Origin of the sequence: Thalassospira xiamenensis M-5 = DSM 17429 (assembly GCF_000300235.2) — a bacterium.
In the GTDB taxonomy this organism is placed as follows: domain Bacteria; phylum Pseudomonadota; class Alphaproteobacteria; order Rhodospirillales; family Thalassospiraceae; genus Thalassospira; species Thalassospira xiamenensis.
Genome location: NZ_CP004388.1, coordinates 3,050,515 through 3,165,000 on the forward strand (window position 1 = coordinate 3,050,515; position 114,486 = coordinate 3,165,000).

The 114,486-nt window shown below is 56.7% G+C and carries 100 protein-coding genes, 1 tRNA gene, 2 rRNA genes and 3 pseudogenes (2 of these 106 cut by a window edge); 33 read left to right on the plus strand and 73 right to left on the minus strand.

Translation table 11 applies throughout. The features are described 5' to 3' along the window. The 8 genes in view from TH3_RS14150 to TH3_RS14185 are tightly spaced (at most 56 nt apart) and all read left to right on the plus strand, a layout consistent with a single transcriptional unit that may run on beyond the window. Nucleotides 1–142 carry the end of a LolA family protein gene (locus TH3_RS14150; protein WP_007090643.1) on the plus strand. 494 nt of this gene lie to the left of the window's left edge, so only the last 142 of its 636 coding nucleotides appear in the window; its start codon lies beyond the left edge, outside the window; its stop codon occupies nt 140–142. Next, entirely contained in the window at nt 142–2,469 is a 2,328-nt protein-coding gene (locus tag TH3_RS14155; protein ID WP_007090644.1) for an MMPL family transporter, read from the plus strand. The genes TH3_RS14150 and TH3_RS14155 overlap by 1 nt, the downstream gene beginning before the upstream one ends. Next, entirely contained in the window at nt 2,469–3,707 is a 1,239-nt protein-coding gene (locus TH3_RS14160) for an NAD(P)/FAD-dependent oxidoreductase (protein WP_007090645.1), read from the plus strand. The genes TH3_RS14155 and TH3_RS14160 overlap by 1 nt, the downstream gene beginning before the upstream one ends. Before the next feature lie 56 nt (nt 3,708–3,763). Beyond that, nucleotides 3,764–4,354: a DUF3261 domain-containing protein gene (locus tag TH3_RS14165; protein ID WP_167710577.1), complete on the plus strand. Its 591-nt coding sequence runs from the start codon at nt 3,764–3,766 to the stop codon at nt 4,352–4,354. After that, entirely contained in the window at nt 4,351–5,568 is a 1,218-nt protein-coding gene (locus tag TH3_RS14170; protein WP_007090647.1) for a beta-ketoacyl-[acyl-carrier-protein] synthase family protein, read from the plus strand. Before TH3_RS14165 ends, TH3_RS14170 begins: the two co-directional genes overlap by 4 nt. After that, the gene (locus TH3_RS14175; protein ID WP_007090648.1) at nt 5,565–6,062 is read left to right on the plus strand and encodes a hotdog family protein; all 498 of its coding nucleotides are present in this window, start codon (nt 5,565–5,567) and stop codon (nt 6,060–6,062) included. Before TH3_RS14170 ends, TH3_RS14175 begins: the two co-directional genes overlap by 4 nt. Further along, nucleotides 6,059–6,784, plus strand: coding sequence for a 3-oxoacyl-ACP reductase FabG (gene fabG, locus TH3_RS14180; RefSeq protein ID WP_007090649.1), 726 nt, complete (start codon nt 6,059–6,061; stop codon nt 6,782–6,784). Before TH3_RS14175 ends, fabG begins: the two co-directional genes overlap by 4 nt. Then, nucleotides 6,781–8,028, plus strand: a complete 1,248-nt coding sequence (locus TH3_RS14185) for a beta-ketoacyl-ACP synthase (RefSeq protein WP_007090650.1) — start codon at nt 6,781–6,783, stop codon at nt 8,026–8,028. The genes fabG and TH3_RS14185 overlap by 4 nt, the downstream gene beginning before the upstream one ends. A gap of 48 nt (nt 8,029–8,076) precedes the next feature. On the opposite strand, the gene TH3_RS14190 is transcribed toward TH3_RS14185, so the two are convergent. The 15 genes from TH3_RS14190 to TH3_RS14260 all read right to left on the minus strand — a co-directional run bounded on the left by TH3_RS14190 (nt 8,077) and on the right by TH3_RS14260 (nt 22,861). Continuing rightward, a complete protein-coding gene (locus TH3_RS14190) occupies nt 8,077–8,487 on the minus strand; it encodes a RidA family protein (RefSeq protein ID WP_007090651.1) in 411 nt (136 codons plus the stop codon). Then, complete coding sequence (locus TH3_RS14195) at nt 8,480–8,911, minus strand: acyl-CoA thioesterase (protein ID WP_007090652.1); 432 nt, start codon at nt 8,909–8,911, stop codon at nt 8,480–8,482. Before TH3_RS14195 ends, TH3_RS14190 begins: the two co-directional genes overlap by 8 nt. Nucleotide 8,912: 1 nt before the next feature. Continuing rightward, entirely contained in the window at nt 8,913–9,602 is a 690-nt protein-coding gene (locus TH3_RS14200) for an ABC transporter ATP-binding protein (protein WP_007090653.1), read from the minus strand. A 2-nt stretch (nt 9,603–9,604) separates the two neighbouring features. Next, nucleotides 9,605–10,354 (minus strand): ABC transporter ATP-binding protein, encoded by a 750-nt coding sequence (locus TH3_RS14205; RefSeq protein WP_007090654.1) that lies wholly within the window; start codon nt 10,352–10,354, stop codon nt 9,605–9,607. Further along, complete coding sequence (locus TH3_RS14210) at nt 10,347–11,333, minus strand: branched-chain amino acid ABC transporter permease (RefSeq protein WP_007090655.1); 987 nt, start codon at nt 11,331–11,333, stop codon at nt 10,347–10,349. The genes TH3_RS14205 and TH3_RS14210 overlap by 8 nt, the downstream gene beginning before the upstream one ends. A gap of 1 nt (nt 11,334) precedes the next feature. Next, complete coding sequence (locus TH3_RS14215; RefSeq protein ID WP_007090656.1) at nt 11,335–12,252, minus strand: branched-chain amino acid ABC transporter permease; 918 nt, start codon at nt 12,250–12,252, stop codon at nt 11,335–11,337. Between the two features lie 95 nt (nt 12,253–12,347). Then, on the minus strand, nt 12,348–13,487 hold the full coding sequence (locus TH3_RS14220; protein ID WP_007090657.1) for an ABC transporter substrate-binding protein: 1,140 nt from the start codon (nt 13,485–13,487) through the stop codon (nt 12,348–12,350). Between the two features lie 138 nt (nt 13,488–13,625). Beyond that, a complete protein-coding gene (gene kynA / locus TH3_RS14225) occupies nt 13,626–14,495 on the minus strand; it encodes a tryptophan 2,3-dioxygenase (protein WP_007090658.1) in 870 nt (289 codons plus the stop codon). Next, nucleotides 14,492–15,685, minus strand: coding sequence for a kynureninase (gene kynU, locus TH3_RS14230; RefSeq protein WP_007090659.1), 1,194 nt, complete (start codon nt 15,683–15,685; stop codon nt 14,492–14,494). Before kynU ends, kynA begins: the two co-directional genes overlap by 4 nt. Further along, a complete protein-coding gene (locus tag TH3_RS14235; protein ID WP_007090660.1) occupies nt 15,682–17,316 on the minus strand; it encodes an AMP-binding protein in 1,635 nt (544 codons plus the stop codon). Before TH3_RS14235 ends, kynU begins: the two co-directional genes overlap by 4 nt. A 19-nt stretch (nt 17,317–17,335) precedes the next feature. After that, a complete protein-coding gene (locus TH3_RS14240; protein ID WP_007090661.1) occupies nt 17,336–18,493 on the minus strand; it encodes an acyl-CoA dehydrogenase family protein in 1,158 nt (385 codons plus the stop codon). Further along, the gene (locus TH3_RS14245; RefSeq protein ID WP_074624819.1) at nt 18,493–19,305 is read right to left on the minus strand and encodes an enoyl-CoA hydratase family protein; all 813 of its coding nucleotides are present in this window, start codon (nt 19,303–19,305) and stop codon (nt 18,493–18,495) included. Before TH3_RS14245 ends, TH3_RS14240 begins: the two co-directional genes overlap by 1 nt. After that, the gene (locus TH3_RS14250; RefSeq protein WP_139328210.1) at nt 19,298–19,789 is read right to left on the minus strand and encodes a MarR family winged helix-turn-helix transcriptional regulator; all 492 of its coding nucleotides are present in this window, start codon (nt 19,787–19,789) and stop codon (nt 19,298–19,300) included. Before TH3_RS14250 ends, TH3_RS14245 begins: the two co-directional genes overlap by 8 nt. A 2-nt stretch (nt 19,790–19,791) precedes the next feature. Further along, on the minus strand, nt 19,792–20,550 hold the full coding sequence (locus TH3_RS14255) for an SDR family NAD(P)-dependent oxidoreductase (protein WP_007090664.1): 759 nt from the start codon (nt 20,548–20,550) through the stop codon (nt 19,792–19,794). Nucleotides 20,551–20,554: 4 nt separating this feature from the next. Continuing rightward, nucleotides 20,555–22,861 carry a bifunctional salicylyl-CoA 5-hydroxylase/oxidoreductase gene (locus tag TH3_RS14260; protein ID WP_007090665.1) on the minus strand — a complete coding sequence of 769 codons (2,307 nt, stop codon included), beginning with the start codon at nt 22,859–22,861 and terminating at the stop codon, nt 20,555–20,557. Between the two features lie 285 nt (nt 22,862–23,146). On the opposite strand from TH3_RS14260, the gene TH3_RS14265 reads away from it, so the two are divergent. Together TH3_RS14265 and TH3_RS14270 are read left to right on the plus strand one after the other, a co-directional pair. Next, entirely contained in the window at nt 23,147–23,983 is an 837-nt protein-coding gene (locus TH3_RS14265; protein WP_007090666.1) for an alpha/beta hydrolase, read from the plus strand. Then, the gene (locus TH3_RS14270) at nt 23,983–25,959 is read left to right on the plus strand and encodes a 3-hydroxyacyl-CoA dehydrogenase NAD-binding domain-containing protein (protein WP_007090667.1); all 1,977 of its coding nucleotides are present in this window, start codon (nt 23,983–23,985) and stop codon (nt 25,957–25,959) included. The genes TH3_RS14265 and TH3_RS14270 overlap by 1 nt, the downstream gene beginning before the upstream one ends. 466 nt (nt 25,960–26,425) lie before the next feature. Here TH3_RS14270 and iolG read toward each other — a convergent pair whose 3' ends face one another. From iolG to TH3_RS14315, 9 genes are all read right to left on the minus strand, one after another. Then, nucleotides 26,426–27,415 carry an inositol 2-dehydrogenase gene (iolG, locus tag TH3_RS14275; protein ID WP_007090668.1) on the minus strand — a complete coding sequence of 330 codons (990 nt, stop codon included), beginning with the start codon at nt 27,413–27,415 and terminating at the stop codon, nt 26,426–26,428. Between the two features lie 53 nt (nt 27,416–27,468). After that, nucleotides 27,469–28,272 carry a 5-deoxy-glucuronate isomerase gene (gene iolB / locus TH3_RS14280; protein ID WP_007090669.1) on the minus strand — a complete coding sequence of 268 codons (804 nt, stop codon included), beginning with the start codon at nt 28,270–28,272 and terminating at the stop codon, nt 27,469–27,471. Continuing rightward, on the minus strand, nt 28,272–29,177 hold the full coding sequence (gene iolE / locus TH3_RS14285) for a myo-inosose-2 dehydratase (RefSeq protein WP_007090670.1): 906 nt from the start codon (nt 29,175–29,177) through the stop codon (nt 28,272–28,274). The genes iolB and iolE overlap by 1 nt, the downstream gene beginning before the upstream one ends. Nucleotides 29,178–29,181: 4 nt before the next feature. Further along, complete coding sequence (gene iolD / locus TH3_RS14290) at nt 29,182–31,011, minus strand: 3D-(3,5/4)-trihydroxycyclohexane-1,2-dione acylhydrolase (decyclizing) (protein ID WP_007090671.1); 1,830 nt, start codon at nt 31,009–31,011, stop codon at nt 29,182–29,184. Continuing rightward, nucleotides 31,008–32,921 carry a bifunctional 5-dehydro-2-deoxygluconokinase/5-dehydro-2-deoxyphosphogluconate aldolase gene (locus tag TH3_RS14295; protein WP_007090672.1) on the minus strand — a complete coding sequence of 638 codons (1,914 nt, stop codon included), beginning with the start codon at nt 32,919–32,921 and terminating at the stop codon, nt 31,008–31,010. Before TH3_RS14295 ends, iolD begins: the two co-directional genes overlap by 4 nt. After that, the gene (locus tag TH3_RS14300; RefSeq protein WP_007090673.1) at nt 32,921–33,700 is read right to left on the minus strand and encodes an ATP-binding cassette domain-containing protein; all 780 of its coding nucleotides are present in this window, start codon (nt 33,698–33,700) and stop codon (nt 32,921–32,923) included. The genes TH3_RS14295 and TH3_RS14300 overlap by 1 nt, the downstream gene beginning before the upstream one ends. Further along, nucleotides 33,700–34,797, minus strand: a complete 1,098-nt coding sequence (locus TH3_RS14305; RefSeq protein WP_007090674.1) for an ABC transporter permease — start codon at nt 34,795–34,797, stop codon at nt 33,700–33,702. Before TH3_RS14305 ends, TH3_RS14300 begins: the two co-directional genes overlap by 1 nt. 75 nt (nt 34,798–34,872) lie before the next feature. Further along, complete coding sequence (locus TH3_RS14310) at nt 34,873–35,814, minus strand: sugar ABC transporter substrate-binding protein (RefSeq protein WP_007090675.1); 942 nt, start codon at nt 35,812–35,814, stop codon at nt 34,873–34,875. A gap of 194 nt (nt 35,815–36,008) precedes the next feature. Next, nucleotides 36,009–36,833, minus strand: coding sequence for a MurR/RpiR family transcriptional regulator (locus TH3_RS14315; RefSeq protein WP_007090676.1), 825 nt, complete (start codon nt 36,831–36,833; stop codon nt 36,009–36,011). A gap of 109 nt (nt 36,834–36,942) precedes the next feature. Here TH3_RS14315 and TH3_RS14320 point away from each other — a divergent pair, with 109 nt between their 5' ends. Continuing rightward, nucleotides 36,943–38,070, plus strand: coding sequence for a Gfo/Idh/MocA family protein (locus TH3_RS14320; protein WP_007090677.1), 1,128 nt, complete (start codon nt 36,943–36,945; stop codon nt 38,068–38,070). Between the two features lie 314 nt (nt 38,071–38,384). Here TH3_RS14320 and TH3_RS14325 read toward each other — a convergent pair whose 3' ends face one another. Beyond that, on the minus strand, nt 38,385–40,853 hold the full coding sequence (locus TH3_RS14325) for a hypothetical protein (protein WP_007090678.1): 2,469 nt from the start codon (nt 40,851–40,853) through the stop codon (nt 38,385–38,387). A gap of 3 nt (nt 40,854–40,856) precedes the next feature. Next, nucleotides 40,857–41,687 (minus strand): 5-dehydro-4-deoxy-D-glucuronate isomerase, encoded by an 831-nt coding sequence (kduI, locus tag TH3_RS14330; RefSeq protein WP_007090679.1) that lies wholly within the window; start codon nt 41,685–41,687, stop codon nt 40,857–40,859. Nucleotides 41,688–41,879: 192 nt separating this feature from the next. On the opposite strand from kduI, the gene TH3_RS14335 reads away from it, so the two are divergent. After that, a complete protein-coding gene (locus tag TH3_RS14335; protein WP_007090680.1) occupies nt 41,880–42,902 on the plus strand; it encodes a LacI family DNA-binding transcriptional regulator in 1,023 nt (340 codons plus the stop codon). A gap of 43 nt (nt 42,903–42,945) precedes the next feature. On the opposite strand, the gene kduD is transcribed toward TH3_RS14335, so the two are convergent. Both kduD and TH3_RS14345 read right to left on the minus strand, forming a co-directional pair. Beyond that, entirely contained in the window at nt 42,946–43,686 is a 741-nt protein-coding gene (kduD, locus tag TH3_RS14340) for a 2-dehydro-3-deoxy-D-gluconate 5-dehydrogenase KduD (RefSeq protein ID WP_007090681.1), read from the minus strand. A gap of 40 nt (nt 43,687–43,726) precedes the next feature. Further along, the gene (locus TH3_RS14345; protein ID WP_082242502.1) at nt 43,727–44,536 is read right to left on the minus strand and encodes a TRAP transporter large permease; all 810 of its coding nucleotides are present in this window, start codon (nt 44,534–44,536) and stop codon (nt 43,727–43,729) included. Between TH3_RS14345 and TH3_RS14350 the strand changes: the two are divergent. Then, a pseudogene (locus TH3_RS14350) lies at nt 44,482–44,847 on the plus strand (FGGY-family carbohydrate kinase); the annotation flags it as partial. The gene TH3_RS14345 and the pseudogene TH3_RS14350 sit on opposite strands and share 55 nt — an antisense overlap. 163 nt (nt 44,848–45,010) lie before the next feature. On the opposite strand, the gene TH3_RS14355 reads toward TH3_RS14350, so the two are convergent. Beyond that, complete coding sequence (locus tag TH3_RS14355) at nt 45,011–46,660, minus strand: recombinase family protein (RefSeq protein ID WP_040061035.1); 1,650 nt, start codon at nt 46,658–46,660, stop codon at nt 45,011–45,013. 30 nt (nt 46,661–46,690) lie between these two features. Further along, nucleotides 46,691–46,915, minus strand: coding sequence for a hypothetical protein (locus TH3_RS14360; protein WP_007090685.1), 225 nt, complete (start codon nt 46,913–46,915; stop codon nt 46,691–46,693). A 330-nt stretch (nt 46,916–47,245) separates the two neighbouring features. Here TH3_RS14360 and TH3_RS14365 point away from each other — a divergent pair, with 330 nt between their 5' ends. From TH3_RS14365 to TH3_RS14380, 4 genes are read left to right on the plus strand one after another with little or no spacing between them, the layout of a single operon-like run. Next, on the plus strand, nt 47,246–47,821 hold the full coding sequence (locus TH3_RS14365; protein WP_007090686.1) for a hypothetical protein: 576 nt from the start codon (nt 47,246–47,248) through the stop codon (nt 47,819–47,821). Next, the gene (locus TH3_RS14370; RefSeq protein WP_007090687.1) at nt 47,818–49,203 is read left to right on the plus strand and encodes a 7-cyano-7-deazaguanine synthase; all 1,386 of its coding nucleotides are present in this window, start codon (nt 47,818–47,820) and stop codon (nt 49,201–49,203) included. Before TH3_RS14365 ends, TH3_RS14370 begins: the two co-directional genes overlap by 4 nt. Further along, nucleotides 49,187–50,380, plus strand: a complete 1,194-nt coding sequence (locus TH3_RS14375; protein ID WP_040059978.1) for a helix-turn-helix domain-containing protein — start codon at nt 49,187–49,189, stop codon at nt 50,378–50,380. Before TH3_RS14370 ends, TH3_RS14375 begins: the two co-directional genes overlap by 17 nt. Continuing rightward, nucleotides 50,352–50,978, plus strand: a complete 627-nt coding sequence (locus TH3_RS14380; protein ID WP_007090689.1) for a PIN domain-containing protein — start codon at nt 50,352–50,354, stop codon at nt 50,976–50,978. Before TH3_RS14375 ends, TH3_RS14380 begins: the two co-directional genes overlap by 29 nt. A 157-nt stretch (nt 50,979–51,135) precedes the next feature. On the opposite strand, the gene TH3_RS14385 is transcribed toward TH3_RS14380, so the two are convergent. The 13 genes from TH3_RS14385 to TH3_RS14445 are packed head-to-tail and all read right to left on the minus strand — an operon-like array spanning nt 51,136 to nt 62,759. Next, the gene (locus TH3_RS14385; protein WP_007090690.1) at nt 51,136–52,050 is read right to left on the minus strand and encodes a nucleotidyl transferase AbiEii/AbiGii toxin family protein; all 915 of its coding nucleotides are present in this window, start codon (nt 52,048–52,050) and stop codon (nt 51,136–51,138) included. Further along, the gene (locus tag TH3_RS14390) at nt 52,043–53,086 is read right to left on the minus strand and encodes a type IV toxin-antitoxin system AbiEi family antitoxin domain-containing protein (protein ID WP_202965944.1); all 1,044 of its coding nucleotides are present in this window, start codon (nt 53,084–53,086) and stop codon (nt 52,043–52,045) included. The genes TH3_RS14385 and TH3_RS14390 overlap by 8 nt, the downstream gene beginning before the upstream one ends. Nucleotides 53,087–53,131: 45 nt before the next feature. Then, nucleotides 53,132–53,383, minus strand: a complete 252-nt coding sequence (locus tag TH3_RS14395; RefSeq protein WP_007090692.1) for a DUF2274 domain-containing protein — start codon at nt 53,381–53,383, stop codon at nt 53,132–53,134. Continuing rightward, nucleotides 53,380–54,567: a TraB/TrbI/VirB10 family type IV secretion system protein gene (locus TH3_RS14400; RefSeq protein WP_007090693.1), complete on the minus strand. Its 1,188-nt coding sequence runs from the start codon at nt 54,565–54,567 to the stop codon at nt 53,380–53,382. Before TH3_RS14400 ends, TH3_RS14395 begins: the two co-directional genes overlap by 4 nt. Continuing rightward, entirely contained in the window at nt 54,560–55,546 is a 987-nt protein-coding gene (trbG, locus tag TH3_RS14405; RefSeq protein WP_007090694.1) for a P-type conjugative transfer protein TrbG, read from the minus strand. The genes TH3_RS14400 and trbG overlap by 8 nt, the downstream gene beginning before the upstream one ends. 5 nt (nt 55,547–55,551) lie before the next feature. Continuing rightward, on the minus strand, nt 55,552–56,259 hold the full coding sequence (trbF, locus tag TH3_RS14410) for a conjugal transfer protein TrbF (protein WP_007090695.1): 708 nt from the start codon (nt 56,257–56,259) through the stop codon (nt 55,552–55,554). Further along, nucleotides 56,260–57,594 carry a P-type conjugative transfer protein TrbL gene (gene trbL / locus TH3_RS14415; RefSeq protein ID WP_007090696.1) on the minus strand — a complete coding sequence of 445 codons (1,335 nt, stop codon included), beginning with the start codon at nt 57,592–57,594 and terminating at the stop codon, nt 56,260–56,262. A 17-nt stretch (nt 57,595–57,611) separates the two neighbouring features. Then, complete coding sequence (gene trbJ / locus TH3_RS14420; protein WP_007090697.1) at nt 57,612–58,322, minus strand: P-type conjugative transfer protein TrbJ; 711 nt, start codon at nt 58,320–58,322, stop codon at nt 57,612–57,614. Continuing rightward, entirely contained in the window at nt 58,319–60,769 is a 2,451-nt protein-coding gene (gene trbE, locus TH3_RS14425) for a conjugal transfer protein TrbE (RefSeq protein ID WP_007090698.1), read from the minus strand. The genes trbJ and trbE overlap by 4 nt, the downstream gene beginning before the upstream one ends. Then, complete coding sequence (locus TH3_RS14430; protein WP_007090699.1) at nt 60,763–61,032, minus strand: VirB3 family type IV secretion system protein; 270 nt, start codon at nt 61,030–61,032, stop codon at nt 60,763–60,765. Before TH3_RS14430 ends, trbE begins: the two co-directional genes overlap by 7 nt. After that, complete coding sequence (locus tag TH3_RS14435) at nt 61,032–61,367, minus strand: TrbC/VirB2 family type IV secretion system protein (RefSeq protein ID WP_040059982.1); 336 nt, start codon at nt 61,365–61,367, stop codon at nt 61,032–61,034. The genes TH3_RS14430 and TH3_RS14435 overlap by 1 nt, the downstream gene beginning before the upstream one ends. Nucleotides 61,368–61,380: 13 nt before the next feature. Next, a complete protein-coding gene (trbB, locus tag TH3_RS14440) occupies nt 61,381–62,361 on the minus strand; it encodes a P-type conjugative transfer ATPase TrbB (protein WP_007090701.1) in 981 nt (326 codons plus the stop codon). Continuing rightward, entirely contained in the window at nt 62,358–62,759 is a 402-nt protein-coding gene (locus tag TH3_RS14445; RefSeq protein WP_007090702.1) for a ribbon-helix-helix domain-containing protein, read from the minus strand. The genes trbB and TH3_RS14445 overlap by 4 nt, the downstream gene beginning before the upstream one ends. A gap of 258 nt (nt 62,760–63,017) precedes the next feature. On the opposite strand from TH3_RS14445, the gene TH3_RS14450 reads away from it, so the two are divergent. Both TH3_RS14450 and TH3_RS14455 read left to right on the plus strand, forming a co-directional pair. Next, the gene (locus tag TH3_RS14450; RefSeq protein ID WP_007090704.1) at nt 63,018–63,956 is read left to right on the plus strand and encodes a tyrosine-type recombinase/integrase; all 939 of its coding nucleotides are present in this window, start codon (nt 63,018–63,020) and stop codon (nt 63,954–63,956) included. 86 nt (nt 63,957–64,042) lie between these two features. Continuing rightward, entirely contained in the window at nt 64,043–65,116 is a 1,074-nt protein-coding gene (locus tag TH3_RS14455; RefSeq protein WP_040059985.1) for a D-alanine--D-alanine ligase family protein, read from the plus strand. Here TH3_RS14455 and TH3_RS14460 read toward each other — a convergent pair. Together TH3_RS14460 and TH3_RS14465 are read right to left on the minus strand one after the other, a co-directional pair. Continuing rightward, the gene (locus TH3_RS14460; RefSeq protein ID WP_007092554.1) at nt 65,081–67,567 is read right to left on the minus strand and encodes an AAA family ATPase; all 2,487 of its coding nucleotides are present in this window, start codon (nt 67,565–67,567) and stop codon (nt 65,081–65,083) included. The two genes, TH3_RS14455 and TH3_RS14460, sit on opposite strands and share 36 nt — an antisense overlap. A gap of 204 nt (nt 67,568–67,771) precedes the next feature. Then, a complete protein-coding gene (locus TH3_RS14465; protein ID WP_007092071.1) occupies nt 67,772–69,805 on the minus strand; it encodes a conjugal transfer protein TraG in 2,034 nt (677 codons plus the stop codon). An 890-nt stretch (nt 69,806–70,695) separates the two neighbouring features. On the opposite strand from TH3_RS14465, the gene TH3_RS14475 reads away from it, so the two are divergent. From TH3_RS14475 to TH3_RS14505, 7 genes are all read left to right on the plus strand, one after another. Beyond that, entirely contained in the window at nt 70,696–71,880 is a 1,185-nt protein-coding gene (locus tag TH3_RS14475; RefSeq protein ID WP_007092073.1) for a transporter substrate-binding domain-containing protein, read from the plus strand. After that, a complete protein-coding gene (locus TH3_RS14480; protein WP_007092074.1) occupies nt 71,880–72,503 on the plus strand; it encodes an ANTAR domain-containing response regulator in 624 nt (207 codons plus the stop codon). Before TH3_RS14475 ends, TH3_RS14480 begins: the two co-directional genes overlap by 1 nt. Nucleotides 72,504–72,518: 15 nt before the next feature. Continuing rightward, complete coding sequence (locus TH3_RS14485; protein ID WP_007092075.1) at nt 72,519–73,367, plus strand: ABC transporter permease; 849 nt, start codon at nt 72,519–72,521, stop codon at nt 73,365–73,367. Further along, nucleotides 73,367–74,287 (plus strand): ABC transporter permease, encoded by a 921-nt coding sequence (locus TH3_RS14490; protein ID WP_007092076.1) that lies wholly within the window; start codon nt 73,367–73,369, stop codon nt 74,285–74,287. The genes TH3_RS14485 and TH3_RS14490 overlap by 1 nt, the downstream gene beginning before the upstream one ends. Nucleotides 74,288–74,359: 72 nt before the next feature. Then, nucleotides 74,360–75,988 carry an ABC transporter substrate-binding protein gene (locus tag TH3_RS14495; protein ID WP_007092077.1) on the plus strand — a complete coding sequence of 543 codons (1,629 nt, stop codon included), beginning with the start codon at nt 74,360–74,362 and terminating at the stop codon, nt 75,986–75,988. A gap of 2 nt (nt 75,989–75,990) precedes the next feature. Then, nucleotides 75,991–76,935, plus strand: coding sequence for an acetamidase/formamidase family protein (locus TH3_RS14500; protein WP_007092078.1), 945 nt, complete (start codon nt 75,991–75,993; stop codon nt 76,933–76,935). A 92-nt stretch (nt 76,936–77,027) separates the two neighbouring features. Continuing rightward, the gene (locus TH3_RS14505; RefSeq protein ID WP_007092079.1) at nt 77,028–78,833 is read left to right on the plus strand and encodes an ABC transporter ATP-binding protein; all 1,806 of its coding nucleotides are present in this window, start codon (nt 77,028–77,030) and stop codon (nt 78,831–78,833) included. Between the two features lie 239 nt (nt 78,834–79,072). Here TH3_RS14505 and rlxS read toward each other — a convergent pair whose 3' ends face one another. The 6 genes from rlxS to TH3_RS14535 all read right to left on the minus strand — a co-directional run bounded on the left by rlxS (nt 79,073) and on the right by TH3_RS14535 (nt 83,501). Then, the gene (gene rlxS, locus TH3_RS14510; protein WP_007092080.1) at nt 79,073–80,908 is read right to left on the minus strand and encodes a relaxase/mobilization nuclease RlxS; all 1,836 of its coding nucleotides are present in this window, start codon (nt 80,906–80,908) and stop codon (nt 79,073–79,075) included. A gap of 253 nt (nt 80,909–81,161) precedes the next feature. After that, nucleotides 81,162–81,719 carry a lytic transglycosylase domain-containing protein gene (locus TH3_RS14515; protein ID WP_007092081.1) on the minus strand — a complete coding sequence of 186 codons (558 nt, stop codon included), beginning with the start codon at nt 81,717–81,719 and terminating at the stop codon, nt 81,162–81,164. Continuing rightward, entirely contained in the window at nt 81,707–82,255 is a 549-nt protein-coding gene (traF, locus tag TH3_RS14520) for a conjugative transfer signal peptidase TraF (protein WP_007092082.1), read from the minus strand. Before traF ends, TH3_RS14515 begins: the two co-directional genes overlap by 13 nt. Beyond that, a complete protein-coding gene (locus tag TH3_RS14525; RefSeq protein ID WP_007092083.1) occupies nt 82,252–82,491 on the minus strand; it encodes a helix-turn-helix transcriptional regulator in 240 nt (79 codons plus the stop codon). Before TH3_RS14525 ends, traF begins: the two co-directional genes overlap by 4 nt. Nucleotides 82,492–82,670: 179 nt before the next feature. Continuing rightward, complete coding sequence (locus TH3_RS23075; RefSeq protein ID WP_167710579.1) at nt 82,671–82,844, minus strand: hypothetical protein; 174 nt, start codon at nt 82,842–82,844, stop codon at nt 82,671–82,673. 318 nt (nt 82,845–83,162) lie between these two features. Then, entirely contained in the window at nt 83,163–83,501 is a 339-nt protein-coding gene (locus TH3_RS14535) for a DUF736 domain-containing protein (RefSeq protein WP_007092084.1), read from the minus strand. Nucleotides 83,502–84,110: 609 nt separating this feature from the next. Here TH3_RS14535 and TH3_RS14545 point away from each other — a divergent pair. Together TH3_RS14545 and TH3_RS14550 are read left to right on the plus strand one after the other, a co-directional pair. Then, complete coding sequence (locus TH3_RS14545; protein WP_007092086.1) at nt 84,111–85,601, plus strand: methyl-accepting chemotaxis protein; 1,491 nt, start codon at nt 84,111–84,113, stop codon at nt 85,599–85,601. A 220-nt stretch (nt 85,602–85,821) separates the two neighbouring features. Beyond that, the gene (locus tag TH3_RS14550) at nt 85,822–86,283 is read left to right on the plus strand and encodes a GNAT family N-acetyltransferase (RefSeq protein WP_007092087.1); all 462 of its coding nucleotides are present in this window, start codon (nt 85,822–85,824) and stop codon (nt 86,281–86,283) included. A 202-nt stretch (nt 86,284–86,485) separates the two neighbouring features. Here the strand turns inward: TH3_RS14550 and TH3_RS14555 are convergent, their stop codons facing one another. From TH3_RS14555 to TH3_RS14615, 14 genes are all read right to left on the minus strand, one after another. After that, nucleotides 86,486–87,421 carry a DUF2493 domain-containing protein gene (locus TH3_RS14555; protein ID WP_007092088.1) on the minus strand — a complete coding sequence of 312 codons (936 nt, stop codon included), beginning with the start codon at nt 87,419–87,421 and terminating at the stop codon, nt 86,486–86,488. A gap of 236 nt (nt 87,422–87,657) precedes the next feature. Beyond that, nucleotides 87,658–88,701 carry a DUF7146 domain-containing protein gene (locus TH3_RS14560; protein WP_007092089.1) on the minus strand — a complete coding sequence of 348 codons (1,044 nt, stop codon included), beginning with the start codon at nt 88,699–88,701 and terminating at the stop codon, nt 87,658–87,660. A 63-nt stretch (nt 88,702–88,764) separates the two neighbouring features. Then, on the minus strand, nt 88,765–89,580 hold the full coding sequence (locus TH3_RS23335) for a sodium/glutamate symporter (protein ID WP_254843752.1): 816 nt from the start codon (nt 89,578–89,580) through the stop codon (nt 88,765–88,767). A 56-nt stretch (nt 89,581–89,636) separates the two neighbouring features. After that, on the minus strand, nt 89,637–89,876 hold the full coding sequence (locus TH3_RS23460; protein WP_254843753.1) for a sodium/glutamate symporter: 240 nt from the start codon (nt 89,874–89,876) through the stop codon (nt 89,637–89,639). Next, complete coding sequence (locus tag TH3_RS14570) at nt 89,873–91,114, minus strand: acetate/propionate family kinase (RefSeq protein ID WP_040061054.1); 1,242 nt, start codon at nt 91,112–91,114, stop codon at nt 89,873–89,875. The genes TH3_RS23460 and TH3_RS14570 overlap by 4 nt, the downstream gene beginning before the upstream one ends. A 76-nt stretch (nt 91,115–91,190) precedes the next feature. Next, nucleotides 91,191–91,943: an SDR family NAD(P)-dependent oxidoreductase gene (locus tag TH3_RS14575; RefSeq protein ID WP_007092091.1), complete on the minus strand. Its 753-nt coding sequence runs from the start codon at nt 91,941–91,943 to the stop codon at nt 91,191–91,193. 43 nt (nt 91,944–91,986) lie between these two features. After that, complete coding sequence (locus TH3_RS14580) at nt 91,987–93,408, minus strand: bifunctional enoyl-CoA hydratase/phosphate acetyltransferase (protein WP_007092092.1); 1,422 nt, start codon at nt 93,406–93,408, stop codon at nt 91,987–91,989. Next, nucleotides 93,405–95,834, minus strand: a complete 2,430-nt coding sequence (locus TH3_RS14585) for a TerB family tellurite resistance protein (RefSeq protein ID WP_040059993.1) — start codon at nt 95,832–95,834, stop codon at nt 93,405–93,407. The genes TH3_RS14580 and TH3_RS14585 overlap by 4 nt, the downstream gene beginning before the upstream one ends. Before the next feature lie 84 nt (nt 95,835–95,918). Next, a complete protein-coding gene (phbB, locus tag TH3_RS14590; RefSeq protein ID WP_007092094.1) occupies nt 95,919–96,665 on the minus strand; it encodes an acetoacetyl-CoA reductase in 747 nt (248 codons plus the stop codon). After that, nucleotides 96,655–97,113: a phasin family protein gene (locus tag TH3_RS14595; RefSeq protein WP_007092095.1), complete on the minus strand. Its 459-nt coding sequence runs from the start codon at nt 97,111–97,113 to the stop codon at nt 96,655–96,657. The genes phbB and TH3_RS14595 overlap by 11 nt, the downstream gene beginning before the upstream one ends. 47 nt (nt 97,114–97,160) lie before the next feature. Next, a complete protein-coding gene (locus TH3_RS14600; protein WP_007092096.1) occupies nt 97,161–98,291 on the minus strand; it encodes an ABC transporter permease in 1,131 nt (376 codons plus the stop codon). A gap of 1 nt (nt 98,292) precedes the next feature. Beyond that, complete coding sequence (gene rbbA, locus TH3_RS14605; RefSeq protein ID WP_007092097.1) at nt 98,293–101,055, minus strand: ribosome-associated ATPase/putative transporter RbbA; 2,763 nt, start codon at nt 101,053–101,055, stop codon at nt 98,293–98,295. 3 nt (nt 101,056–101,058) lie between these two features. Beyond that, nucleotides 101,059–102,138, minus strand: a complete 1,080-nt coding sequence (locus tag TH3_RS14610; RefSeq protein WP_007092098.1) for an HlyD family secretion protein — start codon at nt 102,136–102,138, stop codon at nt 101,059–101,061. 14 nt (nt 102,139–102,152) lie between these two features. Further along, complete coding sequence (locus TH3_RS14615; RefSeq protein ID WP_040060000.1) at nt 102,153–103,640, minus strand: efflux transporter outer membrane subunit; 1,488 nt, start codon at nt 103,638–103,640, stop codon at nt 102,153–102,155. A 387-nt stretch (nt 103,641–104,027) separates the two neighbouring features. Between TH3_RS14615 and TH3_RS14620 the strand changes: the two genes are divergently transcribed. The 5 genes from TH3_RS14620 to TH3_RS22685 all read left to right on the plus strand — a co-directional run bounded on the left by TH3_RS14620 (nt 104,028) and on the right by TH3_RS22685 (nt 106,759). Further along, nucleotides 104,028–105,020: an IS481 family transposase gene (locus TH3_RS14620; RefSeq protein ID WP_040060002.1), complete on the plus strand. Its 993-nt coding sequence runs from the start codon at nt 104,028–104,030 to the stop codon at nt 105,018–105,020. Between the two features lie 75 nt (nt 105,021–105,095). Further along, nucleotides 105,096–105,335: a DMT family transporter gene (locus TH3_RS23175; RefSeq protein WP_256376838.1), complete on the plus strand. Its 240-nt coding sequence runs from the start codon at nt 105,096–105,098 to the stop codon at nt 105,333–105,335. Between the two features lie 107 nt (nt 105,336–105,442). Continuing rightward, nucleotides 105,443–105,769 (plus strand): DUF3363 domain-containing protein, encoded by a 327-nt coding sequence (locus TH3_RS14630; RefSeq protein WP_476718194.1) that lies wholly within the window; start codon nt 105,443–105,445, stop codon nt 105,767–105,769. Nucleotides 105,770–105,805: 36 nt separating this feature from the next. Then, a complete protein-coding gene (locus TH3_RS23585; RefSeq protein WP_371456291.1) occupies nt 105,806–106,060 on the plus strand; it encodes a COG3415 family protein in 255 nt (84 codons plus the stop codon). Then, nucleotides 106,061–106,759: an IS630 family transposase gene (locus TH3_RS22685; RefSeq protein WP_371456293.1), complete on the plus strand. Its 699-nt coding sequence runs from the start codon at nt 106,061–106,063 to the stop codon at nt 106,757–106,759. It abuts the gene before it with no gap. A 234-nt stretch (nt 106,760–106,993) separates the two neighbouring features. On the opposite strand, the gene TH3_RS14645 is transcribed toward TH3_RS22685, so the two are convergent. The 8 genes and pseudogenes from TH3_RS14645 to TH3_RS14680 form a co-directional block, all read right to left on the minus strand. Beyond that, nucleotides 106,994–108,913, minus strand: a complete 1,920-nt coding sequence (locus TH3_RS14645; protein WP_007092103.1) for an esterase/lipase family protein — start codon at nt 108,911–108,913, stop codon at nt 106,994–106,996. A 20-nt stretch (nt 108,914–108,933) separates the two neighbouring features. After that, nucleotides 108,934–109,980, minus strand: coding sequence for an Lnb N-terminal periplasmic domain-containing protein (locus tag TH3_RS14650; protein WP_007092104.1), 1,047 nt, complete (start codon nt 109,978–109,980; stop codon nt 108,934–108,936). Beyond that, a complete protein-coding gene (locus TH3_RS14655) occupies nt 109,977–110,615 on the minus strand; it encodes a TetR/AcrR family transcriptional regulator (RefSeq protein ID WP_007092105.1) in 639 nt (212 codons plus the stop codon). The genes TH3_RS14650 and TH3_RS14655 overlap by 4 nt, the downstream gene beginning before the upstream one ends. Nucleotides 110,616–110,729: 114 nt before the next feature. Then, nucleotides 110,730–110,876 (minus strand): annotated as a pseudogene (locus tag TH3_RS22880) (IS481 family transposase); the annotation flags it as partial. A 39-nt stretch (nt 110,877–110,915) separates the two neighbouring features. Continuing rightward, nucleotides 110,916–112,049 (minus strand): annotated as a pseudogene (locus TH3_RS14660) (IS3 family transposase). Nucleotides 112,050–112,234: 185 nt separating this feature from the next. Beyond that, nucleotides 112,235–112,311 (minus strand) — tRNA-Met (locus TH3_RS14670). 105 nt (nt 112,312–112,416) lie between these two features. Beyond that, nucleotides 112,417–112,531: ribosomal RNA gene (gene rrf / locus TH3_RS14675) — 5S ribosomal RNA — on the minus strand. A gap of 113 nt (nt 112,532–112,644) precedes the next feature. Beyond that, a 23S ribosomal RNA gene (locus TH3_RS14680) occupies nt 112,645–114,486 on the minus strand; it runs 908 nt beyond the window's last position.

A 114,486-nucleotide genomic window follows, 5' to 3' on the forward strand; every position in this document is an offset into this window, starting at 1 on the left:
CACCGGCACCGATTTTGTTGAAAATGTCCGACTGGAAAAACCGACCGGCGACCATGATGCCATCACCCTTTCGGATCAGGCATTGCAAAGCCTGCCGCTGCCGCCCGAATTTGCCGCCCTTCTGACCGGAACAGGTCAGTAATGGCATTGCGCGCAACCCTCTGGGCCCTGTGCCTGATCACAATGGCGGTTTTTGCCACTTGGCAATTGCGCGGCGGCCATACCGGGATCGATGCCGATATCCTGTCCCTGATCGGGCAGGAAAATGCCGCCCCAAACGGCCCGCAAACTGACATCGCCACCGTCCGTCATCTGCTGGCAAATGATGGTCAGCAGGCGATCTTCATGCTCTCGCATTCTGACCGCGACACACTTGAAACCGCCGCCACTGATTTCGCGGGCCGGATCGCGGCCCTTGATGGCACGCAAACCATCACCCTTCCCCGTCACAACGACAATCGCTTCGCCGACCTGATGGCGCTTTATGGCCCGCACGCCAACAGCCTGCTGTCACCCTCTGATCGCGAAAAACTGGCAAATGGCGACGCCGAAACCCTTTATCGCCGCGCCATTCAGAACCTCTATTCCCCGGCCACAACGCTCAGCAGCCAGTCGCTAAAACAGGACCCGTTTGCCCTGCTGCCCGCCTTCCTGTCCGACCTTGGCGCAAAGCTTGGCACCGGCAATGACGTGATCGCGCGCGATGGGCAATTTTACCTGCCGGTGATGGCAAGCCTGTCACCCGATCTGCGAAGCTCCGGCAACGATCAGAAATGGGTCGCAGATGCCAACACCGCCCTGCAATCCGTCACCGATGCCACCCCCGGCCTAAGCGTTGCCAAAACCGGCCAAATCTTCTTTGCCGTAGCAGAAGCCACCCGCGCGCAATCCGATGTGCAACGCATCGCCATCATCGCGACCATCGGCATCCTTGTGATGATCGGGCTGGTGTTCTACTCGCCCATCCCGCTTTTCGGTGCCCTTCTGGTCGTCGGCAGCGGCCTTTTGGCGGGGCTCGCCGCCGTGGTCGCAATCTTCCCGGCGATCCATGCGATTGCGCTGGTGTTCGGCGCGACCATGATCGGCATTTCGGTCGATTATGCCCTGCATTACCTTGTGCTGTGCTCTGCCGCTGGATCACCCACGGACCGGCTGCACAAAATCCGACCGGGGCTAAGCCTTGGCCTTCTGACATCCGTGATCGGCTTTGGCGCGCTATCGCTCAGCCCCACCCAATTGCTGTCCCAGATCGCGGTTTATTCCATCGCCGGTCTGATCGCGGCCTATTGTTCGGTGCTGTTCCTGCTGCCCCTGATCCCGGCCCGCGATGTCCGGCCATCCTCGCCGATCCGCAAACTGCATGACGGCTTGCAAGCTATCCTTGGCAAAACATTTGCCCCGATCCGCGTTCGCCTGATCGCAAGTGCCGCAATCATCATCACCCTTGCCCTTGCGGCGTTCCTGATCCCCGGCAATAACGATATCCGCCAGTTCGGTCACGGCAATGATGCGCTGATATCAGACGCCGGTAAAATCGCCGATATCCTTGGCCTTGGCGGCAGTCCGGTCTTCATCCGCATTGATGGCGATGATCCGCAAAACCGCCTTGAAACCGGCAAAGCGGTGCGGCATGCCCTGACACCGCTGATCGCCGATAACCGGCTTGGCGGCATGATCGGCCTGTCCGATCTGATCCCCTCGATCACCCGGCAAACCGAAAACCGGGGACTTGTCACAACCGGCCTTTATGATCGCTTTGGCGCGGCCCTGTCCAATCAGTTACCGGTCAATATCACCGCGCCGGACATGGATGCCGGTTACCTTGTCCCCGATGAAGACGCGGCAAAGACATTACCCGAAATCACCCTCCTGCATTCCGGCGGTTCGGACATCATCCGGCTTCGCAACGCCACCGATATCGATGCAATTCGTTTGGCCCTTGCCGATATCCAGAACGTCACCCTGATCAACCCGCCGACCGCGATCAGTGATCAGTTTGCCGCCTATCGCCTGTGGGCATGGATTGCCTTGGGCAGTGCGCTTGGTGTCGCCGCGATCCTCGCGGTGCTGCGTTACGGGTTTCGCACCGGCATCTTCGTTTTTGCCGCCCCCGCCGGGGCCATCCTGTTTGCGGTGCTGGGCGGTTATGTCTTTGGCATCGACCAAAGTTTCTTTACCACCATGGCGCTGTTTCTGGTCTTTGCCATCGGGGCGGATTACGTGCTGTTTTTGGCCGAAAGCCGCAACAGCCCCCATGATGACGACACGCGCCTTGCGGTGTTGCTGTCGCTGATCAGTAGCGTCTTGGCCTTTGGCCTTCTCGCCACATCATCCGTGCCGCTGGTGCGCGATATCGGATCGGTGATTGCCATCGGCCTGATCGGGGCGTGGTTCCTGGCCTTCTGGATGACCGCACCGACAGAAACCAATCATAACACCCAAACCCAAAACCAGCGGGGACAGGAATAGTGAGACCCGATTGCGATATCGCCATCATCGGTGCCGGGCCTGCCGGATCGGTCATTGCCAAATTCCTGCATGATGCCGGCATGGCCGTTACCGTGCTCGAAGCCGAAACCTTCCCGCGCTTCGTGATCGGCGAAAGCCTGCTGCCCAACTGCATGAATGTGCTGGAACGCGCGGGTCTTCTGGATGCCGTGACCGATGCCGGGTTCCAGTTTAAAAACGGTGCCGTCTTCGAATGCGGCCCCCAATATATGTCGATTGATTTCCGCCAGAATTTCGAACCATCCGCTTGCTGGGGCACCACGTTTCAGGTTAAGCGCGCACGCTTTGATCAGATTCTCGCAGCCGAAACCGCCCGCGCCGGGGTCGATATCCGCTTTGGCCACCGCGTCACATCCGCACAACTTGCCGATGGCGATTGCCGCCTTGGCTTCACCGATGAAAATGGCAATCCGGGTGAACTGCGCGCCGGGTTCGTGGTCGACGCCAGCGGCTATGGCCGGGTTCTGCCCCGGATGCTCGGCCTTGCCCGGCCCGGCAAGTCGATTGAACGCCGTGCCCTCTTCACCCATATGCGCGATCACATCACCGATCCCGGCTATGACCGCGAAAAAATCCTGATCACGATGCATCCGACCCGTCATGAAATCTGGTACTGGCTGATCCCGTTTTCCGATGGCACCTCGTCCGTCGGCGCGATCTATCCCGATAATGACCCGGCCTTTGTCGGCATGTCGGATCAGGAAATTTTCAATCAACTGATCAACGATACACGCCTTGGTTCGCTGCTTGCCAAGGCAGAACCGATCCGTGACCTCAATTCCATCGCCGGATATAGCGCGCAGTCGGAAAACCTTTTTGGCGATGGTTATGTCCTGCTCGGCAATTCGGCGGGCTTCCTTGATCCGGTCTTTTCATCGGGGGTCACCATTGCCCTGCATTCCGCCGAACTGGCCGCCAAGGCCTTGATCGCGCGTCATAATCGCAAGTCTGTTGACTGGAACCTGGATTTCGCCGACCCGCTATCAAAGGGGGTCGATACGTTCCGGGCTTACGTCGATGCATGGTATGATGGACGGTTACAGACGATTATTTTCAATCAGCCCGATGACGATTCACAACTGAAACGTATGGTCGTTTCGATCCTTGCAGGTTATGCATGGAACATGGAAAACCCGCTGGTCGCCAAAACCGAACGCTATCTTGAGATGTTGCACGATCTATGCGCTCCGTCGTCGTAAAAACCCTTGTCGCTGGCATGCTTGCCACGGGCCTGAGCGCCTGTGAGACAATGAACATGCCCGATCTGACAATGCCCGACTTTTCCATGCCCGATGTCTTCACATCAACACCGGCGCAAACCGTGATGCTTGACGAGGGCTATGAATTCACCCTGCCCGAACAGCCATGGACCGATGATGACACCATCGACGTCACCCAGCAGGTCACCGCAAACTGGAAAAACACCAGCAGCAACGAAACCGAAACCGGCACCTTTCAGGCCCGCATATCGCTTGAACGCGATCACGCCCGCATCGTCATGATCGATGATCTGGGCCGTCGCGCGATTGATATCGACTGGTCGACCGATGCCCTGTCGGTCCAAACCGCCGACTGGCTGCCCGCAACACTTGATGCCAAACGCATGCTTGCCGATATCGTCATGGTCTATTGGCCGCTCGATGTCGTGCGCGATGCCCTGCCCCGCGATCTGTCGATCCGCGAAACCATGGGTGAGCGCACGCTTCGCATCGATAGCAACGGACGCTTCTATGCCCGGATCGAACGCCCGGTACGCGATGTCTGGCAGGGTTTTGCCAAAATCCGCAACGAACGTTTCGGCTATGTCATCACGATCCAGTCAAAACACACTGGATCGTCGTCATGACGCCGGGCACGCTCTATCTTTCCGCCCTTGGCATCGTATCGGCCCTTGGCACCGGGATCGATGAAACCCGCGCAACCCTGTTTGGCGACCGCCCGGCGGATATGATCGCGCGCGATGGCTTCCTGCCCGACCGCGCCACGATCCTTGGCACTGTCGTCACCGATCCGGCCCCTCTGCCCGAAAACCTTGCCCGTCACGATACCCGCAACAACCGCCTGCTTTGGGCCGCAACGCAGCAGATCGAAACCGACATCACCGATCTGATTGCCGATATTGGCCGCGACCGCATTGGCGTCATCATCGGCACCAGCACATCGGGCATCGAAGAAGGCACAACCGATTACGAAGCCACCCTTGATGGCGGGGCCTTCCCTGAAACGTTCCTGTATAGCCATCAGGAAATCGGATCACCCGCTGATTTCCTGCGCGACGCCTTTGATCTTGGCGGGCCGTCTTACGCGATTTCAACCGCCTGCTCATCCAGTGCCAAGGGTTTTGCCGCCGGGGCGCGCCTGATCAATACCGGGCTGTGTGATGCGGTTCTGGTCGGCGGCGTCGATAGCCTCTGCCGTCTGACCGTGCGCGGCTTTGATGCCCTGCAATCGGTATCAAACGGCATTTGTAATCCCATGAGCATCAATCGCGACGGTATCAATATCGGCGAAGGGGCCGCGATCTTCATCCTCCGCCGTAATGCGGGCGACATCGAATTGCTCGGTGTCGGTGAAAGCTCCGACGCCCATCACCCCAACGCCCCGCATCCCGATGGCCGGGGGGCGGCAATAGCCATGCAAAACGCGCTGGCCAATGCCAAACTCAAACCATCCGACATCGACTATATCAATCTGCATGGCACCGCGACCCCGCTTAATGACGGGATGGAGGCACGTGCGGTTTGCGATGTCTTGGGGGCCAATGCCCAGGCAAGCTCCACCAAACCCATAACCGGCCATACGCTGGGCGCTGCGGGTGCCATCGAAGCCGCGATGCTCTGGCTCTCGCTTTGCGATGCCGCCGATGGCGCGCCCCTGCCGCGCCATATCTGGGATGGTGCATCTGATCCCGAAATTCCCGACATCAATCTGGTGACCGAACCGGGCACGAGATTGGCGCCAGCGGATCGCCTCGCGATGATGAGCAACTCTTTTGCCTTTGGCGGCAGCAACGTCTCGGTCATTCTGGGCCGTGGCTGGAACCGGGGGAACCGCGCATGAATGCGTCTGTAAAACCGGCCTTCCCACCGGTCGAAACACTGGTGCCGCACGCGGCCCCCATGCTTCTGATCGACCGCATTCTCGCTGCCGACGCCGAAAGCCTGACGGCCGAAGTCCGCATCACCAAAAACAGCCTGTTCTTCACCCCCATGCACGGCGTCCCCGTCTATGTCGGGATTGAATATATCGCCCAGTCGGTGGCGGCCTATAGCGGCTGGCGCGCCCAGTCTGCTGCCCCCGGCACAGCACCCAAAATCGGTTATCTGCTCGGCACGCGCAAAATGACCATGGCATGCGATGGCTTTGCCGATGGCGATGTACTTGTCATCCATGTGCAGAACATTTTCGAAGACGGCGAAATGGGTGTGTTTGACGGTGAAGTTCGCAAAGGCGATGAAATCCTTGTGAGTGCGCGCATCAATGTCTATCAGCCCGACGACGCAGCAACCCCATCCGAAACCCCAACCAGCAACCAAGAAACGACAAAGCCATGACAGAAACCATTCTGGTAACAGGTGCAAGCAAGGGGATCGGTGCCGCAACCGCGCGCCGTCTTGCAAGGGACGGTTTTGATATCGTCGTCCATTATCATTCCGATCAGGACGGGGCCGAAACCGTCCGCGATGACATCATTGCCCTTGGCCGTACCGCACGTCTGATCCGGTTCGATATCGCCGACCGCGACGCGACGCGCGCGGCACTTGAGGCCGACATTGCCGATCATGGCGCGCCTTACGGTGTGATCCTCAATGCCGGGCTGACCCGCGATGGACCTTTCCCGGCCCTTGAAGACGACGATTGGGACCGGGTTCTGCACACCAATCTCGATGGCTTTTATAATGTGATCAAACCGCTGATCATGCCGATCATTCAACGGCGCAAGGGCGGGCGTATCGTGGCGCTCACCTCCATCGCCGGGATTGCTGGCAATCGCGGGCAGGTCAATTACGCGGCGTCAAAGGCCGGGATCATCGGGGCGGTCAAATCGCTTGCCCTTGAACTCGCCAAACGCAAAATCACCGTCAATGCCGTCGCGCCCGGCGTGATCGAAACCCAGATGACCGGCGACCTGCCCGCGGACGAGGTCAAGGCGATGATCCCGATGCGTCGCTACGGCACAACGGATGAAGTCGCCGCCACCATCGCGTTTCTGTGCAGCCCCGATGCGTCCTACATCACGCGTCAGGTCATCAGTGTGAATGGGGGCATGTTATGAGCAAAGGCACATCCTCCACCCGCCGCGTGGTCATCACCGGCATGGCGGGCATCACCGCCCTTGGTGATAATTGGGAAACCATTTCATCGCGCATGGCAGCGGGCGAAACCGGCATCCGGCGCATGGATGACTGGGACGGCAAATATGATCTGCGCACCCGCCTTGCCGCCCCCGTGCAGGATTTCACGCTCAAGGGCAAATTCAGCCGCAAACAGCTCCGCAGTATGGGCCGTGTCGCCCAGATGTCGGTCGATGCCACCGACAAGGCACTCGAAATGGCGGGGCTTCGTGATGATACCGCCATCTTGCAAGGCGGGCGTCTTGGCATTGCCTATGGCTCGTCATTTGGCAGCACCCCGCCCGTTCTCGGCTTCACCCGCCTGATGGAACATGGCGACAGCAACGCCATCACCGCCACCAGCTATATCCAAATGATGAGCCACACGGCAGCCGTCAATATCGGCGTGCTCTATGGCATTTCCGGGCGCATCATCCCGACCTCGACCGCCTGCACATCGGGCAGCATGGGGATCGGTTATGCCTACGAGGCGATCAAATTCGGCATGCAGGATCTGATGATCGCAGGCGGGGCCGAAGAACTCTGCCCCACCATGGTCGCCGTGTTCGATACCCTCTTTGCCACCAGTACCAGTAACGATACCCCGGAACTCTCCCCGCGCCCCTATGATGCAAGGCGCGATGGTCTGGTAATCGGCGAAGGGGCCGGAACGCTTATTCTGGAAGAATACGAACACGCCAAGGCCCGCGGGGCGACCATTTACGGTGAAATCGTCGGCTTCGCCAGCAATTCCGACGGCGCACACATCACCCAACCCGCCGCCGATAAAATGGAAGTCGCCCTTCGTAAATCGCTTGAAACGGCTGGCCTATCCCCCTCCGATATCGATATCGTCAATGGCCACGGCACCGCGACGGATCATGGCGACCTCGCCGAAAGCAGGGCGACCCGTGCGGTGTTTGACCGCGCCATTCCGATGCACACGCTCAAGGGCCATTTCGGCCATAGCCTCGGCGCATGTGGTGCCATCGAGGCATGGCTTGGCCTTGAAATGATGCGCGAAGGCAAATTTGTCGCCACCGCCAATCTTGAACAGGTCGACCCGGAATGCGCCGAACTTGATTACATCTTTGGCGACGCCAGACGCCTCTCGGCGGAACATATGATGAGCAACAATTTCGCCTTTGGCGGCATCAACACATCCCTGATCTTACGGCAAATCTAGGGTCGCCCATCCCAACAAAAACCCCGGCATCTGCCGGGGTTTTGCGTTTCAGGCCGCATTTATATCCGCCGGGATCGATGCCGTCGCCTCGATCTCGATCAGGGCTTCGTCTTCGACAAGGGCGCTTACCACCACCATCGTCATCGCCGGGAAATTCTTGCCAAGCACGCGGCGATAGGCCTCGCCGACCTCGCGCTGTTTCGCAAGATATTCCTTCTTGTCGACCACGTACCATGTCAGCCGCGTCAAATGTTCCGGCCCGCCACCGGCGGCCTCCAGCACATCGACAATATTGCGCAGCGCCTGTTCCATCTGACCGACGAAATCCTTGGCGACAAAGACCTGATCGGCCGTCCAGCCGATCTGCCCGCCGATATAAAGCGGTACCCCGTCGGCCAGCACGCCATTTGCGTAACCCTTGGGCGGTTTCCATCCGTCTGGCTGAATGATTTTATGCATCTTTTTCTACCATTTCATTGATTTCGTTGTCGATTTTGGCACGCAAATCATCGGGCCACGGCACCGATTTCCCGGCACCTCTTCTGGTAAACACCAGCGTCGCTGTCATCGAAAGGCGTTGCTCATCACCACAGACAGCCGTGATTTCAAGATCAAGGCTTGATCGCCCCAACCGTTTCGGCACCAGCCGAAATTCAAGCATCTCGCCAAGGCGGCTTGGCGCGGTAAAACTGATCTGAAGCCCTGCGGTCGGCACCGCCACCTCGTCAACCCCATGCATCTGCGCAAAGCTGAACCCGATCCGGGCCTCGAACCATTCTTCGACCGTCGCATTGATCATTTCGAAATAGCGCGGATAAAAAACGATCCCCGCCGGGTCGCAATGCTGAAACAGCACTTTCTGGGCATAGGTAAACATTGTCATCTCACACCCCCAGATACCGGTCGGCAAGCTCGTCACTCAGATCACCGACCGCCCCGGTCCATGCGGTAACGCCCTTTTCGACCACCACATAACGGTCCGCAACGCCGGATAATTCTTTAAGCGACTTATCGACGACAAGGATCGAAAGACCCGATTGCTTCAACCGGTTGATCGCAGCCCAAATCTCTTGGCGCACCACCGGTGCCAGGCCTTCTGTTGCTTCGTCAAGGATCAAAAGCCGTGGGTTGGTCATCAATGCCCGCCCGATGGCCAGCATCTGCTGCTCCCCACCCGAAAGCGTCATCGCTTTCTGATCGCGCCGCTCGGCAAGCCGTGGGAAAAGGTCCGCCACCCGGTCAAAATCCCATTCACCGGCCCGCGCTGCCGCCATCAGGTTTTCCATCACGCTTAACCGGGCAAAGCACCGCCGCCCTTCGGGGACAAGCCCGATGCCAAGCCGTGCGGCCTTGTGCGATGGCAGTTTCGCAAGGTCGGTATCAGCAAAGCGGACCTCCCCATCCCGGTGGCTCATCATCCGGCAGATGGTCTTGATCGTCGTGGTCTTGCCCATGCCGTTGCGCCCCATAAGCGCAACCGCCTCACCCTCATTCACGATCAGATCGACGCCAAACAGCGCCTGCGACGCACCATAAAATGCGGTGATGCCTGATACTTCCAGAAGTGCGCTCATGATCAGGCTTCCTCCCCCAGATACGCCCGCTTGACGTCCTCGTTGCCACGAATATCGTCAACCGTGCCGGTCGCAATCACCCGGCCATAGACCAGAACCGAAATCCGGTCGGCCAGCGCAAAAACCGCGTCCATATCGTGCTCCACCAGCAGGATCGGTGCCTCTGCCCGCAATCCGTCAAGGAACCCGGTCAAACGTTTGGACCCTTCCGGCCCCATGCCCGCCATCGGCTCGTCGAGCAGGAAGGCACGCGGCTTAAGTGCTAACGCAACCGCCATTTCAAGCTGCCTGCGTTCGCCGTGCGATATGTCGGCGGCCCGCATCTGGGCCCGGTCGGCAAGGCCAACCCGCTCCAATTGCGCCATCGCAGGTTCGATCAACGACGCATCGCTCAGAACCGGCTTGAAAAACCGGAAGATTTTCCCGCTGACCGATTGCTGCGCCAGAACGACGTTCTGAAGCACAGAGAATTCCGGCATCAGGGACGACACCTGAAATGTCCGCGCCAACCCCATTCGGGACCGTTCCACCGCATCCAGATCGCCGATATCACGCCCGGCAAAGCGGATGTCGCCGCTGTCAGATTTGATCTCGCCCGCGATCTGCTTGATCAGGGTGGATTTCCCCGCCCCGTTCGGCCCGATCAGGGCATGGATTTCACCGGGCAAAAGGTCCAGCGACACATTGTCACTTGCGCGCAACGCCCCGAACTGCTTGGTGACATTGGCTAAGGAAAGAATGGCTTCAGGCATGTTTGCGCTCCCCCGCCAGAAGGCCGATCAGGCCACCGCGTGCAAACAGCACCACCACCAGCAACAGAATACCCAGTGGCAATTGCCAGTATTCAAACATGCCGCCCAGAAGATGTTCCAGAATGATGTAAAGTGCCGCCCCCGCGACCGGACCAAACAGCCGCCCGACCCCGCCAAGAATGACAAACACCATGATTTCACCCGACATATGCCATGACAGCATCGACGGGCTGACAAACCGGTTCAGATCGGCATAAAGCGCACCGGCCCATGCGGTAATCATCGCTGAAATCACAAACGCCACCAGACGCACCCGAAACGGCGCAATGCCAATCGCCATCATCCGCTGGCTGTTTTGCCGCGCCCCATGCAGGGCCAAACCAAACCGCGACCGGATCAGCACGGCTGAAAACGCAATCGCAACGCCCAGCATCGCGGCACACAGCGCAAAGAAGCTGATCGGGTCAAGCGTGTTCAGACCCGGGAAGCTGTTGCGCACATAAATCGAAAGCCCGTCTTCCCCGCCATAGGCCGGCCAGGAAATCGCGAAATAATAGATCATCTGCGCAAAGGCCAGCGTGATCATGATGAAATAGACACCACTGGTCCGAAGCGTGATCGCCCCGATCAGAAGCGCCACCAAAGCCGATGCGATCAATGCCACGATCCAGATGACAATCATCTGTGTCGTACCGTTGATTTCAAAGGGTGCCGTCATGATCGGCTCGTAATTCAGTGCGTGGCTGGCAAGGATCCCGGCGGCATAGCCCCCGATCCCGAAAAATGCCGCATGACCAAATGACACAAGCCCGCCAAAGCCAAGCGCGATGTTAAGCCCGACCCCTGCCATGCCAAGGATCGCAACCTTGGTTGCAAGGGTAATGATAAACGGCTCGCCCATGATCTGTGCGATCACCGGCACCGCAATCAGCAACGCGGCGAGAACGATATTAAGGATGGTTTCGCGGTTCATGCTCATATCAGGCTTCCGTCCCGAACAAACCGCTTGGCCGCAGGAAAAGCACCAGCGCCATAACGATATAAATCAGCATCGATGCAAGGGCCGACCCAATCGCCGTCGCACTTGCCGGATCGAAAAACGCCTCGAACCCGATGGGCAACAAAAACCGCCCCATCGTGTCGGTAAAGCCGACCAGTAACGACCCGACAAGCGCGCCTTTGATCGACCCGATCCCGCCAATCACGATGACGACAAACGCCAAAATCAGAACCGGTTCGCCCATGCCGACCTGAACCGATTGCGTGGTTCCGACAAACGCTCCGGCCAACCCGGCCAATGCCGCACCAAGGGCGAAAACAACCGTGTAAAGCCGGTCGATATTGATCCCCAATGCGGCGATCATCTCACGGTCGGCTTCACCGGCGCGGATGCGCGTACCAAGCCGCGTCTTGCCAATCAGCAGGAACAGCCCGCCCGCCACCATCAGACCAGCCACAATAATCGCCAGCCGAAAAATCGGATATTGCGATCCACCAGGGATAGTTACCGTGCCCGAAAGGGCTTCGGGGACATTTAAAAACAGCGGGAAGGAGCCGAAAATCCACCGGGTTCCTTCGGAAAAAATAAGAATAAGCGCAAATGTCGCCAGCACCTGATCAAGGTGATCGCGTTTATAAAGCCTGCGGATCACCAGCATCTCAACCAGCGCGCCTGCAAGGGCGGCCGCCATCAAACTCGCGACAAGGCCAAGCCAGAATGAACCGGTCCACGCCGCAACGGCCGCGCACGCAAACGCGCCCACCATATAAAGCGACCCGTGCGCCAGATTGATCAGCCCCATGACACCAAAAACAAGCGTCAGACCCGATGCCATCAGAAACAGCATGACCCCCGACTGAAGGCCGTTCAGAAGCTGCTCCAGAAATAAAGAAAACATAAAGGAAAACTCCGTCGCAAGATGGCGGGCATCAGCCCCGGAAACCGGGCACAAATGCCCGCCGAACTTGCCAGTCTATGAAACAGACTTCGTCGTTACATCGCACATTCCGATGCATAGGCATCGGCATGATCGATAAGGGCTGTGCCAATGATCTTGTTGGTCAGAACGTCGCCTTCCTTCACCACTTCACGGACATAGATGTCCTGAATCGGATGCTGGTTCGGACCAAAGATGAACTTGCCACGGACGGAATTGAAGTCCGCTGCACGCAGCGCATCACGGAAGGCGTCCTTGTCATTGACGTCTGCCTTGCCCATTGCCGACAGCAACAGGTTGGCGGTATCAAAGCCATATGACGCATAGATCGACGGCAGGCGGCCATATTCCGCCTGGAAGGTTTCGACAAACGCCTTGTTGGTGTCGTTGTCGATATCCTTGGACCAGTTGGCGGTGTTCTTGATGCCAATCGCCGCATCGCCAATCGCGCCAAGAATCCCCTGATCAAGCGAGAATGCCGGCCCGATCAACGGAATATCCACACCCGACTGGGCATGCTGTTTCATGAACGCAATGCCCATGCCGCCCGGCAGGAAGAAGAACACGCTATCCGCACCCGATGCACGGATCTGCGCGATTTCGGCCGCATAGTCGGTCTGGCCAAGCTTGGTGTAAACCTCGCCCGATACATCCCCCAGATAGAAACGCTTGAAACCGGCGATGGAATCCTTGCCCGCCGGATAGTTCGGCGCCATCACAAAGGTTTTCTCGTAACCGGCACTGGTCGCATAACCGCCTGCGGCTTCATGCAAATTGTCGTTCTGGTACGAAACGCTGAAGTAATTCTTGTTGCAGCCCTTGCCCGCCAATTGCGACGGTGCGGCATTGACCGAAAGATAAAACTTGTCCTGCGCCACCGCCGACGGCACCACCGCCATCGCCAGGTTCGACCAGATGATACCGGTCAGGACATCGACCTTCTCGCTCTGGATCATTTTATCGGCAAGCTGAACCGCGATATCGGGTTTCTGCTGATCGTCTTCGATCACAACCGTCAGGTCCGGGTTGTTCGCCTGCTTGACGGCGAGCATGAAACCATCGCGCGCATCGATGCCAAGCCCCGCACCGCCCCCCGAAAGGGTCGTGATCATGCCAACCTTGACCGGCTCGGCCTGTGCCGCCCCTGCCATCAAAAGCGCAGCCAAAGCTGCAATTGTCGTCTTAGTGCCCTTCATCAAAGCCTCCGTGTTTATATGTTTTTATCTACTCAGCAACACGTTGATCCCGCGACTTTTTCTATCTTCTGTCGTCGCAGTTTTGTGAACCTGATGCCTGCCCCTGATTTTGCAGTGTTCCATCAGGCCCGTCCATCCTCAAAGCGTGGTTCGCACCCGCCAGAGTTCCGGAAACAGTTCAACTTCCAGCATTTTTTTAAGGTAACTCACCCCGCCGGTCCCCCCGGTCCCGCGTTTGAAGCCAATGACCCGCTCCACCGTGGTCACATGGTTGAACCGCCAACGCCGGAAATAATCCTCAAAATCCACAAGCTTCTCGGCCAGCTCATAAAGCGGCCAATGCTTTTCGGGCGCGCTGTAAACCCGATGCCACGCCGCAATCACCTCGTCATGTGCCACGTATGGCGCGCTGACATCACGCGATAACACCGCATCGGGCACCGCAATCCCCTCGCGCGCCAAAAGCGCCAGCGCCTCGTCATAAAGGCTGGGCGTTGCCAGTTCGCCCTTCAGCATTTCGGTAATGTCATCGCGGTGCGCATGCGGGCGCAACATCGCATGGTTACGATTGCCTAACATAAACTCGATCTGGCGATACTGGTATGACTGGAAGCCCGACGACGGACCCAGCGCATCGCGAAACGTCGTATAGTCGCTTGGCGTCATGGTCCGCAAAACGTCCCATGCATTGTTCAATTGCTCGAATATCCGCGATACCCGTGCGAGCATCTTGAATGCCGGTTGCAGGCGACCTTCGCGGATGGCATCACGTGCGGCGGTAATTTCCCGGATCGCAAGCTTCATCCACAATTCGGATGTCTGATGCTGAATGATAAACAGCAATTCATCCTGCGCATCGGTCAATGGATGCTGCGCGGTCAATACCGCATCAAGCGCCAGATAATCACCATACGACATCTGATCGGAAAAATCGGTTTTGGCCCCTTCGGTGCTGGGATCATAGGGCTGGTTCATCGGGCAGCCGGTATTTTTGGTTTTATCACTCATGTCACGGCATTCCTTTTGTGGAATTCCGGCTTGTCCCAGGCACGCGTTTCCATGATCTCCGCCAGAATCTTCACCGCGCCATCGACATCGTTGTTGTCGATATAAAGCGGGGTAAAGCCGAACCGGATGATATCGGGTGCCCTGAAATCACCAATCACGCCACGCGCAATCAAGGCCTGCATCACCGCATAACCATTTTCAAACCTGAACGATACCTGCGATCCCCGCTTGTTCGCATCACGCGGGCTTGCCAGTTCCAGCATCGGGCAGCTTGCCTCGACCCCGGCAATGAACTGCTCGCAAAGCTCAATGCTGCGTTTGCGGATATCGGCCATCTCGACCCCATCCCACGCCTTCATCGCTTCTTCCAGAACCGTCATCTGAATGACCGGCGGGGTTCCGACCCGCATCCGCGAAACATCCGGTGCCGGGCTGTATTCAAGGTCAAAGGCAAACGGGGCCGCATGACCAAGCCATCCCGACAATGCCGGGCGCACGGTCTTCGCATGATCGGGCCGGACATAAATGAATGCCGGCGCACCGGGGCCACCGTTAAGGTATTTATAGGTGCACCCTACCGCAAAATCGGCTTCACACCCGGCTAAATCAACCGGAACTGCCCCCGCCGAATGCGCCAGATCCCAGATCACAATCGCCCCCGCATCATGGGCCATCTTGGTGATCCGTTTCATGTCATACATCCGCCCGGTGCGGTAATCGACATGGGTTAACATCAGGACCGCAAGGTCTTCGTTGATCAGGCTTTCAACATCTTCCGGGTTTGGCGTCTTAAGGGCATGGCCCTTATCAAGGCTTTTGATTAGCCCGTCGGCGATATAAAGGTCGGTCGGGAAATTGCCATTGTCGGAAACCACCACCTTGCGATCCGGGTTCATTTCAAGCGCACTGGCCAGCGCCTGATAAACCTTGATCGACAATGTATCGCCCATCACCACCGTACCCGGTGCCGCCCCGATCAGACGCGCGACCAGATCGCCAACGCGTTTGGGCTGCTCCATCCACCGGGCATCGTTCCAGCCGCGGATCAGCATCTCGCCCCATTCATCACTGATCATGGATTTGGCGCGCGCGGCTGCGGTTTTCGGCATCGCACCCAATGAATTCCCGTCAAGGTAAATCACCCCGTCAGGGATATGGAACAAGGCTTTGGTGGCGGCAAAGTCAATCATGCAGACATTTCCTGTTTCAATCGGAATCGCTGGATTTTTCCAGTCGCGGTTTTCGGTAACGCGTCGATAAACAGGATCGAACGCGGATATTTATAAGGGGCAATCGTCGCCTTGACATGATCCTGCAAAAGCTTCGCCATTTCGGGTGACGGATTGGCATTCGGCGTCAATACCACATGCGCCTGCACGATATAACCGCGTTCCTCGTCAGCAGCCGCCACCACCGCACATTCCGCCACATCCGGGTGCGACAGCAACGCCGCCTCGACCTCCGGCCCGGCAATGTTGTAGCCCGACGAGACGATCATATCGTCATTGCGCGCGGCAAAATGGAAATAGCCGTCGCTATCGACAAAAAACGCATCCCCCGTCAGGTTCCAGCCATCGCGCACATAACCCAATTGCCGATCATCGGCCAGATACCGGCACCCGGTCGGCCCGCGCACGGCAAGCTTGCCAATCGTGCCAACCGGAAGCTCGTTCATCTCGTCATCAACGATCCGGGCTTCATATCCGCCCACCGGCCGCCCGGTGCAGGCCGGGTGACTGTCGCCAAACCGGTTGGAAATAAAGATATGCAGCATCTCGGTGGCACCAATCCCGTCAAGCATCGGCTTGCCGGTCTTTTCCATCCATGCCTTGTAAACGGGTGCTGGCAAAGTTTCCCCGGCTGAAACGGCGGCACGAAGGGATGATAAATCCGCCCCGTCATCCATCGCGGCCAGCATCGCCCGATATGCCGTCGGTGCGGTAAAGCACACGGTTGCCTTATAGGTTTCGATAATCTCAATCATGTTGGGCGGCGATGCCTTTTCAAGCAACGTCGCGGTCGCCCCGAACCGAAGTGGAAAAACCGCCAACCCGCCAAGCCCAAAGGTAAAGGCCAAGGGCGGCGACCCGACAAACACGTCATCGGGCGTCACGTTAAGCACTTCCTTGGCATAACCATCGGCAATGATCAGAAGATCACGATGGAAATGCATGGTGGCCTTGGGCTCCCCCGTCGTGCCCGATGTAAAACCCAACAACGCCACATCATCGCGCCCGGTCTTGACCGCCTCATATTTCACCGATTTGGTCAGGGCAATGCGATCCAGTTCCGCGTCATGATTGGCCGTACCGTCAAAGCCGATCACCTTTTTAAGGAACCTGCTGTCCTTCGCACACGCCACCAGCTCATCCATCAGCCGCGTATCGCAAAGGGCAAATTCGATCTCGGCCTTGTCCACGATCTGGGCCAGTTCACCGGCACGCAACATCGGCATGGTATTGACCACAACCGCCCCCGCCTTGGTCGCGGCTAACCAGCACGCTACCATCGCCGGATTATTGGCCGACCGGATCAACACCCGGTTGCCGGGCTTGACCCCGTAATCCTCGGCCAGCGCATGGGCAATCCGGTTGGTCCAGTCGGACAATTCCTTGTATGTCCGCTGGCGGCCATTGCCGATCAGGGCGGTATTGTCACCAAACCCCTGTTCGACCAGCCGGTCGGTCAACTCGACCCCGGCATTGAGATATTCGGGATACTGAAACTTTTCGAGGTTAAAGACCGGCCAACTTTCGACCGGTGGCAGATTGTCCCTTGCGAACGTATCGCTATGTGCGGTCGGACCCAGAACGTGCGACATGGTTAAGCCCCTGATACAGCTATTTTTGTGCCAGCGTTTGCCGTGCAATGATTATTTTTTGGACGTCTGACGCGCCTTCATAAATCCGAAGGGCGCGAATTTCCCTATACAGCGTTTCAACGATGTGACCAGAACGCACACCATCGCCGCCATGTATTTGTACCGCCTTGTCGATGACGGTTTGGGCATGATCGGTTGAATAAAGTTTTGCCATCGCGGCCTCGCGCGACACCCGCGATGCCCCGCTATCCTTAAGCCATGCGGCGCGATAAACCAGAAGCGCACTGGCATCGACATCAAGCGCCATGTCGGCCACATGCCCCTGCACCATCTGCAAATCAAAAAGCGGCGCACCAAACAATTCGCGGGACTGAACGCGACTGATGGTTTCGTCCAACGCACGACGGGCAAAGCCCAATGCAGCCGCGGCAACGGTCGACCGGAACACGTCCAGAACCGACATCGCGATTTTAAAGCCTTCACCCGGAAGGCCAATCAGGCTGCTTGCCGGAATGCGGCAATCATCAAATTTCAACCGCGCCAATGGATGCGGCGCAATGGTTTCCAGCCGTTCGGTAATCGAAAGCCCCGCTGTGTCGGCGGGCACCAGAAACGCCGAAAGCCCCTTGGCCCCCGGTGCCTCGCCAGTGCGCGCAAACACGCAGTAAAAATCGGCAATCCCGCCATTGGAAATCCAGGTTTTCTCGCCATTCAGCACAAAATGGCCGCCATCGGACCGCGCATCCAGCGCGATATTGGCAACATCCGATCCCGATTGCGGTTCGGTCAGGGCAAAGGCCGCAATCGCCTTGCCCGAACGGACCTTGGGTAGAATACCCGCACGCTGCGCTCTGGTGCCAAACAGCGAAATCGCCCCGCTGCCAAGTCCCTGCATGGCAAAGGCAAAATCGGCCAGCCCGTCATAACGCGCCAGCGTCTCACGGATCAGGCAAAGCGACCGGACGTCAAGCTTCGCCCCGTCCTGATCGGGGTCAATCGCGGCATGGTTCAGCCACCCGCCATCATTAAGCCGCGCCACCAGATCGCGGCACGCCCCATCCACATCATGATGATCGATACCGTCAAGATTGGCCGCCGCCCACGCATCAAGCCGTGCAGCAAGCTCGCGGTGCCGGTCTTCGAAAAACGGCCAGTCAAGATAGGACGTATCAGCCATCAGTTCCCCTCGAACACCGGTTTTTCCTTGGCGACAAACGCCTTATAGGCGCGGTTGAAATCCTCGGTCTGCATGCAGATCGCCTGCGCCTGCGCTTCAGCCTCAATCGCCTGTTCGATCCCCATATTCCATTCCTGCGCCAGCATGGTTTTCGTCATCATGTGACCGAAATTCGGGCCTTCGGAAATCCGGGTTGCCAACGCAATCGCCTCGGCCTCCAGAACATCGCCCTCGACCAGCCGGTTATAGAACCCCCAACGCTCGCCCTCATCAGCACTCATGGAACGCCCGGTATAAAGAAGTTCCGCCGCCCGGCCCTGCCCGATGATACGCGGCAGGATCGCACATGCCCCCATGTCACACCCCGCAAGCCCGACACGGGTAAACAGGAACGCGGTTTTGGATGCCGGGGTCGCAATGCGCAAATCCGATGCCATGGCAATGATCGCCCCGGCACCAACGCAAATGCCGTCCACCGCCGCAATCACCGGCTTGCCACAGCCAATGATCGCCTTGACCAGATCGCCGGTCATGCGGGTAAATTCCAAAAGCCCCTTCATGTCCTTGTCGATCAGCGGGCCGATAATGTCGTGCACATCCCCACCCGAACAGAAATTGCCCCCGTTCGATCCAAACACCACCGCCTTGATATCATCGGCATAAACCAGATCGCGGAACGTATCGCGAAGCTCGGCATAACTCTCGAACGTCAGCGGGTTTTTGCGTTCCGGCCGATCCAGCGAAATGACCGCAACATCGCCTTCCATGCGCCAGTTGAAATGCTTTGGCGTGATGTTTGCCATCTTAGTCATGGTGCGCCTCGTTATGATGATAAACAGTCCGAAGGATACGGATCAGGGCATCGGCATCATGGGCCGACAGATCGGAAAACAGCTCGGACACCCAGCCTTCATGCACAAGGGCCCGCTCGGCAAAGTCCTTTTCGCCCGCTTCCGTCAGGCGCACGATGGATGCCCGACGATCATTTTCAACCGGCACCCGGACCAGCATCCCCTCGGTGACAAGCCGGTCAACAATCCCGGTGACATTGCCGTTTGATACCATCAACGCACTTGAAAGCTCGCTCATGCGCATGCCATCGCGGGACCGGTAAAGCGCTGCCATCACGTCAAAACGCGGCAGGGTGGAGCCGAATTCAAGGCGCATCTTCTCGCGAAGCTCGCCCTCGATCTTGCGCGACACGCGTAAAACCTGAAGCCACGCCCGAAGGCGCGCCTTTGAGATATCCGATGTCTCGTTGTGCGGCATATCGGGGTCGCGGACTGTCTTATCCATATTCATATCTCTCCTCCCGATACCGAAATCGCCTGTCCGGTGATCGATGCGGCCTGGCTGCTTGCCAGCCACATCACGGTCTGGGCCACTTCTTCGGGCTGGATCAACCGGTTCTGCGGATTGATCTTCGCAAGGCTTGCGCGCGCGTCTTCCGCACTCATGCCGGTTTTCCCAACGATATTGGCAACCGATTGTTCAAGCATCGGCGTTTCCATGAAACCGGGGCACACCGCATTGACCGTGATCGGCGTCGCGGCCAACTCGGTCGCAAGGCTTTTGACAAGCCCGATAACCGCATGTTTCGCCGCGCAATAGGCGGTGACATAGGCATATCCCTTAAGCCCCGCCGTCGATGCAATCGAAATCAACCGCCCCGGCTTGGCGCGGTCCATCACGTTCAATCCTTCGCGGAACGTCAAAAACGTGCCAGTAAGGTTCACATCCATTGTGCGTTTCCAAAGATCGATGGATGTTTTGCCAAACGAAGCACTTTCGGCCATGCCCGCATTGGCAATCACCAGATCGGGCGCGCCGATCACATCGCAGAATGTGCCAAACATCGCACGTACTGATGCCTCGTCCGTCACATCGGCGGGAATGGCGGTAATATTGGGATGTTTTGCCACCTCGGCCAGCATTTCGGCACGGCGGCCTGATACCGCCACCTTCACCCCGGCATCGGCCAGCATACGGGCCATCACGGCCCCCACGCCGGTTCCACCGCCGGTAATCAATGCTGTGCTGATGGCAAGGTTTCCCATCTGGTTACACCTTACCGGTCATGACGTCGGACCGTTCCGCCAGACGCCACATCTGATCACGCCCCGCATAATATGGTTCCGGCCAGTTTTCCGTCCGGTTGCCAAGCGTTACCGCCGCATGCAGCGTCCAGTACGGATCGGCCAGATGCGGCCGCGCAAGACACACAAGGTCCGCCCGTCCCGCCATCAGGATCGAATTGACGTGATCGGGTTCGTAAATATTGCCAACCGCCATGGTCGCCATATGTGCCTCGTTGCGGATCCGGTCGGAAAACGGCGTCTGGAACATGCGGCCATAAACGGGGCGTGCGGCCTTGGTCGTCTGACCGGCGGACACGTCACAGATATCAACATCATGGGCCTGCAACATCCGGGCAATCTCGACCGCTTCTTCGGGTGTCACGCCCTCATCCCCGACCCAGTCATTGGCCGAAATACGCACTGATAGCGGCTTGTGCGCGGGCCATGCGGCCCGCACCGCATCAATCACTTCCAACGGATAACGCATCCGGTTTTCAAGCGACCCGCCATATTCATCATCGCGTGTATTGCTGACCGGGCTGATAAAGGATGACAGAAGATACCCGTGCGCCGCATGGACCTCGATCATGTCAAAGCCCGCCCGATCCGCCATTTCGGCGGCTGCCACGAACTGACCCCGCACCCTATCCATATCATCGCGCGTCATCGGTTTTGGCGTCTGGTTGCGATCCGACCACGCAATGTCGGATGCCGACATGATCGGCCAGTTACCCGATTTCAGCGGCGCATCCATTTCTTCCCAACCCAACTGGGTCGAACCCTTGCGCCCGGAATGACCGATCTGCGCACAGATTTTGGCATCCGTTTCGGAATGGACGAAATCAACAATCCGTTTCCATGCCGCTTCGTGCGACGGCTCGTAAAAACCGGGGCAGCCCGGCGTGATACGCCCCGTATCGGAAACACAGGTCATTTCGGTATAAACCAGCCCCGCACCACCCTTGGCGCGCTCCGCATAATGCACCAGATGCCAGTCGGTCGGGCAGCCATCCACCGCTTTGTACTGCGCCATTGGCGACACCACGATGCGGTTCTTAAGTTTCATGTCACGCAATGTAAACGGCACGAACATCGGATGACGGACTTCGTCATTCGCCGGATCATTTGCAACTATGCCCGCTTTGCGCTGGAACCATCCTTCGGCATCCCTAAGCCACTTGGCATCGCGCATCCGAAGGTTCTCATGGCTGATGCGCTGCGACCGGGTCAGAAGGGAATAGGTGAACTGCACCGGATCGAAATGGAAATACCGCTCGATCTCCTCAAACCATTCCATCGAATTGCGCGCCGCTGATTGCAGGCGCAAAACCTCCAACCGGCGTTCGTCTTCATATTTGGCAAAGGCGGACGGCAAATCGGCCTCGGAATGCAGATAATTGGCAAGCCCGATGGCACTTTCAAGCGCCAGCTTAGTGCCCGATCCGATGGAAAAATGCGCGGTCGCCGCCGCATCCCCCATCAGCACGATATTTTCATGCGACCATGTTTTGCAAAGTACGCGCGGGAAGCTTAACCACGCCGACCCGCGCACATGATTAGCATTGCTAATCAGCGCATGACCGCCCAGATGATCCTTGAAGATTTCCTCGCAGGTGGCAATCGACTCTTCCTTGGTCATGTCGCCAAAACCATAGGCGTCCCAGGTCGCTTGCGAACATTCGACGATAAAGGTCGCGGTCTTGTCATCAAACTGATAGGCGTGCGCCCAGACCCAGCCCTTCTCGGTTTCCTCGAAAATGAACGTAAAAGCATCATCGAATTTCTGATGCGTGCCCAGCCAGACAAACTTGCATTTCCGCGTATCGATATCGGGCTGGAAGGTGCCTGCAAATTCGCTGCGGGTTTTGGAATTAAGCCCGTCGGATGCGACGACAAGGTCAAATTCCTTGGCATAATGCGCCGCACTTTCCGCCTCGGTCTCAAACCGCAAATCAACACCCAGCTCACGTGCCCGCTGCTGCAACAGGATCAAAAGCTGCTTGCGCCCGATGCCGCAAAAACCATGTCCGGTCGATACGGTTTTTTCACCGCGATACAGAACCGCGACATCATCCCAGTATGAAAAATGCCCCCGGATCGCCTCGGCACTTCTGGCATCGTTTTCCGCAAGGTTATTAAGCGTCTCGTCGGACAACACAACGCCCCAGCCGAACGTGTCGTCTGGCTTGTTGCGCTCAAACACCACAACCTCATGGCCGGGATCACGCAATTTCATCGAAATCGCAAAATAAAGCCCCGCAGGACCGCCACCCAAACAAGCTATTCTCACCTGATTTTCCCTTCTTGATATGGGGGTCTTTGCCCCGGTTGTTTTGGGAAACTCTAAAAACGGTACGCCTGCCCGGCATTTATTTCAAGCATAAAATATTTGGGTTTGAAATATCTCGATTTTCCCCTAGAATCCCCGAAACAGGGCCCAAAAACAGGGCGATGTGGAAACAGGAAAAAACAGGGGAAAAGCATTGCATTCCGCGGCAATATCCGCAGAGTCCCTAGCGATCCCCTGATAAAACCGCATCATCAAAGATGACGTCAGACAAGGAAGGCATTCACCATGATCACCAACTGGGACGACGCATACGCCAATGGCGACCATATCAGGGGTGCGGCGGAATTTCCCGGCATGTGGGCCAAACTGGCAGCAGCCTTCCGCGATGAAATGTTGGCCTCAGGCCGGGCGGAACTCGACATTGCCTATGGTAATGCCGCGCGTGAAAAATACGACCTGTTCCTGCCCGAAGGCAGCCCAAAGGGCTCGGTCGTTTTCGTGCATGGCGGCTATTGGAAGGCATTTGATAAATCGACATGGTCGCATCTGGCACGCGGGGCTGTTGCGCGCGGCTGGGCGGTCTGTCTGCCAAGCTATACCCTGGCCCCCGATGCCCGCCTGTCGGAAATCACCCGCCAGATCGGGGCGGCGATTGATCATGTTGCCAACCGCATTGCGGGCCCCCTTCATCTGACCGGCCATTCGGCGGGCGGCCATCTGGTCAGCCGGATGAATTGCGCATCCTCGCCCCTGTCAACGGCAACGCAGGCGCGCGTTAAAAACACGGTATCCATCAGCGGCCTGCACGATCTGCGCCCGCTTCTGAAAACCGCGATGAATGATGTGCTGAAACTCGACGAAGACGAGGCGGTTTCAGAAAGTGCGGCACTGACCCGCCCGCATCTGCCATGCTCCATCACCTGCTGGGTCGGCGCGGATGAGCGGCCGGAATTTGTCCGCCAGAACGATCTTCTTGCCAATATCTGGACCGGGCTTGGTGCATCGACCCGCGCGGTCGAGGCCCCCGGCAAACACCATTTCGACGTAATCGCCGATCTGGCCGATCCGGATTCCGATCTGGTCGCCTGCCTGCTGCATCCGATTGAGCCGGAGGACGCATAATGTCCACACTGTCCACAATGCCCCCCGTCAGCCTCTCAACCGAAAACGACATCGCGATCATCACGATTGATCACCCGCCGATCAACGCCACCAGCCATGCGGTCCGTCTGGGAATCTGGGATGCGCTCGATCAGGTCAACCGCGATGATGCCATCCGGGCTGCGATCCTGATCTGCGCCGGCTCAACCTTTATCGCCGGGGCCGATGTCACCGAATTTGGCAAACCGCCGCTGGATCCGATCCTGCCCGATCTGATCCTCAAGCTCGAACAATCAACCAAGCCACTGATTGCCGCCCTTCACGGCAATGCGCTTGGCGGCGGGCTTGAAGTTGCACTCGGCTGCCATTACCGCATCGCCACCGCAACGGCCAAATTGGGCCTGCCCGAAGTCAATCTTGGCCTGATCCCCGGTGCCGGTGGCACCGTGCGCCTGCCCCGCCTGATCGCGGTTGAAAATGCCATCACCCTGATCACCGGCGGCAAACCGGTCAATGCCACCACCGCCCACGATTACGGCCTGATCGACGAAATTGCGGATGGTGATTTGCGGATCGCCGCAATCGCCTTGGCCGAGCGGATCAAAAGTGATCCCTGCCCGACCGCCTTGATTGACCGCGCCCCGGTCAATGCCCCGGATGCCGATGCTTGGGATGCCCTGATTGCCGGGATCGGCAAAAAGGCCCGTGGTCAGGATGCCCCGGTGATTGCCGCCCGGACCATCCGGACCGCCGTTACCGGCGATGCCAGAACCGCCCTGGGTCTTGAACGCGAAAACTTCGTTCGCCTGCGCGACAGCGACCAGTCAAAGGCACTGCGTCATATTTTCTTTGCCGAACGATCCGTTGCCAAGCTGCCCGAACTGGCCGGCGTCGCCCCCCGCCCCCTTCACGAAATCGGTGTCATTGGCGGCGGCATCATGGGGGCCGGTATCGCCACCGCCGCCCTTCTGGCCGGTTATGCCGTGGTGATGATCGAACGTGACGAAGATGCCTGTGAACGCGGCATTGCCAATGTCCGCCATCATCTCGGCGGGTCGCTCAAACGCGGCATCATCACCCAGTCCCGCCATGACCAGCTTCTGGGCGATCTCGTCAGCAGCACGGATTACGCCGCCCTCGCCGATTGCGATCTGGTGATCGAGGCCGTGTTCGAAGACATGGCCGTCAAGCATGACGTGTTTGCCAAGCTCTCCGCCCATTGCAAACCCGATGCGGTGCTGGCATCCAATACCTCCTATCTCGACATCGATGCGATTGCGACCGCCTGCACCCATCCCGAACGGGTGATCGGCCTGCATTTCTTCTCCCCGGCGCATGTGATGAAATTGCTCGAAGTCGTCCGCACCCGCTTGGCGAACCCCGCCTCGCTGGCAACGGCCCTTGCCTTCGCCAGACGGCTGGGCAAGATCGCGGTCCCTTGCGGGGTGTGTGATGGCTTCATCGGCAACCGGATCATGTCGGCCTATCGCAAACATTGCGAATACATGCTCGAAGACGGATCTCTCCCGTCCGACATTGACCGCGCCATGACCAATTTCGGCTTCCCCATGGGCCTGTTTGCCATGCAGGACATGGCCGGGCTTGAAATCTCATGGGCCACCCGCAAACGCCTAGCCCCCACCCGTGACCCGAATGAACGCTATGTCGCCCTTGGGGATTACCTCTGTGAAATGGGCCGTTTCGGGCGCAAGAATGGCCTTGGGTGGTATCGCTATGATGAACATGGCAAAGCATCCCCTGATCCTGTTATCGATGAACTGGTGATCGCTGAATCGGCGAAAAAGGGCATCAAACGCCGCCCGTTTTCCGATGCCGAAATCATCGAAACCATCCTGTCTGCCATGCAGGCAGAAGGCGAAAAAATCCTGGCCGAGGGCATCGCGCATAGCCCGGACGCCATCGATGTCGTGATGGTCAATGGCTACGGCTTCCCCCGCCACAAGGGCGGGCCGATGCACCTGAAAAAGACCACCTGAACACCCGAAATCCGGGGCTTTCACGGCCCCGGGAAGGTGCCCAAACCCGACCCTTCTCCAACATCACCCCGCCCCGCGCCGCGGCATAAACCGGGCACAAACCGGGCGCAACTCGGGCATAAAGCCACTCAAATGACGCTCAACTGGCGCTCAAACAGCCCGCAAACCGGGCACAACTCTCCCGCTTGGCCACTTTTGACTGCTTTTGACTGCCGTTTGCCCCCCGCTTGACCGCCAGCAAGACGGCCAGCAAGACGGCCAAAATCGCCGCTCGTGGCCATAATACCGACCCGACGAACCGCCAATCTGGCTGTCCGCCGCATACTGCACACCACATACCACCAAAACAAAAACGCCCGGCGGGAAATTCCCGACGGGCGCAATTCTGGTGTTGACTTGGTTCTTATAGCAGACCAAAAGGAACAAATCAAGAACTTTTTGATCTGATCGGCAATTTTTTTTTCGCTTACCCGACCAGAACTTCCTTACCACTCGAAAGCGATTCAAGCGCCGCATCGGCCAGAAGCAACGCTTTCAGGCCATCCGCACCACTCGGATAATTGCTGGTTTTACCCGCCACCACATCACAGAAAGTCGTCAGCTCGATGCGATAGGCATCGGCATAACGCGACATGAAGAAATCCATCAACGGTTCGGCGGTATAGCCCGATCCGTTCGCCACCGTCACCGACGTGGTGCGATGGTTTCCGGCCTCGACCAGACCTTTTGAGCCATGGACTTCGATGCGTTGGTCATAGCCATATGTCGCACGGCGCGAATTGGTGATCACCGCCATCCGGCCGCTTTTGGTCCGAAGTGTGGCCGCCGCACTATCGACATCACCCGTCGTCTTGATCGCCGGATCGGTCAGGACCGCACCGGTCGCATAGACCGATACAATCTCCTCGCCCAGAAGGAAGCGCGCCATATCAAGGTCATGGATCATCATATCGCGGAACAGCCCGCCCGACCGTTTGATATAATCAACCGGCGGCGCGGACGGATCACGCGACGTGATCTGCACCATTTCAACATCGCCAATCGCGCCCGCGTCAATTTCGGCCCGAAGGCGGGCAAAACTGGGGTCAAAACGACGGTTGAACCCGACCATCAGAACCGCACCGGTTTCCTCGACCACCTTCAGGCAATCGCGCACCCGCCCGGCATCCAGATCAATCGGCTTTTCACAGAAAATCGCCTTGCCCGCACGTGCGGCCAGTTCGATCTGATCGGCATGAAGATCGGTCGGGGTGGCAATGATAACGGCGTGAATATTGCCATCCGCCATGATTTCCTCGACCGTCGCACGGGTCGCCCCGGTCAGGGCAATGGCATTTTCCGCCGCGGCATCGACCGGGTCGAAAACCTTGGCGATTTTGGCATTTGGCAGGGCCTGAACGGCTTTGGCGTGGGTGATGCCGATACGGCCAGCACCAAGAAGTCCGATATTAAGCATGTCTGACATCCTGAAAGGACAAATGTTGCGAAGATGGGAATACGGAAAACGGGTTATTTGCTGTCGCGCTGGAAAATCCAGTCATGATCGGGATGGTTCTGGAACCGCCATTTGCGCATCGGTCCGGCCATGACATTCAGATAATACATCTCATAGCCATAAGGACTGCCGCACGGGTGATGCCCCTTGGGCACCAGCACCACATCGCCGTCCGAAACCGCCATGGTTTCATCAAGCTCCCCATCCTCGGTAAAGACCCGCTGGAAACCAAAGCCCTGCTTGGGATTAAGCCGGTGATAATAGGTTTCCTCAAGGTATGTCATGTCGGGATAATTATCCTCGTCATGGCGGTGCGGCGGATAGCTTGACCAGTTGCCGGACGGGGTGAAAACCTCGGTCACAAGCAGACTGTCGGCAATATCCTTTTCCTCCATCGCAATCGGATGGATGTATCGGGTATTGGCGCCCTTGCCGCGTTCGACCATCTCGATATCGCTGATCACGCGCGCCGGATAATTGCCCTTGCCCGGCGCGGTACAAACCGCAAGCGTGCAATCGGTTGTCGCCTTGGCATTCCAGTTGGCATCGTTGGGCGCATAGACACAGGCAGGCGGGATACGTTCAAACACGCTCATGCGTTTGCCCAGTTCCCCGAAATTCTGATCATCCACCGCGATTTCGGCCTTGCCTTCGACAAGGACCAGAATCACCTCGCGGTCGCCCGTCGGCTCGGCTGCCGCTTCACCCGCTTTCAGGTGATAAAGCCCGAACCCGACATAGCCCCAATTGGCACTTTGGGCGGTAATGTCATGGACTTTTCCGGTTGTCCCCCACGGTTTTCTCAGCAGATCGGCCATCAGGCTTCTCCCTTATCCAGTCCGGTTTTCTGCGCCATCGCACGCAGCGCCTTAAGCCCCATCGACTGATATTTGAACGGGTTGCGCACAACCGGGTCCTGTTCGGCCTCGATTACCAGCCAGCCGGAATAATCATGCTCGGCCGCGATCTTCAGAACCGGTTCGAAATCAACAATGCCTTCCTCGTCGCCGGGCACGGTAAACACCCCGCGCCGCACCCCTTCAAGGAAGCTCAGATGCTGATTGCGCACCTGATCGGCGATTTTTGGACGCACGTTTTTGCAATGGATATGCGCCACCCGATCCATATAACGGGTTGCCAGTTCTTCGGGATTTGCCCCGCCAAACCACGCGTGTCCGGTATCCAGCAACAGGTGCGTTTTCGGGCCGGTATGGGCCATGAATGCATGAATTTCATCAGCCGTTTCAACAATCGTGCCCATATGGTGGTGATACACCAATGTCACACCCTGATCGGCGCAATAGGCGGCAATCGCCTCAACATCCGCGCCAAATTTCGCCCATTTATCCGCTGGCAAAACCGGGCTTTCGGACAGGGCGGCATTGTCGTTGCCGTGGATCGCATTGCTGGTTTCACACACGATGCACACCTTGCATCCCATGGCTTTCAGCAAATCCAGATGCGGCTGTATCGCCTTTTTCTCGTCCTCGACCGAATGGGTCAGAAGGTTAAGCGAATGCCAGCCCGACACGAATTTAAGCCCGTTGGGATCAAGCTTGGCCTTCAGTGCCGCCGGTTCGGTCGGCATCTTGTGGCCTTTTTCAATCCCGTCAAAACCGATTTCACCTGCTTCGGACAAACAGGTTTCAAGGCTGATTTCAGCACCCAGCGTCTGATCATCGTCATTGGACCAGGCAATCGGGTTGGTACCGTAAAGGATCATTTTCTTAATCTCCGGGGCGCTGTTGTTTAAGCGCAGCTTCGTAATTTTTGCGTGCTTCGTTCACCGTTGGCCGAACCGAAACTTCGGGCACGGCAACATCCCACCAATGACCACCTTCATCGGTGCTTGGCAGGGGATCGGTATCAATGACAATGGCGTATGACCGGTCTGCCTTGCGCGCACGTTCCATCGCCGCTTCCAGTTCGCTGATCGACGATACCTTTTCGGCAATCGCCCCCATCGATCCGGCATGGGCGGTGAAATCAATCGCGGACGGCACCACATGGCGCGCGGTATCCAGAAGGTTGTTGAAACTCTCCCCACCCGTCGCCATTTGCAGCCGGTTGATACAGCCATAACCACGGTTATCAAGGATCACGGTGATGATCTTATGGCCCAGCATCACACTGGTCGCCAGTTCGGAATTCATCATCATGTATGACCCGTCACCGACCATCACGACGACCTCGCGGTCGGGCTGTGCCATCTTGACACCCAACCCACCGGCAATTTCATATCCCATGCAGGAAAAGCCGTATTCAACGTGATAACCGTTGGGTTTTGCCGCCTTCCAAAGCTTGTGCAGCTCGCCGGGCAGACCACCCGCCGCACAAACCACAATCGCATCGTCATCAACACTGCGCTGAACCGCACCAATCACCTGCGCATCGGTCGGAAGGGCATTGCCCGTCGGCGTTGCCGTCACCTTGTCCACCGCCGCAATCCAGTCGGATTTAAGCCCGGCGTCAATCGCCGGTGCCCGGTAATCGCCCAGCATGTTGCCAATTTCGGCAAGGGTGATTTTGGCATCCCCCGTCACCGCAATCGCATTATGTTTGGCCGCGTCATAGGCCGCGACATTGATCGACAGGATGCGCCGGTCCGGATGCTTGAAAAGGGCCCAGCTGCCGGTGGTGAAATCCTGCAACCTTGTCCCGACCGCAATGATCAGATCGGATTTTTCGGCAATCGCGTTGGCACTACTCGCCCCCGTAACCCCAATGGAACCAAGGTTAAGATCATCATCCCACGGCATGGATGATTTACCCGCCTGCGTTTCCCCGACCGGGATATTGTGACGATGGGCGAACTCGGCCAGGGCATCGCACGCCCCCGCGTAATGCACCCCGCCGCCTGCAATGATCATTGGCTGCTTGGCCGCCTTGATCGCCGCCACCGCCGCGTCAAGCTGATCCAGATCGGCGCGCGGGCGCTGGGTTTTCCAGACTTTGACGTCAAAGAAACTTTCGGGCCAGTCAAAGGCTTCTGCCTGCACATCCTGACAGAATGCCAATGTCACCGGGCCGCAATCAGCCGGATCGGTCAGGGTCGCCATCGCACGTGGCAGGGCGGTCAAAAGCTGCTCGGCGCGCATGATGCGGTCAAAATAACGGCTGACCGGCTTGAAACAATCATTGGCCGAAATCGTGCCATCGCCGAAATCCTCGACCTGCTGCAACACCGGATCGGGGGCGCGATTGGCAAACACATCGCCGGGCACAAACAGAACCGGCAGGCGGTTGACATGCGCCAATGCCGCCGCCGTGACCATATTGGTCGCACCCGGCCCGATCGATGTCGTGACCGTCATGGCACGTTTGCGGTTCGATGCCTTGGCATAGGCAATGGCGGCATGGGCCATGCCCTGCTCGTTATGGCCGCGCCAAGTCGGGAAATCATCCCCGATGCCGTGCAATGCCTCGCCCATTCCGGCGACATTGCCATGACCAAAAATCGCCCAGCACCCGCCGAAAAACGGTACACCGTCTTCGTTCTGCTGTCTGCTCAGATACCGCACCATCGCTTGGGCGGCGGTTAATCGAACGGTTTTCATGCCGCTCCTCCCGATTTTTTGCGCGCCGCATCCCATGTGGTGCAAAGCGCGCGATATTTTTCCGCCATCTGTGCAACGGCTGTTTGATCGTCAATGTTACCCGCAAGCCAGTCGCGCGCAACCCCGGCAAAGATCGTCCGCCCGACGGCAAAGCCCTTGACCATGTCATGCTTGGCCGCAACTTCGAAGCTTGCCACCAGTTCGGCCTCCGGTGCTTCAAGGCCCAGAACGACGATGCCCCGGCAATAAGGATCATGGCGCGAAATCATGTCACAGGCATGACGCCATGCCGCGTCCGATTTCATCGGCTCCAGCTTCCACCAATCGGGATAAACCCCGATTTCATAGAACCGCTCGATGATTTTCGCCGTCGTCTGATCATCACAGGCCGCAACCTTTGACGGGATGATTTCCAACAGGAATTCAAGCCGGTTGGCCCGTGCCCCATCCGCCAGCCGCTTGATGGTTTCTTCCTGATCTTCCTTCATCGCCGCGTCATCATCGGGGTGATAGAAACACAGCACCTTGACGACATGCTCGACCGGCCATTCCGCAAGCTTGCTGCCGATATCCGGGCCGATTTCCAACCGTAACGGACGCGATCCCGGCAATTCAACCGGCCGCCCGATCCAAAGCCCGGTGCCAGCCGCCGCATAAAGCGCATCGCGCCCCAGGCGCGGTTCGCACAAAATCCCATAACCCGGCTTATCACCCGCCACATCGCGCACCGAACGCAGGCAAAGCTCCTTGAACGGTCCGATCCGATCACGCGAAACCCCAACCTCATCGGCCAGATCTTCAAGCTGCATGCGGTGATCAAATGCAAAAACCCGCATTTCCGGCCAATCACCCATCCGGTTGGTCGACCAATGGATCTGCTCCAGCTCCGCATCATGACGCAGCGACGGGTTCTTGATCCCGCGATCAAAGAAGAACTGCAATTCTTCCCAGCTTGGATAAGCCGGCGTACAGCCATGCCGCGACACGGCAAATGCCCCGCAGGCATTGGCATATTTAAGTGACGTTTCCCAGTCCTGATCCGTCAGCCACCCCTTAAGCAGCCCCGACATAAACCCATCACCCGCGCCCAGAACGTTAAACACCTCGACCGGAAAACCGGGGCCGGAAATACCGTCATCAAGCTTCGCGCCAATCTTGCCGGTAAAGGCAACCGCCCCCATCGGCCCGCGTTTGCACACCAGTGTCGCGTTCGACGTAACCCGCACATTTTCCAGCGCCTCAAGCGTATCGGTCGTGCCACCGGCAATGTGGAACTCTTCCTCGGTCCCGACGATCAGGTCAAAAAGATGCAATGTCGCTTGCAGTTCCTTGGTCACCTTGTCCGATGCAATGAAGCGGTTTTCACCATCCCCATGCCCCGACAATCCCCAAAGATTGGGCCGGTAATCAATATCAAGGGCCGTTTTGGCCCCGTTTTCCCGCGCCAGTTTCAATGCCTTCAGCACGGCCGCCCGGGTGCGCGGATGCGATAAATGCGTCCCCGTCACCGTGACGCACCGCGCATCGGCAATGAATTCGGGATCAATATCATCCTCGCACAGCGCCATATCGGCACAGTTTTCCCGATAGAAAATCAACGGAAACTGTTCCTGATCGCGCACGCCCAGAAGGACAAGGGCGGTCAGACGTTCCGGATCGGTGACAACACCACGGACATCGACACCCTCGGCCAGCAACTGTTCGCGGATGAAACGCCCCATGTGCTCGTCGCCCACCCGCGTGATCAGGGCCGATTTCAGGCCAAGCCGCGCGGTGCCACACGCCATATTGGTCGGTGATCCGCCGATATATTTGTTAAAGGATGCCATATCCTCAAGTCGGCCGCCGATCTGCGCCCCGTAAAGATCAACCGATGATCGTCCGATGGTAATGACATCAAGCTTTTTCATCAGATCGTCCCCCCAAGCGACCCTTCAAGCTCGGCCAGTTCCTGACCGCCCGCCATCAGATCCTGCAATTCTTCGGGTTTGATATCACCCCGCTTTGCCGTGCCATGCGTCTGTCCACGGTTCAAAACCGTGAAACGGTCGCCCACCGCCATGGCATGGCGCACGTTATGGGTAATGAAAATCACCCCGATGCCCGATTTCCGCACCCGGTCGATGGTCGCAAGGACGTTTGACGTCTGCCGCACGCCAAGCGCCGATGTCGGTTCATCCAGAATAAGGACCTTGGCCCCGAAATAGACCGCACGCGCAATCGCCACCGTCTGCCGCTCGCCCCCCGAAAGGGTGCCGACGGCCTGTTCCGGCTCGCGCAGATTAATCCCCATACGCGCCATTTCATTAAGTGTGACCGAATTGGCGTGATCGAAATCGATCCATTTGAACGGGCCGAAACTTTTGCGCGGTTCACGCCCCATCCAGAAATTGCGCGTCACCGACATTAACGGGATCATCGCCAGATCCTGATAAACCGTGGCAATACCGTTTTCCATGGCATCACGCGGGCTATCGAAGGTGATTTCCTTGCCGCTGACCTTCATCGTGCCCTTGGTCGGTTTATGCACACCCGACATGGTCTTGATAAAGGTCGATTTGCCAGCACCATTATCGCCCAGAAGACAATGGCATTCGCCTTCCATCACATCGAACGACACCCCGCCCAGCGCAATCACCGGACCAAAATGCTTCTCGATATTGTTCATTTCAATCAATGGCGTGCTCATCACCGTTCTCCCGTGATCATGCGGCGGATATAGGTGTTCATGATGACGGCAAGGATCAGGATACCGCCCAGGAACACACGGAACAGCGAACTTTCAGCCCCGGCAAAAAACAGCCCCTGCTGAACCACACCGAAAATCAGCGCACCAAGTGCTGCCCCGATGACCGAACCATATCCCCCGGTCAGAAGCGCCCCGCCGATCACCACACAGATAATCGCTTCAAATTCTTTCAAAAGTCCGCGGTCGGCTGCGGCCGAACCGAATTCCATCACCTGACAGGTGGCGAAAACCGTGGCACAGAACGCGGTAAACATGAACATCAGGATTTTGACCCGATTGACCGGCACGCCGACATAGCGTGCGGCTTGCGCATCCCCGCCGGATGCGAAAATCCAGTTGCCAAACCGGGTTTTGGTCAAAAGCCAGTGCCCGAAAATCACCAGCACCACCGCCCAGACCACCAGCATCGGCAGGCCTTCAACAACCGGCTGCCCCTCGCGCGAACCGCGCGTAAAGGTATCAAGCAGTCCAAGATCGGCAAACCACTGGAACAGATCCTTGAAAATCACGCCGCCAAACAGAAATGCCAGCGGATCGCCCTCTGCGGCTTCCTTGACCCCGCCAATAATCGTCTGGCGTGTGGTCAGGATGGATAACCAGATCGTCAAACCGCGCAGGATATAAAGAAATGCAAGGGTAACGATAAAGCTTGGCAATCCGGTCTTGATCACAAGGAACCCGTTTAACGCGCCAAGCCCGACACAAATGACAAAGGCCGCAATGATCGACAGCCACACCGGCCATCCCAGATGGACCGACAGGATGGCAATCACCACCCCGGCAAAACCGATCATTGATCCGACCGACAGATCAAATTCGCCGGCAATCATCAAAAGGCAGGCACCAACCGCAATAATGGCAAACTGCGCAGAAACCACGCCCCAGTTCTGCACCCCCTCGGGCGAGAACATGCCGCTATCGCCCGCGATCATGAAGAAGAATACAAAGACCAGGATCGTGCCGCAAATAGCACCCAGTTCCGGTCGGATCATGGCACGTCGAAGGGTTGAGACTTGCTTGAGCCGCTCGTCCGTCATGACATCACTCTTTTATCTGGCAGGTGAGTTTTGCCAGGGGGCGGCACGCTGCCCACCCCCTGACGGGAGGAATGCTTAACGGAATTCGCCAGCGTATTTTTCAACAAGCGCGATATTGTCCTTGGTGATGAAACCGGGACCGGAATTGATGTTGCCGGACGGCAGAACACCATATCGTGCATAGTTGGTCAGGATAACGACCGGCAGATACCCCTGAAGGTAAGGCTGCTGATCAATGGCGAAATTGATCTCACCCTTTTTGATCGCTTCGGCGATTTCGCCCGAAAGGTCAAAGGTGCCAAACATGATCTGACCGGCAAGACCGGCATCACGAACGGCGGCCAGCGTCGGATGGGCCGAATTCGGGCCAAGTGTCAGGATCGCATCGACATCCTTGTTGGTATTCAGATAGGCCGCGACCTTGTTCTTCACTTCCGACGGGTCCATGCCGCTATCGATCATCTGGCTGCCAAGCTCGACACCAAGCGCATCGGCAAAGCCACGGCAACGCTCAACCGATGCCGGGTTGGTGATGTAATGGTTCACACAGACAAATGATTTTGCACCGGCGGCTGCGGCACGTTTGCCCGCTCCGAAACCGGCATCATATTCCGGCTGACCAACATGCATCAGCGCGCCAAGCTCGGCGGACTGTTCAACGGTGCCGGAATTGATTGTGATCACCGGAATACCGCGATCAACCGCATCCATGATCGGGCCTTTAAGCACGTTGAAATCGGCGATGGTGACAATGATGCCATCCGGGTTGGTAGCCGCTGCCTGCTCGACAATACGGGCCATATCGGCCAGATCGCCGGTCGGCGGGTTGCGGTAATCAACCGTGACTTCCATCTGGTCGCCTGCGACCTTGATGGCATTCTTGATGGTGTTCCACCAGCTGTCCGAGTCCGGTGCATGGCTGATCAGAACGAATTTTTCGTCTTCTGCCGAAGCAGTCCCGGTAAATCCGGCAAAGGCAATGGCAGCGGCCGCAATTGCGGTCAAAGTCTTCTTCATCGTTAGCCTCCCTAGTGGCTTTGAAACGGGGCCGCATTTTGCGCCCCGATGCGTCGACTGAATGTTCAGTGAACGGTCCGGCCTGTGATTTCTTAAGGCGTCACTTTTTACCGGGCCTCGCTTCGGGGTCAGGTACCCCGAATTCGATGAATGGAATTTTTATTCCATTTTCATTTTGATGCAACAAATTTTTTCTATTCGTTTGCCCGATCCCGTTTTGCCCCAATCGCCACCGCCAACGAAATCGCCAGCGAAAGCGTGGCCGACAGCGCCCTGAAGGCCCCGACATCGACCTCGGACACCGCAAGGGTCAGGGCATCAATCCGCCGAAGCGGGCTGGTCATGGTATCGGTAATCGCAACAACCGGGTTGCCGAGTCCCCGTGCATAGGCCGCCAGATCGATGGTTTCCTGCGAATAGGGCGCGAAGGTAATGGCAATCATCACATCGCCCTTTCGAATGGCATGACGCGGGTTAAGCTTCCCCACTCCGTCATGCAGAACCGCCGGAATATCCATCTTTTCAAATGCATAGGATAAATAACTGGCCACCGGGAAGGCGCGTCTGAACCCGACAATATGGATCATTGGGGCCGCGGCCAGCACATTGACCGCTTCCTCAAGCAATCCGGCATCAATCGACGACGCCAGATTTTCAAGCGACAGCCGCCCGGCCTCGACAAACTCCGCCAAAAGCGCACTGGGGCTATCGGCCCCGCTTGCCCGAAGATTTTCCAATCGCGTCGCGTAATCGGGCCATTTCTGGGCATAGGTTTCGCGAAACATTTTCTGCATTTCGGAAAATCCCGAAAAGCCCAGCAACTGGCAAAACCGCATGAAGGCCGATGGTTGCACCCCCGCCCCGGCGGACAGTTCCGCCACGGTCGAAACCGCAATACGGTCTGTATTCTGGGCGACAAATTCGGCGCATTGCCTCAATCTTTTGGGCATTGCCTCCGATATTTCAGCCAGCCGATGATTGAATTCTTCAAGCGAGACCGGCGCGGTTTGTTCCGTCATGGCGTACGGGGTTCCTGTTTTTGTTTTTGCTTGACGCTGGATGCATTCCATGATCATCCATTTTATAGAATAAAAATTCTATTTTGATACAGACAGGGAGTCCAGCGAAATGGCATCCATCGGTATTGGCCTTATCGGCACCGGTTTCATGGGCAAGGCGCATGCGCTTGCATTTGGCGCGGTTCGCGCCGTGATGGGCGATGTCCCTGATGTCCGTCTTGAACTACTCTGTGATACCCCGGCGGACAAGGCCAGAACCATGGCCGATCAGTTCGGTTTTGCGCGTGCCACCGATGACTGGAAGGCCCTTATTGCCGATCCGGCGGTCGATATCGTGTCGATCACCACCCCAAATATGCTGCATTTTGACATGGCGCTGGCCGCAATTGCGGCGGGCAAGCATGTCTATTGCGAAAAGCCGCTGGCCCTGACGCTTGATCAGGCGCGTGCGATGCGCGATGCGGCGCGCAAGGCCGGGGTGAAAACCATGGTCGGCTATAATTACATCAAAAACCCCGCCTTTACCCATGCCTGCAAACTGGTGCGCGAGGGTGCGATTGGCGACATTGTGCATTTTCGCGGCTGGGTGGACGAGGATTATCAGGCCAACCCCGAACTCCCCTGGACCTGGCGCAGCACGATTGCCGACGCTGGTTTGGGCGCACTTGGCGATCTGGGATGTCATCTGGTTTCGATGACCTATGGCCTTGTCGGCCCGATCGACAGCCTGATTGCCGATATGCAGACGGTCCATGAAACCCGCCCGCTGGCCGATGGGGCGGGCCGGGCAAAGGTCGAAAACGAAGATACTGCAACCGCCCTTGTCCGCTTTGCCAATGGCGCACAGGGCAGCATTTCAACCTCCCGCTCCGCCTGGGGGCGCAAAAACCGGCTGGCATGGGAAGTCCACGGGACAAAGGGCATGCTGTGCTTTGATCAGGAACGGCTGAACGAATTGCAGCTTTACCGCAATGACGGCCCGACCGCCAAACAGGGCTTTACCACCATCCTGACCAGCCCGGAACATCCGCCTTATGGCAATTTCTGTCCGGCACCAGGTCATCAGCTTGGCTTTAACGACCTCAAGGTGATCGAAGCCGCCGCCCTTCTGCGCGCCATCCGCGACAATCACGCTGCCTATCCGGGCTTTGACGATGCCTTTGAATTCGAAAAGGTCATCCACGCGGTCGCCCTGTCGGCCCGCGAAGAACGGCGTGTAAAAATCGACGACCTTTAACGCACGGCATTATCGGAAGGGCTCAAGCGTCCGACATATGTTCGGGCTTGCCCTTCCACTTGGCAAAAGGCACCAATATCCCCGCCCTCTGCTGTGCTTTTGATTTTGCAGGCATGGTTTCCATCCTTCTTTGGTGTGTTTCACACCCCAAACGGTCGGCGCTTCCCAAAGATGCCCTATAAACAGCCAAGCAACATGCGCAAGACAGGCTGCAATTTGACCGTCAATACGCCACCGATAATGAAAAGGCCGGAACAGCATTTCTGCTATTCCGGCCTTCATCATTCAGGAGCCGACGGGAGGTCTCGGCTCCCTCAGTGAACCAGCGGCAATTCCTTGCGGTCGCCCTCAAGCGTCCATTCCATTGGATTAAGAGCACGGCCCTCGGCCGATACGACGCCGTTTTGATGGAACAACACCGCGCCATATTGCGCATCTTCGATACGATATGTGCCATCGGTATCAACATGAACATCAAGCGCATGGCTATTGGCAAATTTCGCCAAATCACCGGCATGTCCCAGTCGAACAACCCATATCCCATCACGCCCCGCAAGACGCAATTCATGCCCGGCCGACCCGCCCGTTTGCACAAGCTCCAAAGGTCCCGACGCCGATATAAGCAACGCACCCTCGCCCGAACGTGCCGACGCCCGATATCCATCGACATGCCATTCATCAAACGCCAATGTCGGGAACCATGCATGGGTAAAATCAGGTTGCGGTGCCACACCTTCAAACCGGACAATCGCCAGATCACGATATTGCTGAACGCGTGGAACACTTGCCGATCCGCCCCAGAAGGACGGGCGACCAAAACCGGATTGAACAATTTCGCCGGGATGGTTGATGAATATCTGTGCGCCCGGCTCGCGACCGATCCGCGCCTGAAGAAGCGTTTCCTGATATCCCCAGTCCCGCCAACGATAAAGTGCGGCACTTCCCATCGCGGTTTCACTGGTTTTGTAATGATACAATCGGCAAAACGCATTTTCGCCCTGCCAGAAAGTCCATTCCTGCGCGGTATCGCGTTTCTCCCAGCAGGCAATATCGGCAAGATCAGGCAATTCAAGCCCATGATCACGCAACGCCAAAGCCATCTGGGCCAGGCAATTCACATGCGCCCCAAACTGCCCTTTGCCCCACAGCAATCTGGCAAGACCGTTTAGTTCCAAAGTATCGGCGACGCAAAGTGAATGCTCGTAACTTCGGCCCTGCGCCCCGGTAATGACGCCGTGATGCGCCGAATTGGCAATCACGGTGATCAGTCGGGTAATGGCACCAGATGCCCGTTTCCGAATGACTTCGTCGGGTGCAAGCGCAAACAGGGCCGCCAGCCCTTTAAGATCAATCGGGAAATAGGTGCCAGAATTGAATTCCGCCATTTCGGCCGCTTCGAAATGATCGAACCACGCCATCAGACGCTCAAAGCCCGCCTGTTTCTGTGCGATGCCATTGCGATCTGCGCGCCGGAAATGTGACTGCGGCAACAGGTTCCCTGCCAGATAGGCAGAAGTATGGAACAACAATGCATGGTTTTCCGAGAAATACCACTGAACATCGTTGCCCGGTTCATCCATCCAGTAACGGAATTCAAGAATGGCGGCATCAATACGCGCGACCAAAGATGCAGGTAGCCGATCTGCAAACACAATGCGCGTCCACAACAGCGGAACCAGCGCAAAATCAGCACAGTCATAACACTGCTCGATCCCCGGCAAAGCCGTGTTGATGATTGCCTCGGCACGCGCCAACGCCACCTCATCCCCGACGGCCGCACAGGCAAGTGCGGTTTCGGTATCGGTTTCACCGTTCTTTGCAATCCATGCAAGGCTTTCGGCAATGCGCGTCTCAAGACTTTCCGGTGCTGGCCCGGTTACAGAACGCCAACTGACCTCCGCGCCAAGCCGCGCTTCGGATGCAAAATCGCCGCACTGGAACGCAAATCCGAAATACCGGTAATCTGCCGGAAAATCGTTCGACGATGCCAGACGCACGCGATCTGCCCCCGCGGGAATTTCAAACGTCACATCATCATGATCATGCGACATGAAATGACCGGCAACCCTTACCCGGCCGCGAACCTTGTCCGGAAACGGCACCGGCATGACAAGCCAGATATCATCACTGTCATAGAATTTACGATCAAGATGCATGGCATCAACAGCCGCCTCGACCGCAGATACGGCCTCAGGTTCCGCCGGAAAACAATTCCCCGCCTCTGCCTTTGGGCCGTCAATCCAGACAAGCGCAATACGGAAAACCGCATCGCGCTCGCACAGATCTTCAAACTGGACGGCAACCTCGTTGTGGCCCTGTTTCAGATTGGCCTCAAACTCGACCTCGTCCATGGCATTCCGGGTCGCGGGCGAAAGCCACGCAACCGCCCGCCCGTTCACATACACGCGCGCGGCCCCACAAATACCCAATCGCAACCGCGCAGGGCCTGCATCCATGGCATTGATCGCCGTTCTCGCCCAACCCTGAATATGGGTTGCCCGGAACCAGAACCCCGAAAGATCAAGAAACGGTGATCCACCTGGCAAAATATTTCTTGCCTTCCGCCAGTCAGGGAACGGCAGTTCGGCAATTTCTTTGCCACGGCGTTCGGCAATATAAGCGGTCCGGCAGGGATAGGTATGCGGGATGAAATTCTTTTCCTTTGTCAGGAAAAAGGTTGAATCCATCTCGCCTTCCATCGGCATATCCGCCACATCATATACCCGTTCTTCAAGCGACGTGACCTGCCAGTAAGGAACGGATGCTCCGGATTTAAGCAGCATGACTTAACGCAGCTCCTTAATGGCAACCGGCGAAACATCGGTATATTCCTGATTTTCCCCGGTCATGCCCCACACAAAACCATACGGCCCGGTACCGGCCCCCATATGAATGGACCAGGCTGGCGACAGGACGACATCGCCATTTGCCACAACCAGATGACGGGTATTATCCGGGCGCCCCATGAAATGCATAACCCGGTCTTCATCCGAAAGATCGAAATAGCAATAGGCCTCCATGCGGCGCTCATGCAGGTGCGGCGGCATGGTGTTCCAGACCGAACCCTTCGCCGGATCGGTAATGCCCATCAGCAACAGACAGGATGGCGCGACCTCTGGATGAATATACATCGCCAGGGAACGGCGATTGCTTTTCTCGGCATCCCCCATCTCAAGGATTTTCGATTCCGCACGCGTGATCAGGCTCGTCGGCACTGAATGCCCCGCCGGGACCGAATTCATATAAAAACGTGCCGGGCTTTTGGCATCATTACTACCCAGCGAGACGGTTTCAGCACCACGGCCGATATAAAGAACATCGCGGTTTGCAAGCTCATAGCGCGTTCCGTCCACCTCGATCCAGCCCGCGCCGCCAAGGTTTGCAATGCCCATTTCACGCGCATCAAAGAACAGGTTCGTCCCGACATCTTTGCCATCGCCAAAGCCAAGCGCCTTTTCCCCCGGAACGGCACCACCGACAATCATCCGATCAAAATGAGTATACGCAAAGCTGATCTGACCCGGCACAAAGAGACGCTCGACCATAAAATTCTCGCGCAACTGGGTCGTATTCATTCCATCGATCTGATCGGGACCGGCACCATAGCGTTGTTCCATAGCCACGGGATATCTCCTAAGGATGTTCCTGCACGTTCAGCCACCGTTTGGATCGGTGACGTACTTTATAAATTCGCAGAAGCAGGAAGATGGCTTCCTGTTCCGCACAAGAAAAAACATCACACCAAGAAATTTTTCGTGCAATATGTAAATAAATTCCACAAACTGATGAGAATCAGGAAAGGGAAAAACATGGCAGTTAGCGGACGCACGAAGATAAGCGACATCGCCTCGCGTCTTGGGGTTTCTACGGCAACCGTATCACGCGCCCTAAGCGGAAATGGCTATGTCCGCGAACATCTCGCCTCCAGAATCCGGGCTGCGGCCATTGAAATGAACTACGCCGTTTCAAGCACCACTGCCGGGCAAAAGGTCCTGATTGTTTCCTCGCAAGAGGCCATGATCGATTTCAAACGCAGCCAGTTCACCATGTATGTTCTCGAAGGGGTTCGCGAACGCGCCGAAAGCCGGGACATCCGCATAGAATCTTACATCTATCAGCCCAATCAACGCTTCGAAGACCTCTACAACGCGGCACAGGCCCCGGATTTGATCGGTCTTTTGCTTGTTTCCGTCGATGATGCGACACTCGATTATGTGCGCGCCTCGGATATGCCTGCCGTCCTGGTCAATGGTGACGATCCGGAAATGCAGCTAAGCTCGGTCACGCCGTGCAATCGATCTGCGGCCTCCTTGGCGACCAAACATCTTATCAATCAAGGACACCGCCATATCCTGTTTCTCAATCGCCCCGGCAGGCGCACGATTCAGCGCCGCTTCGAAGGATGGCGCGACGCCATGGCCGAACATTACAATCCCGACTATGTGATTGATATCGACGACTGGACCGCCGAAGCCGCCAGCCAGCGCATTACCGAGGTCATCGATAGCAACCTTTCTTTCAGCGCCATTGTCGCTGCTGGCGATATCCTGGCTGTCGGCGCTGTTTCCGCCCTGCAAGCCAAGGGCTACAACGTCCCGAAAGATGTTTCTGTGGTCGGCATTGATGGTCTGCCCCAGGGCCAATACATGTCGCCCGCGCTGACATCGGTCAAAATTCCGATGCAGACAGTCGGCGCGCTGTCGCTGGATCTGCTGATTGAAACCTGCCGACTGACCAATGCCGATATTGAAATGCCCGCACGCCGGATTGAATTGGCGTGCGAGCTCATTAACCGCGAAAGCGTCGGTCCGCCACCGGCAAAACTACGCTGACAGACATGATCGGCCAAACGTGATCAGGGCGCCACAAACCGCCCTATCGCGCAAGCCAGCCACCATCAACATTCAAAATGGCACCTGAAACATAATTAGACGCGGGCGCTGCCAGATAAACCGCTGTTTCCGCGATATCATCAGGCCGTCCCCAACGCCCTGCCGGAATACGTTCCAGAATGGCCGCAGACCGATCAGGATCATCACGCAACGCCTGTGTATTGCTTGTCGCGATATAGCCCGGCGCAATCGCATTCACATTGATACCGCGTGCCGTCCATTCATTTGCCAGAATACGGGTCAAACCGGCCACACCATGCTTGGATGTGGTGTAGGACGGAACCCGAATGCCCCCCTGAAACGATAAAAGCGACGCGATATTCACAATCTTGCCCTGCCCACCGCGCGCAAAGACCTCCTTGGCAAACGCCTGCGAGGTAAAGAACACCGCCTTGGCATTCACATCCATGACGGCGTCCCAGTCTTCTTCGGTAAAATCGATGCAATCGGCGCGGCGGATAATCCCCGCATTATTGACCAGAATGTCGATATTGGCCCCTTCAAACAGGGCCGCCCCCGCCATCGGATCAGCAAAATCAACAATGACTTCGCTTGCGACACCACCCGCATCACCGATCATTGCAACCGTTTCGCCGCAGCTTCGCCGTCCTGCACAGACAACTTCCGCACCTGCGCGTGCCATGGCGACGGCAATAGCCTGCCCTATTCCGGCATTGGCACCGGTTACCAAAGCTTTTCGACCGCTCAGCGAGAACGCATTCATGATATAACTCCGCTTGGATAGGATTAGGTATGGGTGAACGTCACATCAGCCCAAGGAAACGCGGCAATGCCAACGTGATCCAGGGGACATAAGTGGTCAGAAGCAAGGCCGCCGATGTGGCAAAGAAGAACGGCAGGATCGGCCGCACCACCTGATCAATGCGCAGATTGGCAACCGCACACCCGACAAAAAGGACGCTCCCGACCGGTGGCGTCATCGATCCAACCCCAAGGTTAAAGATCATGATGATGCCCAAATGCACCGGATGAATGCCGATCTCGGTCGCAATCGGCAAAAAGATCGGGGTGAAAATCAACACTGCCGGCGTCAGATCCATGAAAAACCCGATGATCAGCAGACAGACATTCATCACCAGCAAAATCACAATGGGATTGTCAAAGGTCAGAATGGTCTCGGCAATGACATCAGGAATACCGGCAATCGTCATGACATAGGACATGATGCCCGATGCCGCGATCAGAAACAGGATCGAACAACTCGTAACCGCCGACGATTTCAAAGCTTCCAGATATTCCTGCAAGCTTGCCATCCGGTACATCAACGACAGAACAAATGAATACAGAACCGCAACCGCCGCACCTTCTGTCGCGGTAAACGCCCCGATCGCAATGCCACCAATGACCAGGATAATCATCAATAACGGCGGCAACGCCTGCCATGTCACATGCAGAATTTCCGACCAGCCGACACTACCTTCCGTGCGATAACCGCGACGCATGGCAAAAAAGGTAATGACCATCATAACCGACAGCCCCATCAGGATGCCCGGAAGATACGCGTGCCGTGCTTGAAGGTGTTGCGTTTGGTTTGCGAGACAGCTTTGAGGCATTGGCCGCAACCAACGCTAAACTGGATCGTTTGATCGCTATTGGCGGAGGATCGGCCTCCCGATACTGGATACAGCTGATCGCAACTACTCTTGGCGTCCCATTGTCACTTCCCAAAAGCGGCGAATTTGGAGCAGCACTCGGTGCTGCACGACTTGGCATCACGGCTGCTACCGGTTTGGCCGCGAATACTGTCATGAGCCTCCCGGAAGTTCGGGAAACAATTGATCCGGACAAAGGCCTGACGAGCACATTTGATGATGCTTATCAAAAGTACAGTTCTGCGTATCTCGCCATAAAATCTTGCCAGTAACATCCTGGATTTTGGCAGGATTAGCGCTCACTTTGTTCGCTCAGCTCCGCCCGACGGGCTCCGCAAAGAACCTGGCAAACAGGCTTGGCCTGTTTGCGATCTTCCAATCCACATGCACCCACCTACCAGACATTAAAAAAGCCCGCCACGAGGGCAGGCTTTCTTAAAGTTGGTTGCGGGGACCCGAGGCCACCTTTGTTATAACTTCAGGTGGACTTTGGTTTTTATGCCCGGTCGCAATGTCGAGAATGCCCATTAACTCACCCCGCAAGCTGATTTGAAATTCACCGCGCTTATCTCCCGGCGTGACAATTATTTCTCCAACTACAGACCTGATTGCGTCTGCCGCCTCCGCATACATCTGTGGATCGTCGAGAGCTGCGGTCAGATTTTGCACCTTTTTCCGATAAATCTCCGCAACATTTGGATGGATATCAGGAACGTCTTGAGGAACCTCGCTCATACGAGCCATGATCTCTTGTTTTTCCTGCTCAAGCTCTTCCATACGAGCCTTCATCGCCGATTGATACATGCCATCTTCAATAGCGGACATAATGCCAGCAATCCCGCGCTCGACCTTTTCCAGTTTTTGCCGATCAAGAACAGCTTCTGCACGGCGCTCCCGGTTCATCTGGTTCAGACCTTCGGCATAGGCCTGAACCGCTTCTGCCACCGCCTTTGCAGAAACCAGTTTTTCGGTAAGCCCGGCCAGAACACGGGTTTCAATTTTGTCTCGAACAATTGTCCGACCATTGTCACAGGTTCCACGACGATAACGATTTAAGCATCCATAGCGGTCTCGGGTGATGATGCCATAGTTACCCCCACAACAACCGCACTTGATAAGGCCGGAAAACAGGAAAGCAGGTCTGCGCAAGGTATTGAGCTTTGCGGCATGATAAGCGCGAACACCCTTGGTTAAATTTGCGTACTTTCTGGAAATTTCTTCCTGCCGACGACGTGCCGCCTGCCAAAGATCATCGCCAACGATACGCAACCCAGGCACCTCAGTCCGGATCCATTCGGTTTCCGGGTTAGGTCGTGAAACCCTCCTTCCGGTCGCCGGGTTCTTTACATAATGAAGCCGGTTCCAGACCATCACGCCAATATAAAGTTCGTTGTTCACAATACCAGTTCCTCGGGAAACATGCCCACGAATGGTTGTATCGCCCCAAACACGATCATACGGTCCGGGTATGCCTTCCCGATTGAGATCAGCAGCGATCGCCTTCGGACTTTTACCCGCAGAAAATTCACGGAAAATGCGGCGGACAATTTCAGCTTCCGCTTCGTTGATTCTGCGCTCACCGGTAACCGGTTCGCCATCACTGTTTAGACGCTTTACAACATCATAGCCGTAGCAAATCCCGCCACCGGATTTACCGCTCTCAACTCGACCGCGCAGACCTCGACGGGTCTTGTCGGCAAGGTCCTTGAGAAAGAGAGCATTCATGGTGCCCTTGAGGCCAACATGCAGTTCGGAGATTTCACCTTCGGCCAATGTAATGACCCGCACGCTGGCAAACTTCAGATGTTTGAACAAAGTTGCAACATCGGCCTGATCCCGGCTGACGCGATCCAATGCCTCTGCCAGCACCATATCGAACTTCTTCGCCTGCGCGTCTTGCAACAGGCTTTGAATACCCGGTCGCAAAGTTATGCTGGCACCCGAGATTGCTGCATCGTGGTAAGTGCCAACAATGCTCAGATTCTCCCGTTTTGCCTGCTCCCGGCAAATACGGAACTGATCTTCTATGGAGTTTTCACTCTGGTTGTCGGAGGAATAACGAGCATACAATGCTACACGAGTCATGAGGCTTTCCTTTCGCATAAACTAAAAGGTTCACCCTTTGGGGCCTTTCCCCTTTATCTCTTCTTCCAATGTGGCAGGACTATTGTCATTGGCTGCCCGACGTTGCTTTTTCTCCCAAGCCAAATAATGTTTTCGAGCTAAATGATAGCCTACAGCACGAGATATAGTGCAGATATGAACGTCTATATCCGCGTTCTTCGCTTTGCCATTGTCGTTAGCTGGACACGAGATGATTTTATTCAGTTTCATGGCCATCCTCACACCCTCCGGTGATTAGAAATACTCCGAAAAGATGGCATGACCTAAAATGTGAAAATACCCTCATCAGATACGACTAAAATACGTTCTTCGGCCTTATGCCGTTGCATAGACTTCGTCTGAGCTGTGCATTACGGCGCGACATGAGCCCTGCACCTCGGCTATCGGGGCGTAAAAATTGCGTTCGAAGGAGCGGCGGAAAACACCGATGGGTATTAAAGGCAGGGGTAAGGCTCTTCGCCCATTTTTCAGACAATGTCAGATTATTTCATATCAATATTGACTTTGTCAGATACTCCTCCTACCTTAAAACCATAGGAGGATGCCATGACCGATGGACCGTTCAGAAATTCAAAGCTGAGTGGACGCTGGAAGCGCTACGGAAGAGATTTGGTCAGCGACGCAACCAGTCAAAATGAGCGGACGGCGCAAGCCTGCCACAGCATGCTTGGCGATGTAGACCTAGCAGGCATCAGCGAACTGCTTAAAGGATTGAAGGAACTGACACTGGAAGCCCAGATGGACCTTGATCCTGTGTCATTGGCAGAATCTATTTTCGACAATCACATTAAGGCCCCCTTGGTTGACATACTTCAGAAGCACCTACTGGCAAACCTCCGGGATCAGATGAATTCAGCAGTTGCTTTAGATGAAGCTATAAAATCGGCGGCCAATGCATGGATAGGTGAAACGAAAAACCGCATCGATGAAGAGTGCATTCGTGCGCGCGACATTGGCGACATGACTAAAGAAGAGTATGCAATGTCGATTAGCCGCAACAATGAGACATTCAGCTTGATTGATCCGAATGCTCTTGGCAATGCGCTTTACACAGGCCTAAAGAACACCTTTAGAAATGCGAACCACAATAGAGAAGGTCTAGATGAAGGACCGGACGATTGAAAAACACCTTCTTAAACAAACCTAGATCAGACCTTTCTCTTTGTGTCGTCGAACAAAGCCAATCGGTAAAGCGCGCCTACCCCAAAGGCGCTGAGATCGCTGAAGTTGGCAAGCACATCAAATTTGATCCAGACATTCTGAGCACGTTCGATTACAAAGGTTGGCAATCGCTGCACCACGATCTGCTTGTTGTCAGTGCCGCTGTTGAATTTGCCGATCGTCGCTGGAAACGGCCTCGCGGTTGGTCTCGTAAGTTCAATATTACGGTACCCGTCCTTGATCTCGCTGCTTGGCAGCGCAAAGAGGTTATAGAGAGTCTCCTTAGCGCGCTAAGGCACCTAACAGCAGATATCTGGTCATTTAACTTCGTGCAATGGCGGGGGCCGGCCCCGATAGGAGCCCGTCAGGGCGTTCTTGCTTTTACAAAGACTAAAACCTTTACCATTGCCTATAGCGACGGACTGGACTCACGTGCTGTCTCTGCTTTGAGCGGCGATAAATTAGGGCTTCGTGTCCGAATTGCAAAGAGCCGAAACAGACTGAAAAAAGGCGATCAACCATTCGATCAAATCCCTTTCAAGGTGCAGGGTTTCCGAGGACTGGAAAGCAGCTTCCGTTCACGAGGTTTCCAATTTTCCGCTATCACAGCAATTGCCGCACATATGTCGGAACTAAGCAGAGTTGTTGTTCCTGAAAGCGGTCAAGGTGCCCTCGGCCCTGTGCTTTTGCCATTGCACAATATCCATCCGGATTATCGAAACCACCCGACCTTTTTTAGGAAGATGGAGCGCTTCGTTAGGGCTTTGCTGGGATATCAGGTTAAATACGACCAACCCCGTATATGGTACACGAAGGGTCAAACGTTAGGTGCGTTTCTTGAACTCCCCGCTAAAAAGCAAGAAGACCTGACTGACACGCGCTCGTGCTGGCAAACCAGACGCATTGTGAACACCAACGGAGGGCGGAAACAATGCGGCCTTTGTGCAGCCTGCTTACTCCGCAGGTTGAGCATGCACACCGCAGGCATTACCGAGGCCGCTGACGCCTACGTTATCTCGGACTTAAAGTGTTCAGATGTAAATGAATCACTTGCTGTTATCCCGCAACAGAGGGACCGGGATATCATGATTGAATATGGCAGCGTCGGTGCTCGACATCTTCAGCATTTAGCTGAAATGGCTGATCTTCCCGACGACGAATTACGAATCCACGCCTCTGAGCTTGCGGCAGCGCTCGGAGAGCCGCGGGAAGACACAATGAAAAACTTGAGGATGTTATTAGTGAATCATGCCGAAGAATGGCGGGCTTTTCTAACCGCCCAAGAAGAAAAAAGCTTTCTGAAGAGCTGGATGGACGGAGGACGTTATGGCCGATCTAAATGAAATGAGCGCCCAGGAAATTGGCCGACGCCTACGCTTGGCCAGAGAGAACGCTGGAATACGCCAGGACGATGCTGCGCAGGTTGTCGGCGTTTCTCGCCCTACTCTCGTCTCTATCGAGAAAGGCGTGCGCCGCGTAAGAATCCAAGAGTTGCAGACCCTCGCCAACCACTACGGCGTCTCCGTCAACGCGCTTCTCCGCCGTGAGGCTGTACATACTGATCTGGTTCCCCGCTTCCGCAAATTAAGAGAAACCGAAGACGAATATACCCGTGAAGCAATCCAACTTCTGAACAACCTTGCCAAAGCGGAGGTTGAGTTAGAAAATGTTCTTGGTATCGAACGCCGCCGCAACTACCCACCCGAACGTGGCATTAACGAAGGTGACGTGCTTGACCTTGCAGAAAAACACGCTCAGGAACTCCGGGACTGGCTGGGCCTAGGCGCAGGCCCCATCGCAGATATCTTCTCGATTATCGAATTTGATCTCGGCATCCGGCTGTACCAGCGTCGCCTTTCTACCCGCTCGAAAATCGCTGGGTTATTCACCTATGACGATGAAATAGGCGCGTGTATTTTGCTCAATGCCAATCATCCGCTACCACGGCGTATACAATCTGCCGCCCATGAACTGGGCCATTTTTTCGGCACCCGGCAGGTTCCTGAAGTTCTTGAGGAGAACGAACAGTTTCTCTCCCGTGACGAACGCTATGCGAATGCTTTTGGTCGCGCTTTCGTAACGCCAGCACAAAACTTTGGGGAAAGCTTCCAACAACTCAAGGAAATCACTGGCAAAATCACTCGGCGACTAGTTATTCTGCTTGCACACCAATATAATATTTCCCGTCAGGCGTGTGTTCTGAGGTTGGAGGAACTTGGCCTTGCCAAGAAAGGGACTTGGGCTTGGTTTGAGGATCGGGGGGGAATCAAGGATGAGCAGGCACGAGAGGTTCTCGGTGCTGCTGCGGATCGCGCCGACCCTGTCAAGGATGATGCGAACCGCCTTATTTCTCACCGGATTAGCCTCATGGCACACGCGGCATGGAAGCGCGAACTGATGTCGGAGGGGCAATTGGCGGAACTGCTAAAGGTCAATCGTTTAATGCTTCGCAAAGTCATCGACCAAATCGAACTTGAGGATAGCGAGACGGATGACGATCTCAAGTTCTCTGACGAATGATGAAACGCCGCTTGTCCTTGATACGAGCGTTCTTATCAACCTGCATGCCTGTATCTATGGTGAGCGCATTCTAAGTGCGTTACCTCACGGGATCGTCGTTCCTCAAGTCGTTGCCAATGAACTAGAACATGAAACGAGTAAGACAAATGGTGAGCACGGGTTTCTTAAGGACCTGGTGATTGCCGGCAAAGTAGAGATCGCAACGATGAACGACGCGGAATACGCTCTGTATGCCCGTCTCATCACGGGCACACCGTCTCTGGACGACGGCGAAGCGGCAACCATCGCCATTGCAACGGCGCGGGGCTTTTGCGCCGTCATTGATGAACGAAAAGGTCGGGCCAAATTTTCTGAACTGTGCAGTGAGGCAGTTGCGGGCTGGTCACTCGATCTCATGCTTCATCCCCACGTTCGCAGATCGCTTGGTTCAACCACGTCGGTTGATGCGGTGTATATGGCACTGCGTGACGGGCGCATGCGTATCGCGGAAGAACACTGCGATCATGTTGTCAGCCTGATCGGCAGCTACAGAGCTGTTGATTGTACTTGCTTGCCCGGTTATCGGCGACGCTCCGGACAATGGATGTCAGATAGATAAAGTACTTTATGCCGTTAAATGGACCTTGAAATATCTTCTATCTGATTGCCTCCAATAAGAGCTAAACGTGCCAAGATTACGAAAAACCTTGGCACGTAGCAGTTCATAAACAGCGCCAAAGGAGCATCAGCGGCTGTTACATGGTGTCGAACAGATCTCAGGAAAGCAACTTTGCCAACCTTCCCCGCAATTCCGCATGCTTGACCGGGTGCTCATTCTTGAGACGTAGCAGATTAAGAAGCTTCCATTGAACAGCCGGAAGCTGTTCTGCTGCAGGCAAACCTATCAGGTTAAAATCGGGCTCTCCATCATGCAGCGACAACAGGAAGCCGGCAAAATCCCCCGTGAGGGTATTTCGGATATCGGCAATCAACCGTGATCGCACGTTTTCCAGATCAGCGGGATCGACCTCGTCTCGCGTCATCCCTGCAAATTCCTGATCATGCAGTTCCTTGATCGGAACAAGTGCCGGTGCCAGCAATTCATGCGGCGGCCGTCCCGATGTGCTGACATAAACCAGAAAAACCCGCAGCAGATAGTCAGTCAGCCCTTCATTTTCATATAGCAGCTTGACGTCAAACAGGTCCCGCGGATGCTGGCGATCTAGGGCGGCATGCAGCTTTCCAGCATACAAATCCTCAAATGAGAGGACTTGCATCTCGGCAAATCCGAAGGTTTCCTCCACAGCATCGGATACCTTGTGCAAGACGGGAGGCAGAACCGTACCGCGCATGACCGGAGACGTCTCGATCTTCACGTTGGTCGTTCCGCGTGTGGCCATGATCCGGGTTTCCAGATTTCCGCCACCGGCGATCCGCTGAAACCGTACATCCCTGTTTTCACGGCTTGCCGCTGCAATGATCCGGTCGAGCGCCTGATCAATATTTGCAAGGGACGTCTCCCGATCTTCGATTGGCAAATATGTCAGATCAATATCAACAGACAGACGGGGTAAATCTCGGTAGAAAAGATTGATTGCCGAACCGCCTTTCAGCGCGAAGACTTCCTCTCGCGCAATCACCGGCAGAAGGCGCATCAGCAGCCGGACCTGTTCGACATAGCGCTCACGCATTCTGGCTCCCCTCCCCCTGCTCCGAGGGCATGAATGCTTCGGGGACTGAGATCCGGTAGATCGGATGTATTTTTCCATCCTTGATCAAGGCCCGCGGCCCCGATCCCAAATCAATCGCAGATTTGTCGAGATATTTCAGCCAGGCGTGGGAATGACGATCAGCAAAAACAAAGAACAGCCGTTTGACCTTGATGCTCTGACAAGCGCGCAGGAGCTTCATAAGATGTTTCGGGCGCAAATTGGCAAGTCCCTGGAAAATCATGTCGAGATTGTCAAAACCGGCATGCGACGGCAATTCATCGAGTGCCTCAAGGATCGCCCGTTCCGGTGAGGATACCTTGAGCGGCCAATGCCACGGACTGACAGTCGGACCGGTATTGCCGTTCATATTCTCGAGTTGACGTTCCACGTTCTCTATACCGGCCAGATCATTCGCAAACAGGTTGGTCGAGCGGACAATAAACTCTGTTTCTCCCGGCAATCGCGCAAGCCAGGACGGCACCTCGCCATAGAGATAGATACGCTCTTTATGGCCCAGGGACAGATAATGAGAAAAGCCATGGAAGGTCAGTGCACTCAATCCTCCCAGATGGACCTCATGTTCCATGATCGACTGGATCGACAGCAAAACAAGCTGCCAATCGGGAGCGGAATTCCGGTTCAAACGGGCTGAATGATCCGTGCGTGATAGTGGCCGACGGTAAACACCCCGGACCACCCGCTCCAGCCAACCGCGCTCGGCATAGTTATGGATCGATTTGGGATCGACGCCAAACCGCTTCAACCATGCCGCATCAACCAGAAAGCCGGGTGGCACCCGCTCCAGCATCGGTTTCAATCTTGGTGTTCTTTGATGGCTCATAACCATCAAAATCGCATTTTTTGAAAAAATCATCAATTGAATTTTTAATTTCTCAGCTTTTGATGGCTCATAACCATCAAAATTTGGAACTGATAAAACATCTCGCCAGCAGTACCCATACGTCGAGATGTTACAAATCCTCGGCATCCATTCACAAATGCCGAGCTTTTGCAACACCGCCCCCAGCATCGTATGAAGCTGACATCTGACCCACATCACTCACGACGATTTGCTTTGCCGCCCCTCCTGCGCGGTACCTGTCATCCCCTCCTTCCGCGCCCGCACAAAGGCCCGATCATTCTCGAGAAACGCTTCGAGCATGAACGGAATCAGTTCGGCAACCGCCTCGCTCTCGCCGTAAGTCTCACGATAGAGCGCAGCGTAATCGCGCAGTTTCCGGTTCAGATCGGCATTAAGGGTCATCGTCAGTTTTACCGGTTTGCGATCGGGCAGTTTGGCAAGTTTCATCATCTCTGCTCTCCACCATAGGGTTTAAGCACAAGGTCGCGCTGAACGATCACCCGAACCGGCCAGCCGGGACGGATCTTGATGGTCGGCTGAATATTGAGGTTCTTCTCGGTGATCTGCCGCCCGGCCTGATCGACATTCTGCTGGGTGCTTTCGCGAATGGCACGCACCAGATCGCTCTCGTCGCTGCCGAGCGTCAGTTCGGTTCCGACCCCGAGCAGGGTCGCCATTGAGATGCCCTTGAGCAACTGCCATGTGTGGTAATCGACCTCATCCTCGAGCCCAGCATAGCCGCTGGCATCGGAGGCCGGCATGTTATCAAGCCGGATCGACGTTCCATCGGGCATCAGGATGCGCTGCCAGACCACCAGCGCGCGGGACTGACCAAAAGCAACCACACTGTCATAAGTCCCGATCAGTCTGGCTCCCTGCGGGATCAGCACGGTCATGCCGGTGACAGTGTCATACACATTGGCGCCCACCTGGGCGATGATCAGGCCGGGCAGATCGGAATTGATCCCGGTGACCAGACTGGCCGGAATGATGCTGCCCGCCATGACCTGCCAGGGCGAGACCGGGGTTTCCATCACATGTGGATTATAAATCCCGCCATCGTCATATTTGCGCATGAAGTCGAGCTTGCGCTGCCGCTCATCCGGAACCGCATTCGGATCGGTACCAGTTGCAATTGAGCCAACATTCCCATTTACCGTTGCTCGATTTTCCGAAGCTTGACTGTTCGAGGGTTCGGACGACACTGCATTGGCCAGCGAGAAGAACACACCGGACTCCCGGGCATCGATCGCCTGTTGAGCTTGCCGTTGCTCGGCCAGGGAAAGTTCACCGGACGTGACATCCATTCCCTGGGCCCGTTGGGCCGCCACAATCGGCCGCCCCAGATCACCGGGCAAGGGCGGGCCAAGCTTCGGCACGTCCTGTTTTATCTCGGAATAGTCCTTGGGCAGATTTTCCAACTGATCGGGTCGTGCCTGCTGCCTCGCATGATAAAGCTCGTCATTATCGTTGTCTTGTCGCAGCGACGGCGTTTGCAAAGCCATCATCGCGATGCCGAGAAGCGCCCCCGATCCCAGCGCGGTGACACCGATCACGATACTGCGTCGGAAGCGAACAATCCGGGCATCCGGTCGACCGCGCAGCTCAAAACTCTCCTTCGATCTGTCAGTCATCGCGGGCTCCCCCACCTGAAGCCTCGAGATGTGTGATCCGCACCACCTGTTGCGGGTCGGTTCCCATGCGCAGTTCAGCCGCCCGGAACAGCTGATCGACAATGTAATAGGTGCCGCGCTTGCGGTAATTGACCAGTTGCGTGTCGCCATTGGCCCCGATCACAAACAGCGGCGGCACCTCGCCCCGATCGATGTGCGCGGGGAATTCGATATAGACCTTGCGCCCGTCATCGAAGGCCCGGATTGGCCGCCAGGACGGATTGTCTCCTTCGATCTCATAGCCAAAGCTGATCTTCTCGAGCGCCAGATTGCGATCGACCGGTTGTGCCGCAAGGGCCTCGGCATTGTTCCGGCGTAACATCACCAGACGATCCTGCGGATAGGACCAGGAAATCGCTGCCATCGCGGTTTCTGCGGTACTGATCATTTGCAGATGATAGGTCCGCCTGTCGGTGGCGATCATGAGATTGGTTTTGAGTTCCGGGGCGAAGGGTTTGATCAGGATATGAACCTGTTGGTTATCCCCCGATCCGCTGGTGGTATCGCCAATCACCCAGCGCACCGTATCCCCGGCCGATACGGCGCGGAGTTGTTCACCGGGCTGCAGGGCAATATCGGTCACCTGCCCCGGGGCGCCATAAAGACGATACAACGCGCCTTCACTATAGGGATAGACCTGCACCGCATTGATATAGCCGTGTCTGGAGGGGTCCAGAAGCGCTGTCTTATTCGCCGTCTCGACCCTCTCTTCAGGCGAGAGCTTGTCTGCTGGTGATTGGCTTGGCAACGGCATCAGTTGCCCTGGTAGGGGCAAGGGTTTGGGGACTTCAACGATTTCGACCGGACGTGCGGGCTCCGCCTGAATGGTCGCCTCTTTGAAGCTGGCCCGATCATAGCTGATTGCAGGTGGTGGGGTTCCCGCCTTGCAGGCCGTGAGCACCATCATCAAACAGGTAAGCATCATCGCATTGTGTTTCATGAGCGTTACTCCTGCGATCCGGGAGAGGATGTATCGAACTCGCGCGACCAGTCGATCGCCCGGACATAGAGCCCGAGCGGGTTCTTGCGCAGTTCTTCGGCATCGATCGGTGGTTTGGAAATCACGGTCAGGATGGCCGTCCAGCGATCGGTGCCCATCAGCGCACCGCGCTCATAGATGCGTTCCTGCCATTTGATCTGGAAGGACTGATCCGATGCGCGCACCACACTTGAGACCTCGACCGACACACTCCGTTCGCCGATCCCGGCGAAGGGATCGTTACGATTGGCATAATCGTTGAGGAACTGTACGGCCTGACCGTTGACAAAATCATAGGCTGCCAGCCAGTTCTGGCGGACCAGCACCGGATCGGTGGAGACCGAGCGGACCAGTTTGATGAAGCGGGCCAGATACCAGGCGAATTGCGCATCGGTCGGCTGATAGTCCGACGCGACCGGTGCGATCGCTCTTGCCTCGCCGAAACGGTCGATCTCGACGATATAGGGCACCACCCGGCTTTGCAGGGATTGCCAGATCAATCCACCTGACAAGGAACAGGCCAGAGCAAAACAGCCAAAAGCCATCAATCGCCAGTTTCGGGCCTGAACGCGCGCCGATCCGATACGCTGATCCCAAACCTGACCCGCCTTCTGATAGGGCGTTTCGGGTTCGGGCGTCGTACCATAACGCTGCAGGGATCTTTTAAACGGCATCTATTCCCCCTTTTCATCGAGAGACGGATTGGCGCCAGAACCGGGGCGATCACCATCGCGCACGGCCTGCGCGGTCGAATGCCGATGGGCTCGCATGTTCTGTTCATGACGCAGACGTCGCGCCCAGTAGGGCGCGGTTGCGCTATTGCTGTTGGAGGCACGAAAGCTTGCCGATCCGGCAGGCGCGCCACCGGTTGCAGCCCAGGCCGCGGCCCTGCCCTTCTCGGCCTCCAGCTTCAGTGTTTTGACGGCGCGATCCGACACGGAGCGCACGGTTTGACTTGCCTTGCCTCCAGCCGCACGGGCAACACCGCCCATACCGGCAGCAGTCCCGGCCAGACCGGACGCCCCCGAGGCGGCACGTCCCACCTGAAAGGACGTTGTGACCCCAGCGCCAAGTGCAGTTGCCGCGCGCAGGGCAACCAGACCACCCCCGGCAACCGCTCCGACACCACTCAAAGCAGCACCACCGACCAAAAGCGTCGCCCCGGCGGCTGCACCGGCCGTTCCAAGTGCAGCCCCGGCACCGAGTTGAGGTGCACCTGAGACCAGACCCGAGGCAATACCGGGCCCGAAGATACCCAGCCCCAAAAGCGCCAGAGCACCGAGTACCATCGACATGGCCGCGGCCATGTCGGGTTCCTGTCCCTGAAGGGCATTGGTAAAACTTGTAAACAGGGTGGAACCGATCCCGACAATCACGGCGAGTACCATGACTTTCACGCCCGACGAGATGACATTGCCAAGTACGCGTTCGGCCAGAAAGGCCGTCTTGTTCCACAGCGCGAACGGAACCAATACGAACCCGGCAAGTGCTGTCAGCTTGAACTCAAGCACCGTGATGAAGAGCTGGATCGAGAGGATGAAGAAAGCGATGATCACCAGGAACCAGGCCAGCAACAGTACGAAGATGGTCAGGGCATTGACGAAGAGATCGGGAATGCCGACCAGGTTGCCGACCTGCGCGATCAACGGCCAGGCTGCTTCATAGCCGGTTGCAGCAATCTTGCCCGGCCGCAACAGATCGTCTGCGGTCAGGCTTCCCGGTACGGTTTGCAACCCCAGCCCGGCAAATGAGGCATAGATGATCCCGGTCAGGGCTTGGAAATTATTGAGGATCAGCGCGAAGGTCCCGACATAGAGCACTTTGCGGATCAGGCGGGCGAGAATATTGTCCTCGCCACCCAGCGCCCAGAACAGACCGGCCAGTGTGATATCAATCCCGATCAGGATGGAGGTCAGAAACCCGACATCGCCCGATAGCAGGCCGAAGCCGCTATCGATATAGCGGCCAAACACCTCCATGAAGCGATCAATGATGCCAAGGTCATCCATACCCGAACCCGATCCGATTATTCGTCATAAACACTGGATGTGCCGAGGAAACGTTGGGTCAAAGCCCGCCCGCTTTCCTCACTCTGGGCCTTCCGCGCCCGATCCTGGGTTTCCGCCCGTTGCTGGGCGATCAGCATCGACTGGATCTGCATCTGCTGCTTTGTCGAAAGCGCCAGCAACTGATTGGCGGTCTGCTGGGCGGCCAATGCCCCGGGAGCGCCCTGACTTCGCGCCACCAGATCATTGAGCAACTGACGGTCCTGCTGGATATTGCCGGCAAGCCCGGCCTGCAAACGCAGGCTTTTGCGATAGGCCGTCATGGTGTTTTGCCAGCGCTCTCGTGCAGCACGCGCCGCGTCACTGGCTTTGAGGGTGTCCTCATAGCTGTCGGGATATTGCCGGGCGAGTTGCAGATCGAGTTCGGCAACATCAAACCCGATCCCGTCGGCCTGCATCATCAAGCCATCGATCCGGTCGAGCGCACTCATCATCTGGCTGGCGGAGGAATAATCCAGCCGTTCGAGATTGCGCGCCATGTTCTGCAACATCGTCGCCTGGTTCTGAAGCGAGCGGATCTGGTTGTTGATCTGTTCCAGCGCCCGGCTGGCCTGCAGGATGTTCTGGGCGAAGTTCGTTGCATCAAATACCGGCCAGGCGGCAAGGGCCACATGGCTCCAGAACAGAGCTGGCAAAACAATTGAAATGGCTTTGAACATGATGCGTTTCATGAGGCTTCTCCTGTTCGGGAAAACTGCCCGATCAGATCCCCGGCCCAGTCCAGCCCTCTGGCCGCGAGGAAGTGTTGGGCAAAATCCGTATGCCCGTGATCGGCCAGAATCTGATCAATGCGTTTCTGTGCGGCCGGGTCCGAGGCCCCACACAGGGCCAGAGCGATCGGGCCGAGCCCGAGCTCAAACAGCCGGTTACCTTGTCTGGATTGCAGGTAATAGTGACGTTTGGGTGTGGCCTGGGCGATCAGGTCGATCTGACGACTATTCAAACCGAAGTGCTCATAGGCCTCTCTCGCCTGCGGTTCGATGGCCCGGTCATTGGGCAGGAAGATCCGCTGCGGGCAACTTTCGATGATGGCTGGTGCAATGGTTGAATCCGCGATATCTGCCAGCGACTGGGTGGCGAAGATCACCGAAACATTGCGTTTGCGCAGAACCTTGAGCCATTCACGAATCCGCGCGGCAAACAGCGGGTTATCGAGATAGATCCAGGCCTCATCGAGAATGAGCAGGCTCGGGCGACCATCAAACCGCGCTTCCAGCCGATGAAACAGCCAGGTCAGAACCGGCAGCACCGCCCCGGCCCGGTTCATCAGTTCCTCGGTCTCAAAACAATGGATATCAGAGAGTGTTAGCCGGTCTTCGGCGGCATCAAGCAGATAGCCAAGCGGGCCTTCCAGCGTATAAGGCTGAAGCGCTGCCTTGATCGCATTGGACTGTAAAAGCATGACAAGACCGGTGAGCGTCCGTTCCGCGACCGGCGCACTTGCCAGACTGGAAAGGGCTGACCAGACCATATCCTTGATCTCGGGCGTCACACGGACCTTCTCGTGATCAAGCAGCATCGCAATCCAGTCCGCCGCCCAGCTTCGAATCGTCGGATCGTCGATCTCGCGTAGCGGCTGAAAAGACAGGCCTTCACTGGCGCCAAGCGGATAATGCTCCCCACCCATGGCAAGTACCGCGGCGCGGGCCGAGTTGCCCTTATCGAACATATAGATCTGCGCATCGGGGTAACGGCGAAACTGCATCGCCATCAGGGCGAGCAGAACCGACTTGCCCGCCCCGGTCGGCCCGACAATCAGCATATGCCCGACATCGCCGATATGTGTGGAAAAGCGAAAGGGTGTGGTCCCCGAGGTTTGTGCATAAAACAATGGTGGACAGAACTGCCCGGTAACCTCGGAGAGATGCGCATTACCCATCGGCCCGGCCCAGACCGCCGAGAGTGGTGTGAGATGGGCCAGATTAAGCGTGTGGATCAAAGGCTGGCGCACATTGGCATAGACGTGGCCCGGCAGACTGCCAAGCCAGGCTTCGACCGCATTAATCGTCTCGCGGATTGTTGTGAAACCATGCCCATTGACGATCCGCTCGACCGTTCTGATCTTGTCCTCGACGGCCTGAAGATCAGAATCGAAGACCGTCACCGTAACCGTCAGATAACCGAACCCGACATGATCACCGCCCAGCGCCTGCAGGGCGGCATCGGCATCCACCGCCTTGTTGTCCGCATCACTATCAACAAGTGCTGACGCCTCATTGGTCATCACCTCACGCAGAATGGCGGCAACCGATTTGCGCTTGGCGAACCATTGCCGGCGCAGGCGGGTCAGGACTCTATTGGCGTCAGTACGGTCCAGAGGTATGTAACGTGAGACCCAGCGATAAGCAAAATCCTGATGATTGAGCGCATCCAGCACGCCGGGACGGGTCGTATCGGGAAAACCCAGTATGGTGATGCTGCGCAGATGCCAATCACCCAGCATCGGCTCAAGACCACCCACAAGCGGCGTATCGGCCAGGATGGCATCAAGATAGACCGGAATCTCGGGCGCATGCACCGGATGGTGTTTGGTCGAGACGGTATCATGGAGAAACGCCAGCGTCTCGTCGTCATCCAACGGCACGACCTCGGGCATGAAGCCCGCCAGCAGGTCCAGCACCCGCTCCGTATCCTCGGTGAAGCGTTCCAGCTCCAGCCGCCAGTTCCGTCCTTCTTCCTTCCGGCCGGTTTCCACAAACAGCTTTGTGCCGCGTGACTGGAGATCAGGCGGCGGTATGAACAGCAAGGTCAGATAATAGCGGCTTTCGAAATGTGCCCCCTGACGTGCCTCGGCAAAGGCGGCCCGGCGTTCCTCATCGACCAGCCATGAGGCCGGATCGGGAAAGTCAGACACCGGATAGGTCTCGGCCTCGCTTCGGCTTGCCTCGAAGAACAGCGCCCAGCCCGAGCCGAGACGTTTGAGCACATTATTGACCCGCGCACAGAACCCGACCAGTTCGGCCTCGGTCGCACTTTCGAGATCGGGCCCCCGAAACCGAAATGTCCGCTGAAAGCTGCCATCCTTGTTCAGGATAATCCCCGGTGCGACCAGAGCCGCCCATGGCAGGAGATCGGCGAGACACTCATTCTTGTTGCGATATTCGGCAAGGTTTAGCATCGCCACCATCTCCTCTGGCGCAGATGGCGGGCGAGGACCGGTAAAAAATCCGGATCACGCTTGGCAGCAAACACTGCCAGTGTCTGGCCGATAAAGAACAACCCCAACCCGGCAACCCATTGCTGCAGGCCAAGCCCGATGGCCGCCGCAAACGTGCCATTCAGGATTGCGACCGAACGCGGTGCGCCACCGAGAAAGATCGGCTCGGTCAGTGCCCGATGGACCGGGATATCAAACCCCTCGACGGATCGATCATCACGCATCAGATCAGCGCCCCACCACCAAACGAGAAGAAGGACAGGAAGAAGGAACTGGCGGCAAAGGCGATCGACAGGCCAAATACGATCTGGATCAGGCGCCGAAACCCGCCGGAGGTTTCGCCGAAGGCCAGGGTCAGACCGGTGACGATGATGATGATCACCGCAACGATCTTGGCCACCGGTCCCTGAACGGATTCCAGAATGCGCTGCAACGGCTCTTCCCACGGCATACCCGAACCGGCAGCCATGGCATCGGGTGCCAGAGCGATCAGCATGACTACCGCCAGACAGAAAGCTGACGGGAGAGTGCGTGATAATGCGCAATGTCTTGCAGACATGAATTTCCTCCATTCAGATCGATTGCAGGCGAGGAAGAGAGAGCGGGGTCAGGGCGTAATCGCCATTGCCATCCAGGCCATTGAGGGTGGCGATGGTCTCGATCCTGCGCGCCGGGCCACGTCCGGAGATGAACACCACCAGATCAATCGCCTCGGCAATCAGGTGACGCGGCACGACCGTGACCACTTCCTGCACCAGTTGCTCGATACGATAGAGTGCGGCATGGGCGGAGTTGGCATGCACGGTCGCAAGACCGCCGGGGTGACCTGTATTCCAGGCCTTGAGCATGTCGAGCGCTTCCGGTCCCCGCACCTCGCCAACAATGATCCGGTCAGGCCGCAGGCGCAGGGTCGAGCGCACCAGATCGGACAGCGACACCAAATCGCGCCGGGTCCGCAGCGCCACGCAATCACGTGCGGCACATTGCAGCTCACGCGTATCCTCGATCAGGATCACCCGATCCTCACAATCGGCGATCTCGGCGAGCAGCGTATTGGCCAGTGTGGTTTTGCCAGATGAGGTCCCGCCGACAATCAGGATGTTCCTGCGATCACGTACTGCCTTGCGCAGGGCATCGGCCTGCAGTGGCAGCGCGATCCGGTCACGGACATAATCGGCGAGTGTGTAGATGCGTTCGGCCGGTTTGCGGATGGTAAAACAGGGGGCTCGTACGACGGGCGGCAATAATCCCTCGAAACGTTCGCCACCGACGGCATTGGTTTGAGCCGGAAGTTCGGCGCTGACGATCGGCTGATCAGCATGGGTTTCTGTGCGGATATGTGATGCCACCAGACGGATGATCCGTTCCGCCTCGGCCGGGTGGATAACCACCCCTGTATCGATGCAGCCCTGCCCCAGCCGGTCCAGCCACAGCTTGCCATCCGGATTGACCATGATCTCGATCACGGCCGGATCCTTGAGCGCTTCAGAGATCGGGCTGCCCAGTGCGGATCGCAGCATGTCGCGTCGGCGCTGTTCGGAGACGGTGTTCATTGTTCCGCCTCCGTCTCGTCGCTCTCGAACGATTTGCGTCCACCGGCAATCTGGCGGCCGACCTGTTCGATGAATTTCTGATAGCGCTCATTGGCCACCGCCTGGGTGGCCTTGTCCGGCACCGGGGTATGCGCATTGAAGGTGAGATAGAGCCGCACGAAGAAAGCAAGGCTTTCTGTCAGGACGTCGATATCCCGACGGACCAAGGCACTCTCGCGGCTGAGGCGGTCCAGGCGAATGCGCAAAGCTTCATCAAGGGCATTGGCACCGCGATGACGGAGATAATGACGCAGGGCATCGCCGATGATCGCCGATTTGGAGGTGCCCGGGCGTGCAGCCAGTGCTTCAAGTTCGGCACTAGTGTCGGCATCGATATAGATGTTGTGACGCGGCTTCATTGCCCCTGCCCTGACTATCGGAAAAGGTCAGGGAAGAATGGAGGAAGAGCGGGGAATCTCTTATGGCCCCCACATACGCCAAATTACCTTCGTTAACGAAGTGGGGACTGAACCCGTATCGACCGCTTCACTTCAGAAGGTAACAGGAAAGAGTGAGACGATCCTTGGAAACAAACTGTCCCGATTTGGACAAATAGCTGTTTTCAAACAGAAAACATAAGGTATGCCGTCATATCTTCATTCAAGGAGTATTGACGCATGACCGCTCACACAGTCCACATTCAAGGTTTTATCGATCATTGCAGGTCGATCAAATCGCTCTCAACCAACACCATCAAAGCGTATCAACAGGACCTGAATATCTTCGGAAATTTCCTTAATCAGAAAACCTCACCTGAGGCTGTGACCTCTGAAAAGATAATAGATTTTATAGAGTATCTGAGGGTTAAACGGCAAAATGGCCCCGCAACCGTCCGACGTCGATGGATTTGTATTCGCAAGTATTTTTCGTGGATGGCGGGTCAGGGATTTCTTTCCCCTTCTCCATGCGACAATTTGCCTGTTCGCATCCAGTTACCCAAACGGTTACCAAGAGCTTTAAGCGAACCACAAGTTTCCAGAATGCTGATGGCGACAAAATCTTCTGCTTCAACGGGGAGGAAGACGGAGTTTCAGAAGCCTTCAAACATGCAGCTTTCAACAGATCTGGCACTTCGACTGATGATCGCAACCGGGATCAGAGTTGGAGAACTCTCCTCTTTACGTCTGGAGGATGTTTCCACAGATGGCGAGAGATATCGCATTCGGGGCAAAGGCAGCCGTGAACGCATTGTCTATGTGATGAACCCGTCTCTTCAAGAGAGACTCCGAAGCTATATGAGTGCCCGTTACTCGGACGGAAGCAAACCATCATCAAGTTTCTTTGTGAATAGAAACGGATCCACTCTGACCCCACAAACACTTCGTCTCAGAATTAAGAAACTTGCAGAGCTGTCGCAATCAGAAACCCGGATCACACCACATTCATTCCGCCACACAGCAGCAACCATGCTGCTTGAAAAAGGAGTGGATATCCGGTTTGTGCAGAAATTGTTGGGTCACAGCACAATCTCTACAACCGAAATCTATACGCATGTGAGTGATCAGAGCTTGCGGAATGTGCTGCAAAATGCCGACCCAGTCGCTCTTTTTGGATAGGTGAGCTTATGCAGCAGAAGGAGGAAGAGAACTATAGATAACTATAAATTATGGTGCATCCTGTTCCTCAAATTGTCGGGCAACTGATGAAACTGGCTAAGGAGGAGGGACCAGAGGTCCGTCTTTCTCTAATTGCTTATGTAACTGGATTTGACCGGATTGCTGATGTGCAAGAACATCCCATTATCACGGAGTTCTTTTCGGACGGCGAAGTTAGCGATCTTCTTTGGGCGATTAGAAGCGTCGTGTCATACTGCGAACTATTCCAGAATGAGGCTGACTTTTTTGATTTTGTTAGTAAAATTGGCGGGTTAGATTTACCAAACGAAAAACACATAACCTATAGCACTGTTTCGCCCATTCGGGCTCGAGCAGCATCTGCAACAATTCCACTTTTTTGCGCTGCAAATAGTATAGCAACTTGCACAATTGACCCTTACGGGCTTGCTCTAACGCAAAACAAATTTCATGTAGTCACGTTACTTCGTCAATTTGGTCTCCCAGTTCCAGACAGTTGGCTGTTCTCCAGTAGCTCTGGTTGGCTTAACGGCCTCAAACCATCGGTCGGCCAAAAAGTAATCGCCAAACCGGTTTATGAGTCTGCTTCGATAGGTATCGATGATCAGTCGGTTTTCTGTTGGAACGAGGATGAGGAAGTTTTTCTCAAGAAACGATCGTACGAATTACGTCAACCTTTGATGGTGCAAGCCTTTGTCCCTGGCCAAGAAGTGGAAGTACCTGTCATCGGTGCTCAAGATGCAGTTAGTCTACCTCCTTGCAGTGTGGTCTTGGACGGAAAAATCAATCTTGCAGATCAGTACCTCACCTTCGAAACAGTATTTAATGATGCCTATGAATACAAAGACTTCACTCAATTAGAGCCAGAACTAGCGCAAAAGATATCTGTCACAGCGTCAACTGCCCACATTTTGCTCACGTTAGATGGTATTAGCCGTGTAGATTTCAGAATTTCTGATACTGGCCTCTATTATATTACAGACCTCAATGCAGTTCCCCATTTAACCCGGCATGGTGCGGTTGCCCATTCCTTTCAGTTTATGGGGTTTCCTTATGAGGCAATGATAGCTTGCTTAGTAGGTGTTGGCCTTAGACGTAGAAACAACCTACATAAGAGACCAAATTTCGATTGGGGTGAATAAAGGCAGGCGCCCATAAAACGGCCAACAAGGGCCTATTCTCCCTTTAACATTTGCCTTATCAGTCAAGAGGCCGTTCTGTTCTGACAACGTCAGCTTGGCGTTGGATTCCCAGATATCCCGAATATAGCGGGTACGTTGAACAAGATAACTTATACAGTCTGGCAAGAGATCATCTTCCCTCTCGCTAGATTCATCTAATAGAGATATCGCATTCTCTAAATTACCAGTTAGATACTCGGTTAGTGCAAGATTTTGTGTGGTGAAGAAGAAGAAATATCCATCGCAATCCGGCATCACCTTCATTGATAGATAATCTTCCGTCAGCATTTCCTTGGCCTGCTTGAAACGCCCAGCCATAATCAGAACACTTGCTTGATTGTTACGATATAGAAGATTGTCCTCATCTTCAGGCTTTATCTTTCCCGTGCTTTCATAAACCGAGACGATATTCTCTATCTGAGATGGACGGGCAAGGGCATGAGCGACTAGCAGGTTGCTTAACGCAGGTACAAAAGATTGAAATTTGCTGGTCGGAGCCGTTCCCCTAAGCTTTAATCCACGCTCTGCATATTTGGCAGATTTTTCGTAATTTCCTGCTGTCAATTCAAGAGATGAGGCATTGGTCAGAGCAACAAAATAAGTATTGTTCTCTATATATCTTTCTCCAACTGGTAGGTTCTCCATTTCTTCAATCAGCCGTTCCGTTCTCGGCAAGGCTATTTCGTGCGCATGAAGCATGCAGCTCGCAGCACGGAACCTGTTGAGCAAATGGCGAACGCCTTCGTCATGAAGGCGATATTTCTGAAGACGTCTTAGAACCTCTCGTTCTAATTGTCTCGCCTCCGAGAACTGACTCAACTGAATTTGAGCAAACATTAGCGATATCATAAGCCGGACCCAAGTGTCGCTTGCTTGCTGTAGCTTGTCTCGCCAAGGTTCTAGTAAGGTCGCTGCCCTCGCTCGATCCGCTTGTTCCAGACTTTGCAACAAACACATGGCCATCAAACCATCGCGTTCTGCCATTAGCTGGTCTGGTACAGCATCATCAATCACCAAAAGCTGTTTGCGTGCGAGTTCATATTGCCCTTCTCGATAGAGATCGATGGCTTTAAGAATTTCGTTAAGTGTACGTCCTAGATATTGGGCTCTCTGCCAGGAAGGTGCCGACCAATCCAATTCTGGTAAGTCGGCCACCGTATGCATTACGGCAGAACGGATAGTCCAAAGGCAATAGGCAACGCCAGCATCATGAATTAAACCTGCCTTTCGCAAATGATTAAAATGCAGCCCAAATTCTGCAGGCCTCATTTTTTGAAGGCATCGGGCATAGGTCGCGTGTAATCTTAGTCTGTCCGAATGATGATTGCGCTCAAAATAGTGACGAGTGATTTCGTGTCGGAAGCGCGGCCCTCCGAGATTTTCTTCGAGCAATTTCCATCGCATTGCAGTTTCAATACTGCGTGCAACCTCTGGAAGGTCAGCACCGCTAACGCAAGCGACCTCCTCTGCTACAATATTTTGTCCACAGATTGCGGCAGCGGCCAATATCGTCTCGGAATCACTGCCGGAGAAACCAGATTCAGTTAAATATCTCTGCAATATAGTTACCAGCGCATCTGTAGTCTCAATGGGCAGCGACGTTGTAGATATCCCCCGAAGATTTGCATCTTCTATAAAGGTGCGTACGATCTCCAAATGCGCTCCGGAGCAATCGTAGAGCATATTTAACTCGTGTGTTGCGATAGGCGATTTAAGTCCAAAAGCCTGAAGTAACGCGCCGAACTGGTCGCGGTGACATTTTGGTACATGTATTTGTGGGAACAGTTCCCTCATTAGTTTGGCTTGTGGCACGGGTAAGGGATGATTCTCTATTGCCGTATTGTTTAGCGTTGCAAGAATTTTGACTTGATTTGGCCAATTTCGCCCCTTTTTTAATAACCGAAGCAGTAGTCTTGACGACTGAGCATCGAGATACTGGAGATCATCTACAAAAAGTAGGAGTGGTCGAGATTTCGACATGGCTGACAGAAGGTTGATAACTCCCTCAGCAACATCGTCAACTTCCTTTGCAATGACATCAAGCGTCTCTTGTTGACGCAAGGAACTAACCAAATCCACAAGCGAATGAAGTTGTTTGGCAAACGGCACCTCCTCATATACCCATTCTCTACCAATCTCTAACGCACGACTTAAACGACGAGCATTCAAGTCATTACGTTTCAGTTGGTGGAATACATAATAAGACTGTGTTTGACGCTCCTCATCTGCGAAGAATGTAAGAACGTGATGTGTTTCGCTTAGGCGCGAAAAAATACTGGTTGCAACGCTGGTCTTCCCACAGCCACTCTCTCCAGCCAATAATAGTTTGGTGGCACCGGCCTGCAGAGATTCAGCCCCCGCAGTAGCAATCTTGTCATGCTCCAATACGTGAGCAACTTGCTCATTCACCATAATTTATAGTTATCTATAGTTTTGAGTTAATAAGGAAGCTAACGTCCACACATCTAAGTGCCGTTAACACGAAGGCTGACTAAAAGTAGCATTACCTTGATCAATTGCAACACTATCCGTATTTATCAAATCCTAGCCGACGAAAAGACCTTTCCAGAATACAAGCCTGCGATAAACACCCCGTATTGTGCTGCGGACATGTGATTACAAACCATCAAGCAGGTCCCGATCAGGTCCCAAAGCCTCGTTCAAGCCATAGACACGCGCAGGCTTTGACAACCGGTCAATCACCCGTTTGTCCGCAACGACCTCGCTATCTTCATCAAGCAATCCGGGCAGATCAGCTTGTGTAAGATCCGGTTCGGTCACCTTCTGCTCTTCGGACAATGACGGATGGCGTTGCTGCTGCATTCCACCCTCATCGGCATTCCCGGAAACAGAAGGATCACGATCTGCACCAGACAGACGTTCATCCATTTTACGCACCTGTCCTGACCAGTCATCTTTGCGAGCGACTGGCTTGTTCGGATACTCTAAGTCCGAAAGAAGCGGCGCCGATAAGATACGGGATGTGAAGTTTCGATCTTCGTAGTAGCGCAGCTTCTTCGCCCGGATCGGCGAAAACCCGGAAATCAGGACCAGTTCATCCTTGGGCGGCAATTGCATCACCTCACCTGCGGTCAGAAGCGGCCGTGCCGTTTCCTGACGCGAGACCATCACATGGCTGAGCCAAGGCGCCAATCTATGGCCGGCATAGTTGCGCATGGCCCGCTGCTCTGTTGCCATGCCAAGCGCATCGGAAATCCGTTTGGCAGTCCGTTCATCGTTTGACGAGAATGCGATCCGGACATGGCAGTTATCAAGGATGGCGTTGTTCTCGCCATAGGCCTTCGAGATTTGATTAAGCGATTGTGCAATCAGATAAGCCCGGATGCCATACCCGGCCATAAAGGCCAGGGCCGTCTCGAAGAACTCCAACCGCCCAAGAGCCGGAAATTCGTCGAGCATCATCAACAATAGATGTTTGTGTCCCTTGGCAGGGTCGCCTTCAAGACGTTCCGTTAACCTGCGGCCGATCTGATTAAGCACCAGCCGCACCAAAGGTTTGGTTCGGGAAATGTCGGATGGCGGAATGACCAGATAGAGCGAAACAGGTTTGTCGGCATCCATCAGATCGGCGATCCGCCAGTCACACGCTGCCGTGGCCATCGCCACCGTCGGATCGCGATACAGCCCGAGAAAAGACATGGCTGTCGACAGGACACCGGACCGCTCGTTCTCGGATTTGTTGAGCACTTCCCGTGCAACCGATGCAACAATCGGATGCACCTTCGGGTCATCCGGCGTCCCCAAATGATTGGTTGCCATCATCCGGCGCAAAGTGGCCGGAAAAGAACGTCGTGGATCGGACAGAAACGTCGCAACACGCGCCAGTGTCTTTTCTTCCTCAGCATACAAAACGTGCAGGATGGTACCGACCAGGAGCGCATGACTGGTTTTCTCCCAATGATTCCGCCGCTCCAGTGCACCCTCCGGATCAACCAGAATATCCGCGATGTTTTGCACATCACGGACTTCATCCGGTCCTTTACGCACCTCCAGCAAGGGATTGTAACGCGCCGAGCGGGGATCGGTCGGATTGAACAACAAACAATGGGAGAATTTGGAGCGCCATCCAGCCGTCAGTTGCCAGTTCTCCCCCTTGATGTCGTGGATCACGGCTGAGCCGGTCCAGGACAGAAGTGTCGGGATGACCAGTCCGACACCTTTGCCCGAACGCGTTGGCGCAAAGGCCATCACATGCTCCGGCCCGTCATGCCTGAGATACCTGCTCTGGTATTTTCCGAGAAAAACACCTTTAGGACGAAACAACCCGGCTTTCGAGATTTCACGCGGGTAAGCCCAACGTGAAGAACCATAGGTCGTAACCAACCGGCTATGACGGGCTCGCCATAAGGAACCAGCTACTGCGGCAGCACACCCCATGAAGCCGCTTCCGGCCGCCAGCATTCCGGCCTTATCGAATACCTCCGGCGCATAGGCCTCAAAGAAATACCACCATTCAAACAGCTTCCATGGTTCAAAAACAGGCCAATCGAGAATAATGAACCAGGGATTACCAAGTTGTACCTGATAGCCCAGCATATCGGCACACCACTGGGTCGCCGCCCAAACACCGAGTATGATGACGGTAAAAACAACAAGGATTTGACCAATCAACAGCTTGGTCGGGGTCATATCTGATCTCGCCATTCCTTGCAGCGCGATAAACACACAGTGGCGGTCAGGAGATCATCATGTGGGTGAAGCAAAAAGCGGGCTTATATTTGATTATTTACGCCCTAGGTCTTCAGCCCTGGCATGTGGTGGCAATATAATGTGCCTTCATGCAAAAGAAGAACTATGGGACAAGTTTTGCAAGGAAACGCCACGACCACGCACGCCGTCCGAGCAACAATACAGCGATCGAAAGCTTCGGTCACAGAACTTGCGGAAACCTACAACCTGAACTCAGAAACTGTCCGGAAATGGCGCAATCGACAGACCGTCGAAGATATCCGGATGGGACCAAAGACCGCCCAATCGGCGGTGCTCTCACCGAAACAGGAAGCGATGTACATTGCTTTTTGCAAACTGTTTAGTCTCGACATTTGATGGAGTATTATTCTCATCGCGCATTGATGATGGCAGCAGCTGTGTAAATCATAGCGGGAAAGCTGAGTTCTATTTTGTCAGGTCTTATTGCAATTCGCCTGAACCCCCGAAGTCGGCAGAAGAAATTTTATATCAGACGGCTGAATCCTGAATTTTGTAGCGATTTCATCACGGAAACGGGTCAAAGGTAAGTCGTGTCGGCGCCAATTCCCCAGAAAATTCAACGCACTATTGAGTAATTCAAAGGTGTCTGAAGACGTAAAGGGTTTCAACCGGGATGCTGCATCGCAACGTTAGATTCGGAAAAACTGAAACTCCCGTTTGACAAGTTGGAAATTATTGTTACCGTTATGTTGTCCTTCGGGGCACAATCTATCAAATAGCGGCAACAAATCGCCGCATGCCAATCAAGGCCTGCTGTTTCTTTGCATTGCAACGAAGCGCGGGTTTTTTTGTTTTAGGGGCTTTTAGTTTTGGGCGAGACGCACACCAATCCGGTTTACCGGGTCGGATTTCTTTATTCCGTGACCGGACCGTACCGGGCCATAGCGCAGGATCTTTATGATGGCGCGCGCATGGCGCTCGAAGAGGTCAATCACGATCCTGAATTCGCATTCCGTCTTGCACCGGAGTTCCGCGATCCGGCCGGTGTGCCCGAACGCTATACCGAATTTTGCGACAGCCTCATCCGCCATGACGGGTGCAAGCACATCATCGGCACGATCACGTCGCTGGCACGCAAAGAAGTCCTGCCGACGGTTGAAAAGCTCGATGCGCTTTTGTGGTATCCGTGCCCGTATGAAGGGTTCGAATGCAGCGAGAATGTGATTTATACCGGGGCCAATCCCAATCAGCATATCCTGCCATTGTTTGAGCATGTGATCCCGAAATTCGGCCGCCGGGTCTATTTGACCGGATCGAATTATATCTGGGGCTGGGAAACCAACCGGATCGGGCGCGAACTTATTCAGGCCTGTGACGGGGAAGTTCTGGGCGAAAAGTATCTGGCGATCGACAGTGTCGATGTCGACCATATTATCGAAGACATCAAAGCCAAGAAGCCGGACTTTATCCTCAACAACATGATCGGCAATTCGAGCTATGCCTTTTTCAAGGCCTATCAAAAACTGGCCGAGCAGGACCCGGAATTCGCCGCCGACAAGCGCCCTATTGTCAGTTGCAACCTTACGGAATGCGAATTGGTGCAGTTGGGCTCGGCCGGGATTGGGCATCTGAGTACGGCGATCTACTTTGCCAATCAGACCGATGCACAAAACACCGCCTGGCTGGCGCGGTTCCACGAATTTGCCGGGGCGGACCGCATCCCGTCGGCCTTTGTCGCGCAAGGATATGCCACGGTCAAAATGCTGGCCCAGTCGATCCGGCGGGCCAATACCGATGACGTGCCCGCGGTCCGGCATCACTTAATGCGCAAACCGGTTCAGACACCTTTTGGCATGGTCCAGATCGATGCCACCAGCAACCATGCGGCGTTGACACCGTTGATTGGTGAAATCGGCGAAGCCGGATGGTTCAAGATCGTATCACGCGCCGATCAGGCGGTTGAGCCCGATCCCTATCTTGTGCATTTCGATGCCGATGCGTTCCGCCGCAAGGTGGGAAAGGCCGGGGCTAAAAATTTGCGGGTGGTCAGTTAATGAAACGCGCAAACCGCATCCCGAATTTCAGAGGCTGGCATGCATGGGTTCTGCACCGTCCGAGTGCAGCAATAGATCCATTGTTACGGCATCTTGAACGTTTGGGGATGACGGTTGACCGGTACTGGCCGGAATTGCCGGGGCTTGACGATGCGCAAAGCAAAGGGGCCGATATCCTGTTTTTCGATGCCGATATGGGCATGGATGAACAGTTCCCCTGGACACCCGATCATACACCAATGCCAAGTGTGGCCCTGATCGGGTCGGAGGCACCGGGGCGTCTGGAATGGGTATTAAGCCGTCAAAGTGGCGCCCATTTGCAAAAGCCGGTTTCAACGGCCGGGGTGTTCAGTGCGGCGGTTTTGGCTGTGCATGCCTTTGAACAACAACAAAAATTGCGGGCCGAGATTTGCGAGCTTCGCCGTCGGCTCAAACTGCGTCCGGTGGTCGCCAAGGTGCTGATGACCGTGATGCTCAGCCACAATATCGACGAGCACGGGGCGCTTAAAGCCATCCGGGCCGAAGCGATGAAAAAACAACAAACCATTGAAGACTATTGCGCGGCGATTGTTGCATCGGGCCGGACCGGTTCGGGTGACGGTGCGACGATTGCCCCGAACTAACGAAACAGGGTGGGTATGCTTGTTCTTACTGAACTGGCCAAAAGAAAACTGGCACTTTTGGGGTTGATCATCATCGTGATCATTGCGGGATCCGCACTGCTTGCGCCGTGGATCGCACCGTATGATCCGCAAAATCAGATGTTTGACGGTCTGACCATTGAAGGCGCGCCAATGCCGCCAAGTGCTCAGTTCCTTCTGGGCACGGATTTGCTTGGGCGTGATTTGCTGTCGCGTTTGATGTATGGCGCACAGACATCCCTGATCATTGGCGTCGTTGCCAATGGTGCCGCGGTCATCATCGGGGCATTGGTCGGCGTGACGGCGGGCTTTTTCCAAGGATGGATCGGGATGATCCTGATGCGGGCGACCGATTTGATGATGGCGTTTCCGGCCTTGTTGCTGGCAATTGTTCTGGCCGCAATTTTCACACCCAGTTTGTGGATCGTTGCCATGGTGATTGCCATGGTCAACTGGGTGCAGGTAGCGCGCGTGATTTACACCGAAACCCGGTCATTGTCGGAACGTGAGTTCATCGAGGCCGAATGGGGCATCGGTGCCGGACGTTTCCGCATTCTTTTCAAACATATGTTGCCGCATTTGCTGTCGACCATGGTGGTCTGGGCAACGCTGGGCATTGCCACCACGGTTTTACTTGAAGCAACGCTTTCCTATCTCGGTGTCGGGGTACAGCCACCAACGCCAAGCTGGGGCAACATCATTTTTGAAAACCAGACCTATTTCACCTCGGCACCGTGGCTGGTTTTCGTCCCCGGAACTGCGATCATTCTGTTGGCCTTGGCCTTTAATCTGGTCGGGGACGCCCTTCGCGACATTCTTGACCCGACCCAGAAGGGACGCCACTGATGTTTGCTTATATTCTTCGTCGTCTTGTTTCAGCACTTCTGATTCTGCTTGGCGTCAGTGTCGTGACCTATGCATTGCTTTATATGTTACCGGCCGATCCGGCACGCCAGATTGCCGGGCGTTCGGCAACGGCGGAAACGGTGGCCAATATCCGCGAACAGCTTGGGCTTAACCTTCCATTCTATCAGCAATATTTGCGGTATCTCGGCAATCTCCTTATGGGTGATTTTGGCCGTTCCTATTTGCAGAAAACCGAAGTCGGCGAACTGATTGCAGCGCGCCTTCCCGCCACCCTTCTTTTGATGGCCGGGGCGATTTTCTGTGAACTTGTGATGGGGCTGACGGCCGGGGCCATTGGTGCGATTAAACGCAATACATCGCTTGATCGGGGCTTGATGGTCGCATCTTTTGTCGGTGTTTCAGCACCGCAATTCGTGGTCGGCATTTTGATGCTGTATCTGTTTGCGGTGGTTCTGGGCTGGTTCCCGATTGGTGGCTACGGGACGTTTTCGCATCTGGTGTTGCCGTCTATTTCAATGGGGTTCCTTGGGGCGGGCTGGTATTCGCGGATGATGCGTTCATCGATGCTTGATGTCCTGCGTCAGGATTATGTGCGCACCGCACGGGCCAAGGGTCTTGGTCGGGCACGGGTCTTTTTCGTTCACGCCTTTCCCAATGCGCTTTTACCGATCATTGCGATGATCGGCATCGATATCGGCATGTTCATGAGCGGCATTGTGGTGGTCGAATCGGTGTTTGGCTGGCCGGGGATCGGACAGTTGGCATGGCAGGCCATTCAACGTGTGGACATTCCAATCATCATGGGTGTGACGCTGGTTTCGGCCTGCGCCATCGTGATGGGCAATCTATTGGCGGATTTGGTGGCACCGTTCATCGATCCGCGCATCAAGCTGCGCTGATGCACCAAAAAATGACGCAGCATTTCAGGAGGGAACCCATGGAAGATCAAATTCACAGGGAGACTATCAATAATGTTTAGCAAAGCACTGAAAGGTGTCGCATTTGCCGCACTTATTGCGGGTGCCGGCATCACGGCTGCGACACTTGGCGCCGATCAGGCCAAAGCCGGTGAAGGCAACATCGTCGTAACCTATAAGGACGATGTTTCGACCCTTGATCCGGCAATCGGCTATGACTGGCAGAACTGGTCAATGATCAAAAGCCTGTTTGACGGACTGATGGATTATGAGCCGGGCACCACGACGCTCAAACCCGATCTGGCGACCGATTACACGGTTTCCGATGATGGATTGACCTATACGTTTAATCTGCGCAAAGGGGTTACGTTCCATAATGGCCGCGAGTTCAAGGCATCGGACGTCAAATACACCCTTGAGCGTGTCGTAAACCCGAAAACCCAAAGCCCGGGTGCCGGTTTCTTTGACACCATCAAAGGATTTGCCGAAGAATCCGCGGGCGAAACCGAAAGCCTCTCGGGGATCGAAGTTGTTGACGATTACACCATCAAATTTACCCTCAATCAGCCCGATGCGGCCTTCTTGCATAAAATGGCGCTGAACTTTGCCCATATCGTGCCGAAAGAAGCCGTCGAGGAATGGGGGCAGGATTTCGGCAAACATCCGGTCGGAACCGGTGCCTTTGCACTCGAAGACTGGACCCTTGGCCAGCATCTGATTTTCAAGGCAAATCCGGACTACCATATCGACGGCATTCCGAAACTTGACTCGATCACCGTCGAAGTTGGTCAGGAACCGGTTGTCGCACTTCTGCGCCTGCAACGCGGCGAAGTCGATATCGCCGGTGACGGCATTCCGCCGGCAAAATTCCTCGAAGTGATGAATGACCCGGAATACAAGGATCTGGTGGTATCGGGCGAACAGCTCCATACCGGCTATATCACGCTTAATACCAACATCCCGCCTTTTGATAACCTTAAGGTCCGTGAAGCCGTCAACATGGCGGTCAACAAGGACCGTATCGTTCGCGTCATTAATGGTCGTGCACAGCCGGCCAACCAGCCGTTGCCGCCACTGATGCCGGGTTACAACAACGATTATGCCGGTTACGCCTTTGATCCGGACAAGGCCAAAGAACTTCTGGCCGAAGCCGGGTATGCTGACGGCGTTGAAACCACCCTGTTTGTGGCCAATACCGATCCGCAGCCGCGTATCGCACAGGCCATCCAGCAGGATCTTTCGGCGATTGGCATGAAGGTTGAAATCAAATCCCTGGCACAGGCCAACGTGATTGCTGCTGGCGGCGAAGCCGATCAGGCACCAATGATCTGGTCGGGTGGCATGGCATGGATTGCCGATTTCCCGGATCCCTCGAACTTCTATGGCCCGATCTTGGGTTGTGGCGGTGCGGTTCCGGGTGGCTGGAACTGGTCATGGTACTGTAACGAAGAACTTGATGCAGAAGCCTCCAAGGCCGATGCGATGGCCGATCCGTCACAGGCCGATGCCCGCATCGACATGTGGCGCGACATCTTTACCAAAGTAATGGCCGATGCGCCGTGGGTTCCGGTGTTCAATGAACAGCGTTTCACCATTCGCTCGCCCCGTATCGTGGCCGACGACGCCCTGCTTGTCGATCCGGTCCACATTCCTGTTCACTATGACTACATTGCGGTGAAGTAAACATGTGCAAATGTGCGGATTACACAATCCACTCTGCGCACTGTCATCATGGGTGGGATCATTCGATCCCACCCGCACAGACAGTGGCGCCCGGTACCACCATTGAATTTGAATGCGTCGACAGTGCCGCAGGCCAGTTCAATGAAAACAGTACGGTTGCGGATGTGACCGCACTGGATTTTTCGAAAATCAATCCGGTGACCGGTCCGGTCTTTATTGACGGGGCAGAACCGGGTGATGCGATCAAAATCACGCTCGAAGGGTTCAAACCATCGGGATTTGGCTGGACAGCCAACATTCCGGGCTTTGGCCTTTTGGCCGATCAGTTTGAAGACCCGGCGTTGCATATCTGGAAATATGATCCTGATACGCTGGCCCCGTCTTTGTTTTCCAAATATGGCAAGGTGCCGCTTAAACCGTTTGCCGGAACCATTGGTCTTGCCCCGGCGGAACCGGGCCTGCATTCGGTTGTGCCGCCGCGCCGGGTTGGTGGAAATCTTGATATCCGCGACCTTGCGGCGGGTACCACGCTTTATCTTCCGGTCGAAGTTGCCGGTGGGCTGTTTTCAATCGGGGACACGCACGCCGCACAGGGCGATGGCGAAGTTTGCGGGACGGCAATCGAAAGCCCGATGAACGCCACCGTGACCCTTGATCTGGTGAAAAATGCGCAGCTTGAAACGCCGCATTTCACAACACCGGGGCCGGTAACCAGCCATCTTGATAGCAAAGGCTATGAATGCACGACCGGCATCAGCAATGATTTGCTGACCGGGGCGCGTGATGCGGTGCGCCGCATGGTCGACTGGCTGTGCAAGACACAGGGCATGTCAGCGGTTGATGCATATATGCTGTGTTCTGTCTGTGGTGATCTGCGCATCAGCGAAATTGTCGATCAGCCCAACTGGGTTGTGTCGTTCTATTTCCCGCGCATTGTATTCGACTAAGCATTTTCGGGGCAGGGTTACCCGATGGTGCCTTGCCTCGAGCCACTTATTTAAGTTTTCAAATAAATAAAGAATTTCGCAGGGTTGGCAGAATGACCGAACAGGGCAGCAAAGCGGTGGAAAAGATCCTTGAAGTCCGTGATCTGGTGACACAGGTCGCGACATCCACCGGTCCGAAAACCGTGGTTGATGGATTGAGCTTCGATCTTTATCGCGGCGAAACGCTTTGCATTGCCGGGGAGTCCGGCAGTGGTAAGTCAATGACCTCCCTGTCGATCATGGGGCTTTTGCCCGAACCGATGGCAAAGGTTGCCAGTGGGGCGGTGTGTCTTAACGGGATTGATTTGCTGGGTCTGTCGGAACGTAAAATGCGCAACATTCGCGGCAACAAGATCGCGATGATTTTTCAGGAACCGATGACGTCGCTCAACCCGGTTCTGACAATCGGGCGTCAGCTTGGCGAAGCGATTTCGACCCATAATCAGATGTCCGCGGCCAAGGTACGCGCCCGCGCGCTTGATGTGCTTAAACAGGTTCGCATTTCCGAACCGCAAAAACGGCTTTCGCAATATCCCCATGAACTGTCGGGCGGCATGCGCCAGCGGGTGATGATTGCCATGGCGTTGGCCTGCAACCCCGATGTCCTGATTGCCGATGAGCCAACTACGGCCCTTGATGTGACGATTCAGGCACAGATTTTGGGGTTAATGCGCGATCTGCAACGCGAAACCGGCACCGCCATCATTCTGATCACCCACGATATGGGGGTTGTCGCCGAAATGGCCGACCGGGTGATTGTCATGAACCAGGGCAAGGTGGTCGAAAGTGGGACGGTCACTGAGGTGTTTGAAGCCCCGAGTGATGCCTATACCCGCGGCCTTTTGGCCGCCGTGCCCCGTCTTGGTGCGATGACCGGGACCGAAGGCCCGGCAAGTACGGACCGAAAGGCGCTTGATCTTGGCTTGGCCAAGCCGCTTGTTTCGGTGCGTGATTTGACCGTACGGTTCGATATCAAGGGCGGGTTGTTGCAACGCGTGCAAAAACGGGTTCATGCGGTCGAAAAGGTCAGCTTCGATATCTTCCCCGGCGAGACGCTTTCAATAGTTGGCGAAAGTGGGTGTGGTAAATCGACCACCGGCCGGGCCTTGATGAATTTGATCCCGTGGCAGGGCGAAGTGGTGATTGACGGGCGTGAAATCGATGCGACCTCGCGGCTGCAAACCCGGGCGGTGCGCCGAAACGTTCAAATGATTTTCCAAGATCCCTATGCGTCGCTTGATCCGCGCATGACGGTCGGTGAATTGGTGGCAGAACCGCTGGTGATCCATGGTCTGGCCAAGGGGGCGGAGCTTGATGACCGGGTGGAGTATCTGTTTAATCGGGTCGGGTTGCCCGTCGATGCCGCCACCCGCCATCCGCACGAATTTTCCGGCGGGCAGCGCCAGCGCGTCTGTATTGCCCGGGCATTGAGCTTATCGCCCAAGGTGATCATTGCCGATGAGTCTGTATCGGCTCTTGATGTTTCGGTACAGGCGCAGGTTCTGGATCTGTTGGGCGAGCTTCAGGCGGAAATCGGGATTTCATACCTGTTTATTTCCCATGATATGGCCGTGGTCGAACAGATCAGCCACCGGGTCGCGGTGATGTATATGGGCCAGATTGTTGAAATCGGGCCGCGTCGGGCGGTGTTTGAAAACCCGCAGCACCCCTATACCAAAAAGCTGATGTCCGCCGTTCCGATCCCCGATCCCAGAAAACGGCGCCAGCATTTCAACCTGATTACCGGCGAAGTACCAAGCCCGGTGCATGGTCTGGATTATCAACCCGATTTTGCCGATCTTCAACAGGTCGCCGCCCATCATTTCGTCGCCAGATCGGCCATTGAAAACGCGGCCTGAAAATTTGGGTGGCCTGCACACCCGTCAGAAACACCGTTCGGCAATGCGCACGATGTCACCGTGCATGACGCTGGTTGCCAAGGTCGCCTCCAATGCGATTCAGTCGGCGTCATTGCCGCGCAGGATTTCGACATCGTCCTCATCACAACGATAGGTCAAACCGCCACTAATTACTTAACAACCTATATTCTCTCTTCCAAAATGTTGATGGAGTATCGTTCAACAACAAGTGCCCGAAATCATGAAACAGACGGGCCACCTCTCTGCCTGCCAATCGCCCAAGATATCGTATTCCCGTCACGCATAATCCCCGACACCTGCTTGCCAAGCTGACGCTCCAGCACAGCCCGCCATGGAACAAGGGTAAACTCCCGGCTCTTTTCAATGAGCGCATATTTACCGCTGGCAAGTTCAACCGAACGCCGCAATGTTCCTTCCACGCGCTCGCCAGAGCCCGCCTCGACATAGGTCAAACCGAGTTCTTTCGAGAACTGCCGGGCAACGCGTGCCAATTCCCGCTTTTGCAATCTATCGATCAGATCGGAACGATAGACGGTCCGGTCCTGCTCCTGACGCGCCAGTCCCTGGGCAACTAGCCATTGACGACGTCTGGCCTGAGCGTCGCGCACCTCGCGACCAAAACCGGCATCCCGAACAGATAATGAGTCTGAACCCACCAGCTCTCGATCCAGCCAGGTCGCTCCGTCGGTTTCCAGTTGCTGCTCAAGCGACAGATGGGATAGTTGCCGGATCATCACCGGCGAGGCCTTGCCGCGCTCCCGTTCATATTCAACCGCCCGGTCGAGATGATCGGACGCAATAATCCATGTCCCATCCGGTTCACGTTCTACGCCTTGAGTCAAACGACGCATGGCTTCCAGCCGCCGGACATGGGTTCTGGCATATTCCTCCGTCGCCGTCGGATCATGTTCCAGATGCAAGTCGATGCTGTATTGCCCCTCATTCTCCTGGGCGACCTCTGCAACTGTACGGTCGACTTTCCGAGGTTGAATGTTCCTTGAAGATATCTGAACGATGCTGTCTTCGGGAACCGGTTCAGTCGCCTCCCCCTTGCCGATCTCGACATAGCGGGTCTTGCCATCCACCCCATCGACGATCAGATAATGCCGATCATTAAGTTCATCCGACAGGCCACGTGTGACAACACGACCGACGACAGGCTGTTGGTCCAATTCACTTCTTGCATCAATCACAAAATCGGCGGGGCTGCGGACAATCTCCCGGCGTTTCATTTCCCGGTGCAGGGTCTTGATGATGTCATCGCGTTCGCCCATCCGGGATAATGTTGTTTCCAGACCTGCCTCCAGACGCCAATGGCCGGGCGCAATTTCCTCGGCCAATCCAAGACGCCTGAGCTTCTGCAAACGTCCCGCGCGGAGGCTCTGGCGAAAGGCATCTCTGTCTGCTGCGCTCACAATCCGGTCCTCGCCGATCTGACGCAGCAGGTTACGGTCAATGCTGGTCAGGCGATCCTGATCGATTTCACGCCGCAACCGGTTTTCAATTTCCAGATCGGTGCGCGGCCCGAGATCAAGGCTGACAATCTCGGCGGCACGTTCGCGCATACCGCGTGCCATATAGTTGCGGGCAATAACCAGATCACGCCCTTGATCATCCTTGCCGCGCATCAAAATATGGGTATGCGGATGGCCGGTATTGAAGTGATCGACCGCCACCCAGTCGAGGGTCGTGCCAAGGTCGATTTCCATCTGCCTCATCAGCCGCCGGGTCACCGGCTTGAGATCAGCATATTCTGCACCGTCCTCGGCCGAAACGATAAAGCGGAACTGATGCCGGTCACCATCGGCCCGCTCGAGGAATTCTTTACCATCCGCCCGATCCTGATCCGCGTTGTAAAGCGCGCCGGGCAATCCTTCTCTTGTGACGCCGTCGCGCTGGATATAGCGCAGATGCGCCCGTGCACCCTGCATGCCTTTCCCGGTCAACCGGACAATCCGTGATTTGATGATCACCCGACGCAGAAACTTGCGCCCACCCTTGCCGCCACGCGAGCGAATCTTGCCAAGCTTCGGTTTGAAGACATCGTCAGCCATTGCATTCTCCAATGCTTTCCAGCAACAATTGGCACCATTAAAGACAAGGGTTTCTGCGGCTCAGCGTGGAGAATGGCACCATCCCTGCCCGCCTTGGCACTATCCTTCGCCATGAAAAAAAGATGTGCAGACAAAGATTTGAGGGCATCGAGGCAACACGATGGTGCCGTTGTTTTATCTTGCCTTACGCTGCCCCGCTCTTCTGCCTCCAAGCGCATACCAGTTCGCATCTGGCTCCAAGCCTGCGAAAAACTCACGGGAACACACCGGAACCATTGCTGTGACTGGAAAGCGGGAAGAACAGAGCGGACCCGGAGAAATCCCCGGTCCCACCCGTATTGTCGCCCTCTCGCGTTGACACAAGCTCTTCAAGCTTTGGGACATAGCGTTGCGTTTCCACCGGCAAGGGTTTTCCGAAACGCAGATGAGCTTCATACCGTCCGGGACCGGCATGATAGGCCGCGAACAGACCGGGATAGCCGAACCGATCATACATCTCGCGCAGATAAGCGGTGCCTGCGAGAATGTTGTCACGCGGATTGAAAGGATCATTGCCAAAGCCATAACGCTGTCGCAATTCACCCCAGGTTGCCGGCATCAATTGCATTAACCCCATCGCCCCGGCCGAAGAAACCGCGTCCGGTTTACCGCTACTTTCCACCTCTATGACAGCACGGATCCATTCCGAGGGAATGGCAAATCTTTGCGATGCGGTTACGATTTCGTGGTCCCAATTCTCCGCTGGCTGAGCATGAATATTGCTGATGAAGAGCCAACAAAGAAGGAAGATCAGAAGGTTCAGTTTACCCATAATGGTACGAGCCTCCCGATCAGGTTTTTGCTCCGCACAGGCCCGAAATACCGGCTGTCAAATGAGGCTGGCACTTCTGCCATCAGCAGGAAATATTCGCCGTCCTGCAGTAACCGGCACCCCTGCCACAGGCGCATTTTACGCCCGAAACTGTCGCGCTCAAGCTGTCGGGCGACCGCATGACCGTTGATCAGAATGACGCGACGGGCCACACAAACATGGTCCCCGGCAATGGCCGCAATGCGTTTGACAAGCGGGACATTGGCCGGGATGTAGTGGCGTGAACTTGCCAAGGCGGATACCGGTTTCGGGGGACGAACCAGAACGAAATCACCCTTTTGGGGCGCGCCGGAAACCATCCGATAGAGCCCGACCGGGGCGCTCGGCGATGCGTTCCAGATCAGCCACGGGATTCTGTTATAGGCTGTAGAAAGACCGATCAGGCCAATCCCGAGAACACCCAAAAGACCGGGACCGATGCCATGCCGGACATCCTTCCGGGGCATCAAGTGCCGCGATAAATGGCGGTATCTCATGCGCGTTCTCCGTCATCGGAGTGCGTGCCGGGTTCACGCCCTTCCGACCAGGCATCGAGATCGTCGATATGATAACGGACATAACGGCCATGTTTGCGATAGCGTGGTCCCTTGCCATTGAAACGCATCTTTTCAAGGGTTCGGGCGGATAGGGAAAGATAGAACGCCGCCTGCTGGGTGGAGAGAAAAGGGCTGCCCTTGCGGGCTTCCATCGCCCGTGTGTTGTAATCCGTCATCACGCGATCCTTTCGTCGAACATCGTCAAAAGCGATCGGAGTGTGGCGGGACAGGACGGGTCTGGGGACGCTCGAAAACCGCCCCCCTGTCAAAAACGATCCCCCTCATGGTGACGGGATTTCCATCACGAAAGGAGGCTACACCAATATTCAACTGCGGTCCTGAACATGCCCTTTGGTTATGGATTGTGCAGGGATTTCAGCAGACCATTCAGTTCAGTAAGCTGCTCCTCGGCTTCGCGTTTTTCCTCTTCCGGCAGGCCGTTCCGCAGTTCAATTTGCACCAGCCAGAGGGCCTCGTGCAGTTCGTCTTCACTGTAAAAATGGCCTTGATATGCGATGGAATGTGACATGATCTGCTCCTTCGATTGAACCGTTCTGTCATTGAGAACAGCGATCCGAAGGCATCCGCGCTGCATCGGTCAGGGACGGCCTTAGCCGCCGCGAAGCGGGCGCGGGAGGAACCGAAATGCAGAATGAAGCGAAGCGGAATGACGCATTTTGGCGGGGCCCGCGATCCTTGACGGATGCCAAAAGCCGGATGGCAAAATGGCACATTCGAGACGACAAACTCTCTTTCCCCTGCCCCACACGGAGCACAGTCTGTGATGGCGGAACATAAGAAAAGCCCCACCGGGATAACCCGGCAGGGCCAAGTGAGAAGGATATTTTCAGCGTTCGCGCGGTTCCCAAAGGGCCAGATGCGAGACGCCATCCTCGGTCGGTGTTTCGAGTTTGACGAGGCGGGCCCGAACCCAGTTTGGCCCGAATTCGGGGGCGGCGATCTTGAGGTTGATATAGGTTTCACCGCTGGTTTTGGCGATCTGGCTCCAGCCCGCACCGACCTCGTATCGGTTACCGTTGCCGGCATAGACGCGATAGTCAGGAGCGTTTTCGGCGATTTTTTCGGTCGGAACGATAACCAGGTTGGCGTTGATATTCAGGGTTTTGAGAAGGCCGGTGAAGCTGCCGTCATTCTGTTTGGTGAAAGTGCCAAGGGTGATAGCCATGATAGGTCTCCATTTGCTGTTTTATCGCGGGATCATCCCTGCGATGTCGCCAGCGAAAAGACCGCATAGCCGGAACGGTTCATCCGAAGGAGCGCAGCACAGCGAAGCACCCGCACGATCGAAAAATTTGTCGCGCGAGGAAGCCGGACGCAGGACGGCGGGGACATTTTTCGATCAGGCGGGTTGAACGGAACGGCGCGGGATTTACGCGCACAAAGACATGCAGGAATGGTTTCCACGAGCCTCAAACAGCCCAAAAGCGGAGACGAATAGCCATCAGACCAAGCCTTTACCAGAATAAAGACGACCAGAAACTTGGCGTTTTAAAGGTCGAAACCAGTCCCGTAGCTCGTTTGGTTCCGGAGGAACATCACGGTCCCCAATTCTGCTGTTCTGAGGCAAACCCAAACCGTTCGATCAAGGTATCGGCTTTGAACCGTTCTCCTGACCGCATCAAATCCTGCAATTCCCGGAATTATTTCTCGCCCACACGAACTTGAATCAAAGGCAACACCCCATACTTATGAATAGGACAGTAGTTACGGGCCGTCGTTACACGATTAAAGATCGCCCATCGCGATCACAACTCACCTCTGGGGAGAACCTTTCATGGCTTTCAATCTTTTCAAGAACGGTAATGGTGCGTTGCAGGGGCAACAGATTTATGAAGCTCTGGGCCGATCAATGGCCGTGATCGAATTTTCGCTGGACGGTAAAATCCTCACCGCCAATGCCAATTTTCTTGCCACCATGGGCTATGAACTGGATGAGATTGTCGGCAAGCATCATTCGATATTTGTCTTATCCGAATATGCCAAAAGCCCCGCCTACAAGGAATTCTGGCAGAAGCTTTCAAACGGTGAATTTGAGCGCGATGCGTTTCAGCGTATTCGCAAGGATGGTGAAACCGTCTGGCTTGAGGCAACATACAACCCGATCCTCAATGCCAGCGACCAGCCGGTCAAAGTCATCAAGTTTGCCACAGACATCACAGCCCGCCGCAAGGAACACGCCGCGCTGGAAGGGATGCTCAAAGCAATTGACCGCTCCCAGGCCGTTATCGAATTTGATCTCAATGGCAAAATTCTCAAAGCCAACCAGAATTTCCTCAATAGCATGGGATATAAAGAGGACGAAATAATCGGGAAGCACCACAGCATGTTTGTCGAACCGGGCTATGACAGTTCATCCGAATATAAAGAATTTTGGGGTAAATTGAGAAAAGGCGAGGTTCAGGCCGCCCAGTTCAAACGCCTTGGCAAGAATGGCAAGGAAGTCTGGCTGGAAGCCGCCTATAATCCGATTTTTGATCAAAACGGCGTCCCGGAAAGGGTTGTCAAACTTGCAACGGATGTCACCGAACAGGTGCAGCTTCTGATCAATCTCAAAGCGATGATCGACACCAACTTTGGCGAGATCGACGAGAATATCGTCAGTCTCGACACGGCGGCAGCAAGCGGTGCATCGGCGGCGGCCCAAAGCTCCAGTTCCGTCCAAACCGTCGCGGCCAGTGCCGAAGAACTGTCCGCCTCGATCGCCGAAATCTCACGCAGCATGGCACAGAGCCGGGATGAAACGGAACGTGCCTTTTCCCAAACCGTCAATGCCAACCAATCGACACAAAAAATGGCGGACGTGGTTTCTGCAATGACCGGCATCGTCGAAGTCATTCAGGGCATTGCCGGGCAGATCAATCTGTTGGCGCTGAATGCCACCATTGAATCCGCCCGTGCCGGGGAAGCCGGAAAGGGATTTGCCGTTGTCGCCAATGAGGTCAAAAACCTTGCCAATCAGGCAGCCAAAGCCACCGACCAGATCTCGGCCGAAATCAGTGGCGTGCAGGAAATCTCGAACGAAGTTGTCCGGTCACTTGAAACAATTCGTGGCTCGATTGAGACCGCACGCGACAGTGTGACCAGTATCTCGTCATCCGTTGAAGAACAAAGTGCCGTGACAGAGAGTGTTTCTCAAAACATGCAGACAATGGCGGTATCGGTCGATGAACTGGTACAAAGGCTCACCGAGATTCAGGGTATTTCCGGTACGGTCGGGAATTCCGTCACAAGAACGCGTGAAGCGGCCGAAATTCTGGCGAGATAATTCAAAATCGGGGCCGTCAAAGAGGGTGGAGAATAGTCGGCCAATCGATTGCATGAGGCCTGGAACAGAGTAGTTATCTCGGCTTTACCGACATCTTAAGGCCCGTTACTTTGCAAGTCTGGTCTTTAAATCGGATCGGTGATGAAGGACAAGACATTTGCAGCTTACTCCGAACGTCACAGTTTCCCGATCCCCCCATCCCTGCATACCGGAGAAGCATGTGACCGATATTGCTATCACCCAGCTTAAGACCGCCAAACCGACAGATGTTCAAGCTATTGGAGCCCTGGTGACACAATTGTCTTCAACCGAACCTGGCTTTTCTCTGGGAAATCTGAAGGCGATGCTAGCGGACCCGTCGACAACAATCTTCGTGGCTCGTGCCAATGAAGAAATAGTCGGCATGACAACCCTGGTCATCTTTCGGGTTGCGACGGGACTACGTGCCTTCATTGATGATGTGGTTGTAATGACAACCCATCAAAAGCGCCGTTTGGGAGAAAGACTGGTGCGCGCAGCAATTAATCATGCGACATCCCATGGGATCGAAAAGATAGATCTGACCTCCCGACCTTCTCGTGAGACAGCCAATCGTCTGTATCAACGAATGGGCTTTGAACGACGGGAAACGAATGTTTATCGCTTGAAACTCAAGGCGGGCGTGGTTTCACCGGAGCCATGAAACGCCCGGTCATCTATCGGGAAAATCCTCGTTAACACTTACCTCTCGAACGCCCGGCGCGCGATAATAGGACAGCCAAGCTTATCGCTCACTCATCGCGGAGGCAGTCGTGGGCGAAAGGGTTGGTTCGTTGCATCGAACGGTGCCCTGCTTATGTGCGAACCACAGTTTCGTGGTCGCAGATTTTGGAAAGAGCAGCGCGTCACGCGCCACTCTCACCAAACCGCCAGACCGGAATACCGGCCTTGCGTGCCTTGTCAGCAAGGTTCTGCGAGATACCCGAACCGGGAAACAGGATCACGCCGATGGGCAATGCATCAAGCATCTGATCGTTGCGTTTGAAGGGTGCAGCATTGCGGAACCGGTTCCAGTCAGGCTTGAACACGATCTGGGAAACATTTCGATTATCCGCCCAGCAGGCGGCAATCTTCTCGGCCCCTTTGGGTGAACCGCCATGGATCAGGACCATATCCGGATGCTTTGATTTGGCTGCATCCAGCGCTTCCCAGATACGGACATGATCGTTGCATTCGAGACCACCGGTAAAGGCAATGCGTGGGCCAGACGGCATCAGGGGTTCAATTTCCGCCTTGCGTTTGGCAGCCAGGAAGTCGCGACTATCGATCATGGCAGCGGTGAGTGTCCGACGGTTGGTGAGCGATCCGTTGCGCGGCCGCCATGCCGAGGCGGTCAATAATTCATAATGATCGCAGGCAATCTCGCGAAAGGTTTCGAACATGTCGCGCCGCTCGATGATTAATTCGCCCGTGGCAAGAGAGCGTTCGAGTTCGACGGATTTGATCTCCGACCCATCCTGTTCGGCGGTCAGTCGGCGCTGTTGCTGCTCATTGTCATCAAGCAACCGATCCAGCCAGGCTATGCGGCGATGGAAGATATTGACGACGTTCCACAGGCATTCGCCGAGATCCTTTTCGAGCGCACTGTCGCCCAGAAGATCGACGAAGATGTTCATCCCGGCCGCAATCAGTTGATCAGCCTGATCGGGTTCGGGCATCGGACCAAGAGTGTTTTCATGGGGCCCCGGATGAATTTCGAAGAGATGGAGTTGATCGCTTGCCAAATTTGTCGCGGAGGCATCGGAGTGGTCGGTTTGCAGGTCAGAATTGCAGGACAGCATGGTTCTTTCTCCCGGTGACGAGACCGCATTCTTTGCGGTCTTTCCGGGGATTGCCCGCCGGAGGGATCAGGGCCGGTGGCATCCGTGGGTCCTTTTGCGATGGCAGCGCACAAGCACGATCCGGACCGTAACGCAGTGGAGGACAGCCTGCTGTTGCCACCGGCCCGACCTCCGGCAAATCCCCGCACTGGAAAGACCGCGATGCGGTCCTGAGGAGAGAGAACAGACCTGTTCTGTCATGCCGGGCCGTGACCAGACGCATGACGGCTACGTGTAGGCTGTGGGCAAAGTACAAACCGCGGAACGTCTTCGGGAAGTAGTTGACGCGCAATCGATTGCCGAACCGGATCAGGACCGAAGGTGATCAGGTCGGCATTGAAGTCATCCAGCCGGGGCACGAGTGCACGGATATCCCGATCCGTATGCCGGGACCGAAGACGGTTGAACGCCTGCCATCCGGCTGGATCATTGTCACTGGCAACGTAAAGCCGCTGCAGAATATCGGGCAGGATCAGCGCCCCGAGATGCGCTGCCGACAGAGCGGCAAGGACCGGCAGGTTCGGGAACAGCATTTTGAGGGTGAGCGCTGTCTCAAGACCTTCCGCCGCGATAGCAATGTCTCCCAACTGACCGAAATGAACGGCATGTCCCAGAAGCTGCCCTAGTGCCCGGCGTGGTTGGTCAACCGGTGCCTTGTCGCACGTTTCCGGGTCAAGCCAGGTACGATGAATGCCGGTGATCATGCCCTTGAGATCGGTGACCGCTGCAATCAACGCGGGCCAGACCTCAACCCCGGTCTCATTGCGGTAATAGCAATGCGGGTGGAACCGCAGGGCCGTGTGATCCTGGGTCAATTGCATACCCCTGCTACCCAGATACCGTTCGGCAAGTGTGCCCGTGATCGGGACTGATGCCGCAAACAGGCGGCGTGCCGCGGCAATCGGATCATAGGCATCCGAGCTGTCCTGAGAGACAGTAACCGGTGGTTCGGGAAGGCACGGCATGCCTAGAAAGTGTCGTGCTTCTGCCAGAGCATCGCGAAACGAAAGGCCACGATTGAGCATGATCAGATCGAGAAGATCACCATATTCACCGGTGGCGGCATCGCACCATTTCCCGGCACGGTACCCGCTGATACGGACAAAAAGACTGCGCCCCGGCGTGCCATGGACATCGCCGCATATCCAGTATTGTCCCTGCCTTCTGCCCGATGGTAGATAACATCGGCATACCGCCAGGGCCTGAGAGGCCAGCGCATCTGCCAGCATTCCCACCTGCATGATATCGCTCCTCAGAAAAGAAGCCCGATCCATAGCGGACCGGGCTAGAAGATAGAGACGGGATTATTCGGCTGCAGTCGCGACCGGTTCCGAAGGCCCATCATCCGGCTCGTCCTCGGCAACTGATTGCAGTTCCGGCGTCCGTAACGGCTCGGGCACCCAGCCGGTATCGTTCAGCAACTGCTCGGCCTCACGTACCATGCCCCCCTTCTTGAGGTGATCGATCCGTTGGGCAGTTTCCGTGCCCAGCGCCTCGGTGACCGCTTCGAGAATGCGGTTCTTCGGCACCCGCGAGAGGTAATTGTCCGCAGTCGGTTTCCAGCCGGATGTTGCCATATCGAGTTTCAGGACATCGGCAAGGATATCGGCATGACGGACGGCATCGCTGTGACGGTTCCAGGGTTCCGACACCGCATAGAGGGTCAGCGAGACGCAATGGGCAAACAGAGCCATACGGCTAAGCGCGACCAAGGCATTGATTCCTGAGCCCAGCATCAAGGCGAAGTTGAGCCAGAGCAATGCCAGCAGCACGCCGTAGTAGTCCAGACGGGCATGCGGTTCATCGCTGTGCAGCGTGCCAATCTCCAGGGTGCTGTCCCCGGAGGCTCGAAGTTGATGTCTGCGCATGAGCAGGCTTGCGATCGGACCACCGATGGTGCAGGCCGCGATCAGGCCAATCATGTTCGCCGCCAACCCCAGTTCCTGCGCCTGTGCAATGCCGAGGGTTTCAACGAAGTAATCGGACCAGGCCAAGGTAGTGCCCACCCCGCCGGTCAGGGAAATGGACCCGACCATGAGTCCGGCGCGCGGATCCAGGCCGAATGCGCGTGCCGTCTCCATCCCAACGAGGTTCTGCAGCGCCATGAAGCCGATGGCCAATCACGACAGGATCATCAAAGGCCGTCCATCATGGCGCAGCGTGCGAGCGTCGGTACTTAGGCCAATGGCGGCAAAAAAAGTACAGCAGAAGCGCGTCTCGTGCTTCCAGATCGAAACTGACCGTGACCCCTATCCCGTAAGTACAGGACGAAGACAACCAAGGCGCAGGCCAAGCCGCCCACCAAGGATTCCGGAATGCTGTAACGACGCAGAATGCTCGAACGCGCCACCAAGCCGTTGCCCACAAACAACAGCAGAATGGCGAGCGTGAAGCCATGGAAGGCATCGATCTTCATCGCACCTTCCCCCTGTCCAGGCAGGACAGCGCATGGCTGGCGGCGATCCACTCTTCGTTGGTGGGTTCGACTGCCACGATGACTTGGCTGTGGTCGGGGGAAATCGTCGCCGCGTCGCTGGCGTTGGCGTCAGTATCCAGGGCAACGCCAAGAAAACTCAGTGCCGCACAGACGCGCTCGCGAATGAAGGCGTTGTGTTCACCGACGCCCGCCGTGAACACGAGCATGTCCAGGCCGCCCAGAACAGCGACCAAGGCACCGATCTCGCGCACGATGCGACGCACGTAGAGGGCAAGCGCCAAACGCGCTCGCTCACCCGTTTCGCCTTCATCGTTCTCGTGCCGGACAATGATGCGCGGCTCGGCCGAGATGCCCGAAACGCCGAGCAGACCGGACTCGTGATAGAGGACACGCCCCACTTGTTCCAGTGAAAGCTTTTCGATCTCCATCAGGTAGAGCACGGTGCCTGGATCGAGCGCGCCGGTGCGGGTACCCATCATCAGGCCGTCAAGTGCGGAGAAACCCATGGTGGTGGCGACGCTCTGGAGCCCCTGCATGGCGCACAGGCTGGCGCCACTGCCCAAGTGGGCAACGATGGTGCGCCCGCGCGCCGCGTCGCCATGGCGCTCGGGCAAGGCCACCGCCATGTACGCATACGACAGGCCGTGAAATCCATACCGGCGTAGACCGCGCTCCCATGCGGCATAGGGCAACGGCAGAACCCGCTCGATCTTAGGGATGCTGTGATGGAAGCCGGTATCGAAGCAGGCCACCTGCGGCAGCTCCGGCTGTTCGCGCAGCAGGATATCGATGGCCTCCAGCGCGAATGGCTGGTGCAGTGGCGCGAGCGGGATGTATTCCTGCAAATCGGTGAGTACCTGGAGGTCCACGCGAACTGGCTTGAAATATTTACTGCCGCCGTGGACGATCCGATGAGCGACCGCACCGATCCGGCGGCCATCGAGTCGCTGACTGACACGATCGCGGATGAGGCGCAATGCGGCGCGATAGGGATGTGCCGTATCCAGTTCGATCGGGAACGGCGCAACCCCGGTCTCTCCGAAATCCGGATCGGCGCCGCCGATTCCCTGCACCTTGCCATTCCACAACGCCTGGCGAGGCAGTGGCGTGGCCGAGGGGTCGAACACGGCAAACTTGATGCTGGATGAACCGCAGTTCAGCACAAGGATCAGTCCGTGCTCGGGACGCCAGAAGCGGGCCTTGGTCGCATCCATCATGTCGTCCTCTTTTTGCCCAGCCCCGGTGACGTCGCCACGGTGTTCGGGTATGCCTGCGCTCTCATCGTCGTCAGACTCAGCGCGCTGTGTAACCGCCATCGGCGATGAGCTGGGTGCCCGCAAAGAAACTGCTTCCTTCCGATAGCAAAAACGCCACGGCATGGGCGATTTCGTCCGGGGTGCCCAGGCGACCGATCGGGTGCAGGCCGACGGCCTCCTCAAGGGCCGATTCACCCAGGAAATCCAGGATGGGCGTACGCACGTAACCAGGATGGATCGAGTTGATTCGGATCCCCTTGGCCGCATAAGCGAGCGCTGCCGACCGGGTCAGCCCGGTCACAGCATGCTTGGCTGCGACGTACGCGGGGTTCGCTGCATCGCCGACCACCCCCAGGATCGAAGAGACGTTGACGATGGCACCACCTCCTGAACGAAGGATCGCGGGAATCTGATAGCGCAGGCCATAGAACACGCCGTTCAGGTTGACATCAATCACCCGGCTCCAGGCGGCAGGGTCCAGTTCCCCCACTGGGCTCTGGTCGCCACTGATACCGGCGTTGTTGACCGCAAAATGAAGGTCGCCAAACGTATCGACCGCGCAGGCCACAGCAGCCTGAACCTGGTCGATGCGTGCCACGTCGGCCACATTGGCCACGGCTTGGCCGCCATCGGTGTTGATGAGCTTGGCGACGCGCTCGGCATTGTCGGCACTGACATCCGAGACGACGACACTCAAGCAGTTACTCGCAAGAAGTCGCGCGATGGCCTCGCCAATGCCGGATCCTGCACCGGTGACCAGGGCTACGCGGCCAGAAAATGAGTACTTCATAGTGTTTCCTCCAATGGGGTGGATACGTTGCTGATAAGTCGATTCACGGGGGTGACAGCCGATAGTGGTGCGCCAGCATCAGTGCTATCGCGCATGAGGCCATGCGTGTATCGCGCGAGTCGGCGCGGCTGGTCAGAATGACCGGCACTTTCGCTCCGAGGACGATTCCGGCGCTGGCTGCGCCGCCCAGGAATATCAACTGCTTGGCAAGCATGTTGCCGCTCTCCAGGTCAGGCACGACAAGGATGTCGGCCTGCCCGGCGACCTCGGAGACGATCCCCTTGGTGCGCGCAGCGGCGATGGAGATCGCGTTGTCGAAGGCCAACGGCCCGTCGAGCAGGCCGCCAGTGATCTGGCCGCGATCGGCCATCTTGCACAGCGCCGCCGCGTCGAGCGTGGCCGTCATTGTCGGGCTGACCGTCTCGACTGCGGCCAGGATTGCGACCTTGGGTTCGCGCACGCCGATCACCTGCGCCAGCTCGATGGCGTTGCGGATGATGTCTGCCTTCTGTTCCAGAGTCGGGGCGATATTGATCGCTGCATCGGTGACGATGAACGGGCGCGGATAGGCCGGTGTCTGCAACAGGAAGCAATGGCTGACCCGGCGCTTGGTGCGCAACCCCGCTGCTGCCGCAACCAGCGCGGACATCAGTTCGTCGGTGTGCAGGCTCCCTTTCATCAGGGCTTCGACTTCACCTGCGGCTGCCAAGGCGACGGCTTGCTGCGCAGCGGCGTGGCTGTTCGGGACGTCCACAATGGCGACGTCGGTCAGATCCAGCCCGGCCTCGGTCGCGACTGCTTCGAGCCGCCCTCGTGGCCCGACCAGCACCGGCTCGATCAACCCCGCGTGGCGCGCTTCGAGCGCAGCGGACAGGCTGGGGACATCGCACGGATGGACGACGGCTACCCGAATAAGTTGCAAGTGCGCGACATGCGCCATCAGGCGTTGCAGGCCTGTGTGACCCTGCGCATCCGGGTGGATTTCCGGCAACGCGGTGCGCGTTCGCTCAATGTGCTCAGTGGGCGCCGCGACCTCTACCTGGCCTTGGAAAACCGCCACCCCCTCCTGGTTGATGCAGGTGCAGGCCAGCGTGACATGGTGGGTGGCGGTGTCCTTGCTGGTCACCTGCATCTGCACGGTCAGCCTGTCGCCGGGCCGAACCGCCCCGAGGAAGCGCAGATTCTGGCTGACATGCAGGGTTCCTGGCCCCGGCAGGCGTGTACCCAGGACAGCCGAGATTAGGACGTTTGCACAAATGGCCTCCGTGGTGTCCCAAGAGCGTGAGGACACAGCACGTTCCGGATCCGCATCGCCCGATTGCAGCGCGAACATCTGGATGTCTTGAGACGAGAACGCGCGTTCGAGGCTGGCGCTGTCGCCAATGGCGATCTCGTCGAAGGTGCGGTTGCGCAGGACATGCCAAGCGCCGGCGGTGGCATCGCCGGGTGTGGACGACGTCGTCATTTGCCTTTCTCTCGCCGTGGTTGACTTGCCCGTAGCGCGGCTGGCGTCTTCGACGCAGTTTTCTTCAGAGGCGCCTTCGGCTTTGGCGAGGATGTCTTGGGTTTCGTGTCCACGGCCACAGCGGAGGTGTCATTGGCGGAGATTGGCATGGCAGGCGCCGAATTCGCGTCCACGACCGCGGCGGACGTTTCATTGGCGGGACTTGCCATGGCAAGCGCCGAAGCGGCCTGCGCCTGGTGTTCCGCCTGCTCGAACAGGGCGGCAACCTGCTCCAGCCTGGCTTGTTCTTGTGCAGACAGCACACCACCGCTACCAATCACTTGCACGATCATCCCCGCCACCTGGCGGATGTCATCAGGCGCTATGTTGTTCAGCAATCCGGGGATGGCGGACACCGTGGCGTCCTCGTCGAGCTTCATGAGCAAAGCCTGCCGACGCACGAGGTGGCGAAAGGCCTGCATGTCGAAGTCGTTTGCCAGACGGTGACGTACCAGTTTCTCTGCATGACGAAAGTGCCGACCGTCGGCCTCGCCACGCGCCGCGAGCACGAAGAACAGTGCCCGTATGGCTGCCTCGGCGAGCCCGCCGCTGTGAGTATCCGCTTCGAGTCGTGTCAACTCTTGCGCCAGATACTGGCGATGTTCGGGCGTCTCGCTGGGATGGAGCCGCGGCGGCGCATCGTCGTGCAGGCTCTGTCCTGTCATGGCCTGCACCAGCGGCAGGCTGTACAGCATGTCAAAGGCTTGTGCGTAGATCTGGTCGCGGCAATCACGGAATTGATCCAGCATCTGTTCGATGGCGGTGGAAAACTCTGCCTGCAGTTGCAGGAAAGGATTGGCCTCGGAGGCGGTCTGGCGATGTTCGCGCACGTGTTGCGCCGATTCTTGTACAGCGGCGGCCAGCGGGTGCCGATCGGACCACAATTCATAGCCCATGCGCAGTGGGTGCAGCGGCTCCAGCCACTTTGCGCTCTGGTCCGTGACCAGGGCACGGACCCACGGTTGCACGAAGCTGCGGTAGCAGGCCAGGTTGATCTCGGAGATCCGCGCGGCCGCGGCGAAATGGCGATCGCTCTCGGGGTTGGGGCGAACGATCTCGCGGACTTCATCGATATTGCTGCGCTGGATCCGGGTCAGGTAGGCGTCCCCGGTCGACCCACCTTCCGGTGTCTCGTCGGGATGATCCTCGATCTGTATGCGGTGGATACCGGCCGGCAGCACGTCGATGACGTCGATGTTGGCAGCGAACTCCTGGTGCTCTTTGCGCCCGACGCTGCCAGAGACGAAGATACCCAGATGCCCGATGCTGTCATGGGTGGCGTAGACGATGGTCTGGTCATGTCCCGCCACGTCCAGATCGTCGCGGTACAGATCGGTGATCCAGCCCAGAGCCTGGGGTGGCGGCGTGATGTTGTCCCCATAGGAGCAGAACACCACGATCGGCGAGCGGATGTTGCGCAGGTCGATGCGCAAGCCATCGGACGTCACCAGTTGGGCCGTACTCAGCTTGTTGCCGATGAACAGGTTATCGACGATGTACTGCATCTCCACGTCATTCAGGAAGACGTAGCCGCCCCAGTACTTCTCGAACTGCAAGTGACGAGGCCCTTCCGTGTCGACCTTGGAGTACAGGTTGTACTGTTTGCTCCAGAGCGTATTGGCCGGGTCCAGATTCTCGAAGTTCTGTACCAGCCAGGCACCGTCCCAGCGCCCGGCGCCAATGTCGCCGGTCAGCGCGGTCATCCAGCTTCCGCCGAGCAGGCCGCCCGCGTAGCGCATCGGCATGTCGCCCGCCCAGTACGACAGCGGCGCGCCGGCCACGATGATCGGCCCGAACAGTTCGGGCCAGACGGCGGCTGCCATCAGGATCTGCCAGCCTGCCTGGCAATTGCCGATGACCGCAGGCTTGCCGCGGCTGTCGGGGTGCAGATCGCCGACCATGCGCACGAAGGCCGCTTCGGCGCGCATGACGTCTTCGACGGTCTGGCCGGGAACGGGATCGGGCAGAAAGCCTACGAAGTAGCAGGGATGGCCAGCCTTGAGGGCCGCGCCGACCTCGCTATCGGGTTTGAAGCCGCCGATGCCTGGGCCGTGGCCCGCACGTGGATCGACCACCACGAACGGTCGCTTGTGGGGATCGCTCGGCGTGTCGGCTGGCGGCAGGATACGTACGAGGCCATAGTTGACCGGCTTCGGAAGGTCCAGCCCGGACATGATGACCTCAGAGGCGAAGTCGAGTACGTTCGGCGTCTGCTCCTGAAAATGCTCCTGGTACTGGTTGCCGCGTTGGCGGCGAACGTCGGCATACAGAACGGACCGCTGCCAGGCATCCACTGCATATTCGGTTGCCATCGCCGATAGTCGCAACGGGTCCCACAGCAAGTGTCCCCAATCGGTCGTTGGTGATGTCGTGGTGTCTCGATTCATGGCGATGGGCACTCCCTCTATGATGAAACTGAAAAATGAATGGAAAGGGGCCGCAGACACATCGTCTTGGCGGCCCTTCCTAAGTCAGTACATGTGCTGGCCACCATTCATCGACACGTTGCTGCCGGTCATGAACCCCGCAGACTCGCTGGCGATGAATGCCACCAGCGCGGCGATTTCCTCAGGCCGTCCCAAGCGGCCCACGGGAATACCGGCAACCACCTGCTTGACCACTTCCTCAGACATGCTCGTCACCATCTTCGTATCTAGATACCCTGGAGAAACTGTGTTGACCGTCACACCCTTGCGCGCCACCTCCTGCGCAAGGGCTTTGGTGAAGCCATGCATGCCGGCTTTGGCGGCGGAGTAGTTGGTCTGGCCGAACTGCCCCTTGGAGCCGTTGATGGAGGAGATGTTGACGATCCTGCCCCAGCCCCTGTCGAGCATGCCGACGATGAATGGCCGGGTGACGTTGAAAACGGAGTCGAGATTGACCCGCAGGACCGCATCCCAGTCGGCATAGCTCAGCTTGCGGAACGTGGCATCACGCGTGATGCCCGCGTTGTTGACCAGAATGTCGATGTGGTGACCGTCTGCTTGAATGAGGGCGGCCAGCTCCTGGCAGGAGGCATGGTCGGCCACATCCGCGCCGTAGGCGATGAAGTTGTAACCGTCGCCCGCCTGGGCTTCCAACCACGCGCCGATGCTGGCATTGCCAGGCGAGTGGATGACGAGCACGGTATGGCCAGCATCGTGTAAGGCTCGGGCGATTGCTTCGCCCAAGCCACCGTTGCCGCCCGTGACCAGGGCGGTGTATTGTTTAGCGGGCATTGTGGCCACCGGTCTTGCCCGGTGCCTCCTTGTCCTGTGCCGAGGCCCCCCCCCCCCACTGTTTGAAAATATCCTGGAACGGCAGTACCGCATCGCCCTGACCTACGGTCTGCGTGACCGATTTCTGCCAATCCTGAATGGCTTGCTGCAGCCCTTGGGTGAAGGTTGTCTGGTTCTTGATGGCGACTTGCGTCAGTGCCTGCGCGCCGCCCATCTGGTGCTGAAACTGACGCCAGAAGGCTTGTGCGGGCAGCGTGGCCAGCTCCTGCCAGTTCTCCGCCTTGAGCAGGCTTTCGATTTCTGCGCCGGACTCGGCAATGCCGTCTTTGCCCGCGCGCGCGGCGTTCTCCAACCATTGCTGGCCGTTTTCCTGCATCAGGCGCTGGAGGCGCAGCTGCAGTTCCAGGTTCGCATTGAACAGGTTGAGAGGGATGGTTTCATTGCTCATGGTCAAACTCCTTATTGGGTTGAGTGCCCACTCGGGCGGTCAAACGATCAGGCCATCTGGCCGATCGTTTTGCGAAAGCGTGCTAACGACAGGGAAAACAGAACCGTGCCGATCAGCGCCAGCGCCAGGAATGGCTGCCATACCGTTTCCAGGCCGGCGCCCCGGTAGAGGATTGCCTGGCTCAGTTCCACGAAATGGGTGGTCGGCGCGATCAGCATGATGTTCTGCACGATCTCGGGCATGCTTTCGCGCGGCGTGGTGCCTCCGGAAAGCATCTGCAGCGGCATGATGGTGAGCATCATCAACATGCCGAATTGGGGCATGTTGCGCGCCAGGGTGGCGATGAAGATGCCCATCGAGGTGGTGGCGAACAGACTTAGCGCCGCGCCAGCGAAGAACAACGCAATGGAACCCTCGACGGGAACGCCCAGGACGCCGCGCACCATGAGATTGAGGGAAAGGAAGGAGGCGATCAGCACGACCAGGGCCATCGACCAGACCTTGGAGAGCATGATCTGTCCGGGCGTAACCGGCATCACCAGCAGGTGCTCGATGGTGCCGTGCTCGCGCTCCCGGATCAGCGCCGCGCCGGTCAGGATGATGGACAACAGCGTGATGTGGTTGATGATCTGCACCACCGAGCCGAACCAGGCCTTGTCCAGCGCCGGGTTGAAGCGAGCGCGCAATGCCAGATCCACGGGTGGCGCGTCGGTGCCGCGGTAACGCTTGACGAACTCATTGACTTCACCTGTGAAGATCTGCTGGATATAGCCACTGCCGGTGAATGCCTGGCTCATGCGGGTGGCGTCGACATTGAGCTGCACGGCGGGCGATCGCCCCGCCAGCACGTCACGCTGGAAGTTGGGAGGAATTACCAGGGCGAAGGTGTACAGCCCAGCATCCATGCCCGGATCCACGTCCCCATAATCGATCATAGCCGGTGGCGTGAACTGCGGCGGGTAGAAAGCCGAAGCAACCCGCTGGGACAGCGCCGAACTATCCTCGTCGACGATGGCTATGGGCGCGTTGTGCAGTGTCTCCGGCATGGACGTGGCCGAGGTGTAGACCGACGCGGTGAACACATAGACGATGAGTACGAGCATCATCGGATCGCGCCACAGACTCCACAGCTCCTTGACACCAAGGTCGTAGATATTGGCCAGGTTTCTTTTGCCCATCTCAGCGCTCCTGCTTCTTGAGTAGCAAAACGGCCGCGCCGAGAATGACCGGGACCGACAAGAGCATCGACCACAGCGGCCCTGTCAGATCGGCCAGGCCGAGCGCTTTGCTGAACACGCCGCGACTGATGGAGATCATGTGCGTGGCGGGATAGATCTCGCCGATGAACTTGCTGGAACCTTCGAGCGAGGACACCGGATCGATCAGACCGGCGAACTGTGTGGCTGGTATCAGGGTGCCGATCATGGCAAAGAACATGGCCGCGATCTGGCTGCGGGTGACGGCGGAGGCCAGCAGTCCCATTCCTGTCGCGGCGAAGGAGAAGATCAGCGCGGCCAGCGCCAGGGTAAAAAAGCTGCCCGTGACTGGCACGCCGAAGACGGTAACCGCGAGCAGCGTCATTAGTAGGAAGTTCACCATGGCCAGGCCGACATAGGGCAGTTGCTTGCCAAGCAGGAACTCGAGGCGCGTCACCGGCGTGACGTACAGATTGGTGATCGAGCCCGTCTCTTTCTCGCGCACCACCGCCAGGGCGGTCAGCATCGCCGGCAGCATGAGCAGCAACAGGGGGATCACGGCAGGCACCATGGCTGGCAGGCTCTTGACATCGGGGTTGTAGCGAAAGCGCGTCTCGACGCTCGCGTTGCCTGCTGCGCTGGCGCCGCCGCGCTCGCGGGCCTGTGCCAGCAGCCAATGCTGGTGCATGCCCTGAACGTAGCCCTGGACGGTTTCCGCGCGTTGCGGCATGGCGCCATCGAGCCAGGCGCCGATCTGCACGTTCTGACCTCGCAAAACATCGCGGCTGAAGCCAGGGGGGATTTCGATGGCCAGCGACAGTTCGCCGCTGCGCATGCGCCGGTCGAGATCGTCGTAGTCGACGATCGGCGCGTGCTCGGTAAAGTAGCGCGAGCCGGCCAGGTTCAGTGTATAGCTTTGACTGAGCGTGGTCCTATCGCGATCAAGTACCGCATAACTCAGGTCTTCGACGTCCATGGTGATGCCGAAGCCGATCACGAACATCAGCAGCAGCGAACCGCCCAGCGCCAGGGTAGCGCGGACCGGATCCCGCTGCAGCTCCAGGGTCTCGCGCCATAGATAGCTGAACATGCGCTGCAAGCTGAAGCCTCCAGAGCGGTGCCCGCGGTGTTCAGCGGGTACCGCGGATGGCTGCTCCTCGTGATTGTCGGCCTCAGGCTGGCGGGGCGGGGCGGCTGTGCCTCCCTCGGCTTCGAGGAGGTAGCCGATGAAGGCCTCTTCAAGGGTTTTGGCGCCGCGTTTCTCGACCAGTCTGTCGGGCACGTCGCTGTCGAGCACCTTACCGGCATGCATCATCGACATGCGGTCGCAGCGTTCGGCCTCGTTCATGAAGTGAGTGGAAATGAAGACCGTCACCCGGTCGCGCCGCGACAATTCGATAAGCAGCCGCCAGAACGCGTCACGCGCCACCGGATCGACGCCGGAGGTCGGCTCGTCCAGAATCAGCAGCTCGGGCTTGTGCACCATGGCGACCGCCAGCGACAGTCGCTGGCGTATGCCCAGAGGCAGACTGGCCGACAGGCTGTCGATGACGTCCACCAGCCCAAAGCGCTCCACCATCTCGTTCACGCGGTCCGGAATGTCCTCCGGCGGGACACTGAACAGCTTGGCGTGTAATTCCAGGTTTTGGCGAACCGTGAGTTCACTGTAGAGCGAGAACGCCTGCGACATGTAGCCGACGCGGCGGCGGGTGTCCAGATCATGCGGATCCACTTCGTGGCCGAACAGCCAGGCCTTTCCCTCGCTCGCCGGAAGCAGGCCGGTGAGCATCTTCATCGTCGTTGACTTGCCGCAACCGTTGGAGCCGAGGAAGCCAAAGATCTCACCGCGCCGAATGCGGAATGAGACACTGTTGACGGCAACGAAGTCGCCAAAGCGCATTGTCAGCCCCTCGGCCGCAATGGCGATATCGTCCGCGCCGCCCTCCGGCAAAGGCGGAATGACTACCGCTTGGTGTCCCCGCTTTTTCTCTTCCGGAAGCAGGCGGATGAATGCCTCCTCCAGGTTCGGACTGTTTGTTTTTTCCAGCAATTCCTTCGGCGTGCCGGTGGCGAGGACCTTGCCGTCGTCGATGGCGGCGAGCCAGTCGAAGCGCTGTGCCTCATCCATGTAGGCGGTAGCCACGATCACGCTCATGCCGGGGCGATCGGCGCGGATGCGCTCGATGAGATCCCAGAACTGCGCGCGCGCCAGCGGATCCACGCCGGTCGTTGGCTCATCGAGAATCAGGAAATCCGGGTCGTGAATCAGCGCGCAGCACAGGCCGAGTTTCTGCTTCATGCCCCCGGAGAGCTTGCCTGCCGGGCGCTCAAGGAATTTGAACAGGCCAGTGGCCTGAGTGAGTTCATCGATACGCTGGCGGCGTTCCGCAGAGCCATGACCGAACAGGCGCGCGAAGAACTGCAGATTCTCCTCGACCGAGAGCGTCGGGTACAGGTTCTTGCCCAGTCCCTGCGGCATGTAGGCGATGCGCGGGCACACCTGCTTGCGATGGGCTTTGCTGGCCATATCACCACCCAGCACCTCGACCGTGCCCTCCTGGATGATGCGTACACCAGCCAGCAATGAGAGCAGACTGGATTTGCCGACGCCGTCGGGGCCGATCAGGCCGACCATCCGCCCGGCGGGAATGTCCAGGTCGATGCCATCCAGGGCCATGACGTTGCCGTAACGCAGCCGCACCTGACTGACGCTTGCAACGGTTACGGGTTGCGCACTGTGGCTCATACCTTACTCCGGCACGCGCAGAGACAGGTTCTCGGGCCACTCGGCATTGGCGTCGAGCTTGACCCAGGCCACACCGGGCAGCCCGGTCTTGACCTGCTCCAGGTGTTCACGCAACAGATCCTGGGAAATCTGCCCGCGCACGCGGAACATCAGCTTCTGCCGCTCGCTCGCGGTTTCCACCGTCTTGGGGGTAAATTGCGCCGCGCTGGCGACGAAGGAAACGGTGGCTGGAATAACAAAATCCGGCGCGGCATCCAGAATGACGCGTACCTCGGTGCCCAGCGCGACGCGGCCGGCCACGGTCTCTGGCAAGAAGAAGGTGATGTACACGTCCGACAGGTCGATCAGGTTCAGGACACGGCCGCCGGCTCCAAGCACCTCGCCGGGTTGCGCCACGCGAACCTGAACCCGTCCGTCGCGCGGGGCACGCAGTTCGCTGTCGCGGAGGTCCGCTTCGATGCGATTGATGCTGGCCGTGGCAGCGGACACGCTGGACCTCGCGCCGACAAACTGCGCCTTGGCGGCCTCGACCGCGGCGCGGGCAGCGGCGGTCTGTGCTTTGCTGGCCGCGAGCGTCGCCTGTGCGCCCCGTACGCGCGCCCGGTCATCGTCCAGTTCCTGGATCGAGGCGGCGCCCTCTTGGGACAGTGTCTGCGAACGTTTCAGCCGCCGTTGCGCAGCGTCGAGCTCCGACTCGCGCTGACCGACCAGGGCCTGCGCCGCAGCAACGTCGGCTTCGCGCAGCGCCACCTGTGCCCGCGCTGCGGTCACCGAGTGCTCCGCCTGCTGACGCATGGCGAGGGCCTCGTCGCGCTGCGCTTCCAGCGTTTCCAATTGCATTCTGGCCAATGGCTGGCCCGCCGCGACGAAGTCGCCTTCACGTACGAGGATGTCTTCGATACGACCGGGAAGCTTGGTGGCGATATCGACCTCGGTGGCTTCTATGCGGCCATTGCCGCTGACGAACCCTTCACCGGGTCCGCTGTCGGCAAGCTCCGTCCAGCCCCACCAAGCCAGCGCGATAACAACCGCTGCAGCGGCAACAACCAGGAGCTTTTTCTTGAGAGAAGGTGAGACAGTCATAGGTTTAGCGTGCCTTAACGGGTTGATGGGGTGGAAGCGGACGTCGAGGTTGCATCCTGCGCCTGGCCGGTTGCGGCGAGGGTGCCGCCGCCGAGCGCGGCATACAGCGCCACCTGGCTGGACAGCAGCGCACGGCGCGCCTGTACCAGCTGTTGACCGGCATCCAGCAAATCGCGTTGGGCGTCCAGCACTTCCAGGAAAGCGGCCGAGCCGTTGTCGTAGCGCAACTGGGCCAGCCGTGCGCGTTCGTTCTGCGCTTCCAGATTGGCCCGCTTGATAGTCAACTGCTCAGCCAGCCAGTACTTGGCGCTCAGCGCATCGGCCACCTCGCGAAAGGCCGTTTGAATGGTCTTTTCGTACCCGGCAACGGCGATGTCACGACGTACTTCGCTCAGTTCCAGGTTTGCGCGCCGCCGCCCGCCATCGAAGATGGGCAGCGACAAGGTAGGCATGAAGGTCCAAGCGCGGCTGCCGGAATCGAACAGGCCGTCAAGATCGGAACTGGCCGTGCCGAGGCTGCCGGTGAGCGCGATGCGCGGCAAAAACGCCGCACGGGCTGCGCCGATGTTGGCATCGCCGGCACGCAATTGGTGTTCGGCGGAAATGATGTCCGGGCGACTGACCAAGATCTCCGAGGGCAGCCCGGCCCGGAGTTCGGCCAGCACCGTTGTTTCATCGAAGGGTGCCTTGGCGGGCAGCGGACCAGGATCGGCGCCTACCAGCAGTGCCAGCGCGTGCAGTTGCGTGGCGCGCGCTTGCTCAAGCCGGGTTAGCAGCGTCTGAGCCTGGTTCAGCAAAGTCTGGACTTGAATGAGATCCAGCTTCGAGGTCGAGCCGACTTCAACGCGGCGCCGGAAAATGCGATAGGACTCCTCGCGGGTCGCGACGGTTTGCCGCGCGATGGCCACGCGTTCGTCTATCTCGCGCAAGCCCAGATAACCGTCGGCCACCTGGGCGATCAGCGCCAGGTGGACGGCCTGGCGGGCCGCGTCGGAAGCCAGCCAGCGTTGCAGGGCGGCGTCTTCCAAGTTTCGGATCCGGCCCCACAGATCCAGCTCCCAGGTGCTCAAACCCACCTCGGCCCGGTACTCGCCGCCGACCTGCGGCCGGCCCGACATGTTCAGGTCGCCAGGGACGCGGGCGCGTCCACCCTGGGCACCCACGCCCACGGCAGGAAATCGATCCGAGCGCTGAATGCGGAATGCCGCGCTGGCTTCCTCGACCCGCAGCGCGGCTAGGCGCAGATCGCGGTTGTTCTCCAGCGCGGTCTCGATGAGGCGTTGCAGCAAAGGGTCCGTGAAGTAGGCCTGCCAAGCAAGTTCTCCCGCGTAGGCACCCTCGGTGCTCGATCCAAGATGACCAGGCCAAACCTGGGGCACCGGCAGCGGCGGGGTATCAGGAGCAGGAGCGAGCGACATGCAGCCGGCTAATACGACGGCGCTCAGCGTCAGCGAGACAGTACGCAGTCTGAACTCAGGAAGTAAGGGAAAAGCTGGAGGCATGGTCACGTTCCGTACGCGGCTCAGGCTAATGGGGTCTGGTTGGAAAGCCGGAGAGGCGGTAGCCGCCCACGCAACGGGGGGGGGGGGCGTGGCTGATGTCCACGATCCGTCCGTTCTTTACTCGCAAGCGTTATCAAGCCCACGCCATCTCCTTATTGATGTGTGCACACCCTTGCCTCTTTCGGCTGGTTGATGAGGTGCTCTTCCTGTTTCACTTCCAGCGTTTCGGGTTCGTATAGATCCTTGCAAAGCGTGCGAACTAAAAAACGACTGGACGGTTGTTTTAGATTATACGGTACAATCCCGGAAACGCAATCAATAGTTCACTAGGTGTTTAGTCCCGGCATTTGATGGGGTATTATTATTCTCGGCATGGAGGGATGCATTATGGGACAAATTCTACACGGATGCGCCCGCACGACAGAGGCGGTGCGTCGAGCAATACAAGATAGTCAAGAGAGCCTGAAGGTTCTTGCTCAGCGCTATGGGATCAATCCGAAAACGGTTGCAAAATGGAAGAAGCGGAGCAGTGTTTCCGATCAGCCAACCGGTCCCAAAACGCCTCAATCGACGGTTCTGACAATTGAGGAAGAAGCCGTCATTGTGACCTTTCGCAAGCATGCACTTCTGCCTCTCGACGATTGTCTGTACGCCTTGCAACCGACGATCCCACACCTGACCCGTTCTTCCCTGCATCGCTGCCTGCAACGTCATGACATCAGTCGGCTGCCAGATATCGAGGGCGACAAACCGGTGCGCAAGAAGTTTAAACATTATCCGATCGGTTATTTTCATATCGACATTGCAGAAGTTCATACCGCACAGGGAAAACTTTACTTGCTGGTTGCCATTGACCGCACCAGCAAGTTTGCTTTTGCTCAGTTACATGAGAAAGCAACGCGCCGCATTGCCGCCGATTTTCTCCGTCAGCTCATCGAAGCTGTTCCCTATAAAATCCATACTGTCCTGACCGATAACGGTACCCATTTCACTGATCCCAAAGGCAATGGATGGAGCGTAACCGAAATCAGAGACATGCTTGAGAAAAAGGAACTTTTCCGATACCATGCCTTTGATCTGGCTTGCGCGCAGAATGACATTGAACATCGCCTGACCAAGCCCAGACATCCTTGGGCCAATGGGCAGGTTGAGCGCATGAACCGCACGATCAAGGAGGCGACTGTCAAGCGGTTCCATTATGTCAGTCATGATCAACTCAGGATCCACCTTACAGACTTTCTGAATGCCTACAATTTTGCCCGACGTCTCAAAACTCTGAAGGGCCTTACACCCTACGAATTCATCTGTAAAACATGGACAAACGAACCCAAAAGATTCGGACTTGATCCGATCCAGCAAATGCCGGGACTAAACAACTAGGGGATCCGTTGTGGGCCACCCTGTCTTCGCTGGCCGTCAGCGTGCTGATCGTCCTGCCTTTGATGATGCTGATGCGTGTTCCGGCACCGGCCGTGGGGCTGCGCTGCGGCTCAGGGGCCAGCATGGTGGTGGCTGGGAGGCGTGGTAGGCGTGGCCTATATCACCGCCGCGCTCGTATTGACGCCCAAGCTGGGCGCGGCCAGCTTCATCGTCAGCGTCATTGCGGGCCAGGTGCTGGCTTCGCTGCTGATCGATCACTACGGTTTGATGGGGCTGACGCCCAAGCCTGCCGGGGTGTGGCGGGTATTGCGCTGATCCTGGTGGGAATGGTCGTTGTGCAGATGAGTGGTTCGACAGCGGCTTCTGTGTCCGGCCCTGCGTCTTCCGCCGAACGGTCATGAGAGGAGTTCGCACTGGGCACGCTGTGCAATCAGGAGCTGATGCAGGCCGTCAAGGACATTGCCGCCGACACAGGCCTGGAGCATCGGCCCGTGGCGGACGGACAGCGCGTGGCTGGCATCTACCGGCGCTCCGTCATGCTCGCCAGCGGTCGCTACGCAATGCTTGATGACGGCATGGGGTTCAGTTTGGTGCTCTGGCGACCAATGATAGAGAAGAAACTGGGACAGCAGATTGCGGCAACGATGCGAGGCGGGGGGTATCTTGGGAGATTGGCAAACAGCGTGGGCCGTCCATCGGTTAAAGCACGTCGCATCAATTGGGATTCAATGGTTTCCAAAAGTCTCTGATTCTGATTCTCTATCAAGACAGAGAGGAGATAATAGATGGGAAAACCACATCCACAGGAATTACGTGAGCGCGTATTTGCTTTTGTTCAGGAAGGGCATTCACACCGGGAGTCGGCGCGCCATTCTCGGGTTTCGCCGCGTTTTGTGAACAACATGGTACTTTTATATCGGCGTACGGGCAGTCTTGCGGCAAAGCGTCAGGGTTCCGGGCCAGGCAAGGCCAAGCTGATTGCCCATAAGGACTGGCTTGAGGAGCGTCTTGCAGAGAATGGCGAGATAACACTTGATTAATTGCGTGTCGAACTGGCCGCGCAGGGTGTTGATGTCCATCGGGCGACAGTCGGGCGATTTCTCAAAAATATCAACTACAGCAATAAAAAAACACTTCACGCCAGTGAACAAAAACGGGCGGAAATTGTTCGTCAGCGCCAACACTGGACCCGTCGGCGCAAACCCTTCTTTGATCGGGCAGTAAACCGTCTGGTGTTTATTGATGAAACTTCGACCAACACAAAATTGACAAAACGCACCGGATGGTCGCCAAGGGGAATGCGCTGTCATGCCGACGCGCCGTTCGGGGGCTGGAAAACACAGACATTCATTGCCGGATTACGCTGTGATGGCCTTGTTGCACCATGGATACTTGATGCACCGATGAACCGCCGCTCCTTTGAAATATGGATCAAAACCCAACTTCTGCCCACCCTGTCATCCGATGATGTCGTTATTATCGACAATGTTGCTTTTCATAAAAGCACGCCAGTTTTGGAATTGCTCCGGGAAAAGGGCATATGGCTTTTGTTCCTGCCGCCATACTCCCCTGATCTCAATCCGATTGAATTGGCATATTCCAAACTCAAAGCGCTCTTGCGCAAAAGGGCTGCACGCTCTTTTGATGCCATCTGTGAGGCTCTTGCCGACATCTGTGATCTCTTTACCCCCGATGAATGCCGGAATTTCTTCTCTGCTGCCGGATATGAGGCATATTGAATGCGACACGCTTTAGCCCGCCATGACAGGTTTTATACGCGGGCGTCTTTCTTGAAAAAGTACGACAGCAGTAGTCGCTGCCATGAAGCCGACGGCTGCCCACAGCACGCCGCTGGCCAGTCCGCGATCCAGCAGGAGAGGATGATGAAGCGATTCATAAGGTGATAGCGGACCAATGCATTACATGGACGATGGCCACGGACAATCCAGATGCGTGCAGCAGATGGCAGTTGTCTAGCGCGGTATGGGTTGCTCTTCCCGCTGCGTCATGTCCTCTTTCAGAATGCGCTTGATTTCCAGCACTGCCGCCGCGTCCTGTTGCACGCTGTGTCCTGAAATGATGACTTTCTCGGACTGTGCGCCGGGAAGATGTGCGCTGCGGTAGGGGACAAGACCGTCATCGGAATCCTCGAGGGCCACGTCGGCATTGGCCTGGGCCACGATCGAGTGATAGCGCACCTGGGCAGAGATGGGAAAGTCCGCCGCCGCGAGCACGAAAGGATCGTTCTCGTCGAGGTTGTCGACGCTATTGGAGATATGCCCCAGGCTTTCGTGGCTGCTGGCTGCCGCATTGGGCGCCAGTGTGTGGGCGAGTTCTTCGAGCACCGTAACCGGGAAGCGAATGAATCCCGCCATCCAGCGCCCCAGGCATCCACCTGCGACCGATGTGCCCCGGTGCGGCGCTGCGATGAAGATGGCGCGGCTGACATGCGGGAAGGGCTCGAAGCGCAACATCGGATCTATGCGCTTGATCTGCAGCGGCGTCAGCCGACTGTGATCAGCAGCCAGCTGCACCAGCGACTGATCGGTTGACGACACCATCAACCGTGCGATGACGCCGCCCATGCTATGCCCCACCAGCACGAGGTCGGACGATGCCTGCGCCTGGCCGGAAGGATCGAAATGCGCCAGCGTATCCCCGAGCGCCCTGCGAATCATCGCGTGGTTCAATGCGATTGGCATGTTGGTGGGATAGTAGACCTGCCAGATCTGGTAATGCTGACGCAGGGCCTCATCGCCCAGGATTTCGTTGGTGAGTTCCACCCAGGCTTCCGGACTGCTGGCCAGTCCGTGGAGCATGACGATGACCCGCCTGTTCGGGTCATAGGGCTGCATCAGGTAGACGTGCGGACGGTCGATTCCACCCTCGCGCCCAAGCAGGCTGCGCAGCGACTGCCGGTTGAAGTTGGCGCGGGCCAGCCACAGTCCGTAGCCGGCGGTGAAATTGGCCGCCAGCGGTACGCGCTGCCCGCGCAGCATGATGGCCGACTCCACATAGGGGTCATGCACCGTCAAACGGACAGTGCGGGTATGCAGCACGCTGTCCAGGTCGTCTCCGTCCGGGTGCAGCAGAATCGTCATGGACGGCGCGGGCATCTCGCTCCAGGGTAGAGGCTGCCGATTGCGTTTGGCCGCTGGACGGCCATCCCGGGTGGGGGCGGAAGTCAGGGGTTCGTCCGGCATGACCGCCACCAGCTCGGCGCCGAAACCGTCGCGCCGGTAGAGGCTGCGCAGTCCGCGGAAAGACAGGGACGAGGCTGGCAGGAGTTCGGCTGGCACCGCCGTACTGCCCGGCAAGCGCGCGCTGCGCATATCCAGCTGCAGCTCCCAGCCTGCAATGTTCCAGCGGGTCTGCGCTGGCAACTGCGTAGACATTTGTTGCCGAACCTCAAACATCCCGGTGGCGGCACGTTCGACCGCATAGTTATACCAATCCCGCACTTGCGTCTGGCGATCCTCGAAGGCTCGCTCCCCAGGCGTATGGTCACCGAAGAACAGGTAGGCATAGGCATAACGAATGGTCTCAAGCCAGGCGGCTTGCTGCTCTGATCCGGGCTTCATGGCCTGAGCCTGTGCCAGCCACAGTTCGGACAGTGCAGCCAGGCGTCGATCCGCGGCAACGCCGGTCACGACGGCCAGGGCCTCGACGCAATCCGCTGAGATCGGTTTTGCGCAAGCCTGCGCATCCAATGCCGCCACCCTGATGGTCTGGGTCGTCGCATCGCTGAGTTTGCCGCGTGTCAGGATATCGCCGCGCTTGAGTTCGATGGCCTCGCCCGCATCCAGTGTATGAACCTCAACCACTGGGCCGAACTCACGCAGGATCGAGCAGCCCCCCAGCAACAGCGGGGCAATGACGAGCCACACTGCCATGCGGCAAGACTGCTGGAACCTCATGGAGATACCTCGTCGGCCGGCACGCCGGGCACACCTTGTCGAATCGACATCGAGAAGTCGTCTCCTGATGCGTCAGAGGCCAGTGCGCGTTCGTTGATGTGCCCCAGTGCCTGCAGTTCTGCGTAGCGATGGCCGGGCGTCAATCCGTGCAGGTCATGGATGTATTCCGCAAAGTGTCCGGACAGCAGCAGGCGATAGTCCATCGGTAATGCGGGCGCAATGAGCCGAGCCAGCTCGAATACGATGGTCGTGCAGTTACTGGTCAGTGTGTTGTAAAAGCGTGGTGTGCGCCGCAGTTCATTGGCCGCGTGCAGATACTCCAGAAACAACGCGCGGACATTCGCCTGACTCATCTGCAACCGATAGAGATAAACATCCTCGCCTCGCGCATTGCTGCGCGTACGCACAATGTCGCGCTCATCGGCGGCTACCAGGATCTGCTCGAACTGACGGAAGAATCCGCCGACCGCCGAGAAGGACTCGTTGCGCTCCTTGCGTATTTCCAGTGAGAACACTACCCGCTCGCCACCGTCGAAGCCGAACGACACCAGTGTGTGCGCAATGTGCGGTCCCATCCAGTAGGAAAGTACCAGGTCGGCACTGCTCAAGCGGTCCAGATCGTATGTGCGGTTCTCCCAATGCGGGGTGTAGTCGGTTTCGCTGCGCCACTCGAAGTTACGTACATTTTTCAGGTGAACGTGGCTGCCGTCGATTCCGGCCTCCAGCAACTGGGCGACATCGTCAGCCCATGCGCGTTGGTGTGATGGCTGCAGCGTTCCCCACCACATGAGCAGGGCTGCCGTTGCGGCCCCGAACACGAATCCGGCGATCCTGCGTGTCCGTCTTTCAAGCAGGCCTGCCAGCGACACTGCGACGGACAGCCCCGAGGCAGACCACGCCAGAGTGGCGATCCAGCGAGCCGCTGAATGTTGCGGCATCTGGTGCCACAGGGCCAGGGTGCCCCACGCAGTCAGCAATAGCACCGCAATGCCGATCACCCGGCGCATGGGGAGGTGCCTGACTTTTTGCGTCACCTTGCTCATCGAGGCTCCAAAAGCTCAAGCAGCAGTTGCCGATGCGCATCCTGTAACTGCACCAGCGCTATGGAAGGGTTGCCCCTGGATAGCATTGACGAGCTCAGCCATAGCAGTGCGGGAGCGAGCGCCAGCGGGAAAAAGTGCTCGGTCAAGACGCCCGGACGAATGATGTCCCGTTCTATGTTGCGTTGGATGATGAGCTGCGCCCGCTCTTTCAGTCCGTGTGCAACTTCGTTGTGCCAACGCTGCACCAGCTCTGGTGTTCTGGCGCTTTCGGCCAGAAGCAGCCGGTAAATCGACATCGTGGCAGGGGAGCTAAAGGTCGCGTATAGGCGATCCAGGTAGACATCGACCAGCTCTGGCAACGTCAGATCTTCATCCGGGAGCCAGCCCTGGAAATCGCAAATCTGCTTTGTCGTACGTTCGAGCAAGGCATGAAAAATTTCTTCCTTGCTTTTGAAGTGGGCGTAGATGCCAGCCTTGGACAGGCCTGCGCATTCCGCCAGGCGCTCCATTGACACGGCGTTGTACGTCCGATCTGCAAACTCGATCAGGGCCGCGTCCAGTATTTCCTCTTTCCTGGCCACTGAAGGCAAGTAGCGGCGCTTGTCTGGCACGTCATTATTTTTCTTGGTTGGCATTCAAAGGCCCCTGTTCTGGATTCTGCTGGATTGTCCCATGGGCTGATCACCGGTTCCACCATGAAAACATGCTCAGCCCAGGCCAAGCAGTTCCAACTTACGGGTATGTAGTGCCTAGTTGTTTAGTCCCGGCATTTGCTGGATCGGATCAAGTCTGAATCTTTTGGGTTCGTTTGTCCATGTTTTACAGATGAATTCGTAGGGTGTAAGGCCCTTCAGAGTTTTGAGACGTCGGGCAAAATTGTAGGCATTCAGAAAGTCTGTATGAATAGCCCCTGGAATTGTAGACACCCGGTTTGATCAGATTTTTCGTCTTTCGAATTCGACGGGTGACAACATCCCGTTGGTACTATGTTTGCGCTTCGGGTTGTAGAACATTTCTATGTAATCGAAGACATCCTGACGTGCCTCATCCCGTGATTTATAGACCCTGCAGCGGATGCGTTCGCGTTTAAGCAAGTTGAAGAAACTTTCGGCAACAGCATTGTCATAACAGTTCCCACGGCGGCTCATACTATGTTCAAGATTGTGCTGACGAAGGAAAGCGGCCCAGTCGATGCTGGTATATTGGGAACCCTGATCAGAATGGATCAGCACCCTGTTCTTTGGCTTACGCCGCCAGACGGCCATCAGCAAGGCTTGCAGAACAACCTCTGTATCTTGTCGCTGCTTCAATGCCCAGCCAACCACCATGCGGGAATAAAGGTCAATTACGACGGCAAGATACGCAAATCCTTCCTGTGTCTTGATATAGGTGATATCGGTCACCCAAACGGTATTTGGTCTGGCGGTATCAAACTGCCGATCCAGTTTGTTGTCAGCGACGACAGCCGGTTTGCGGCCATATTTGCCGGGACGCTTCTTGTAACCGATCCGGGCGCGTATGCCTGCATTGCGGGCCAGTCGGGCAACACGGTTCGGACTGCAACTCTTCCCCCATATCCAGCAGATCATCATGGATTTTGCGGTAGCCATATACCTGACCGCTGTCTTCCCATATCTGGCGAACAAGCGCGGTCTGCCTTTGATCTTCCAGAAACCGGGCGCTGTGTGGTTTCTTCTGCCAAGCATAAAAGCCACTGGGATGAACCTGCAAACACCGGCACATGGTGCGCACCGAGTAGACCCGGCGATGCTGGTCAATAAACGCGTACCTCATTTTGCATCCCTGGCGAAGTACGCGGTTGCCTTTTTTAGAATATCGCGCTCCTCGGTGATCCGGGCGAGTTCTTGCTTCAGGCGGCGTATCTCGGATGATTGTTGATCAGCTTCAGCAATCGTATCAGGGGACTTGCTGAACTTCTTCTTCCACACATACAGGGAATGTGTGCTGACACCGAGACGAGCAGAAACTTCCGCTACTGAGTAACCTCGTTCTGTAATCTGGCGAACGGCATTGATTTTGAACTCATCGGTAAAATGACTCTTGGGCATCGTAAACTCCTTGCCTCACTTTATAAGTGATGGGGTGTCTACAATTCCAGGGGCTATTCATCTTGGTCAAGGAGGTCTTCGTAGACACGATGTAACAATAAAACACCCCGCTTGGCTTTCGCCGAGCGGGGTGTTTTGTTTTACGGCTTTGTTATATCTCACAAAGGAGCGATTTATAACAGAAGTGGTTGCGGGGAGAGGATTTGAACCTCTGACCTTCAGGTTATGAGCCTGACGAGCTACCGGGCTGCTCCACCCCGCGTCAGGGTGATGATTAACCGGTGGGTTAAACAGATAACGCCGCATCATGGAGTGAGGCGGCGCTGGATGTTTTGTGTGATGAGGGAATATTTGCTGTGTTTTGAAGGCCCGGCGGTGACCTACTCTCCCGTGCCTTAAGACAAAGTACCATCGGCGCAGGCAGGTTTCACTTCTGAGTTCGGGATGGGATCAGGTGGTTCCCGGCCGCTATGGCCACCGGGCCGTCGAAACACAGCGAAGAGATCGGAGATTTTGTGATGCGATATTGGTTGATTGCGTATTTGCGGGTTTTACCGCTGCGCAAGAAGTCAGAATGTTCAATTAGCAAGAGGGATCAATCAAGCCGATCGATCAATTAGTACTGGTTAGCTTCACGTGTTGCCACGCTTCCACACCCAGCCTATCAACCTGGTGGTCTTCCAGGGATCTGATAGGGATACCTAGTCTTGAAGGGGGCTTCCCGCTTAGATGCTTTCAGCGGTTATCCCTTCCGCACTTAGCTACCCGGCGATGCTCCTGGCGGAACAACCGGTACACCAGAGGTGCGTCCATCCCGGTCCTCTCGTACTAGGGACAGCTCTTCTCAAGTATCCTACGCCCACGGCAGATAGGGACCGAACTGTCTCACGACGTTCTAAACCCAGCTCACGTACCACTTTAATTGGCGAACAGCCAAACCCTTGGGACCTGCTCCAGCCCCAGGATGTGATGAGCCGACATCGAGGTGCCAAACACTCCCGTCGATGTGGACTCTTGGGGAGTATCAGCCTGTTATCCCCGGCGTACCTTTTATCCGTTGAGCGATGGCCCTTCCACGCGGGACCACCGGATCACTATGACCGACTTTCGTCTCTGCTCGACTTGTCAGTCTCGCAGTCAGGCAGGCTTTTGCCATTGCACTCTTAAGCTGATGTCCGACCAGCCTGAGCCTACCATCGCGCGCCTCCGTTACTCTTTGGGAGGCGACCGCCCCAGTCAAACTACCCGCCATGCAGGGTCCCGGATCCGGATAACGGACCTCGGTTAGATATCAGGAAGCAAAAGGGCGGTATCTCAAAGGTGGCTCCACCGAAGCTGGCGCTTCGGGTTCATAGCCTCCCGCCTATTCTGCACATTCACATCCTGATACCACTGCAAAGCTGTAGTAAAGGTGCACGGGGTCTTTCCGTCTGACCGCGGGTACTCCGCATCTTCACGGAGAATTCAATTTCGCTGAGTCGATGTTGGAGACAGTGGGGAAGTCGTTACGCCATTCGTGCAGGTCGGAACTTACCCGACAAGGAATTTCGCTACCTTAGGACCGTTATAGTTACGGCCGCCGTTTACCGGGGCTTCAATTCAATGCTTGCACATCTCCTCTTAACCTTCCGGCACCGGGCAGGCGTCAGACCCTATACGTCGTCTTGCGACTTCGCAGAGCCCTGTGTTTTTAGTAAACAGTCGCCACCCCCTGGTCTGTGCCCCCACCGTAAAGTTGCCTTCACGGTGGGCCCCCTTCTCCCGAAGTTACGGGGGCAATTTGCCGAGTTCCTTCAACATCGTTCTCTCAAGCGCCTTGGTATATTCAACCTGCCCACCTGTGTCGGTTTCGGGTACGGTCCATATGTGAGAGTTATTTCCTGGACCTCCTTGGCAGCTTCTCCAATCCAATAAGGAAAAACTACTTCCAGAGGCCGTCACTTCTCACGGGTACAGGAATATTAACCTGTTTCCCATCGACTACGCGTTTCCGCCTCGTCTTAGGGGCCGACTCACCCTGCGCGGATTGGCCTTGCGCAGGAACCCTTGGGCTTTCGGCGAGGGAGGTTCTCACTCCCTTTGTCGCTACTCATGTCAGCATTCTCGCTTCCGATACCTCCAGCATACCTTACGGTACACCTTCACAGGCTTACGGAACGCTCCGCTACCACTTGTTCTATAAAGAACAAATCCGCAGTTTCGGTGTGTGGCTTGAGCCCCGGTACATCTTCGGCGCGGGACAGCTTATTTAGACCAGTGAGCTGTTACGCTTTCTTTAAACGATGGCTGCTTCTAAGCCAACGTCCTGGTTGTCTTGGCCGTCCTACATCCTTTCCCACTTAGCCACAACTTTGGGACCTTAACTGGCGGTCTGGGCTGTTTCCCTCTCGACCACGGACCTTAGCACCCGTAGTCTGTCTGCCAGATAGTACTCATC

Bases quoted from the DNA above. Each gene is read 5' to 3' on its own strand.
- TH3_RS14155 (WP_007090644.1), top strand. From the start codon at position 142: ATGGCATTGCGCGCAACCCTCTGGGCCCTGTGCCTGATCACAATGGCG.
- TH3_RS14165 (WP_167710577.1), top strand. From the start codon at position 3,764: ATGCCCGATCTGACAATGCCCGACTTTTCCATGCCCGATGTCTTCACA.
- TH3_RS14170 (WP_007090647.1), top strand. From the start codon at position 4,351: ATGACGCCGGGCACGCTCTATCTTTCCGCCCTTGGCATCGTATCGGCC.
- TH3_RS14175 (WP_007090648.1), top strand. From the start codon at position 5,565: ATGAATGCGTCTGTAAAACCGGCCTTCCCACCGGTCGAAACACTGGTG.
- fabG (WP_007090649.1), top strand. From the start codon at position 6,059: ATGACAGAAACCATTCTGGTAACAGGTGCAAGCAAGGGGATCGGTGCC.
- TH3_RS14185 (WP_007090650.1), top strand. From the start codon at position 6,781: ATGAGCAAAGGCACATCCTCCACCCGCCGCGTGGTCATCACCGGCATG.
- TH3_RS14190 (WP_007090651.1), bottom strand. From the start codon at position 8,487: ATGCATAAAATCATTCAGCCAGACGGATGGAAACCGCCCAAGGGTTAC.
- TH3_RS14195 (WP_007090652.1), bottom strand. From the start codon at position 8,911: ATGACAATGTTTACCTATGCCCAGAAAGTGCTGTTTCAGCATTGCGAC.
- TH3_RS14200 (WP_007090653.1), bottom strand. From the start codon at position 9,602: ATGAGCGCACTTCTGGAAGTATCAGGCATCACCGCATTTTATGGTGCG.
- TH3_RS14205 (WP_007090654.1), bottom strand. From the start codon at position 10,354: ATGCCTGAAGCCATTCTTTCCTTAGCCAATGTCACCAAGCAGTTCGGG.
- TH3_RS14210 (WP_007090655.1), bottom strand. From the start codon at position 11,333: ATGAGCATGAACCGCGAAACCATCCTTAATATCGTTCTCGCCGCGTTG.
- TH3_RS14215 (WP_007090656.1), bottom strand. From the start codon at position 12,252: ATGTTTTCTTTATTTCTGGAGCAGCTTCTGAACGGCCTTCAGTCGGGG.
- TH3_RS14220 (WP_007090657.1), bottom strand. From the start codon at position 13,487: ATGAAGGGCACTAAGACGACAATTGCAGCTTTGGCTGCGCTTTTGATG.
- kynA (WP_007090658.1), bottom strand. From the start codon at position 14,495: ATGAGTGATAAAACCAAAAATACCGGCTGCCCGATGAACCAGCCCTAT.
- kynU (WP_007090659.1), bottom strand. From the start codon at position 15,685: ATGATTGACTTTGCCGCCACCAAAGCCTTGTTCCATATCCCTGACGGG.
- TH3_RS14235 (WP_007090660.1), bottom strand. From the start codon at position 17,316: ATGTCGCACGTTCTGGGTCCGACCGCACATAGCGATACGTTCGCAAGG.
- TH3_RS14240 (WP_007090661.1), bottom strand. From the start codon at position 18,493: ATGGCTGATACGTCCTATCTTGACTGGCCGTTTTTCGAAGACCGGCAC.
- TH3_RS14245 (WP_074624819.1), bottom strand. From the start codon at position 19,305: ATGACTAAGATGGCAAACATCACGCCAAAGCATTTCAACTGGCGCATG.
- TH3_RS14250 (WP_139328210.1), bottom strand. From the start codon at position 19,789: ATGGATAAGACAGTCCGCGACCCCGATATGCCGCACAACGAGACATCG.
- TH3_RS14255 (WP_007090664.1), bottom strand. From the start codon at position 20,550: ATGGGAAACCTTGCCATCAGCACAGCATTGATTACCGGCGGTGGAACC.
- TH3_RS14265 (WP_007090666.1), top strand. From the start codon at position 23,147: ATGATCACCAACTGGGACGACGCATACGCCAATGGCGACCATATCAGG.
- TH3_RS14270 (WP_007090667.1), top strand. From the start codon at position 23,983: ATGTCCACACTGTCCACAATGCCCCCCGTCAGCCTCTCAACCGAAAAC.
- iolG (WP_007090668.1), bottom strand. From the start codon at position 27,415: ATGCTTAATATCGGACTTCTTGGTGCTGGCCGTATCGGCATCACCCAC.
- iolB (WP_007090669.1), bottom strand. From the start codon at position 28,272: ATGGCCGATCTGCTGAGAAAACCGTGGGGGACAACCGGAAAAGTCCAT.
- iolE (WP_007090670.1), bottom strand. From the start codon at position 29,177: ATGATCCTTTACGGTACCAACCCGATTGCCTGGTCCAATGACGATGAT.
- iolD (WP_007090671.1), bottom strand. From the start codon at position 31,011: ATGAAAACCGTTCGATTAACCGCCGCCCAAGCGATGGTGCGGTATCTG.
- TH3_RS14295 (WP_007090672.1), bottom strand. From the start codon at position 32,921: ATGAAAAAGCTTGATGTCATTACCATCGGACGATCATCGGTTGATCTT.
- TH3_RS14300 (WP_007090673.1), bottom strand. From the start codon at position 33,700: ATGAGCACGCCATTGATTGAAATGAACAATATCGAGAAGCATTTTGGT.
- TH3_RS14305 (WP_007090674.1), bottom strand. From the start codon at position 34,797: ATGACGGACGAGCGGCTCAAGCAAGTCTCAACCCTTCGACGTGCCATG.
- TH3_RS14310 (WP_007090675.1), bottom strand. From the start codon at position 35,814: ATGAAGAAGACTTTGACCGCAATTGCGGCCGCTGCCATTGCCTTTGCC.
- TH3_RS14315 (WP_007090676.1), bottom strand. From the start codon at position 36,833: ATGACGGAACAAACCGCGCCGGTCTCGCTTGAAGAATTCAATCATCGG.
- TH3_RS14320 (WP_007090677.1), top strand. From the start codon at position 36,943: ATGGCATCCATCGGTATTGGCCTTATCGGCACCGGTTTCATGGGCAAG.
- TH3_RS14325 (WP_007090678.1), bottom strand. From the start codon at position 40,853: ATGCTGCTTAAATCCGGAGCATCCGTTCCTTACTGGCAGGTCACGTCG.
- kduI (WP_007090679.1), bottom strand. From the start codon at position 41,687: ATGGAACAACGCTATGGTGCCGGTCCCGATCAGATCGATGGAATGAAT.
- TH3_RS14335 (WP_007090680.1), top strand. From the start codon at position 41,880: ATGGCAGTTAGCGGACGCACGAAGATAAGCGACATCGCCTCGCGTCTT.
- kduD (WP_007090681.1), bottom strand. From the start codon at position 43,686: ATGAATGCGTTCTCGCTGAGCGGTCGAAAAGCTTTGGTAACCGGTGCC.
- TH3_RS14345 (WP_082242502.1), bottom strand. From the start codon at position 44,536: ATGCCTCAAAGCTGTCTCGCAAACCAAACGCAACACCTTCAAGCACGG.
- TH3_RS14355 (WP_040061035.1), bottom strand. From the start codon at position 46,660: ATGACTCGTGTAGCATTGTATGCTCGTTATTCCTCCGACAACCAGAGT.
- TH3_RS14360 (WP_007090685.1), bottom strand. From the start codon at position 46,915: ATGGCCATGAAACTGAATAAAATCATCTCGTGTCCAGCTAACGACAAT.
- TH3_RS14365 (WP_007090686.1), top strand. From the start codon at position 47,246: ATGACCGATGGACCGTTCAGAAATTCAAAGCTGAGTGGACGCTGGAAG.
- TH3_RS14375 (WP_040059978.1), top strand. From the start codon at position 49,187: ATGGCCGATCTAAATGAAATGAGCGCCCAGGAAATTGGCCGACGCCTA.
- TH3_RS14380 (WP_007090689.1), top strand. From the start codon at position 50,352: ATGACGATCTCAAGTTCTCTGACGAATGATGAAACGCCGCTTGTCCTT.
- TH3_RS14385 (WP_007090690.1), bottom strand. From the start codon at position 52,050: ATGCGTGAGCGCTATGTCGAACAGGTCCGGCTGCTGATGCGCCTTCTG.
- TH3_RS14395 (WP_007090692.1), bottom strand. From the start codon at position 53,383: ATGATGAAACTTGCCAAACTGCCCGATCGCAAACCGGTAAAACTGACG.
- TH3_RS14400 (WP_007090693.1), bottom strand. From the start codon at position 54,567: ATGACTGACAGATCGAAGGAGAGTTTTGAGCTGCGCGGTCGACCGGAT.
- trbG (WP_007090694.1), bottom strand. From the start codon at position 55,546: ATGAAACACAATGCGATGATGCTTACCTGTTTGATGATGGTGCTCACG.
- trbF (WP_007090695.1), bottom strand. From the start codon at position 56,259: ATGCCGTTTAAAAGATCCCTGCAGCGTTATGGTACGACGCCCGAACCC.
- trbL (WP_007090696.1), bottom strand. From the start codon at position 57,594: ATGGATGACCTTGGCATCATTGATCGCTTCATGGAGGTGTTTGGCCGC.
- trbJ (WP_007090697.1), bottom strand. From the start codon at position 58,322: ATGAAACGCATCATGTTCAAAGCCATTTCAATTGTTTTGCCAGCTCTG.
- trbE (WP_007090698.1), bottom strand. From the start codon at position 60,769: ATGCTAAACCTTGCCGAATATCGCAACAAGAATGAGTGTCTCGCCGAT.
- TH3_RS14430 (WP_007090699.1), bottom strand. From the start codon at position 61,032: ATGCGTGATGATCGATCCGTCGAGGGGTTTGATATCCCGGTCCATCGG.
- TH3_RS14435 (WP_040059982.1), bottom strand. From the start codon at position 61,367: ATGTCTGCAAGACATTGCGCATTATCACGCACTCTCCCGTCAGCTTTC.
- trbB (WP_007090701.1), bottom strand. From the start codon at position 62,361: ATGAACACCGTCTCCGAACAGCGCCGACGCGACATGCTGCGATCCGCA.
- TH3_RS14445 (WP_007090702.1), bottom strand. From the start codon at position 62,759: ATGAAGCCGCGTCACAACATCTATATCGATGCCGACACTAGTGCCGAA.
- TH3_RS14450 (WP_007090704.1), top strand. From the start codon at position 63,018: ATGACCGCTCACACAGTCCACATTCAAGGTTTTATCGATCATTGCAGG.
- TH3_RS14455 (WP_040059985.1), top strand. From the start codon at position 64,043: ATGAAACTGGCTAAGGAGGAGGGACCAGAGGTCCGTCTTTCTCTAATT.
- TH3_RS14460 (WP_007092554.1), bottom strand. From the start codon at position 67,567: ATGGTGAATGAGCAAGTTGCTCACGTATTGGAGCATGACAAGATTGCT.
- TH3_RS14465 (WP_007092071.1), bottom strand. From the start codon at position 69,805: ATGACCCCGACCAAGCTGTTGATTGGTCAAATCCTTGTTGTTTTTACC.
- TH3_RS14480 (WP_007092074.1), top strand. From the start codon at position 71,880: ATGAAACGCGCAAACCGCATCCCGAATTTCAGAGGCTGGCATGCATGG.
- TH3_RS14485 (WP_007092075.1), top strand. From the start codon at position 72,519: ATGCTTGTTCTTACTGAACTGGCCAAAAGAAAACTGGCACTTTTGGGG.
- TH3_RS14490 (WP_007092076.1), top strand. From the start codon at position 73,367: ATGTTTGCTTATATTCTTCGTCGTCTTGTTTCAGCACTTCTGATTCTG.
- TH3_RS14495 (WP_007092077.1), top strand. From the start codon at position 74,360: ATGTTTAGCAAAGCACTGAAAGGTGTCGCATTTGCCGCACTTATTGCG.
- TH3_RS14500 (WP_007092078.1), top strand. From the start codon at position 75,991: ATGTGCAAATGTGCGGATTACACAATCCACTCTGCGCACTGTCATCAT.
- TH3_RS14505 (WP_007092079.1), top strand. From the start codon at position 77,028: ATGACCGAACAGGGCAGCAAAGCGGTGGAAAAGATCCTTGAAGTCCGT.
- rlxS (WP_007092080.1), bottom strand. From the start codon at position 80,908: ATGGCTGACGATGTCTTCAAACCGAAGCTTGGCAAGATTCGCTCGCGT.
- TH3_RS14515 (WP_007092081.1), bottom strand. From the start codon at position 81,719: ATGGGTAAACTGAACCTTCTGATCTTCCTTCTTTGTTGGCTCTTCATC.
- traF (WP_007092082.1), bottom strand. From the start codon at position 82,255: ATGAGATACCGCCATTTATCGCGGCACTTGATGCCCCGGAAGGATGTC.
- TH3_RS14525 (WP_007092083.1), bottom strand. From the start codon at position 82,491: ATGACGGATTACAACACACGGGCGATGGAAGCCCGCAAGGGCAGCCCT.
- TH3_RS23075 (WP_167710579.1), bottom strand. From the start codon at position 82,844: ATGTCACATTCCATCGCATATCAAGGCCATTTTTACAGTGAAGACGAA.
- TH3_RS14535 (WP_007092084.1), bottom strand. From the start codon at position 83,501: ATGGCTATCACCCTTGGCACTTTCACCAAACAGAATGACGGCAGCTTC.
- TH3_RS14545 (WP_007092086.1), top strand. From the start codon at position 84,111: ATGGCTTTCAATCTTTTCAAGAACGGTAATGGTGCGTTGCAGGGGCAA.
- TH3_RS14555 (WP_007092088.1), bottom strand. From the start codon at position 87,421: ATGCTGTCCTGCAATTCTGACCTGCAAACCGACCACTCCGATGCCTCC.
- TH3_RS14560 (WP_007092089.1), bottom strand. From the start codon at position 88,701: ATGCAGGTGGGAATGCTGGCAGATGCGCTGGCCTCTCAGGCCCTGGCG.
- TH3_RS23460 (WP_254843753.1), bottom strand. From the start codon at position 89,876: ATGAAGATCGATGCCTTCCATGGCTTCACGCTCGCCATTCTGCTGTTG.
- TH3_RS14570 (WP_040061054.1), bottom strand. From the start codon at position 91,114: ATGATGGATGCGACCAAGGCCCGCTTCTGGCGTCCCGAGCACGGACTG.
- TH3_RS14575 (WP_007092091.1), bottom strand. From the start codon at position 91,943: ATGAAGTACTCATTTTCTGGCCGCGTAGCCCTGGTCACCGGTGCAGGA.
- TH3_RS14580 (WP_007092092.1), bottom strand. From the start codon at position 93,408: ATGACGACGTCGTCCACACCCGGCGATGCCACCGCCGGCGCTTGGCAT.
- TH3_RS14585 (WP_040059993.1), bottom strand. From the start codon at position 95,834: ATGAATCGAGACACCACGACATCACCAACGACCGATTGGGGACACTTG.
- phbB (WP_007092094.1), bottom strand. From the start codon at position 96,665: ATGCCCGCTAAACAATACACCGCCCTGGTCACGGGCGGCAACGGTGGC.
- TH3_RS14595 (WP_007092095.1), bottom strand. From the start codon at position 97,113: ATGAGCAATGAAACCATCCCTCTCAACCTGTTCAATGCGAACCTGGAA.
- TH3_RS14600 (WP_007092096.1), bottom strand. From the start codon at position 98,291: ATGGGCAAAAGAAACCTGGCCAATATCTACGACCTTGGTGTCAAGGAG.
- rbbA (WP_007092097.1), bottom strand. From the start codon at position 101,055: ATGAGCCACAGTGCGCAACCCGTAACCGTTGCAAGCGTCAGTCAGGTG.
- TH3_RS14610 (WP_007092098.1), bottom strand. From the start codon at position 102,138: ATGACTGTCTCACCTTCTCTCAAGAAAAAGCTCCTGGTTGTTGCCGCT.
- TH3_RS14615 (WP_040060000.1), bottom strand. From the start codon at position 103,640: ATGCCTCCAGCTTTTCCCTTACTTCCTGAGTTCAGACTGCGTACTGTC.
- TH3_RS14620 (WP_040060002.1), top strand. From the start codon at position 104,028: ATGGGACAAATTCTACACGGATGCGCCCGCACGACAGAGGCGGTGCGT.
- TH3_RS23585 (WP_371456291.1), top strand. From the start codon at position 105,806: ATGGGAAAACCACATCCACAGGAATTACGTGAGCGCGTATTTGCTTTT.
- TH3_RS14645 (WP_007092103.1), bottom strand. From the start codon at position 108,913: ATGGCAGTGTGGCTCGTCATTGCCCCGCTGTTGCTGGGGGGCTGCTCG.
- TH3_RS14650 (WP_007092104.1), bottom strand. From the start codon at position 109,980: ATGAGCAAGGTGACGCAAAAAGTCAGGCACCTCCCCATGCGCCGGGTG.
- TH3_RS14655 (WP_007092105.1), bottom strand. From the start codon at position 110,615: ATGCCAACCAAGAAAAATAATGACGTGCCAGACAAGCGCCGCTACTTG.